Here is a 115343-nt window from a genome sequence, read left to right as displayed (position 1 = left end):
CGATGCTGTGCTATTTTTGGTTAATCCGCCGCTTAGCAGCGTCGACAGTGTCTTTGAGTAATGTCATGACGCCAGTCATCGCCCTAGTTTTGGGGGCATCCTTAAATAATGAAATTATTCATAATGACGCCTTGTGGGGGATTGTCGTTGTGATGATGGGGTTGCTGATGTATTTTAATCGAGAGCTCTTGAAACTATTCTTAAAAAAATGAGTGAAAAAAGTGGTTTTAATCACACACGTACAACTACATGAATATATAAGATTCATAATGTTACAAAACTATGCTTTAGCCCAAGCTCGAATTTAGGAATACTGAAAAAGTCAGTTCAAATCAGCAAAAAAAATTGAACATTTTTTGCATAATTTGGACTGTTTTACTTTAGCTCAAGTTCAAACTTATCTAAAATAGAAGTGGTACAGTTTGAAATCTATACAAGTTATCAATTTGTCACATTAATATTTTAGAATCTGCTGGTGAAAACGATAGAAATCTATTTATTTTATTTCAAAATTCGTTATCATCGCGCCCTCTAGTTATAACTCTACACAATAGGCTAACTAGAACTCTATAAAGCACCGAGTCAAAGGACCGCAAGTCACCCGACTTATTTCTATTAACCCATATCAGAGATGGTAATTCGATATGAGCGTTTCTTCTGTAAATCCTGCACCTAATTCTACTAACGAATACTATTTGACTCGCCAAAGTCAGATGGAATCTAATGTTCGTAGCTATCCACGTAAATTGCCGTTAGCGATAGCAAAAGCACAAGGTTGCTGGGTTACTGATGTTGAAGGTACAGAGTACCTCGATTGTTTAGCTGGGGCAGGAACATTGGCTTTGGGCCATAATCATCCTGCGGTCATTCAAAGTATTCAAGACACTTTAGCGAGTGGTCTTCCATTACATACTTTGGATTTAACGACACCTTTAAAAGATGCTTTTACTGAAGCTTTACTTGCTGAATTACCGGGTGGTAAAGAAGAGTACTGCCTACAGTTCTGTGGTCCATCTGGTGCAGATGGTACAGAAGCAGCAATTAAACTTGCAAAAACATATACTGGTCGTGGCACTGTGATCAGCTTCTCTGGTGGCTACCATGGTATGACTCACGGCTCATTAGCAATGACAGGTAATTTGTCTGCTAAAAACGCTGTTAATGGTTTAATGCCAGGCGTTCAATTCATGCCGTATCCACATGAATACCGTTGCCCACTAGGTTTAGGCGGTGAAGCGGGTGTTGACGCGCTTACTTATTTCTTTGAAAACTTCATCGAAGATGTTGAAAGCGGTGTGACTAAGCCTGCTGCAGTTATCCTTGAAGCGATTCAAGGCGAGGGCGGTGTGGTTACAGCACCTGTGAAATGGTTGAAAAAAATTCGTGAAGTGACTGAAAAGCACAACATCGTTTTAATTCTTGATGAAGTACAAGCTGGTTTCGCGCGTTCAGGAAAAATGTTTGCCTTTGAACATGCGGGTATCGAACCTGATGTTGTAGTGATGTCGAAAGCAGTAGGTGGAAGCTTACCACTTGCAGTACTTGGTATTAAGCGTAAGTTTGATGCTTGGCAGCCTGCAGGTCACACAGGTACTTTCCGTGGTAACCAATTGGCTATGGGTACTGGTCTTGCTACGATCAAAACGATTAAAGAACAAAATCTTGCGCAAAACGCACAAGAGCGCGGTGATTTCCTTCAAGCTGAATTGAAGAAATTAGCTGTAGAATTCCCATGTATCGGTAATGTACGTGGCCGCGGTTTAATGATCGGTATCGAAATCGTTGATGAGCGTAAACCTGCTGACCATATGGGTTCACTTCCTGCAGATGGTCAATTGGCTGCTGCAATCCAAGCAGCGTGTTTCAACAACAAATTGTTGTTAGAAAAGGGTGGGCGTAACGGTACAGTGATTCGTCTACTTTGCCCATTAATTATTAACCAAGCTGAATGTGAAGAAGTAATTGTGCGCTTTAAGAAAGCAATTTCTGAAGCATTAGTTGCGGTACGAGGCGCTTAATTCATGGTAGATTTTGCAGAACACCGTAAAGCTTTGCTCTGTAATGATGCTGCATCCATTGCTGACTATACGTCAGCAATGGATCAGGCAACTCAAGCAGTAGCAGCTTGGTTACAAAATGACAAAATGTACACAGGCGGTAGCATTAAAGAGCTACGCAGTGCAATTGCATTTAATCCTTCTAAAGAAGGATTGGGTGTGGAAAAGTCATTAGAGCGTATGGTTGAGCTATTCCTTAATAAGAGCTTAAAAGTACATCATCCTCATTCTTTAGCGCATTTGCATTGTCCTACTATGGTGACTAGCCAAATCGCAGAAGTACTCATTAACGCAACTAACCAATCGATGGACTCATGGGATCAAAGCCCTGCAGGTTCATTGATGGAAGTTCAGTTGATCGATTGGCTTCGTCAAAAAGTTGGTTATGGTGCAGGTCAAGCAGGTGTGTTCACCTCTGGCGGTACGCAGTCAAACTTGATGGGTGTATTGCTTGCACGTGATGCATGTATCGCGAAAAACTGGAAAGACGAAAACGGCAATCCGTGGTCTGTTCAGCGTGATGGCGTACCTGCGGAAGCGATGCGAAACGTTAAAGTCATTTGTTCTGAAAATGCTCACTTCTCTGTGCAAAAGAACATGGCGATGATGGGAATGGGCTTCCAATCTGTAGTGACTGTGCCTGTCGACGAAAATGCGCGTATGGACATGGATGCACTAGAGAAAACCATGGCACACCTTCAAAATGAAGGCAAAATTGTGGCATGTGTGGTTGCAACTGCAGGTACTACCGATGCGGGTGCAATTGATCCTTTAAAGAAAGTCCGTGAAATCACCAACAAGTACGGCGCGTGGATGCATATCGATGCAGCATGGGGCGGTGCTTTAATCCTATCTAATAATCACCGTGATTTGTTAGATGGTATCGAGCTTTCTGATTCAATCACACTTGATTTCCATAAGCATTACTTCCAAACGATTTCTTGTGGTGCATTCTTACTTAAAGATGAAGCGAACTATCGCTTTATGCATTATGAAGCGGAATACTTAAACTCTGCTTATGATGAAGAGCATGGTGTACCAAACTTAGTGTCTAAATCGCTACAAACAACACGTCGTTTTGATGCGTTGAAATTGTGGATGACGATTGAAGCACTCGGTGAAGAGCTTTACGGCTCTATGATTGACCATGGTGTTACTTTAACGCGTGATGTTGCAGATTATATTAAAGCAACAGATGGTTTAGAGTTATTGGTTGAGCCACAATTTGCATCAGTCTTATTCCGTGTAATTCCTGAAGGTTACCCAACAGAATTACTCGATACACTGAACCAAAACGTTGCGGATGAATTGTTTGCACGTGGTGAAGCGAATATTGGTGTGACTAAAGTCGGTCAGGTTCAATCATTGAAAATGACAACTTTAAGTCCAGTAGCAACTTTAGACAATGTGAAGAACTTGCTTGCGCTTGTACTGGCTGAGTCTGATCGCATCAAAGCTTCAATTGCTGATGGTACATATACGCCACCAATCGATTAATAGATTGTTTTTTGAAAAAAGCGCTCAATTGAGCGCTTTTTTGATATTCAAAATTCATAACTTTGACATATTTTTAGATCATGATTGAAGAAATCTTTATGCGGAATTAGGGGGGATAATTATTAAAGAATAAGTAGGTAATAAAAATATCAGTATTTAACGGTAATTATTATAAATCGTTGAAATATAATTAAAAAATAAAAAAGCAGGTTGGTGTAATAAAAATAATAAAATCGTAATAAAGCTGTAACCTTATTGTCATATTATCAAATCAAAATGCATGTATCGAAATAAGTACAATACTTCAATAAAAAGTAGCGTACTCCAAATTTGCATAAATTGAGAGATAACATGATGCGCTTTACAAATATTGCAATTGCATTAGCACTTTCTGGGGCAGCTGTAGCAACAACCGCAAATGCAGCACGTGACACAATTCAAATTGCGGGTTCTTCTACAGTATTGCCATATGCAAGTATTGTGGCTGAAGAATTCGGTAATAACTTCCCTCAATTTAAAACACCAGTAGTTGGTTCAGGCGGTTCGTCGGGTGGTTTAAAACAATTTTGTAATGGTGTTGGCGACAATACGATCGATATTGCTAACTCATCTCGTGCAATTAAATCGAGCGAATTGGCTGAATGTAAGAAAAATGGCGTTAACCAAGTATTAGAAATTAAAATCGGTTACGACGGTATCGTATTTGCTTCAAATGCTAACAAAGCAGCTTATAAATTACGTCCACAACATGTATTTGCAGCTTTGGCAGCTGAATTGCCTTCAAACGGTAAAATGGTAAAAAACCCATATACACGTTGGAATCAAATTGATAAATCATTACCAAATGAGCCAATCACGCTTGTAATCCCAGCTTCGAATCATGGTACACGTGAAGTCTTCCAGGAGAAAATGGTGGACGCTGGTTGTGAATCGTATGCTGCTATTAAAGCTTTAGATAAAGATGCCAAAAAGAAAGCTTGCACAACGTTCCGTAAAGATGGTCGTGTTGTGGAAATTGCGGGTGACTATACAGAAACACTTGCACGCTTAAAAACTTCTCCAAGTGCTGTTGGTGTGTTTGGTTTAGGTTTCTATGATCAAAACCGTGACCGTTTACGCGTTGCAACTGTGAACAATGTGGCACCGTCTGAAAACACGATTTTAAATGGTTCTTACCCTGTATCACGCCCATTATTCTTCTATGTAAAAGGTGAACACTTGAAATCAATCAAAGGTTTACCACAGTTTACTGAATATTTCTTAAACAAGCGTGTTTCAGGTAAAGGTTCTAAGTTAGAAAAAGCGGGCTTAATTTCACTCTCTGACAAAGAGCGCGCATCAATTTTGGCAAACTTTAAAGCAGGTAAAGCTGTTAAGTAATCAAACGACAAACTAATGGCAGGAATTATCCTGCCATTGGTTTTTTCATTGAAAAAAGTTTTTTCAAACCATGAAAATTGAAAAGACAGTGGAGAATACATGAATCTGCTACTTATAGGTGTGTTACTGGCGATCATCGCCATTGCCTATCAAATCGGATTACGCAAAAGCCGTAACTTAGCAGGTCAGGGAAATAACTCTGCCGCTTTGCATTCACGTCCTGGTTACTATGGGGCATTAGTTGCGTTGTGGTGTGGTATCCCTGCATTTTTAATTTTGATTGTTTGGAACTTGGTTGAGCCAACGATCTTGGAGCAGGTGGTGCTTAATCATTTGCCACAGGATATTAAAGCAAGTCTAGATCCAGCAAGCCTAAACGTAGTTGTTGACCGTGTTCAAGCGATTGCATCCGGATTTGGTGTCAGTGATACAGCAACGTCCTATGAAGTTGCAGCTGCAGAGCAACTGAGTAAATTTTCAACTATTGCCTCTTTTACAAAATTAGCAGTTGTCATTTGCGCTGCATTGGCAGGTTTAGTATGGGCAAAAAAAAGAATTAGCCAAGATTTTAGAGCGCGTAATCAGGTCGAGAAAGTCATCAATGTTGGCTTAGCTTTATGTTCTGGTGTCGCAATTCTTACAACACTTGGAATTGTAATGTCGATGTTTGGAGAGGCGATGCGTTTCTTCAGTTTCGTCAATCCTTTTGATTTCTTCTTTGGTACAGAGTGGAACCCAGGTTTCAGTACTTCGGGAAGTGCAGAGGGTAGCTATGGTTTACTTCCATTGTTGTGGGGTACGCTCATGGTCAGTGGGATCGCACTATTAGTTGCTGTACCAGTGGGTTTAATGATCGCGATTTATTTGGCTGAATATGCTTCTCCACGCTTCCGCTCTTGGGCAAAACCGACCATTGAAGTGTTAGCGGGTATACCAACGATCGTTTATGGTGTATTTGCACTCATGATTATTGGCCCATTTATTAAAACTGTAGGGGCAATGGTTGGAATTGATATCAACGCAACGAGTGCGCTCACTGCAGGTTTTGTCATGGGAATCATGATCATTCCTTTTGTGTCTTCTTTATCTGATGACATTATTACTCAAGTGCCTCGAGCATTACGTGATGGATCTTTAGGATTAGGGGCGACCAAATCTGAAACGATTCGTAAAGTGGTCATTCCAGCAGCGTTGCCTGGCATTATTGGTGCATTTTTATTGGCTGCTTCCCGTGCAATTGGCGAAACTATGATCGTAGTTCTAGCAGCTGGTAACAGTCCTCTTTTACACGCAAATCCATTAGAAGCTGTTTCGACCGTAACGATTACGATTGTTAATCAATTAACAGGTGATACTGACTTTGCAAGTCCGCAAGCATTAGTCGCTTTCGCACTAGGACTTACATTGTTTGTGATTACTTTAGGTTTGAACATTGTTGCACTTTACATCGTGCGTAAATACCGTGAGCAATACGACTAATGAGTACTTCTAATCCTAATACTCTCGAGACAGTTGATTCAGCAACAGCTGAGCAGCTTAGAGAAAAGCGTAAGAAGACTATTCAGAATTCTTTAGCTAAACGTCATCGTAAAGAAAAGACGTTCCGTTTCTTCGGTTTTTCAGCAGTGATTGCTGGCTTATTCTTCGTAGTATTGCTATTCGGTAGTATTTTAGCGAAAGGCTTGCCTGCTTTTTGGCAAAGTAGCATGAATTTGCCAATCTATTTCGATCCAAAAATTATTGAAGTTGGTCCAAAACCTGTACTGGCTGAAGGTGAGAATCCAGCTCAGTATGAAGAACGCTTTATTGAGTGGCAGACTGAAGTTGGCATGGTGGATTGGGATGCATTGATCATCAATGCAATGATCAAACAAGAACCTCAACTTGAAGCACAACGTGATGATTTAAGCTATATCTATACGAGCTCTGAAGCATATCGTATCCGTGATATGGTGATGAATGATCCAAGCTTGGTTGGTAAAACAGTCGATGTAAAAGTCCTTGCTGATGCAAATATTGATGTGTGGCTTGCAGGTAATATTGATCGTTCTTTGCCAGATGAACAGCAACAACTTAGTCCTGAGATTCGTCAAATTGCTGATGAACTCAAGGCTAAAGGTGTCATCGAAAATTCATTTAACACGAATATTTTCACGAGTCCTGACTCTCGTAGTTCACCAGCGACATCTGGTTTAGCTGGTGCATTCATGGGCTCATTGTTCATGATGTTGATTGTAATCTTTATTTCGATTCCAATCGGCGTTGCATCTGCGATCTATCTTGAAGAGTTCGCACCAAAGAACTGGATTACAGATATTGTAGAAGTCAACATCAATAATTTGGCTGCTGTTCCATCGATTGTATTTGGTTTGCTTGGTGCTGCAATTTTTATTGGTTGGATGCATTTACCATTATCTGCCCCTTTGGTGGGTGGTCTTGTGTTAAGTTTAATGACATTGCCAACGGTGATTATTACGACACGGGCTTCTTTAAAAGCCGTTCCACCTTCGATTCGCCAAGCTGCATTAGGATTGGGTGCATCAAGACTGCAAACTGTTTTTCATCACGTTCTACCTTTGGCATTACCAGGTATTTTAACAGGTGCAATTATTGGTGTGGCTCAAGCATTGGGTGAGACTGCGCCGTTGTTGTTGATTGGTATGAGTGCTTTTGTAGCCAGTGTTCCAGCAAGTCCATTTGATCAATCTACAGCGCTGCCTGTACAGATTTTCTTGTGGCAGGGTAATGAACTTCGTAACTTCTTTGAAGGTCGTACTGCTGCAGCCATTATTGTTCTCCTTGCGATGATGATTAGCTTAAATAGTTTAGCGATCTGGTTACGTAAGAAATTTGAAGTCCGTTGGTAGTCGGAGCAAAATATGAATACAGTAACTTCGCAAGTAACTCAAAATTCCTTAAAAAAGGATCAATCAGTGAATTCAGATCAAACACAATTTACATCTCAAGATGCAAATCAAAAAACGTCAACTTCGTTTGTTTCACAATTTGACACGCAAAGCGAAAATAAAAAAGAAGCAAAATCGGATGTTGTAAAACTGAGTACAACTGATGTTCATGTTTATTATGGTGAATCTGAAGCGATTAAAGGCATTGATCTTAATATTTATCAAAATGAAGTGATTGCTTTTATTGGTCCATCTGGATGTGGTAAGTCAACATTCCTACGTACTTTAAATCGTATGAACGACACGATAGATAGTTGTCGGGTAACGGGTAAAGTCATGTTGGATAATCAAGACATTTATGATCCTAATCTCGACGTAGTACTACTTCGTGCGCAAGTGGGTATGGTGTTCCAAAAGCCAAACCCATTCCCAAAATCAATTTTTGAAAACGTTGCATACGGACCTAAACTCCATGGTTTAGCACGTGACAAATATGATTTAGAAGAGATCGTTGAAAATAGTTTACGTAAAGCGGGCTTGTGGGATGAAGTTAAGGATCGTTTGAATCAGCCTGGAACTGGTTTATCAGGCGGTCAACAGCAACGTTTATGTATTGCTCGAACTATTGCAGTTTCGCCAGAAGTGATTTTAATGGACGAACCTTGTTCAGCACTTGACCCAATTGCTACGGCTAAAGTTGAAGAGTTAATCGCTGAGCTTTCAACACAATATACTATTGCAATCGTTACGCACTCAATGCAACAAGCTGCACGTGTATCAGACCGTACTGCCTATTTCCATTTAGGTGATTTGATTGAAGTGAATTCGACAGAAAAAGTATTTACTCAACCTGATCATCAATTGACTGAGGCGTATATTACGGGTCGATTTGGTTAATTAAAAATTTAGAAACATAAATAAAAAGAGTCTTCGGGCTCTTTTTTTATTACAAAAATCTGTGGATGTCACAAGGTTATTCTCTAAAATGGAATGCTTAATAAACTGATATCCACATGACAATGAAAAAAATACTTTGTTTAACAGCATTAATGACCAGTATTTTTATGTTGAGTGCTTGCTCACATACACCAAATCAAAATCAACAAGTAACCATGCAAATGAATACTTCGAATTTGATCGAACGACGTCTCATGAGTCATCTTAGTGCCTTAGAAGATATTGCAGCAGCTCATGGCGGTAATCGCGCAGTTGGAACGGATGGTGGTAAGGCAACTGCAAACTATATTATTGAAGAGGCAAAAAAAGCTGGTTTGCACGCTCAGATGTTGCCGTTTGAAAATCGCAATAAGATTGTAGGTCAGAATATTATTATCGAAATCAAAGGTAAAAATCCTGATTTAGCTACGATAATCGGTGCACATTATGATTCTGTGACCACAGGGCCTGGGATCAATGATAATGGTACAGGTGTAGCCGTTCTATTAGAGCTATTACAACATTATTCAAAATCTGAAAATCATCCTCAAAATACAATTTACCTTGCATTTTGGGATTCTGAAGAAGATGGTATCGGAGGTTCGCAAGATTTTGTTGCTAAAATGACACCTGAACAGCTGAAGGGAATAAAGGCTTATATCAATGTTGATATGGTCGGTACAAAAAATCCGAATATTTTGGTTGCTGATGTAGATAAATCTTCATTAAAAGATTTAGAAGCCCAGTTTAAGTCTGCTGGATTATCTGAATCTGACTATAAACCAATGATTGATGGCTTAAAGTCTTTACCTAGTCATCCAGAGGATACTGCGCTTGAAGAACATTTAAAATCATTCTTTAAAGCAAAGAACTTAACAATAAAAGAAGACATCACCACTTTAACAGCAAGCGACACAGCACCATTTCTAGGAAAAGTGCCGGTCACATCGATCATTTTATTTAATGAACAAGAACGTCCAGGTGCAAACGAGGGCGAAATAATTTTAGATTTTGCACCATGTTATCACCAAGCTTGTGATAGCAAGGATTTAGTTGATCCAAAATCTATGATTATGGCTCTAGAGGCGATTCAACATCTGTTAAAAGTCACCAACACTCAATAGTTGAGATGACTAAAGAATTATTTAGGTGTATCTCATTTGAATTGCATCATAGGGTGCAATTCAATTTTTTTTACTGAATAAAAAAGATTTATTCGTAAACTCGATCGAAAATATGTCTTAAAGCAGTTTTGCTATCTAGCTGAATTTTGCAATACACAGTAGAATATGCGCTCTCTTCAAGTCACATTGTGGCATGGTTCAAAAGACCATCCCGTGGAGCCAAAATCAGCATGTTTATCGTGGCCGGTGCACCAGCACACTCTTCTTTTAAGCAAACGCAACTATTAACTCGTTTACAGTCAATTAGTTCGGTTCAATCAATAGAAAGTCAATGGGTTTATTTATTCGACCAAGCGCTCAACGAGCAACAACAGCAATCCGCTTTACAGCTTCTAAATGATGGTGCGTCATTTGAATTACGCCAAGCAGCCACAGATGAGATTCAAATCTTAGTCACTCCACGCGTAGGCACAATTTCGCCGTGGTCTTCAAAAGCGACCGATATTTTCGCGAACTGCAACACACCGGTTCATCGTCTTGAACGCGGTGTTTTGTTTACTTTGAAGGGTGTAAAAGACGTTTCAAATGAAATTAAGCAAATTCTGCATGACCGAATGACAGAAAGTGTTTTCAATCAAATTGACGATGCTGCTGCTTTATTCACTGAAACTGAGCCAAAACCGCTGAACTCGATTGATATTCTAGGTCAAGGTAAAGAAGCGCTCGTTAAAGCAAACTCTGAATTTGGTTTTGCTTTATCGGATGAAGAAATTGATTACTTAACTGATGCATTTATCAAGTTAGGTCGCAATCCGCATGACATTGAACTCATGATGTTTGCACAAGCGAACTCTGAGCATTGTCGTCATAAAATCTTTGGTTCAGAATGGACAATTGATGGTGAAGTCCAACCATTGTCATTGTTCCAAATGATTAAAAATACCTATAAAGAATCACCTACAGATGTATTGTCAGCATATAAAGACAATGCTTCAGTGATTGTTGGTTTTGATACGCAACGTTTTTATCCGAAAAAAGATGAAAACGGTCATTATGTTTATAAATATAAGAGCCAAGCTGCCCACATCTTAATGAAAGTGGAAACCCACAATCATCCTACAGCGATTGCACCATTTGCAGGTGCGGCAACAGGTTCGGGCGGTGAAATCCGTGATGAAGGTGCAACAGGTCGTGGTGGTAAGCCAAAAGCAGGCTTAACAGGTTTCACTACATCTAACTTGAATATTCCAGGCTTCGAACAGCCATGGGAAGAAAACTACGGTAAACCATCTCGTATGGCATCTCCACTTCAAATTATGATTGAAGGTCCATTGGGTGGTGCTGCATTTAACAACGAATTTGGTCGTCCTGCGTTAAATGGTTACTTCCGTACATTTGAGCAAAATGTAAATGGAGATGTAAAAGGTTTCCATAAGCCAATTATGATTGCTGGTGGTTACGGTAACATCCGTCCTGACCATGTTGAAAAAGATGCGATCCAACCGGGCGATTTATTGATCGTGCTTGGTGGTCCTGCAATGCTCATCGGTCTTGGTGGTGGCGCTGCTTCTTCTGTAGATAGCGGTACAATGGGCGAAAGCTTAGACTTTGCTTCTGTACAACGTGAAAACCCAGAAATGGAACGCCGTTGCCAAGAAGTCATTGATACTTGCTGGCGTATGGAAGACCACAACCCAATCGTGTCTGTACATGACGTAGGTGCTGGTGGTATTTCAAATGCGATGCCTGAACTGGTAAATGACCACGAATTAGGTGCAAAACTTGATCTTCGTAAAGTACCATCATTGGAGCCAGGTATGGCGCCAATGGAAATTTGGTCAAATGAAGCACAAGAGCGTTATGTATTGGCGATCCGTCCATCTTCATTAGAATTATTTGAATCAATCTGTGCGCGTGAACGTTGTCCGTTTGCCGTATTAGGTGAAGCGACTGAAGCGCGTCATTTAACGGTTGAAGATCCATTGTTTGGTAACAACCCAGTTGATGTACCAATGCAAGTGATCTTAGGTGGTACGCCACGTATGAGCCGTGCGTATGACTGTATCGAACGTCACGGTGATGACTTTGATGCGGCTAAAGTGACTGATCTTAAAGATGCGATTTACCGTGTGATTAAGAACCCAACAGTTGCGTCTAAATCATTCTTAATTACCATTGGTGACCGTTCAATTACAGGTATGGTTGCACGTGACCAAATGGTTGGTCCATGGCAAGTGCCTGTAGCGGATGCTGCGGTAACAACAACAAGTTTAGTGGGCTACACAGGTGAAGCAATGGCAATGGGTGAACGTCCACCTGTAGCATTGTTAAATCCTGCGGCATCTGCGCGTTTAGCAGTGGCTGAGTCAATCACGAACATCATGTCTGCAAAAATCGAGAAAATCAGCGACATTAAATTGTCTGCGAACTGGATGGCTGCAGCAGGTCAAGTAGGCGAAGATCAAGCATTATTCGAAGGTGTAAAAGCCATCGGTATGGAAATGTGTCCTGCGCTTGGTATCGCAATTCCTGTAGGTAAAGATTCTTTATCGATGCGTACCACTTGGAATGAAGATGGTGAAGACAAGTCTGTAACTTCTCCAATGTCAGGTGTGATCACTGCATTTGCACCAGTGACTGATGTGCGTAAGACATTAACACCAGAATTGAAAAACTTAGATTCAGTACTTGTGCGTATTGATTTGTCTAAAGGTCAATTCCGTCTTGGTGGTTCGATCTTGGCTCAAGTGTACAAAGCAATTGGTTCTGTGACACCAGATGTAGATAGCTTCGATGACTTCAAAGCATTCTTTGCATTGGTACAAGATTGGAACAACCGTGGCTTAATTAAGGCGTATCATGACATCGGTGATGGTGGTTTAATCGCAACTGTTGCAGAGATGATGTTCGCTTCACGCTTAGGTGTGGCTTTAGAAGATCAGTCTGTAGCAAGCTTATTTGCTGAAGAAATTGGTGCGGTATTACAAATTGCTAAAGCTGATTGGGATGCACTACAAGCTGAAGTCGCAGCATCAAGCTTAAAAGATGCGATCAGTGTCGTTGGTACAGTGAATACTACTGATACGCTAACGATCAATGGTTTAACGCTAGATCGTGTTGAACTGCAACAAGCGTGGACTGAAGTGTCACATCAGATTCAACGTTTACGTGACAACGTGGAAACTGCAGATCAAGAATATAGTCTAATTGCGAATAAAGATCATAAAGGTCTTATTGCAAAAGCGACATTCGATTTGAATGAAGAAATTGAAGCACCGTATATCAATACACGTCGTCCAAATATGGCAATCTTGCGTGAGCAGGGTGTAAATGGTCATGTGGAGATGGCAGCTGCATTCGACAAAGTTGGTTTCAATACGATTGATGTCCATATGAGTGACCTACTCGCTGGTCGTGTAAGCCTTGATGAATTTGAAGGTTTAGTGGCATGTGGTGGTTTCTCTTACGGTGACGTTTTAGGCGCTGGTGGTGGTTGGGCGAAGTCAGTATTGTTCAATCCTAAACTTCGTGATCAATTTGAGAAATTCTTTAACCGTCAAGAAACATTCTCACTCGGTATCTGTAACGGTTGCCAAATGTTGTCTCAATTGGCTCCACTCATTCCAGGTGCTGAAAACTGGCCACGTTTCCATCGTAACGTATCAGAAATGTTTGAAGCGCGAGCTGTAAACGTTCGTGTTGAAAAATCTAAATCTGTACTGTTAGAAGGTATGGAAGGTTCGATTTTACCAATTGCTGTGGCGCATGGTGAAGGTCGCGTTGTTGCAGCGGACAGCTCTATTGCTGCATTGAATGCGGGTAATCAAGTGACTTTACGTTATGTCGATAGCCAAGGTAATCCAACTCAACATTACCCATTGAACCCGAACGGCTCACCTGAAGCAATTACAGGTGTGACTTCAACTGATGGTCGTGCAACGATTATGATGCCTCATCCAGAGCGTAACTTCCGTGCGATTCAGCACTCTTGGAAACCTGAAGATTGGGATCAAGATGGTGCATGGTTACGTATGTTCCGTAATGCTCGTAAGTTTATTGGTTGATTAAATCAATAGATTGAAAAAGCCACCATAAGGTGGCTTTTTCATAAGTAAATTATTGTTTTGAAGATATAGAATTGAGTTGAAAACAAATAAAGAGTTCTCAAATGTCTGGTTTAATTGAAAAAGTATTACACTTGCGTGAATTGCTAATAGCTAGGGCTACAGATAGTTATGAAAAAGGTGCCTCAGAGGCATTTAAAGAGCTTAGAAAAGAATTGCTGATAAAAAAAAACCTTTATGGATATATTCCATTTATTGTTAAAGATACAAATACCTTAGATGAGTTTGAAGCGAGAATTAAATGGGATTTTAAATCTTATGTGGAACGTGAGAATTATATTTATTCAGAATTTAAAGAGTTATTGAGTGTTTTAGAAAGACGAAATACTTCTCCCTTAGATCAAGTAGTGGAGTTGAGAATTAACGAATTAAGTTCTGATTATATTCATCAAATATGGCAGAAAGCATTAGAGCGGAGAGTAACTGATCCTGATGGTGCTATTACATTAGCAAGGACACTTTTAGAGTCGACTTGTAAATATATTCTTGATGAACATCAAGTTGACTATGGAAATGCACCTGATATTAATCAACTGTATAGATTAGTCAGTAAAGAATTAAATTTAGCGCCTTCTCAACACACAGAACAAACTTTTAAACAGATTCTTGGAGGATGTAGTTCAGTGATTGAAGGCTTAGGATCATTGAGAAACAAAGTAGGGGATGCACATGGTCAGGGCAAAAAGAATTTTAAGCCTGCATCGCGTCATGCTGAATTGGCAGTCAATTTAGCTGGATCAATGTCGGTTTTTTTATTTTCAACGTGGAGCTTAAAAGAAAAATAATGAATAAACTTATTAATAAAAAGCATTGTTAAATAGTATCTTAAATTTACCTTATGGAAAAATAAATGTAGATTCGCTAACATGAGCTTATTCGGCCACCATTTTGGTGGTTTTTTGTTTTTATAGATTTGGTTTCAAAATCTTTCTCCCACTGGACTTGGTTTGGTTTTTGCTTTTATATAGAGGTTAGGACAAGTGTATTTATTGGACATATAGCTAACCATAATAAGTAAGAATTTAATGCGGTTCGTTTTTAACTCAGGTATGAGGTGACGATATGACCAGAACAATGATGATACTGAACAAACACGAGTTGAGGCAAAAAGGCTGGAAGCTATTTGCTTTTGTGGCCAGTCTTCAAATCCTATTTTTAATTGCAGGTTATTTCTTAACTGCGTAAAAAAAGCCACCTTAAGGTGGCTTTCTTTAAATTCGAATTTAAAGCTCAGTTCATGAATCTTTAAGTTGATGCTGATCGAATAAATGATTACAAGCTACGACATTGTCCTTCTTTGTCCCCCTTAACGCGGTTTTGTCCGCCTTTTGGAGTTTGGCTATTTGACTCACATTTTAAATTACCATCGACCTGATTTGCAGTAACCTGAATGCTTGAACGATTTTCTTTAAGTTCAATATTGCCATCTACACGGTTATTGTGCAGTTGGATCGTTTTACCTTTTTCAAGTTGAATATTGCCGTCAATGCTATTGTTTTTAGCCGTCACTTGACCAAAATTTCCTTTAGATTCGAGGTTACCGTCAATCGTGCTATTTAAAATAGTTGCTTGCGCATTTGAATAGAGCATTACATTGCCTTTGACCGTAACTTGATCAAGCGTACATGGTTGTTTCACTTTTATATTGTCATCAATGGTTTTATTCTTAATTACACCGTTACAATTAAAGTCAGCGAGCGCTGGAACAGACAAACCTAAAAGTAGGGATGATAAAATTAACTTATTCATTTTAAACTCCTTTCATTATAATATGTTCATAATTGAACCATGTCATGATATGAAAGAAATGTGACAATCCTTTGAATACTCAGCTAATTTTTTTGCTTTAATGATAATTTGTATAAATAAAACTTAATAATGACTATTTTGTTTAATAACGGAATATATCCAAACAGTCACTCACAAGTAGTGAGGCAGATTTTTATCAAAAGCCCTCTATAAGTTAATTCTACTATTTCAATAAACAATTAAATAAAGCATTTTGTAGAGTAAAATTTTTTTTAAATTGTAGAATTTATATGAATAATATATTTGGAGCTAAAAAATACCTAATTAAACTGAGTAACTATTATTTAACTTTAAAACTCAATCGAGTCATCAGATTGTTCGTGGTTTTAATGTTTTATAAATTTTAGATTTTAGAATAGTCACTATGAAAAAAATATTGATCTTAACAGGCTTGGCACTTATGTGCAGTCATGCTTATCCAACAAATATTACAGTTGATAAACTGATGAATTTAAATTCTTTAAACTGTCAAGCGTCAGCGCAAATCTTTCAAATTTCAAATGATTTTAATGAACAAAAAAGCGTGGAATTTAGGTAAATCAGACAAACCACGAATTAAAATTAGCCCATAATATTTATAAGGGTGTTTATGCTTATAAAAATTATAAAACCAAACATATGGTTCAAGATGATTTTGCTGTCAATTTTGAAAAGTATGGTGTGCGAGTTATCAAAATTGCATTTCAAGCTATTAAAACTTCAGAGAGTGAATCTGGCGCTTATTATTTTATTTTTGAAAGTCACCCATCGACCGTACTGTATCAACTTAAAAAATACTTTGGTGAAAAGTGGGAGAGTGAGCCGAGTTTGGATGAAACACCTCAAGGAAATACCAAGTTAAGCTGCGTTTATATCGGATAAAAAGATTCAAATAAACGTATCCAACAAATTTGACTGCCATCATAAAGTCCTTTCTTCACTGATGCTGACATTCGTATGAAATTTCATCTAAGTCAGCAAGCCACCGTTTGGTGGCTTTTATTAGTTAAATGATCAATTGAATCTGTTTCAGTACTGCTCTCAGAGTATTTTCAAAATCAAAAGATTCATTGGTTCTGTCTTGATAACGCCAAGCAACATAGCCATCTGGACGTACTAAAACAGCACCAGACTCATTAATTTCAGACTTCGCATTCCATGTACCATAGACATCACGATAATCTCTTGAACCGATTTGAATAACATCTAAATACCCAAGATTAAGTTTTTCAGCAGCTTGTTTCCAGCCTTTGCCTGAGAGGCCTGTGAGTAAGGTAAAACGACCTTTGCCCGTAATATCTAAAGTTGAAACTTTTTGACCTTTAGCATCGATGAGCCAAGTATGCGGTACTTTTGCTCCAGGGCGTGTAGTGGCTTGTAGGTAAAGTTGATCATCTTGTTTAAATACTTCAGGTTCTGATTCAGAGATGACAGCATTTGAGCTATAACGCTGATTCAGTTCAACACCTTGAGCATTAAATTCAAAATTTTTAATTGCTAATGCGTTGTAGAGTTTTGTACGTATTTCAGCGCCTTGTTCATTTTCAGCAAAAATACGCTCTAGCATTTGCTTTTGGGTTGTTACACCTTGATCAAAACCAAAAACTTCTTTGAGGTGTTTATAATCAAATCGTGATTGGTTGGCTCGCGCAACAATTTGCTTACCTACAGGCGCACGTTCAACGGTATAAGAATCGAGAAGCGTAGGTTGAGACCAACCTTTAACTGCATATGCAAGTTTCCAACCGATATTAAAGGCATCTTGCATGCAGGTGTTTGAGCCTAAACCACTTGATGGTGGGTGACGATGCACTGCATCACCACCACAGAATACACGACCTTTCGAATATTCAGTTGCCCATGTTTGGTTCACGTACCAATAAGACAATTTTTGAATTTCAACATCTTCAACATGCTCACCAACGAAGGCATCTAAACGTGCGCGAACTTGCTCTGCAGTTACTTGAGGCTCGCCTTTAGAAATATCGAAGCCCCAACCCATAACCCACTCATTCCATGGGGTGATGGCACGCAATAGTCCCATACCTAAATCACCAAAACTTGCTTCAGGATTGACAATCCATTGCAAAATCGCAGGGCGATGCTGTACGTATTTAGATAAGTCCGCCTTAAAGGTCACATACACTGTACCTGCCCGTGCCATCACGCCTTCAAGTGGTAATCCCAATTGTTCAATAACTTTTGAACGTGCACCGTCCATTCCCACCAAGTATTTTGCACGTAAACTAAATTCGGTATTGGTAATATGATTGAGGAATGTTGCAGTCACGCCGTGTTCATCTTGTACGTGAGATAAATATTCAGTATTGAAGTTAAAAATAGCGCCTCGCTCAGCCGCATTTTTAACGAGTAGCGCTTCCATTTTAGGTTGGATAAGATCTACTAAAGGGCATGGACTTCCTTTGATATAATCGCCATGACGTTCATCGCCTGTACCCCAAGCACTGATACGAGCAATTTCTTCACCGACTAAACTGGTTGTGATCAGGCTTTCACCCATGTGTTCCCAGGGCGTTGCGATTTGCTTCACCTGTTCTTCGATACCTAAATCACGGAGGACTTCCATGGCACGTTGATTAGTAATATGTGCACGAGGACTGTTGGCTAACCAATTAAACTGGGTAAACAATTGAACTTTGATGCCATAATTGGCAAGTGCAAGCCCCAGAGTTGAACCAGCAGGACCAGTACCAATGACAAGAACATCAGTGTCAAAATGTTGAGACATGCTTTTTCCTAAATGAATTGAATACATGGGGAGAGTTTTTGAATTGAGTCAGTCTAGAAAAAAAGTGCAGTGATCTATAGTCGTATTCATATAAACTATCGATCTATATAAAATTCAAAGTAATGAACGTGCACTTATGCACGATGGGCTGATTGAGATATGGAATTACGACATTTACGGTATTTTATGACTGTTGCTCAAGAGCAAAGCTTTACTAAAGCTGCCGAAAAGCTCTATACCGCACAACCATCACTCAGTCAGCAAATTAAAGATCTTGAACAGGAAGTCGGTGTTACTTTATTTGATCGGACCACTCGTAAAGTTAAACTGACTGATGAGGGGGAAGCATTTTTAAAATACGCAGCTTTGACGCTGGACAATGCCAAGCAAGCTGTAGCTGCAGCTAGACAGGTCGCTCAGCAAAAGAATAATCAGATTCACATTGGATTTTTGAATGTGGCTGAACTGAAACTGATGCCTAGCATTCTGGCGCAGTTAAGAAAGAATATTCCTAATCTTAAAATTCATTTACACAGTTTGACTTGTACTGAGCAAATACAAAAACTTAGAAATGCTGAACTTGATATATGTTTTACTCGATACAAAATGGATCATTCAGATTATGAAGATATCCATATTTTGACAGAACAAATTTATTTGGTGGCTGCAGACAATCTTCATCCTTCAGAACGGACATTGAAACTACAAGAATTAAAAAATTCATCAGTCATTATGTGTGAACAAAATGCTTCACCAATATTCTATGACAAATTAAATGTTCTAGTTCCCTTCGAAAAGATGGATGATCAAATGCTGTGGGTGACTAATGTATTACAGCATATCAATCTGATTAATTTGGGAATGGGATTTAGTTTTGCTCCCGAATACCTCCTGAAGTTTTTAAATCATAATATCAAAATTGTGAAAACAGATGAGCAATTACCACAGCTTGGTCTATATGCGAATTATCATCGTCATTCAAACAATATTGCATTGAAAATGATTACGGAAGCCCTTATGCAAATGACAACAGAGCGGAATAGAGTGGAAGAGGTTATTCATGCTTAAACTGATCTATTTTGTACCAGAATCACATCTAGAGTTGACGAAACAGGCAGTATTTGAAGCAGGTGCAGGCGGGATCGGTGATTATGAGCAATGCGCTTGGCAGGTCAAGGGCTTAGGTCAATTTAAACCTGTCAATGGGGCTCAACCATTTATAGGTCAAGTCGGAGAGCTTGAACAAGTTGAAGAGTGGCGTGTAGAAACTATTGTGCCTGAAGATAAAGCCATAGAAGTGGCACGTGCATTAAAAGCCAGTCATCCTTATGAAGAACCAGCTTTTGAATTCTTACACATTATTTCTATTGACCCATGATCGGTTGAATTTTGTATGCGCTGACGATACGAGGATGGAGATTCTCCTGTCCAATATTTGAAGGCTCGAGAAAAGGCTGATGGCTCTGAAAACCCTGTTAAATAGACAATTTCATCATGTTTGAGTGCGGTTTTCGCTAGTAACTGACGAGCAAGTTTTTGTCTGAATGACGTTAGAACATTCTCGTAATTCGTTCCAATATCTTTGAGTGAAATTTGGATTTTACGCGGGGAGAGTTTAAGAATTCTTGCGATATCTTCTAGAGCGAATTGTCTTAATTTTAGTTGTTCGCCTAAAGCCTCTTCAATTTGAATGACTAGTTCATGTTTATCTACAAGTTCAATGTGCTTCTCAATGATAGCTTGATGTAACAGAAATAAATCAGGCTGAGCAGACGGAGAGGCATATTCTAGAATTTCTGCTTTGAATTTTATACAACCATAAGGCTGATTAAAATAAACTGGGCAATGCCATAGCTCATGATATAAGTCCTGAAATTCTGTATTGTCGTAGCTGAGCCAAATTTCTTGTGCTTGAAATTTTCCCTGACTGATATAATCAAAAAAAGATAAAACAATGTTAATCGTACATTCTAAATAATGACGGACAGGGTGATGAAAACCTTTTAGGGTAACGGTGTCATCTTCTATGTGAAGTTCAATATCCAATCCTGTAGTGAAATATTGATAGTATTTCATTGCTATTTTTAATGCATCGCCAAAATTTGCACTACTTAAAAAAATGTATTCAAAAAGTTGACCACGAAAAGTGGGGAGATGGTGACCGACAGTTAAACCAATATTGGAATTTTGTGTAATAACTTCTGTGAGTTCCCAGAATTTTTTTTGAACACGATTGTCATATCTTAAATCGCGTTGAGGATAGTCGATTGGATGTTGTAACGCATTTAATTGCGAAAATATTAAATCCACATCAACGCCCATATTTTGCATTGTCTCGTATACCATGCTTGGAAAAATACCAGCATCGGTTCTGATTTTACTTTTTCTTGCGCTCATACCGATATTCAAGACTCAAGTCATGCATTGGAAAAACTAAGGATGCTCTATCCTCAGTTTAAAATGCTGAAATTATAATGTTGAAATGAGTTTAGAAATAATTTGAATGAATGAACATGTCTTTAAATGTCAAAGCCCCATCTCATGAGGCTTAATTATTGAAAGTTTATTTTCAAGCGCTTAATTGCTTATAGGATCAATATACTCAATATAACCTCGACCCTGAATATGCTGACCTTTGAATTGACCTGAATATTGGTAACTACCTGCATAACCGCCAGCCATACCATATTTAAAGTCGCCATTAGCCTTGCCATAAATAGAAATCAGAAGATTGCCTTGATCATCATTGACTTTCCATTCAAAGACTCGAGGTAAACGCATTTTAATGCCATTTGGTGTAGTTACAGGTTCAGGCTCATATTCATGCACCACAGATTCAAGCCCTCGTTCGTATATTCCTCCATGATGATCTACAGAACGAACGTAAACACGACTTTGCAAAACTAAGCCCATTGGACCATGAGTGTCCACAAATAAGACTTGAGTGTGGTTATTAATATTTAAGATTTGATAAGTAAAAAATCGAATGGGAATGTTGATATTGACACCACGTGCATATTCGAAGGTGCATAGACCTTGAACTTGAGTTTTCTGTCCATCGATTTCTAAATATCCTTGGTACTCACAAAGCAGTGACCAATGTTCATACATGCTTCCGGCGAGTTTAACGAAATGTGCGATTTTATCAGTCGCTTTTAATTTAAGTTCATAATTGAAAGCATGACCTTGGCGAGTTGCTTTAATGTCTGGGTAGTTAACCTCTATAACTAAGTCATTACCGAATTTGAGATATTGACCATTAGTCGCCAGTAAACATTCATGCTGTATACTATATCCAGAAAATAAATTAGGCTGCGTTGCAGCAGTACCAATTAATAGATTTGCGGTATCTAAATCTGAAGTTTTTATTAAATGAGAATTTCTGAATATTTTAACGAGAGGTTGTCCTGCAACCACAATCATATTTAAGAAGTTGAATGGGGCCGGTAGATTGGGAATCATGATCCCGTAGTGTACACAGGTATATTTTCCGAGAGGTGTGTGGATCGCAGTGTTTGGATCAAAAGCTTGACCATTTACTAGAGCTGAATGATCTATATGTTTAACAATGTTTGAGGGAAGTTTAATTTTCATCTTATTCTCAATTAATATTTTGGCTTAAAATCATTTTTGGAAAAATACAATCAAAAATATAAATCGAGATAAAAGAAAAAAATTGACACTACAAACAGTAAGCAATTGTTTGAAGTGTCAACACGAAAAATAAGTCATCAAAAATGTGTGATATTACATTTAAACTTTTTGAATAAATAAGTCTCGATCGAAACGATATTGTGGGAAGAACACACCATCTTCAGCACGCTCTCCCGCACCAATGACCATAATTGGAAACTCTTTAGCATTGAGCCCCAATGTTTTACATACTAAAGGTTCGTCAAAACCTTCCATCATACAACTGTCGAATCCATAAGCTCTGAGCGCGAGTACAAGATTTTCGCAGGCTAAAGCTGTTGTCTTCGCTGCCCAAAGTTTGGCATCCGCAGGTGTAAAAGCGGTAACAGGCATTTGTTTGTCAAAAGTACGTGCTACTTTGAAAGTTACTTTCTTAAAGTTACCAATTGCATTTAAGTAACCCGTTTTATAATTCAGTGGAATATAGGTGTAATATTTTTTGACGAGTGGAGGAATCTCAGGAAATGGAAATTCTTGAATATTCAGCTTTGCCATTTCATTAATTCGATCTGTACGTGCGACACAGACAATCAATTCAGCCGCTGTGCGCGCAGCCCATTGATTTAGACACGCTTTTACAATCTTTTGTTTCTTTTCAGGATTTTGGACAACATAAAAAGTCCAAGGTTGTAAGTTAGATGAATTAGGGGCCAAGAGTGCTAAATCTAAACATTGATCGAGGATATCAGACGGTATAGGTTTTTCTGTAAACTTCCGAACAGATCGACGACTGGTCACGACCTTTTTGAAATTTTCAACATCAATGCCTTGTGGTGCAGGTTCGTAGTAGCGTTTTTTTTCAGTCGTCATGATCCATTCCTTAGATAGAGAGTATTCACCGAGCCGTGAGACTCGGATCTTTTAGCTTAATTAAATTGTGTGAAATCAGGTTTACGTTTTTGCATAAAAGCTTGTACAGCTTCCATCATTTCTGGAGAACCGACGCGCCCCATAAAGATTACTGCTTCATGATCAATCCAGGACACGATCTCATCAACATCATGTTTCATTAAGGCTTTAGATTGCACTAGAGAAGCAAGTGGTAGTGAAGCCAGTTGAGTGGCTTTTTGAGCGGCAATTGCATAAACGTCAGATTCAATACTGTTGATCAAGTTTGCAGCCAATGCTTTTTCACTGTCGAATTTATCAGCAGTTAATAAAAGTTCTGCTGCTTTCACATGACCTGCTTGACGTGCTAGTAATTTACTAGATGCGCCTTCAGGTGAAAGACCTAAGCTTACAAATGGAATTTGGAACAAAGCAGTGTTATCTGCATAAACTAAGTCACAATGCAATAAGATCGTTACGCCAATACCAATTGCGACACCACGTACCGCAGCAATCAGTGGTTTAGAAAATTTAGCAGCAGATTTTAAAAGCACAAAAGGAGGACCATCTTCTGGACGAATTTGATCTTTCATCGCCGCAGATTTCATGAAGTCTTGCATATCATTACCAGCACTGAAGTCTGCATCTTCGCCACGTAAAATGACCACACGAACGGATTGCTCTTTGTCTGCTTCATCAAAGGCTTTGGCGATCCATAGGTATAATTCGCCGTATAATGCATTTTTGGCTTTAGGACGATTAATCGCCAAGGTCAGCACACCATCTTCTAATTTTGCATTTAAATGCTCATGAGGTTGTTGAATACAACTTAATGACATCGTACTATCCTTGCTTTCAATTAATATAGATTTTATGAAATCTATTATGTCGTATTCTGGCGAAGAGTGACATAACTGATCAGTTCATAAACGTGACTTGGCGATGAATTATAAATTTGATTATTTGGTTTATATCGGACGTTTTCAGCCTTTTCATTTGGCACATATGGAAACCATTAAAATTGCGCTAACGCATAGCCAGAATGTTATTTTAGCGCTTGGTTCTGCTCAATTAGAGCGGAATATAAAAAATCCATTTTTAGCTATTGAACGTGAACAGATGATTTTGTCTAACTTTTCTCCTGATCAACAGGCAAGAATCAAATTTGTACACGTCATTGATGTTTATAATGATAAAAAATGGCAAAAATTGGTCAAATCTTTAGTGGCGAGTGTAGTACAGCCAAATGATCAAGTTGGCTTAATCGGTCACTTTAAAGATGACTCATCCTATTATCTAAAATTTTTCCCAGAATGGGAGATGTTGGAACTTGATAGTTTAAAAGGTGCAATTTCTGCAACACCACTTCGCGAAGCATACTATCGGGGGGAAATTATGGAAAAAGAACTTCCCCACGGAACCATTCAATTTTTACAAGCGTTTCAAAATTCAGAAATTTACCAACAACTTAAAACTAAATACCAACGTCAAGACAGTACAAGTTTGAGTGCATCAATTGAATGATTGTGTTTAACACAAGAAAACCGAGGGAAATCGTGCGTACTATTACACAAATGAGTTTGGCCACAGTGCTATTGTCTGCTTCTGTTTTTGCTCAAGCGCAAACATGGACACTATCACCTAGCAGTAAGATCAGCTTTGATATCCGATCTGCAGGAATGTCGATTGTAAATGGGCAATTTCAAAAGTATCAATCACAGATGAATTTTGATCCGGCACAGCCTAATCAAGGTTCAGCTAAATTTGTGATGGATGTGAATAGCCTTAAACTGAGCAAAAACTCTTTAAAGGATATGGTCTTTGGTGACAGTTTCTTTCATGCAAGCAAATATAAAACTGTGACCTTTCAAAGTAATCAAATTCGTGCTTTAGGAAATAATAAATACAAATTTGATGGACAACTCACTATGCGTGGTGTGACACGTCCAGTTTCATTTGAGACAACTTTAACTCCAAATGCATCGAATCCAACTGTGTTGAATGTACAATCTTCAACAGTCATCAACCGTAGTGATTTTGGTATGCGCAAAGCGATTGGTGGAATTGGCGAAAAAGTGAATATCAAGCTTGAAGGGCAATGGAAAGCCAACTAAATCGATAAAAAGAAAGCAGTGATTCAATCACTGCTTTTTTAATGTCATGAGTATGTCAGTAATATGTTTGAGTTGTGGGGACTGCTGTTTCCAATGATGCCAATATAGATCAACGTCTTGTGTTGCCTCAGGCAACAAACAAATCAATTGTCCTTGATCGAGTAAGTCTTGAATTTGCAGTTCAGGCACCATGCCATAGCCTAAACCGAGTTGGATTGCATCGACAAATGACTTTGAGGAGGGGACATAATGATATGGATAACTAGATTGCGGTAATCCAAATTGATTGAGTAGAACCGTTTCATGTAAATGATCTTTATCATTAAAGATGACCGCAGGCGCACGGCGAAAGGAATCGCGATTTAGTCCGTTTTTAAACCATGCTAATTTGAATTCTGGCGTACACACCATTTGATAACGCATCGTGAACAAAAATTCTGAGTGGCAACCTGTCATGGGTTGGGATTCAGCGCTTATACATGCATTTACATAGCCTGATTCCATTAATTGATGCGTATGATCCTGATCATCTATTCGAAGTTGTATTGTGATTTTATGCTCTATTAACTTTTCAGCAATCGCAGGCAAAAGCCAAGTTTCTAATGAATCTGCATTCGTTCCAATGATAATTTTATAAAACTCAGAATTTTGACTTTTTCCCTGAATAAGCTGCAGAACATTTTCTTCTTGACGCTTTTGCCTTAATAAATGTTCAAGCAATATTTCACCTGAATGTGTCACACGACAAGGTCGTTCTCTCAGGATTAATGTTTGCCCAATCTGCCGTTCTAATTGTTGGATTCGAAGAGTAATTGCAGCCGCAGAGAGACAAAGCTTTTTAGCAGCCAGATCAAAACTTCCAGTTTCCGCCACGGTGATAAACGCGACACAGTCTTTATAATTGAAAATCATGATTTAATAAAACTTAATGAACTTAATATTAATTTAATAATACTCAATTTAAGATTGAATTGTTCATAATCCGCCTAATGATAAATATTAGGTGTTTTATGTCTTTATCCGTACTGTTTAATGGCTTTGTAACGAGTTTAAGTTTGATTATGGCGATAGGTGCTCAGAATGCTTTTGTGCTGAAACAGGGCTTAAAAAAAGAATATGTTTTATCCATTTGCCTCATTTGTGCCTTTTCAGACTCACTTCTAATTTTGGCTGGGGTATTTGGATTTGGGAAGTTTATCTCAGGCCATCCACAAATAATGACGTATGCACAATGGGGTGGGGCTACATTTTTAGTTGTATATGGTGCCCATCATTTTTATCAAGCGTTTTCGACCAAAAAATCGATGTGTCTTGATCATCATACGGCTGTTTCATGGTTTAAAATTATTCTCATTTGCTTGGCATTCACATGGCTAAATCCCCATGTATATCTAGATACTATCGTGCTTGTAGGTGCGATATCAACGCAATTTGAAGATCACTTATTATCGTTTGCTATCGGTGCGATCACGGCATCATGGTTATTTTTCTTTAGTTTGGGTTTTGGTGCGCATTATCTATCAGCTTACTTTCACAATCCCCGCGCATGGCAAGTCTTGGATATTTTGATTGCTTTAATCATGTGGTACATCGCCTATCACTTAATTATATGAATATTGATTAGATAAATTCCTCTAAAGCTTGTACGTCGATTAGATGACAACATTTAATGAACAAAAACTCACATAAAGATAATAATGAGAATCATATAATAATGATTCTCATTATTATTAATTGTTCCGAAAATGAAAAATTACAGTACCAAATTACTCTCTCAATCTGTAAGTGTTCTTATGATGAGTGGCGGTATAGCGACTATCACATGGGCAAATGATCAAAACCAACTTCCTACGATTACAACACAAGCTGAAGCGATAAATGCTTATGCAGATGGAAAATTAAGCAATGTATCTAAGTTAGGTGCTTTAGGTGAAAAAAAATTAATCGATACACCATTCACTGTAATGCAATATGAGGAGCAATTAATACGAGAAAGACAGGCATCCACCGTAGGTGATGTTTTAAAAAATGATGCCAGTATTCGACTGACGACAAATCAAGGTCATTTAAACGAAAACTTCAAAATTCGTGGTTTTGACTTAAATCATGAGGATATGAACTACAACGGATTTTATGGTATTGCACCATACGGAAAAGTGCCGACTGAATTTTTAGAATCAGTGACAGTTTTGAAAGGACCAAATGCAATTGTCGCTGGTATGGCACCGAATGGAGGCGTTGGTGGTGTGGTCATTGCCAACTCTAAACGCGCTGACCAAGACATGACAAGACTAAACACACAATACCAGGATGGCGGCTACTATCAATCAGGTATTGATGTCTCAAGACGATTTGGTGCAAACCGTGAGTTTGGTGTTCGCGTCAATGGTGCATATGGTGATGGTGAACATATCATTAATGATATGAATGATCGCCTAGTTCTTGGTTCCATCGCTGCGGATTACACCACGGATAAACTTAAAATTAATTTTGATAGTTATGCTATTAAGCAAAATCGCGATGGTGGGTCACCAACAATGGTTGCACTGGGTGGAAAAGATACAGTTAACAAAGTCATTGCACCGCCTAAAGGTGACCAAAACTATTTTCCGTGGTTAGAAGGGAATTCTGACAGTAAATTTGCTGGCTTATCAGGTGAATATCAATTTTCACCCTATTTGAAAACCTTTGCTGGTCTAGGATATGCTGAAAAATCATATGATGGTCATTTATTCGGTACACGAATGATCGTAAAGAATGAAGACGGCGATGCCTCTTCACAATATTACCGAGTGGGTGCAAATGAAAAAAATAAAACAGCACACATTGGGGTTGAAGGAAAATTTGATACTGCTGGAATACAGCATAATGTAGGATTGCGTGCAGATTATTTAAATAAAAAATCGGATCAACATAAAGGACGTGGAGCTCCTCCTGTAGATTTTAACACCAATCTTTATGACCCAAGTAAAGAAGGCAATATGCCTTTACAGCGTCCAGAAATTGCACCTTTAGCAGATAATAAGTACATCAGTTATACATTGACTGATCAAATTTCATTATTGAATGATCAGCTTCAATTGATTGTAGGCGCTCGTTATCAAGATATTGAAACGAATAATTTACAGACCAAAAAAAATTACCAAGAAGACCGTATTTCACCAAGTTTAGGGATCGTCGTTAAACCTTTTGGTGAAGACTTGTCACTATATGCAAGCTATGTAGAAGGGTTATCAGAAGGATCGACCGTTGATAATGTCAATGATGCAAACGACAAAGTCACTTTTGCGCCGTTTGTGACGAAGCAATATGAGTTAGGTGCAAAACATCAGCATGGAACTTGGCTGAATACGCTGGCACTTTATCAAATTGAAAAACCAAGCACGATGAGCAAGTCGATTGAACCTTATACAGAAAATGGTGTAACAATTAATCAAATTACAACAGATGGTGCTGAAACTCGATCACGCGGCATTGAGTGGTCATTTTCTGGAGCGATTACTGAAGATTTAAACCTAATGGGAAGTATGGCTTATATTGATGCAAAATATTCCAAAGCTCAAATGAATCAAGGAAATCAAGTTTTTGGTGTACCTGATTTTACTGCAACGCTTGGGGTGGATTATGATGTCCCACAACTCGAAGGATTAAATTTAAATGCCAGAGCAAGTTATGTCAGCGAACAGTATTTAAATGATACCAATACCTTGCAACTTCCAGATTATACCGTCATCGATCTAGGTGCACGTTATAAGACCAAGCTTGGTGGCGTGAATACGACGTTCTTAGCTAATGTTGATAACATTACAGATAAAAAATATTGGGAAGGTGCTTTTAACTCGAATTATGCGCTGATTGGTGGATCAAGAACTTATAAACTTGGCGTAAGCTTTGATTTCTAATTGTAGTTAAAAAAAATTATAAGTAGATGAAACCCACGTCAATCGTGGGTTTTTTTATTAGTTTTGCAAAGCTTTTAAATCTTCAAGCACTTGTTCAGCATGCCCTGCAGCTTTGACTTTACGATATTCTTTAACGAGTTTTCCTTGATGAAAAATAAAAGTTGAGCGCTCAATCCCCATCACTTTTTTTCCATACATATTTTTCTCTTTAATCACATCAAAGTGTTGGCAAAGCACTTCTTCTTTATCGCTAATCAAATCAATTGTTAAAGATTGCTTTTCGGTGAAGTTTTGATGGGCTTTCACTGAGTCCCTAGAAACACCGAAAATAGTGGTATGAAGCGCATCAAACTGATCTTTCAAACATGAAAAACCAACAGCTTGCGTTGTACACCCAGGCGTTGAATCTTTTGGATAAAAATAAATGATGAGCCAATCTGTATTCAACTCAGTTAAATTCACAGAACCTGTAGTCGTTGGGAATGTTTGATTGGGTAAACTAATCGTTTCCGTAGACATTATATTTTCCTCAAAATTTGTCACTACATTTATAGGGGAATTCAAAAAAAATAGCCACACGAGGTGGCTATCTTATGTAAACTGCGATTATTTTTTAGCTTGTGCTGCTTTCATTGCTTCCTCTGTTAACGACTGTAGCTTAGACGTTAACTGTGGGCCGAAGCATGCTTGAAGATCAGCGTTCTGTTTCTTCACGATAGCTAAAGTAGAAGGGCTTTTCTTTTGGTTAATCGCACTTTGGATTTCCCATTTTTGAGCATTAGTGAGCTTGCCGTCTGCTTCAATTGCACATGTACAATATTTGCTGACTTCAGTAGCAGAAAGCTTGTTCCCTTTAGCAGTTTCTTCCTTACAAACATTAATCAGTGCAGATTTTACGTTAGTACTTTTGTAGGCTTGCTGCATTTTATTATTCGGCTCATTTGCTTGAGCCGCAGAACCGAAAAGTGCAGCAGCAGAAACAATCGCTGAAAGAATAATGTTTGATTTTAAATTTTTCATATATGGCACCCTGTTATTACGGTATATAACGAGTTGGGTCTTCAACGCCAGCATCTGCAAAACCTTGTTTACGCAAACGACAGCTGTCGCATTTTCCACAAGCTCGTCCTTGGTCATCTGCTTGATAGCATGACACCGTTTGACTGTAGTCTACGCCATGTTCGATGCCTAAGCGAATAATATTTGCTTTGGATAATTGTAGTAAAGGTGTTTCAAATTTAAGAGGTTTTCCTTCCACACCTACTTTTGTCGCTAATCTTGCCATATTGGCAAATGCTTCAATAAATTCTGGTCGACAATCTGGATAACCAGAATAATCTACCGCATTAATTCCAATTACGATGGCTTCTGCGTCAAACACTTCTGCTGCTGCAAGTGCATAAGACAGGAAAATCGTATTACGTGCTGGAACATAAGTGACAGGGATCCCTTCTTGTTCTTGATCAGGAACATCAATGGAATGATCAGTTAATGCAGAACCACCTAAATTACCCAAATCTATATTAATCACGCGATGTTCAACGCCTGCTTGTTGTGTCAGTTTACGTGCAGCATCCAATTCAGTTGTTGAGCGTTGACCATACATAAAACTTAAAGCGATACATTCATAGCGTGCTTGCGCCCAAGCCAAGCAAGTCGTTGAGTCTAAACCACCTGATAACAATACAATGGCACGAGGGCGCATAGGAGAACTCCAAAAAATTAAAGTAAATAAAAAATGAATTATAACTGATTATATAAAGAATAATGGGGTATAAATTTTTTGAATATATAGATCTGCATAAGTCACAAAACTAAATGAGATCATTATAAAGAACGCGAAATGTTCGTTTTAGAAGATGAGATAAAACTCTCTTTTTGAGTCGATTAAAGTTTAAACAGTTGTTGTTTTTGTTTAAATATTAAATATAATTTAACAAACACTTGATTAAAACTTACAAAAATAATTTTTACGGAATGAAAATGAATCAAATTAATACTTTAATTTTAACCACTGCTGCGTTGATCAGTACAAATTCTTTTGCATTTGAGGAGCTTTCAGATCAAGAATTGTCAACATATGCAGCACAAGATGGTATTACGATTAGCCTTTTACCAGGTGGACCTATTCAAGCAGATTTGATTTGGCACGATAACAGTGGATTCGGGCCAGATTACAACGAAGGAAACACAAAAGCAGGTGCCTTAATTTTCGGTACAGCGAATGGACGTAGTAAGAATCCATTATCACTTTCTTCTGGTTCGGCAGATATTAGTATTACCTTAAAAATCGATGCACAAGGAGGGAGTAGTACTACAGGACCTTTCCTGAATTTAGGTGTATTTGTTCCTGAAGATATCATTATCAATACTGGTGATATTTGGGTGGGGAAATCGGGTCAAGTGAGTCCAACAGGACGAGGCTATAGTGACCCCGTTAAAATTATGGATAATATGAAATTTTATGTATCCAATCTCTCAACCAATATTCAGCTCGGTTCAGCACCTCAAGGCAGTCTTTTAAAACTGAATGGAATATTTAAAGACGGCTTACGTTTAGAGGGCTTCAAAGTCCACGATCATGATGGTGGTGGCGCATTCGGAATAGAATTTATTAATTTAAAAAATACTCAACCAGGGCGTTTCGGCATCAATAATCTTGATTTCGATGTTGCAGGTTCGATACGTACAGATGGACTGGAACTCAAAATAAATCGTCTTGGAGATCAAAATGGCTTTAATGCAATGTTATGGGGAGTAGGCGTTGGAGATGCATCAACAATAAATAATAAGATTGGGGATATTTCAATGAAAGGGATTAATTTAAATGGCACGACCATTAAAGTGTCAGCGCACTAAAAGATCATTTTCTCTTTAAAAAACAGCACAAAAAGTGCTGTACTGTTTTTAATTTGAGCTATTTGTTACATTTTAACGACCTGTTTCGTCATTCCAGAGCAACTTATGTAATTGAAGCTGGAAACGAACTGGTAAGTGATCCTCTAAGATCCATTGTGCTAAATCACGCGCAAGTTGCGGTAACTTTGCAGCACCTTTTTCAACAGCAAACGCAGGTGAGAACCAAACGGTACTTACACGCTTGTGCAATTCATATTGATTCACTTGTTGTTTAGACCATTCATAATCTTCACGATTGCATATGACAAATTTAATCTGATCATGTTGAGTTAAATGGTCTAAATTACTCATTAAATTACGTGAGTCTTCACCTGAAGTTGGTGTCTTTAAATCTAGGACTTTGGAAACTCTACGATCCACTTTTGAAACATCTAGTGCTCCACTCGTTTCAAGGGAAACTTCACAGCCTAAATCTGCTAGACGCTCCATGAGTGGTAACGCATTGGGTTGGGCTAATGGTTCACCACCAGTAACACAAATATAAGGTGTCTTAAAATCAAGCGTGGTCTGGATAATATCCTCTAAAGAGTGTCGTTCACCGCCTTCAAAAGAATAGGTGGTATCACAATAAGTACAACGCAGCGGACAACCTGTTAAGCGTATAAACACTGTAGGTAAGCCTGAAGTGTTGGCTTCACCTTGTAATGAATAGAAGATCTCCGTAATACGTAACCCCGCAGACGGATCAGAAACAGGAATAGCGGAAGATCGCAAATTACTCATATCGACAAAACCAAACTAAAATAGAGATTATATAAAAGAAAAATCTCTACGATTATTACTAACCGTAGAGATGGGGAGTGTAACTCCAAATACTATAAAGTATAAAAAAATTAGTCAGCGCGTAATAAGTCGTTCAAACTTGTTTTAGCACGAGTCTGAGCATCGACTTTTTTCACGATAATTGCAGCATACAAGCTGTATTTACCGCATTTTGAAGGAAGGCTACCAGAAACTACCACTGAACCTGCTGGAACACGACCATAGTGAATTTCACCTGTTTCACGGTCATAAATCTTAGTTGATTGACCAATGTAAACACCCATTGAAATCACTGAACCTTCTTCAACGATTACACCTTCAACGATTTCAGAACGTGCACCGATAAAACAATTGTCTTCAATGATCGTAGGGTTCGCTTGAAGAGGCTCAAGTACACCGCCAATCCCAACACCACCAGAAAGGTGAACATTTTTACCAATTTGCGCACATGAACCTACAGTCGCCCATGTATCAACCATCGTACCTTCATCAACATAAGCGCCAATATTGACATAAGATGGCATAAGCACAACATTCTTAGCTTGGTAAGAACCTTTGCGTGCAACTGCAGGCGGTACAACACGTACGCCAGCTGCTTTAAATTGCTCTTCAGTCCAACCCGTAAATTTAGTGTCTACTTTGTCATAGAATTGGAGATCGCATGATTCGATTGGTTTATTATCATTGAGTTTGAATGACAATAGAACAGCTTTTTTTAACCATTGATGAACAACCCATTCACCATCAATCTTTTCAGCAACACGTAATGAACCATTATCTAAGCCAGCAATTGCTTCCTCGACTGCTTGGCGAATTTCAGCAGGGCAATCTGTAGCTGTGAAGTTTGCACGATCTTCAAACGCTTGTTCGATGATTGACGAAAGCTGAGACATAATCTTCTCTTCCAAAAAAAATTTCCAAGATTTTACACTAAATTGATTATAAAAATTACAATTAATCCTGAAAAAATGTCCGACAATAATGACTATTCTTTATAAGTATGTTAATAAAAGTTAATAAAAGACTTAAGTGCAAATTATTTATAAAACAACAACTAAATCAAAATTGTATCAAAAAATAACAAAAAAGCATCAATTTGAATATTAACCAGCTTTGAAATCTCCATTAAGATGCTTCCGAGTCGAACACATTAATGATTAAAGAACAACTCATTTCTTTGAGGAGAAAAAAATGAAAGTGTTAAAATTACTCGCTGTTACAACAGCATTATCTGTTTCAGGCTTCGCTATGGCGGACACTCAAGTTGTACGTACAGGTAATGTATTTGAAGCTAATCAATTAATCCCTACTGGTGTTCGTGCTGAAGTTGGTACAACTGGTTACGGTGGTGCATTACTTTGGACTGCTAACCCATACGTTGGTCTTGCTTTAGGTTACAACGGTGGTGATATCTCTTGGTCTGATGATTTATCTATTGACGGTACTAAATACGATTTAGATATGGATAATAGTTTGGCATACTTAAATGCTGAGATTCGTCCTTGGGGCGCGAGTCAAAATCCATGGGCTCAAGGTCTATATATGGCTGCTGGTGTAGCATATATCGATAATGAATACGATGTTACTAAGCGCTTAAACAATACGAATGATGTTGTTAAGATTGATGGAAAAAATTACAACGCTCCATCTGGTCAAGGTTTCATCGATGGTAAAATGTCATACAAAAATGACTTTGCTCCATACGTAGGTTTTGGTTTTGCTCCTAAAATCAATAAAAACTTCGGTGTATTTGGTGAAGTAGGTGCTTATTACACTGGTAACCCTTCTGCAAATATTACGTCAGTAGGTTTATCTGAAGTTGGTGGTACTGGTACTGGTGCTGATGCAGCTGAAGCTTTAGAAGCGAAAATTGAATCTAAAGACAAATATGAGTGGCTTCCAGTCGGTAAAGTGGGTGTGAGCTTCCACTGGTAAGATCCAATTAAAAAAACGAGCTTCGGCTCGTTTTTTTATGCAAGTTAATGCAAATAATAAAGGCGCTATAGGCGCCTTTATTATTTGTAGCTTGTTAGTCTTCAGGATAAGCCACACGCTTTAACGCTTTGATATCAGCACTAGGTGCACATAGCGAAATAAACTCGTAACCATATCCACGTAACAAATGACCTTTACGTACAGCAATCCAAGTGGTATTCACCCCGAATAAATCAGTATCAATTTGTTTTAAGCGATGATCTCGTTCTGTATCGTAGGCAACATCGTTGACAATCCCGACACCCATACCTAATTCAACATAAGTTTTGATTACATCAGCATCAAGCGCAGACATCACTAAATCAACATCAAGTCCTGAGTCTTCAAAGGCTTTATCAATCTTTGAACGTCCCGTAAAACCACCGTGATAGGTAATAATCGGATACTCTGCCAAATGTTCTAAGCTAATCTCTCTCGCTGCTATTTGAGTAAGTGGATGACCTTGAGGCGTAATAATACTGTGTTTCCAGTTATAAAAAGGAACACTTGCTAAGTTTTCTTCAGTAGTCAGATTCTCAGTAGCAATACCAATATCAGCATCGCCTAAAAGTAACATTTCAGTGATTTCAGTTGGACTTGCTTGTTGCAAAATCAAATGGACTTTCGGAAATAATTTTTTGAATGAATTTACGATTGGTGGTAATACATATCGCGCTTGAGTATGAGTGGTTGCGATGGTTAATGTACCTTCATCTACACGATTAAAATCATCGGCTAATCTTTTAATATTGTCTGCATCGACCAGCATGCGCTCCACAATACCGAGCAAAGCTTGACCAGGTTCAGTTAACCCTAATAAGCGTTTACCTTTTCGGATAAATAGTTGAACACCTAATTCATCTTCTAAATCTTTAATATGCTTACTTACGCCTGATTGAGACGTGTAAAGGGCAGCGGAAGCTTCCGTTAAATTAAAATTTTGTCTGACGGTTTCTCGAATAATTCTTAATTGTTGAAAGTTCATAGTCTTTGTTACCTTTAAAATGATGGGGCTATATAAAAGCCCCATCTACACATTTTTATGCGTTTTCTTGTGCAAATAAGTGCAATGTATTAGTCGTTAACCAAACCGATTGATTTGGGCGGAATTGATGCAGTTTAGCTTCATCTGGAGTGAGTAGAATTTCGATGAGATTGCCATATTGACCTTGAAGTTCGGCAACCACTTTTCCTGCAATCCAAACTTCACGTAAGAACGTTGCTTGAATTGCATTATCTGTAGGTTGAGCATGAATTTGGAACTCATCTGGTCGAATGAAGGCAATCACTTTACCTTCAGGCGCATCTTTAGCTAAAGGCAGTTGAATGCGATCATTTCCGATCTGTACGATTCCCGCTTGATTATGACCTTCGAACTTATTCGCTTGACCTAAGAAGTCAAATACAAAAGGCGTTGCTGGTTTTTCATAAACTTCACGAGGTGAGCCAATTTGTTCAACATTGCCTTTATTCATTACAATGATTTGATCTGCAACTTCAAGCGCTTCTTCTTGATCGTGAGTTACAAAAATCGAGGTGATGTGAAGTTCATCGTGTAAAGTTCTCAGCCAGCGACGTAACTCTTTACGAACTTTAGCATCAAGTGCGCCAAATGGCTCATCCAGAAGTAGTACACGAGGTTCAACTGCAAGCGCACGTGCAAGTGCAATACGTTGACGCTGTCCACCAGACAATTGTGCTGGATAACGATCTGCTAAGAATCCTAATTGAACTAAATCGAGTAGTCGTGTAACCCGTTTTTTTATTTCAGATTCTGAGGGGCGTGTAGAACGTGGACGAACACGTAAACCAAAAGCAATATTGTCAAATACTGTCATATGACGGAATAAAGCATAATGTTGGAATACGAAGCCAACTTGACGTTCACGAACATGAACATTCGTTGAGTCTTGACCTTCAAGGATCACTTGACCGCTGTCAGCAGATTCAAGACCAGCAATAATGCGAAGTAAAGTCGTTTTACCGCAGCCTGAAGGTCCTAACAATGCAACGAGTTGACCATCAGGAAAATCTAGGGAGATATTGTTTAGTGCATGGAAAGCACCAAAGTGTTTTTCAATATTTTTAACTTGAATACTCATCGGATACTTCCTTTAAACTGTAGAATCTTCATTACGTTTGCTTAATTTCTCTTGGCGAATTTCGACCCATGTTTTAAGAATCAATGTCACAATCGCCAATAAAGCCAAGAGGGATGAAACAGCAAATGCTGCACTAAAGGTATATTCGTTGTAGAGAATCTCTACATGCAGTGGCAATGTATTGGTCTCTCCACGAATATGACCCGATACTACAGAGACTGCCCCGAATTCACCCATTGCACGTGCGTTACAAAGAATAACCCCGTATATCAAGCCCCATTTAATATTTGGAACCGTGATTTTCCAAAAAGTTTGCCAGCCTGAAGCACCTAAAACGATTGCCGCTTCCTCTTCTTCTGTACCTTGAGCTTCCATCAGGGGGATGAGCTCACGCGCCACAAAAGGAACTGTAATAAAGATGGTTGCTAGTACAATTGCTGGAACGGCATATAGAATCTTAATGTCGTTATCCATCAGCCATCCACCGAACCAACCTTGAGTACCAAACATCAATACCAACATCAAACCTGCGATTACAGGTGATACTGAGAAAGGCATATCAATAATCGTGGTTAATATGGATTTACCACGGAAATTAAATTTCGCAACAGACCAAGCCGCCGCCACACCAAATACTACGTTGAGCGGTACAGCAATTGCAGCTGTTAGTAAGGTGAGCTTTACAGCCGACAACGTGTCTGGATGAACTAAAGCTTGCGCATAAACGCCGACACCCTGTTTGAATGCTTCAACAAAAACTAAAATCAAAGGCAGAATTAAGCAACTGAGGAAGAAAATCATGGCAATGACAATGAGTGTATAACGAACCCAAGTCGGTTCTCGCGTCGCATCACGAGATTGCAACTTTTCAGCTAAAGCATTGCTATTTGTATTCAAACTCATTGTGCAGTTCTCCCTGTACGACGACTCGCCCATGCTTGTAACAAGTTAATCAAGAACAAGATAGCGAATGAAATAAGGAGCATGACAACGGCGATCGTCGTTGCACCTGCATAGTCATATTCTTCCAATCGAGAAATAATCATTAATGGCGCAATTTCAGTTTCGAAGGGTTGGTTACCTGCGATAAAGATGACCGAACCATATTCACCCACGCCACGGGCAAATGCGAGAGCAAATCCTGTGATTAATGCAGGGAAAAGAATCGGTAAAATCACTTTGGTTACAATTTGTAGTCGATTTGCACCCAATGCTGACGCTGCTTCTTCAAGTTCAGTCTCTAAGTCACTTAGCACAGGTTGTACTGTACGAACCACAAAAGGTAATCCAATAAATATCAGCGCTAATGTAATCCCAATAGGACTATAAGCGACTTTAATTCCTAAGGGTTCAAGATATTGACCAATCCAGCCTGTCGGAGCATATAAAGATGTTAATGCAATCCCAGCAACAGCTGTTGGTAACGCAAAGGGTAAATCAACCAATGCATCAACAATTCTTTTACCAGGGAAACTATAGCGCACGAGACACCAAGCGAGTAATAAGCCAAATACAACATTAATGAAGGCAGCAATAAGTGCAGCACTGAAACTTAGTTGTAATGATTTTAAGATACGCTCGGAACTTAAAATCTCCCATAAACCTTCCCAGCCAATACCTAAAGACTTAATAAAAACAGCCGACAATGGTATGAGCACAATTAAAGATAAATACGCTAGGGTAAAGCCTAGAGATAGACCAAATCCTGGCAGCACTCGGGATCGCTGCGACATGACTACTCCTCAAATGAGAGAAAAAGCTTACCGAAATCAATAAGCAATTGAATTGAAAAATTTATCAAGAATAAGTGGCGAACTTTAAATTGCAAATTTGTAATACAACTTGCCATTATCAATACTATTGATATAGTTCGACAGCTTATCATGAATCAAAAAATCGAAGATCTCTGGAAATGGTCCAAATCCTGAATCAACATTAATATGACCAACTTGACCTAAGTTAATCGGTTTTACACCCCATGATTTTGCTAATTTTTTTGCATCCTCAAAACCTAACCACGGATCATTTTCACTGATGAGCATTTTTGTGGGAACGCTAATCTTAATTTGATGAAAGTAAAAACTATAATCAGTCAAACTCAAACGAGCAAAACCATTTTCACCAAAACGACTTGGATTGGCTGGTGCAACTAAAACCAGTTGTTTAACTTTCTGTGCTATTTCAGGATGCTGATGCAGAGCAGCGACAGACGTTAAACAGCCAAAACTATGTGCAACAATCTGGATGGGTGCATCAATCTGCGAAATTTTTTCTACAAAACGATTGATCCAATCTGTAAGTAGGGGAAAGTTCCAATCATCTTGTTGAACACGTGAGCATGGCATGACTTGACGTTGCAACCATGATTGCCAATGATTTTCATCACTTCCGCCGACGCCGGGTACAATGAGTGTATGTATCATGTCATGCTCCACTGATTATTTTTTTGTGTTATTGGCTTTAGTAATTTGGTCAAAAATACCATTATTCTCAAAATGAGCTTTTTGTACTTTCGCCCAGCCACCAAACTCTTGATCAATTGTGACCAATTTCAGTGGCTTAAATGTTGATGAATATTGTTTTAATACAGCTTGATTACGCGGACGATAGAAATTCTTCGCGGCAATATGTTGTCCCTTAGGAGAATAAAGGAAATTCAAATAACCTTGCGCCAAATATTTATTGCCTGATTTTGCTGCATTTTTTTCAACGATCGCTACAGGTGGTTCAGCAAGTATAGAAAGTGTTGGCGTCACAATTTCAAATTTACCTGGTTGTTCACGCAGTGCTAAATGAGCTTCATTTTCCCAAGCAAGCAAAACATCGCCAATACCACGTTCAGCAAAAGTTGTAGTTGAGCCACGAGCGCCCGAATCTAAGACCTTGGTTTGTTTATAAATTTGTTGAACAAATTGTTGCGCTTTGGCGTCATTTCCACCTGGTTGGTGTTTAGCCCACGCCCAAGCCGCTAAATAATTCCAACGTGCACCACCTGACGTCTTAGGGTTTGGTGTAATAATGTCCACACCCGGTTTTACTAAATCACCCCAGTCTTTAATATTTTTTGGATTTCCTTTTTTGACGAGGAAAACAATTGTGGAAGTGTAGGGTGTCGAGTTATGTGGGAATTTCTTCTGCCAATCCTTTGGTAATAAATTGGTTTTTTCAGCAATCGCATCAATGTCAGCTGCAAGTGCGAGAGTCACGACATCTGCATTTAAACCATCAATGACTGCACGCGCTTGTTTACCTGAACCGCCATGTGACTGACGAAAGTTGACGTTTTGCCCAGTCCGAGATTTCCAATACGCACCAAATTCTTTATTTACTTCTACGTAGAGTTCACGAGTAGGATCGTAAGAGACGTTTAATAAATCTTTAGCGGAAGCGCTAAGCGAAGCAGCCAAAACAAAAGCTGCGAGAACCCCAAGTTTTAATTTAGCTGAAAAGCGCATGGCAACCTCAAAAGAAAATATTCTGTTACATGGCGCTAGAATAAATCTAATCTTTATGCATAAAAAATAATTAAAAATGAATTTTATATGAAAAAAAAAGATTTAGATGTGTTGTTAAAAAAATGCCGATCATGAATATGATCGGCACGTCATAAGTTAAAGCTTAAATCTTAATTTTATTTATTACTGTTTGCTTTGACAATTTGATCGAATATCCCGCCATTATCAAAATGTTGTTTTTGGACTTTTGTCCAACCTCCAAACTCTTTATCAATCGTGACTAATTTCAAAGGTTTAAACACGGATTGATATTTTGAAAGTACCGTTGCATTTCGTGGTCGATAAAAGTTTTTGGCAGCAATAGTTTGACCAGCTGGAGAATACAGATAATTCAAATAGGCTTTTGCTACATTGAGGTTGCCATCTTTTTGCGCATTTTTCTCAACAATTGCTACAGGGGGCTCAGCAAGAATGGAAAGTGTTGGTGTAATGATTTCAAATTTTCCAGGTTGTTCACGAAGAGCTAAATGTGCTTCATTCTCCCAAGCCAGGAGTACATCTCCAATGCCACGCTCTGCAAAAGTTGTTGTTGCACCACGTGCACCAGAGTCTAGCACTTTAGTATTTTTATAAATTTTTCGTACAAATTCTTGTGCTTTAGCATCGTTACCGCCGGGTTGGTGTTTTGCCCAAGCCCATGCTGCTAAGTAATTCCAACGCGCACCACCTGATGTCTTAGGGTTTGGCGTAATAATTCCAACATCATTTTTAATCAAGTCTCCCCAGTCTTTGATCCCTTTGGGATTGCCTTTTTTGACTAAAAACACGATGGTTGAGGTATAGGGTGTAGAGTTCTGTGGAAATTTTTTCTGCCAGTCTTTTGGTAATAAATTAGTTTTTTCAGCAATCGCATCAATATCTGCTGCGAGTGCGAGAGTCACGACGTCTCCATCTAGGCCATCAATGACCGCACGCGCTTGTTTACCAGATCCACCATGAGATTGTTTAAAATTCAAATCTTGACCAGTCTGCTTTTTCCAATATGCTCCAAACTCTTTATTAAAGTTGTCATAAAGTTCGCGAGTTGGATCATATGAAACATTTAAAAAATCTTTTGCGAGTGTAGAAACAGAAGTGACTGAAAGTAAAGCTGCAATGACCCCAATTTTAAAAGAACGCATCATTATTCCTATGTGTTTGTCGTTTTTTGATGATTTGAGCATAGGGAAATTTTTTAAAATAAAAAAATAAGAAGAAATGAAAAAGTTATGATCAAAACAGCTATTCATTTTGTGAGTGACTTTTTACACTATGAGAACGGAATGAGGTTGCTTGAAATGATCTGTTTAAAAAATGCCAAGCCAATGGATGCAATATCTATTTTGGATCGTGGCTTCCATTATGGGGATGGCTGTTTTACCACGGCGAGAATTCGAAATAATAAAATTGAATTATTTGAACGTCATTTAAAAAGATTGAATACCGCCATTGAGCGATTGTCACTTCAAGCTAATCTTGACTATATTTCTGAGTCTATCCAGTGTTTACAGCAAAAGTATGATCAATTAAACGGGACCATTAAAATTGTACTGAGTCGAGGCGAGGGGCAACGAGGATACAGTTTACCTCATCATTCAGCAGATCTTTGGTTGTATTATTATCCGCAAAACGTGACTGATCATCACTATGAAGTCATTGAGAGTGGTTTACTTGAGCGAGTAATGGGTTTAACCATGCCACAATTGGTGGGAATTAAATCACTGAATCGGTTAGAACAAGTGTTACTAAAGCAGGAAGCTGATGAGAAGGGTTTTCAAGAAGCCTTAGTTACAGATGTGCAAGGCTATATTGTTGAAGGAATCAGCAGCAACTGTTTTATACGATTGAATGATACGTGGATTTGCCCTGAACTTCGTTATAATGGCGTTCATGGGGTGATGCGTGCTGAAATTTTGGAGCGCATGAATCATTATGGTATAACGTTCCAAAAAAGAGTAATTGATTTGAATGAGCTTCCTCACATTCAAAGTGTATTTTATTGTAATGCGCTCCACCCAATGAAAATCGCCTCTTGCCTTGATGATCGTCGATTAGATACACAAGCGTGTATTGATCTTTTTCACCACCTTCAACTTAATCAGATTTAAAGCTTATGTCCTCTCCTCAGAAATCAACAAAGAAAAAGAACAGCAAGACATCCTTTAAACCTAAAGCGCTTTTACTCATTATTGCAGGCCTAATGTTGCTCGCAACCATGATTCTATCTACAAGTCTATGGAAGGATTATCCTGTAGAGGGTAAAAAGCAAATGCTCGCGATTAATCATGGTGATACTTACTCACAATTTATTGATCGTTTAGCTCAAAATAAACAAGTTTCATTTCCCATTATTTTAAAGATTTATCAACGATTGATGATTCATGACAGCATGAAAGCTGGAGTTTATGAAGTTAAAGAGGGAATGAGTGTCCGTCAAGTTCTAGACATGATTTCGAATTCTGAAAATGCACAACTGAATCGAATTTTGGTCATTGAGGGGACAACATTTAAGCAGTTAAAAAATGCACTCAAAAATGATGAATTGGTGACGAAAGAGCTGGTTCATTTGAGTGATGCAGAAATATTAAAGGAATTGAATATTCCATTTTCACATCCAGAAGGTTTATTTGCGCCTAATACTTATTTTTTTGCGAAGGGTGAAACAGATCGTAAAATTTTAACTGATTTGTATCAACATCAGATGAAGGCACTAGATAAAGCCTGGGAAAAACGAGCTTCTGATTTGCCTTATAAAAATAAATATGAAGCGCTCATCATGGCATCAATTATTGAGAAAGAAACCAATGTTGATCATGAGTTAGATAAAGTCTCAGGCGTATTCGTTCGTCGATTAAAAATAGGTATGCGTTTACAAACTGATCCAACCGTAATTTATGGCATGGGCGATCAATATACGGGCAACATTACCCGTAAAGATTTAAGAACGCCGACACCATATAACACATATACGATTTACGGATTGCCACCAACACCGATCGCATTACCAAGTGATAAAGCGATCGAAGCGGCAATGCATCCAGATCATTCTGACTATATTTATTTTGTGGCGACTGGAAATGGAGGTCACAAATTCAGTACCAATCTAGATGACCATAATCGCGCTGTTCAAGAATATCTTGCTGTGATTCGATCTAAAAAATAAGGGGTAAAATAGACGTGTTTATTAGCTTTGAAGGCACAGAAGGTGTTGGTAAAACGACATTGATCCATAAAATTCGTGACTACTTCCTTGAGCAATCAAAGCAAGTTGTTCTAACTCGTGAACCAGGTGGTACTCCGCTCGCTGAGCAAATTCGTTCCGTACTTCTGACGGTGAATCATGAAGAAAGAATGAGTAATGATACTGAACTATTATTGATGTACGCAGCTCGAGCGCAACATTTGCAACAAGTCATAATACCTGCACTTGAAAATGGTTCGATTGTGTTATGTGACCGATTTTGTGATAGCAGTTTCGCGTATCAGTGTGCAGGTCGTGGATTAAGCCGTGAAAAATTAGCGCTTTTAAACCAAAACTTTGTCCTAAAAATGCCTGACCTGACATTTTGGTTGGATGCTCCGACTGAGCTCGGAATGCAACGAGCACGAGCGCGTGGAGCATTGGATCGGTTTGAACAAGAAAAAGCAGCTTTTTTTGAAAAAGTACGTGCAGGATTTGCTGAATTGCATCAGTTAGAGCCGAATCGTGTTAAGCGTATTGATGCAACACAAAGTCCTGAGCAAGTATTTAATGATGCAATTGAACGAATTAGTTCATGGAAAGCTGAGCATAAGTGCTAATTAAAAAAGCAAATATGATTTATATTGAGTCATTGTTTATGGAAAAACGATTAGACTCAATATGATCAGTAATAAAGAAGAAATATTCAAATTCCTACAAACCGAATTTCCACAAAGTCTCCAAAAATGTGAAATAGTGTCAGTAGAGCCACGTGGTGCTACAGTCATTTATCATGTTGATGAAAATGATTTAAGACCTGGAGGGACAGTTTCAGGTCCGACTATGATGACAGCAGCCGATTATGGATTGTATATCGCAATACTGGGAGAAATTGGTATTGTAGGTCTTACAGTGACGACCAATATGAATATAAACTTTCTTAAAAAACCGAAAGGTGGTTGTGACATCAAGGGTGTTTGTAAATTAATGAAAGTTGGCAAAACTCTAGTTGTCGGAGAGGTTTACTTGTACTCTATTGGGGATGATGAGCCGATAGCTCACGTTACTGGGACTTACTCAATTCCTCCCAAAAGGGCATAAAAAAGCGAGTATGAACTCGCTTTTTTTATTTTGAACTTAAACCTCAACTAAAGGTGTTTCCACTTCAAAATTTGGTGGGGTGAGTACGGTTTTTCGTAATTCTTGCGAAGGCTCAGGATAGTCCAAAGTGTAATGTAATCCGCGTGATTCTTTTCTTTGCATCGCACAACGTATAATCATCTCAGAAACGAGTACAAGGTTACGAAGCTCAATTAGATTTTTACTGACATGATAATCTTGATAATATTCGGTGATTTCATGTTTCAGCATTTCAACGCGATGTAATGCACGTTCTAAACGTTTGGTCGTTCGTACAATACCTACATAGTTCCACATGGTCTGACGTAACTCATCCCAGTTTTGCAAAATGACAACGTCTTCATCAGGATTCATGACTTGAGAAGCATCCCATTCAGGAACTTCATAGTGATCTATAATATTTTGATGTTGATCTTGAATATGCTTTGCTGCACTCATGCCATATACAAAACATTCTAAAAGTGAGTTACTTGCCATACGGTTGGCGCCGTGTAAACCTGTATAAGACGTCTCACCAATCGCATATAGACCTTGAATGTCCGTTTGACTATGTTCATCGACTACGACACCACCACAGGTGTAGTGCGCTGCTGGCACAACTGGGATCATATCTTTGGTAATATCAATACCCAGTTCGAGTAGGCGAGCATACAACGTAGGGAAGTGCTCTTTAATGAACTCAGGGGTTTTGTGGGTAATATCTAGCCATACATGTCGTATACCCAATCTTTTAATTTCGTAGTCGATAGCTCGAGCTACAATATCACGTGGTGCTAACTCTGCACGTTCATCGAAACGAAGCATGAAGCGTTCGCCGTCAGGTAAACGAAGATAAGCGCCTTCACCACGCATTGCTTCAGTAATTAAGAAGGAACGTGCTTGAGGATGATATAAACAGGTTGGGTGGAATTGATTAAATTCCATATTGGCGACGCGGCATCCAGCACGATATGCCATTGCAATACCATCGCCTGTAGCGATATCAGGGTTAGAGGTATATAAATATGCTTTCATGGCACCGCCACATGCCAGTGCAGTAAATGGTGCTAAGAAAGTATGCACTTGCTCGGTTTGCTCATCTAAAGCATATAAGCCTAAAGCACGATTTTCCTGATTCAAATGCCCCAGCTTATGCGCTGTAATGAGGTCAATCGCAATGTAATTTTCAAAGATGTGAATATTGTTTTTTTCTTGTGCCCGTTCAACTAAAGTGGTTGAAATTGCTTTCCCTGTTGCATCTGCGGAATGAATAATGCGGCGCTGAGAATGCCCACCTTCACGTGTGAGATGCAAGTTATCTTCATCATCTAGTGTGAATTTAACACCTTGTTTCAGTAAAAAATCAACAGAGGGTTTTCCTCCTTCAACCGTGTGTTGAACAGCTTGTTTTTCACAGAGATAAGCACCTGCAATGAGCGTGTCATCAATATGTTGTTGAATAGAATCAGCCTCATCAAGAACAGCTGCAACGCCTCCTTGTGCATAATACGTGCTGGCATCTTTCAAATGAGATTTTGCTAACACTGCGATATTAAAATGATCAGGTAATGAGAGTGCTAGACTTAAACCCGCACCGCCACTGCCCACAATAATCACATCAAATTGATGCGTACTTGTATTTTTCGGCATTTCCATTCGCAAACTGAATTTTAAAAGTGCGTTAATATGGCTCTTTTTCAAAGCAAAATTCAAGAGTTTGATTGATCAATTTTTTTTTTATGCACTTGAACTAATAGTTTTTAATCATATTTTAAGTAAAGTATTGTTTTCTATTAATATAGAAACATTTATTTACGCACAGAGAATTTTGATTGTGCTAAAAATTATTTTATCCAAGAATCATAAATGAGAGTTCACTTAACATGAAAAATCGCGTTATAGCATCAGGACTTTTTGCTGCAGTCTTTACTGCGGCAGTACAAACTCAAGCGGCGGCTACTGTTGACTTTTCAAATCTTGTAGAGCGAGTAAGTCCGGGTGTCGTCAGCGTGAATGTTGTTAAGAAAATGACACAAGAAGAAATTCTTCAACAACAAGTACCTGAACTACTGAAACGATTCTTCGGCAATCAAATTATTATTCCGCAGCGCCAAGCTCCTCAAGAGAAAACTGGTTTTGGGAGTGCATTTTTTATTAGTCGTGATGGTTACCTGATTACCAACCATCATGTTGTAGAAAATGCTTCACAAATCACCATCATGTTAAATGATCGTCGCGAGATTGATGCCAAAGTTATTGGTAGTGATGAACGTACTGATGTGGCATTACTGAAAGTTGAAGGTACGAACTACCCAGCACTTTCGACTGGGAATATCGACCAATTAAGAGTTGGGGAACCTGTTCTCGCCATTGGCTCACCGTTTGGTTTTGAATACTCGGCATCTGCAGGGATTGTCAGTGCCAAATCAAGAAATATGTTGGGTGAAACATCAGTTCCGTTTATTCAAACCGATGTCGCATTAAACCCTGGTAACTCTGGGGGACCATTGTTTAATCAACAAGGTCAAGTGATTGGTGTGAATTCTCGTATTTTCAGTGGTACTGGCGGATATATGGGATTGTCATTCTCCATTCCAATCGATGTAGCGATGGATGTGGCGGATCAATTAAAGAAAAATGGTAAAGTTACTCGCTCATATCTTGGTATTCATTTACAAGAGATTGATCGTAATCTCGCAGAAGCTTATAAACTACCAAAACCTGAAGGTGCTTTAATTACAGAAATTGCGCCAAACTCCCCAGCAGAGCGCGCTGGTTTAAAGCAAAATGATATTATTTTGAAATACAATGGAACTGCAATTTCAAGAACGAGTGAGCTATTAAATTACTTAAATAGAACACAGCCAAATCAAAAAATTCAGTTAGAAATCTTGCGTGATGAACGTGTACGTACGATTTCAGCAACACTTGCATCAGCACCAGATGAAACACCTGCACAAGCGCAAAATGTAAGTGAAGCTAAAAAACGCGGACCTACATTAGGTGTTGCGATACGCGAACTTGCACCTGTTGAAAAAACACGCCTTGGTGTTAAAGGTGGTGTCTACATTCAAGAGGTTGTACGCGGAGGTTTGGCGGCACAATCTCGTATTATGGCTGGTGATGTGATCACCTCGATTAATGGTAAGAATGTAAGTACAACACAAGATTTTGTGGAAGCGGTGGCTAATCTTAAAACGAATACAGTTGCACGAGTGGGTATCATCCGTGAAGGGCGAAATGCCATGATCGGATTAAGAATCAAATAAACATAAATTGAATAAAAGGCCTTGCGACAGCAAGGTCTTTTTTATTTAACCCTAAAATTATATTAAACTCTTTTCGAATGTTGATGATGAATACGCAATACAAGGGAATACAGTGAGTACAATCTTTGACCTTAAAATAAAAGCAACAGCACAAGACATTGATATTTTAGGTCATGTGAATAATGTGGTGTATGTAAAATGGATGCAAGATGTTGCAACAGCACATATTCAACAACTGGGTTTGGGGGTTGAGCAATATCTAGAACTCAAACATGCCATGGTTGCTGTTGAGCATCACATGAATTACAGAAAGGCGTGTTTTGAAAATGATGAAATTATTTTAAGAACTTGGCTTAATGATTTGAATGCGATGTATTCATTCCGTCAGTACGCTTTTTTTAGACCTTCAGACCAATCATTATTATTTGTGGGAAATACCAAATGGGCCTGTGTAGAGATTGCGACAGGCAGACCTAAACGATTATCGCCAACATTTACTCAAGCTTATCAGCCTATTTCTGAGGTATTAAATCCTTTGGATTTCACTCAAGATTATTCTTTACCCGCTAACTAAAGAATTGCTTGAGTCGGACGAATTAAATATTTCACCACATGGTGTTCATTATTATGAATACTTTGAAAAATCCATCTGCTATAATCGTCCGCAATTTGTTAAACAGCTTTTGCTATGTAGTTTTTATTTCATGCATAGCGCAATTTATTGTTCAAGGTAACCCATGGCGCAAGCTAAAAAATCCGTAAATATCAAAAATATACGTAACTTTTCGATCATTGCTCACATTGATCACGGGAAGTCAACTTTAGCTGACCGTTTTATTCAGACCTGTGGTGGTTTGCAAGATCGCGAAATGCAAGCGCAAGTTCTAGACTCAATGGAGCTTGAGCGTGAGCGCGGGATTACCATTAAAGCTGCATCTGTGACGCTTTATTATACACACCCTAATGGCGAAGAATATCAACTGAACTTTATTGATACACCTGGGCACGTTGACTTCTCATATGAAGTTTCGCGCTCGCTTGCTGCTTGTGAAGGTGCACTTTTAGTTGTAGACGCAGCTCAGGGTGTTGAAGCTCAGTCAGTTGCAAACTGTTATACAGCTATTGAGCAAGGTCTTGAGGTTCTTCCAGTACTCAATAAAATTGATTTACCTCAAGCTGAACCAGAGCGTGTTATTCAAGAAATTGAAGACATTATCGGAATTGAAGCAACTGAAGCACCTACGTGTTCAGCTAAAACTGGATTAGGAATCGAAGGGGTTTTAGAAACACTTGTGAATACCATTCCTGCTCCGACGGGTGACCGTGAAGCGCCGCTTCAAGCTTTAATTATTGACTCATGGTTTGACAACTATCTAGGTGTTGTATCCTTAGTTCGTATTAAGCAAGGTCGTGTGCGTAAAGGCGATAAAATGTTGATGAAATCAACAGGTCAAACGCACATCATTACCTCTGTCGGTATTTTCAATCCTAAACATACAGAAACTGATATTTTAGAAGCAGGTGAAGTCGGCTTTGTGATTGCTGGTATCAAAGATATTTTTGGTGCGCCAGTTGGTGATACGATTACACTTGCTACAACGCCGGAAGTAGAAACTTTACCTGGGTTCAAAAAAGTTAAACCACAGGTATATGCTGGTTTATTTCCAATTGATTCGAGTGAATTTGAACCTTTCCGTGAAGCATTACAAAAACTGCAAATTAACGATTCAGCATTATTCTTTGAACCTGAAAGTTCAGATGCATTAGGATTTGGTTTCCGTTGCGGTTTCTTGGGTATGCTGCACATGGAGATTGTTCAAGAGCGTTTAGAGCGTGAATATGATCTAGACCTGATTTCATCGGCACCGACTGTAATTTACGAAGCTGTCATGAAGAGTGGTGAGACAGTTTATATCGACAGTCCATCAAAAATGCCAGATGGATCTACTGTAGAAGACCTTCGTGAGCCGATCGCAGAATGTAATATCCTTGTGCCACAAGAATATCTTGGCAATGTAATGACGTTGTGTGTTGAGCGACGTGGTGTTCAAAAAGATATGAAGTTTATGGCAAACCAAGTAGCCATTACATTTGAGATACCAATGGCTGAAGTCGTGATGGATTTCTTTGATAAATTGAAATCATGTTCACGTGGTTTTGCATCATTAGATTATAACTTCATCCGTTTTGAGTCTTCTTCTCTTGTAAAAGTAGATGTCTTGATCAATGGTGAAAAAGTTGATGCATTGGCAATGATTTGTCACCGTCAAGATGCGCGTCATCGTGGTATTGCACTTGTAGAAAAAATGAAAGATTTGATTCCTCGTCAAATGTTTGATGTGGCGATTCAAGCTGCGATTGGTGCTCAAATTATCGCGCGTTCAACAGTAAAAGCAATGCGTAAGAACGTATTGGCAAAATGTTATGGTGGTGACGTTTCACGTAAGAAGAAACTTCTCGCTAAACAGAAAGAAGGTAAGAAACGTATGAAGCAGGTGGGTAGTGTAGAAATCCCACAAGAAGCTTTCTTAGCTGTGTTAAAAGTAGAGCGATAACAACAAGGAATATCCCATGGATTTTGATTTTAACCTCATTCTCGTACCTGCAACCCTAATCTTTTTTGGATTGTGGTTGCTGGATAAATTGGTGCTCAAACAAAGAGCAACCAAAGGAAAAGGGAATGAAAATTTCATTATTACATGGGCATATGATTTTTGGCCTGTACTTGCAGTTGTGTTAGTGCTGCGTTCATTCTTCTTTGAACCTTATAATATTCCATCTGAATCCATGGTTCCGGCATTGGAAACAGGTGATTATATCTTGGTGAACAAATATCAATATGGTGTTCGTTTACCGATTAGCAACACCAAAGTGTTGAATGTCAATGAGCCTGAACGTGGTGATGTGGCGGTATTTAGATATCCACCAAACCCATCAATTAGCTATATTAAGCGTATTATTGGTTTACCTGGTGATCATATCGTTTTTGAGAATAATCAATTAACCATCAATGGTGAAAAAGTTGTAACGGAATCGACTGAATTTAATCGTGAAAAAGATGTTTCAGACACGCCAAATTCAATTTATCATTATGAAACTTTAGGTGATCATAAGTATTTGGTTCGTAATTTGGAAGGTCAAAACCCGATTATTGCGCATTTTAATTATGCACAAACCAAACAAGATCTTCCTTATGTTGCCACTGCGAATGATCGCTTTGTAAGAACAAATGGTCAAAGCTGGGAAGTAACTGTTCCGAAAGGATATTACTTTGCCATGGGTGACAACCGTGATCAGAGTGCTGATAGTCGAATCTGGGGATTCGTACCTGAGGCAAATTTAACAGGACAAGCAATTTATGTATGGATGCATAAAGAAGCTGGTTTGAAATTGCCATCATTCAGTCGTAATGGTCAAATTCAGTAATCTTCAAATATATGGATAATAAAAAATGCGTAACACTCAACGTGGTGCATCGTATACAGCGATTTTATTAGGGGTAATTGTTGCGGCATTTGGACTTAAAGTGCTCGTAGCATTGTGGCAGCCTTATTGGGATGACCGACTAATCAATCAATTGATTGAAGAGCAAGTTGCAATCAGCTCAAAGGCGACAACACCACAACAGTTTGCTTCAACAATGGGGCAGAAATTTAGCATGAACAATATCCGTGACATTGAGTTTAAAGATATTGCGACTGTCAAATCTAAACAAGGTTTACAAGTGACAAAGAAATATGAAGTAAGAAAGCCATTCTTATTTAATATTGATTTAGTCCTCACATTCGAGAAAAGTTTTGATCAAAGGTCAGTTCAAAGTAAGTGATTCTCGCTTACTGAGTCGCATCGGTTATCAGTTTAAGAAAATTGAATTACTTCAACTTGCATTGACACACCGATCGGTTAGCCATAAACATAACTATGAACGCCTAGAGTTTCTAGGCGATTCATTGTTAGGAATGATTATTGCCAATTACCTTTATCATGCTTATCCACATGAAAACGAAGGTCGTCTGACGCGTATGCGAGCTACTTTGGTTCGACAAGAAGCGTTAGGCAAAATTGCAACGGATTTGAAACTTAGTCAGAGTTTAATACTCAGTACTGGTGAATTAAAATCTGGTGGTCATCATAGAGAGTCGATACTCGCTGACACAGTCGAAGCGATTATTGGTGCAATCTATACTGATAGCCAAGATTTAAAGTTGTTAGAATCAATTGTGTTGAAATGGTATGAACCTTATTTAGATCATATTGAACCAACAGATCAATTGAAAGATCCTAAGTCCCGTTTACAAGAGTATCTTCAAGCTCGTAAAAAACCTCTCCCAGTGTATGAGGTTGTTGATATTCAGGGTGATGCACCAAACCAACATTTTAAAGTGGAATGTATGGTTGAAGGCTTGCCAAAATGTATGGGTGAGGGTTCAAGTCGTCGTTTTGCTGAGCAAGCAGTAGCGGCGGAAATTTTAAAATTTTTGGAGCAAAAGTCTTCATGACTACTCATTCCGATCACATCGATGCTGATCACGAGTCGCAAGACAGCGGCAATGATTTAATCAATCAATTTTTTAGTTCTCAAGGTACTACAATTCCCTCAGACTACAAAAGTGGCTTTGTAGCAATTGTAGGTCGTCCGAATGTAGGTAAATCTACATTAATGAACCATATTTTGGGTCAGAAGCTTTCGATTACGTCTCGTAAGCCTCAAACAACTCGACACAAGATTGTGGGTATTGATACGCGTGAGAAATCTCAGGCAGTATTTGTTGACACCCCTGGAATGCATAAGAAAGAAGTCCGTGCTATCAATAAAATGATGAATCGTGCAGCTCATTCAGCCTTGCGTGATGTAAATCTTGTACTGTTTGTTGTAGACGCTGACAAATGGACTCAAAATGATGAATTAGTCCTTGAGAAGCTCAAAAATGCCGAAATGCCTGTCATCTTGGTCATTAATAAATTGGACACATTTGAGAATAAAAATCAGGCATTACCACTAATTCAAGAACGTACTAAATTAATGAATTTTGCTGAGATTGTTCCGGTATCGGCATTGCGTGGCGCTAACCTTGATCATCTTCGAGATACGATCGAAAAATACTTACCGTTTCAACCACCATTGTATGCACTAGATCAACTCACAGATCGTTCTGAACGCTTCTTAGCTTCTGAAATTATTCGTGAAAAAATCATGCGTCAACTAGGTGAAGAGCTTCCATATGATTTAACGGTTCAAATTGAATCGTTTAAAACAGAAGAAGCGACTTTAAATGAGAAAACTGGTCGTATGAAGCCTGCTTGTACCTATATTGATGCTACGATTTTTGTTGATCGCCCTGGGCAAAAAGCGATTGTCATCGGTGAAAAAGGATCAAAGTTGAAAAAAATTGGTATGGATGCACGTGCTGATATGGAAAAAATGTTCGAAGAAAAGATCATGCTCACCCTTTGGGTTAAAGTCAAAGGCGGTTGGTCTGATGATGAGCGTGCATTAAAAAGCCTAGGGTATAGTGATATCTAAGGATTAAACGGTTATAGGAGCTGATGATGATGAAGATGGTTGCGATAATTGTATGTGCTTTGGTTTTACAAGGTTGCATTCATAAAGTTGTCACAGTTCCTGTAAAAGTTGCGTATAAAACCACCAAAGGAGTCGTCAAAGGTACTGCAGCAGTAGTTGGGGCTGTTATTCCCGATGGTGATGACGATGATGAAAAAGAACTAAAGAAAGATAAATAATAAGATTAGTCGATGCGAAATGAACTTTTGCATGGATACTTAATCCATCATCGAAAGTATCGAGAGCGGAGTCATATTGTCCATTTATTCACTGAAGAGTATGGACGAGTTGACGGCATACTAAGACAACCTCCACCACCGCAATATCAGCCTATCGCACTCCAAGCGACAGGTAAGTCTGAATTAAAAAATTTCACAAAATTAGAAATTGTTAATCATCCTATTTTTTTTCATGGAGATGCATTCTTTTCAGGATTTTATTTAAATGAAATCTTATTGAGATTATGTCCATTAGAAGAGGCAATGCCAGATACTTTTGCACAGTACCACAAGACATTAGAAAGTTTACAAAAATTAGCTCAACATTCAAATCCTAACGAATTCTTGAAGCAAATTCTTCGTCAATTTGAATACGTACTTCTAGAAGAGCTTGGTTATGCGATTGATTACTCGATAGATGCACACCAAAATGAAATTTTAACTTCACAAAAATATCAATTTCAATTAAACGAAGGCTTCATACCAGTTCAGTATTCAAGTGCCGCTACACTGACAGGTGAGCAAATTCGCAGCATGATAAATTATGAAAATGGTACAGATTTCAACGCTGAACAGTTACAATTGTTGAATAAATTATATCGTCAAATGATTACTTCATTATTGGGTGATCGCCCACTAAAAAGTCGTCAATTGTGGATTCAAAACGCTCAATCAAAATCAAATTAGGAAAATGTTATGGCTGCATTGCTTGGTGTGAACATTGATCATGTTGCAACTCTAAGACAGGCTCGAGGCACACGCTACCCGGATCCAGTACAGGCAGCACTAATTTGTGAAGAGGCAGGGGCTGAAGGCATTACATTACATTTACGTGAGGATCGTCGTCATATTCATGATGATGATGTCCGTCGCATGCGCCCTGTACTTAAAACACGCATGAACCTTGAAATGGCAGTGACAGATGAGATGGTGGCATTTGCTAAAGAAATAAAGCCGCATCACGTGTGTTTTGTGCCTGAAAAGCGTCAAGAAGTCACGACCGAAGGTGGCTTAGATGTTGTTGGTAATTTTGAGGCTGTTAAGTCTGCTACACAGGAATTAGCAGCGATTGGATGTGATGTATCGTTATTTATCGATGCTGATATTGAACAAATTGATGCTGCAATTGCCTGTGGTGCGCCAACTATTGAGATTCATACAGGTGCTTATGCAGATGCTGAAACAGAAGAAGCACAGCAGGTAGAGTTACAACGTATTATCCGTGGAACAGAATACGCTGCTGCTAAAGGTTTGGTCGTAAATGCTGGGCATGGACTTAATCTTGACAATGTTGCTCCTATTGCAGCAATTCCTCAAATACACGAATTGAATATTGGACATTCTCTGATTGCCGATGCTGTTTTCAAAGGACTTACGCAAGCAGTTCAAGATATGAAAGCAGCAATCAAAGCTGCACGATAAGATTGATGAGTACTATGTCAAATATTGATTATGATGAATTAATGAAGCCTGTCATAAGCTTCCTTGGTTGCGAAACTCCACAAGCTTGGTTAGATGAGGCTGTAAATAATCTTGATATTTTGATGCAAGATCATGCGAACTGTGAAAAGAAAGCAGCCAGTACAGCCATGAATCTCATGTTTAGATACAGCTTTTTTGTAGATTTACAAGTTAAGCTCGCTCAATTAGTGCGTGAGGAAATGCTGCATTATGAGCAGGTTTTAGAGTTTATGAACAAGCGCGGGCAGCAATGGGTCGGTTTAAGTGCTGGGCGTTATGCGGGTGGCTTACGCAAAGAAATTCGGACGTATGAACCAGAAGCGCTAATTGATGTTTTAATTATTGGTGCGTTTGTGGAAGCACGCTCATGTGAACGTTTTTATGCATTAGCGCCTAGAGTCGATGAGGAATTAGGGCGCTATTATCGCTACTTACTAAAATCTGAATCACGCCATTATGAGGATTATTTGGCTCTAGCTCTGGATGTGGCTAAAACTGCGAAATTGAAAGATCCTGAGGAGGATATTCAAAGTCGTATAGAGCACATTCGTGAAGTTGAAAAGCAACTCATCTTAACACCTGATGAAACCTTCCGTTTTCACAGTGGAGTTCCAGCAAAAGCAGCTTAAAATATGGTTGAGAAAATCCTCCCAAGTGGGGGATTTTTTTGACATAAAAAAAAGCCCAAGTCTTAAATGCTTGGGCTTTTTAGTATTTGGCTCTCCAACCTGGGCTCGAACCAGGGACCTGCGGATTAACAGTCCGTCGCTCTACCGACTGAGCTATTGGAGAATCTGAATGCGATTATAAGGGGATTTAAGATTGGGTCAAGTGTAAATTGCCATACAATTGTCACTTTTGAGCCGCATGTTGTTTATTTGCTCAAATAAAATGTTTTTTTTAAATTTACTTGCCAATTTAGAATGAGCTTGTTAGATTTATTTAACAACAGAGCGCTTGAAACAGAGTTTTAAGCAGTGTGGATTTATACCAACTTGCCAGCACTAAATGGCTAAAATAGGAGAAAGCGAATGAATACGCTTACCATTTCTCAGATCTTTTCTAATCTTGAATTCTATAAACAAAATTACCTGTCTATCTTGAATTCGCCTAGTTCTTATTTCATTGAAGTAGAGGGCGCGGTAATTGATGTATTTCCTTTTAAAAAACATCATCTGGTTTTGGGTGAGTTATTACAGCTGTGGTTTTCTGAAAAATGGTCTGTTGATCAAGATCAATCATTCACGCTTGAACAATATTTGGCAGCAAATGACTTAACACCTAACGTAAATAAAGTCTATATCTACTCCATAAAAGGGAATGCCATTCTTGGCACGAATAAATCGCTTGCTTGGTTAAATGAATCGAATGCGGTGAGTGAGATTTTATTAAAGTCACCACTTAAATATTATGTTGAATGCCTAAGTTGTTCTCGTCCTTCAAAGCATTTGTTTAATAAACAGCTTGCAGTTTAGGCAAATTTTCACAAGTCAAATCTGAAATTGTTGAGTGAATTGATTTTTTTTTAATATAGTCCAAGTTAGCCTGTGTCATTTTATCTTCTTTAGTAGGGTGAATTGGTGTTTCTAGAACTTATTTTTCATTAATTAAATCCCATATTATGGTTACTTAGATCAGTTCCAACTTCTATATGATGGTGCAAAGCATATCTATAAATGGGATTTTTCAGTGATAAATATGATCTTTCAGAATGAGCTATCGATACTATGAATAGTGTTTAAATTTCAATATTCTATTTGGATCACTGATGGATCATGTTTGGATAGCTTTAAAAAAACCTCCGACGTTTATCCAATCCTAAAAGCACACTTTTTTCGCTTCAGTGAGAGAGCGTATTAACCAAAAGGTTTTATGTTGCGTATTGGGTTATGTAGGTGCATGAAGGGGTTTAGATTTAATAAAAAAACCCGCGAAAATCGCGGGCTTTTTGATCTGATTAATTTATCAGATTATTTTTCAGCTGCGATAGAAGCAATTGCTGCATCTACGCCTTCGATTGAGTCAGCTGCTTTTTTGATACGTGCAAGCGCATCAACCAATACTTCATCTGCTGTTGCATATGAAATACGCATATAACCGCCTAAACCGAATGCATCACCAGGAACAACCGCAACACCAGTTTCTTCCAATAACCATGCAGAGAATTCTGTGCAAGATTTTAAACCTTTTGCACGGATCAATGGACGAATGTTTGCATAAGCATAGAATGCACCGTCAGCAGGTAAGCATGTAATGCCTTTGATATCATTCAAGCCATTAACAACCAAATCATGACGGCGTTTGAAAGCTTCAATCATTGGTTTAAGTACATCTTGAGGACCATTCAATGCAGCTTCTGCCGCAACTTGCGAAATTGAAGTTGGGTTAGAAGTAGATTGTGATTGAATTTTCTTCATTGCGCCGATTAATTTAGCAGGACCTGCTGCATAGCCGATACGCCAACCTGTCATTGCATATGCTTTAGATACACCGTTGAGAACGATTACGCGATCGTAAAGATCTGGTGCAACTGTAGCAATGTTATAAAACTCGTCGTCCCAACGAATTGGTTCGTACATATCATCAGAAGCAACATATACTTCAGGATATTTACGAAGAACTTCAGCTAATGCTTCTAATTCTTCTTTGGTATAAATCATACCTGTTGGGTTAGATGGGCTGTTTAAAACAACTAGGCGAGTTTTATCAGTAATTGCAGCTTCTAATTGAGCTGGTGTGATTTTGAAACGTTGTTCTTCACCACATTTAACAATAACTGGCACACCTTCTGCGATGATCACCATATCTGGATAGCTTACCCAGAATGGAGCAGGGATGATTACTTCATCGCCTTTATTTAACAATGCAAGCGCAAGGTTAAAGAATGATTGCTTACCGCCACAAGAAACGAGAATCTGGTTAGCAGCATAATCAAGGTTATTATCACGTTTTAATTTAGCGATAATTGCTTTTTTAAGACCTGGCGTACCGTCAACTGCGGTGTATTTAGTGAAACCGTTGTTAATCGCTGCAATTGCTGCATCTTTGATGTGTTGTGGTGTATCGAAATCCGGTTCACCTGCACCTAAGCCAATAACGTTTTTACCAGCAGCTTTAAGTTCTGCAGCTTTATTGGTCACAGCAAGCGTTGGGGACGGTTTGATGGCATTGACACGATCAGAGAGACGTACGTCCACGGCAGTATTCCTTCTTATAGGGATTAAAAAATAAAAAGCACACTATCTTAGCTTAAATTGAATGTTTTAGTCGTCCAATATCTAGGCAAATTAGCAAAAAATCACGAAATTCACCGAATTTTAATGCAATGATACATATCCACATTAAACAACGTGGGTCGCATAAAAAAACAAATTTCCGTACAATAGCGTTAGATTGAAATGAGTAGTCTCAAATGAGTTCGGAAAATTCTCCCAAAAAGAAGCCTGTAGTGAATCTTCCATTTCCTATCAAGCAAGTGAATGACGCAAAGCAAGCTGATGAAGAAATCGAAGTTCTACGTCCAAAGCCTCAGCGCTATGCTGATCGCACATGGATGCCGCCACGTGGTACACGTCGCTCGATGGGTAAAAGATAAAAAATAGGTGCTTTAAGCACCTATTTTTTTGCAGGGAAGAATTACACGTAACTTAAGTTTTGATCTAGAGTCAGTAAGTTGAATGTAGAACCGTCTTTAAATACGATTGATTCAACTTGATGTGCTTCACCTTTAGCCCAATCTTTAATAGTGATTTGATCAGCAGAATCTTTAAGTTTGATGATACGATCATTCCCAGAGTCTTGAACGAGTAAATCATCAATTGAGATACCAGCACCAAATTGAATGGTATCTTGACCACCTTTTTCATAGATTGTATCTACTCCAAAGCCTTGATCAAAATAGTATGTCTCGTTACCAAGATCGCCATACAATTTGTCGTTACCAATACCACCATTTAAGATGTTAATTAGACCCCCGTTTGCGATTAAGGTGTCATCTCCAGCGAGGCCTTTTAGTTCGTTATTTACGAATTTGCTACCTGTGATAATGTTGTCAGATTGGTTACCCGTACCACTTTGTTGAATTTCTGATCCAGCAATCAAAAGTTCTTTGATTGGATTGATCAGCGTAAGGTTTTCAATATTTTCGGTTAATTGATACTGATCTGCAGAACTAATGACAGTGTCTGTACCTTCATAGTTGTGTTCAAGTACGAAGTCATATTTTGATTGTACATAATAGGTATCGTCACCACGACCACCTACGAGGACATTGATGCCTTCACCACCTTTTAGAATGTCATTGCCCCAACCACCAAAGAGCAAGTCATCACCTTTACCACCTACAAGCGTATCGTTGCCGACACCGCCTTTAATGATGTCATTACCATCTTTACCGTTTAAGGTACGTCCGAAAACTGAGTAAGTGGTAATAATGTTGGTGTTAGGGTTAAATAAGTTTGTCGCTACTGCTACAGAACCAGCTAAATCACCTGCATATGCGTAAGCAAGTTGAGTCAATGTATTTACAAGTTGATCACGTGAAGAGAAGCCATCATCAAATATTTCACCTTTGATGAATTGTCCAACGAAGTTTAAGCCCTCAGTCACGATTTGATTCACAACATCAAAGATACTCGCACCAGCTTTTAAGTTCGCTTTAACCACATCACCTAATAGCTCTAAATACCAAGTAAACGGACGGCTATCACCACCGTTCAATTGTGAAGTATCCACACCTAAATAGTGATCAAGAATACTTAATGGTGTGATACCTGTCCAATCACCTAGCTCGCCACCCAAGTTTTCAAGAGCTTGAGTTGCATCCATAAGTACCAATCCAAACTTACCATCAGAGCTTGGTAAATATCCTGCTGGAACAACAGTCTCGCCATCAGCATTTTTAACGCCATTCAAGAAATTGTCAGCTAAAGTTTTGATCAATACATTTGATGCTTGCCAGAATTGTTCATCCGTAATATAGATGCCTTTATCTGCGAGTGATTTACCTGTTCCTAAGCGAACATATTGATAAAGGAAGCTCTGAGGATCAGCTATTGCAACAGCTTCAGCAACTTTTAACCAGTTTTTAGTACCCTGATCAACTGCGTCATTTGATGCTAAATCTTCTTTGATCACGGTATAAATAGGGCGCCAGAAATTTTTACCTTGTAAAGAACCAGTTGAGATAAACTTGTTATATAGTTCTTGAACTTGTTTAAATGCAGATTCACTTACGCGGTAACTGAATTGATTGTCAATTTTGTAGAATTTAGGACGACCGTCATCTGATGGATTAGATTGATCTGGTTGTTTTGGTTGCCCCCATTCTCGATCAAAATGTGAGTCTGAAGGTGGAAGAGTGGCACCAATATCCTTACCAATATTTACGATAATGTCTGAAATTTGATCAATGATTGCATCACCGGCTTTATGAATTTCTTCGAAACCAGGAATGAATTTATCACCAACTTTAACCAATGGCGCAACGCTATCTAATAAATCATTCACGATGCCATCTTTGCCGATAATCAAATTACCAACCAGCTCACTTGGAATTTTTAAAATTGAATCAAGGCTAAGTTCGCCATCTTTCCATTCATTTTTGTGGTGTGTATCTTTTGCTTCTACATTTGAGCCGAGGGCCTCACCAGCACCACTGAGTAAATTCGATGCTGCATCGATAATGCGGTCACCTAACTCATGAACAACTTCAAATGGTTTACCAAGTAGAGCATTACCTGCTAGGCCAATAGGCGAAGCCACATCTAAAACTGTATTGACTAAATTTGCTGTCGTGACTAAACCATTACCTAGTAACTGAGCTGGAATAGAAAGTACTGAGCTAAATTTGAAATCAGGAACATAATCGAAAATAGGTTCAAGTGCATTTTCAACTTGATTTGCAACTGTATTCACAATTGATTTTAGGTTTTCAGTAGCTGATGGAAGCTCTTGAGACCATTCATTATCATAATGAGTATCTTTAGGTTCAATTGTCCCGCCAATCGCTGAGCCAATGTCATGAGCCACATCAGAGACAGCATCAATAATCGTATCACCTGCTTTATGAACAACATCAAAACCAGGGATAAGCGCATTTCCTGCAATAGCAATCGGTGCAGCAGCATCAAGAATATCATTGGCAATATTGGTTGCACCGATAATGGTGTTTCCAATTAAATCCCCAGGAAGGCTTAAAATGTTATCTAAGCTGAGTTCTTTGTCTTCCCACTCATTTTTATGATGAGTGTCATTCGGTTCGATGGTTGCACCAAGTGCTTTACCCACTGAATTCACTGCATCTGAAGCTGCATCAATAATTTTATCACCAAGTTCGTGCACTGCTTCGAAAGGTTTGCCAAGTAAAGCATTACCTGCTAAACCAATAGGAGATACTACATCAAGAACAGTATTCACAGCATTGGTGGCAGCGATTAGACCATTACCAACGAGTTGAGCTGGAATTGAGAGAACTGAACTTAATTTAAAGTTAGGTAAGTAATCGAATGATTTATAATTGAACAAAGCCATTGTTATAGTCTCTTATAAAAATAAAGTGTTTTTAATCATTGTTTGTGATTAAAGTGTGATGAGAATCACATTTTATTAATTTAAAATCAATTGCTTTTGTTAGACAAGATCATGAATTTTTTGTCATAATTTAATGAAAAATATAGTAAAGCTTATATGAGAACTGAATAAGATTGATTTTTTTCAAAAAAAAACACCAGTGCAATGACTAGTGTTTCAAGGGCAAATAAAATGTATGATCTAAAAATATAAATATTGTAAACTATTGATTTTTATTGGATAAATATTTGTAGTATTGTCTCTTGTGATCATACATGGATTGATCTGCACGCTTTAACATATCCTCAATTGTTTCATTCTCAAGGCTTGTAGCAAATCCCATTGATGCACTGATGATATGGTTAGAATAATATTGATTATCGATATTCAATAATTCTTGAATGGTCAAAATCGTCGACTGAACGGTAGTTTCATTTGCACCTTGCATCAGGATAACAAATTCATCACCTCCAATTCGAGAGGCTGTATAACTGGTATTGTGAATCGTTCTACTTAAGATATTACCCATTCTGCGTAAAATCTCATCACCTACATCATGACCAAATTGATCATTAATCGGTTTAAGGCCATTCATATCTAGAAAAATTGCAGAAACTGGGCGAATAAGTGCGCGTTCCAATCGATGGATTTCTTCAGTGTAGAACGAGCGATTTTTGAGTTTTGTTAAAACGTCGTGTTTACCTAAATATTCTAAATAGCTCTCAGCTTTTTTTCGCGCTGTAATGTCCGTTAGGGCAAGTTGTACAAGTCCCCAATCTTCTTCATAACCTGGAAACACAGTGAATTGAAGTAAAACATAGCGAATTGAACCATCCAAAGCATAATTGATCGCTTCACGACTATGATGAATTTTCCCATTCCATAGTTCGATCAATTGTTCCTTAAAAGTTTGATGCATTTCTTTCGAGAAAACTTTTTTTAGATTTTGAAATAAATCTGATTTCGTCGATGCCTTGAACAAATCCAATGTTGCTTGGTTGACGTCTAGTAATACAATGTCTTCAATGCATTGTTGTACGAAATCCTGATGGACATCTAAAAAAATTCTGAAATCATCAATACCAATTGATTTAAGATGATCGAGTCTTAATTTAATGCGACTAAAGTCTTCAACCCATAATGATGTGGGTGAATAACTAAATCTTGCTTCAGCTAATCGACGATTTTTTTCTTCTAAACGCCGAGCTTGCATATAACCACTAATATCTTCTGTAGTAAGCAAAATACGGTCTAAACTTTGTTCTGAACCAGGTAAAACGACAGCTCGCAGTTTTATGTCTAAAGGTTGACCACTCAGGGTGAAATTAGTGGTTGTACTTGTAAACTCTAATTCACCCTTCCAAAGTGCAACTAATTCCGCTACATGTGCATCAAACATTTGATGTTGGAAAATGGTGCTTAAATTTTGTGTGAGATGTTTAAGGCTTTGTGCTTCAAAAAGATCGAGTGTTTTTTGATTTACTTTAACAATCTTAATTTGATGTGCGCATAAAGTCACAAGATCTGGATTTTGCTGCAGATGTAAAGCTAAATCAGTGACCCCATCACTACGCCATTGGTTAAAGATGGTTTGAATGGCACTAAAATCTTCCAACCACATTGGGATAGGAGATAAATCAAAAATTGATGAATCAAGTATCTCCATAACTATCCTTGAACTTTTCTTTTAAAACAATAAATTGTGGATAATATAGCACTAAATTATTTTGATATAAAATTCAAATTTTTTGTTATTTTTGTGATTTAAGGCACTTTTTTGAGCTAAGCTAACGTTGAGCTAAATCCTATGCTCAATTCGTTAGATTTTTATTTTGATAAAAATGATGCTTGTTAATATACATGCATTTATCTGCACGGCGTAACATATCTTCTAAGGTTTCGCCTTTAAGTCTTGTGGCATGTCCGAGTGAAACGCTGATAGAAAGATGAGGGTGATCTAGATTATGCTGATGTATTTGAGTTTCAAGATCATGAACTAGGATTTTAACTTGCTCAACATCGGCATGAGGCATCAATAATACAAATTCATCGCCACCTATTCTAGAAATTGAAAAATCTTTTTTGTGGGTGACAAATTGAAGAATCTCGGCAAAGTTTTTTAAATACTGATCACCGACATCATGTCCGAACTGATCATTGATGATTTTTAAACCGTTCATGTCAATGTAAATACAAGACACTGGATAGAGATCAAGTTGCTCAATCCGTTCAATTTCTTCATTAAAATACGTTCGGTTATGTAAATCCGTTAAAATGTCATGTTGACCCAAATAATGTAAGTGATTTTCTAATTTTTTTCGCTCAGTGATATCTGTAAGGGCGACTTGTATCACCGCCCAATCATCTAAATTATGTGGAAAAATATTTAACTGTTCTAAAACGAAGATTTGTTCTCCATTCGCATTGTAGAAACTACTTTCACGCTGTTGATATTCTTCATGATTCCACAATTGAAGTAGCTGACTTTTAAAATTTTCCAAACGTTTAATATCAAATAAATCATGAGAATGATGTAAAAATTGAGATTTATCTTTCACAGCAAAAAGTTTGAGCGCCGCTTCATTAACATCAATGAATTGTATTTGCTCGAAGCATTCCACAACAAATTCTGGATGTTGATGAATGTGTTGATCTAAATTTTCAATGTTTTGCATATGGAGCAGCTCAAATCTTTTTTTTATTTGGCTAAAATCCATGATCCATAGTGCTGTTGGATTATAAGTAAATAAAGATTCGGCAAAATGACGTGCTTTTTGATATTGGGAAATATCTTCGGTGGTCATGAGTAGGCATTTCCAATTATCCTCATAACCTTTTAATTTCATACCGCGTAATTGAACATCTAAACGCTTTCCATTGGTCGTATAATTGATCACTGGAATATGATGTTCAGTATTCTTCCAAAGTGATACGAAAAATTGGATTTGGAAAGTGCTGACTTCAGGATGAAGGAACTTCTGAAAACTTTCTAAAATTTCTTCTAAGTTTTTTGCTTCATACAGTTTAAGCGTACTTTGGTTAACACGTAAGGTATGAATCGTACTCAAGCAAAGGTGGAGACGACTGTGATCCTCCATCAAATATGCTTCAATATCTTCAATACCTTCAGCAGTCCATTGTTCGAAAATTTGTTTAACACCGCTGAAGTCTTGTAGCCACATCGCAATTGGAGATAAATCAAAGATGGTCAGATCTAAATGATCCATAGATGCGAGCCTTGGTGTTTAAAATTCATTCATTTATACAATATAAGTGAATGAATCTTATAAAATCAACATCTTATTAAACTGATTTTTTTGCTCGATGCTCAGGTTTTGGCGCAGAAATTGACTTAAGCCCTTGCCAAACATCAACAAAATCTTGTTCATTAATTTGGTAGAGTTCAAGTAAAGCCAATACCACACCACCCATCATGAATGCACGATCGGACTTAGGTTTATATTGGAAGGTTTGATCTTTTAGATGATAGAGGATATCTTCGATTTCAAATATGCGTTCACGTCCATTACTGTCCACGGGGAACATCGGCGTTTCGATCAAAATATTGGCTAGTTTCTTTTCAGATTCATTTAAATTAAGTTGCTCAAATGCCGTTTCTAAAGAATCCGCGAACAGCAGTTCAGAAGAAAAAATGGCATGTAATAAAGGTTGGTTTAATTTAGGAAAGGTTCGTTCAACGAAAGGTTTAAACGAAATCGGGAAAATCACATTTTTTGATATACCTTTGAACATGGGTGCTATTTCAGCAACTTTGTAACCTGCTACACCACAACCAACGGCTGTAATAAAATACTTAATCTTGGGGTGGTTTTTTGTATAGATCTTAAAATCATTGATGTAGTGTTCAATCTGGGATAGAGGCATTTGTTGCAAATGCTCATTCATGGTGGGTATTGCATAGCTCTGTCCAGCCCAGCCGCGGCCAGCACCTTTAACCGCACCGAAATGTTGAAGTGCAATTTTTGCAGCACCACCTGCATGCGTGCCTGCTAAATTACTACCAAATACAAATACTGTATCTTCATTTAAACTGTTGATAATCGTTTCATCGTGATATTGGTAAGTCATAGTTTTTTACATCAACATGCAATTTAAGTTCATGGTGCAATTGATTGCTGTAAGGGTCAAGTAAAATTGATTGAATTTATGGTTTTCACCCTCATCATCAGATGAGTAAATCATAAAGATTTGAGCAAGCAAGCCATGCATTACCAGTGTTATTGCATATTTTCATCATCTGTATAGCGAGAATTATCGAGTGAGTGACAGTCGTCCATTTGAATTAGTAACTAATTACGAGCCTGCAGGAGATCAACCTCAAGCAATTGAGAAACTTGTTAAAGGAGTACAACAAGGTTTTAAGGATCAATTGCTATTAGGGGTAACAGGCTCTGGTAAGACCTATACGATGGCGAATGTGATTATGCAATTACAACGTCCTACTATTGTAATGGCACACAACAAAACCCTTGCGGCTCAACTCTATGGAGAATTTAAAGCTTTTTTTCCACATAATGCTGTTGAGTATTTTGTAAGTTATTACGATTACTATCAGCCAGAAGCATACGTACCGTCATCTGATACTTTTATTGAGAAGGATTCTGCTATTAATGATCACATCGATCAGATGCGGTTGTCCGCAACGCGTGCTTTGCTTGAGCGTAAGGATGCCATTATCGTTGCTTCGGTGTCCGCCATTTATGGTTTAGGTGATCCTAACGCATATATGAATATGCTCTTACATATTGTGACAGGTGATCGAGTCAGCCGTGATGAGTTGATTCGTCGATTGGTAGAAATGCAATATACGCGTAATGAACTCGAATTTTTACGAGGTACTTATCGAATTCGTGGAGAAATTCTTGATATTTTCCCCGCAGAGTCAGAACAAAATGCAGTGCGGATTGAGCTATTTGATGATGAAGTGGATTCGATCCGCTGGTTTGATCCTTTGACTGGAAAAATGATTCGTAAAGTCCCACGAATCACGATTTATCCTAAAAGTCACTATGTGACGCCTAAAGATAACTTGCAGCGTGCCATCGAAACGATTCGTGAAGAACTCAAAGAGCGCTTGGCATATTTCAGAGCTGAAGATAAATTGCTTGAAGCTCAACGTATTGAACAGCGTACTCGATATGACCTTGAGATGATGCAACAGCTTGGTTATACCAATGGTATTGAGAATTACTCGAGACATTTATCAGGTCGACCAGCTGGAGAGGCCCCGCCAACGCTTTTCGACTACCTGCCTGAGGATGCATTACTTATTATTGATGAATCGCATGTTACGGTTCCTCAAATTGGTGCGATGTATAAAGGCGATCGATCACGTAAAGAAAATCTAGTGAATTATGGTTTTCGCTTGCCAAGTGCATTGGATAATCGACCAATGAAGTTTGAAGAGTGGGAACGTATTATTCCTACTACAATTTATGTCAGTGCGACGCCTGCCAATTATGAATTAGAAAAATCAGAACAAATTGCTGAGCAGGTGGTGCGTCCAACAGGGTTGATTGACCCCGTCATTGAAATTCGACCAGTATTGACTCAGGTGGACGATGTCCTTTCGGAGATTAATCAACGTAAAGATAAAAATGAACGCGTCTTGGTCACAACGTTAACCAAACGTATGGCTGAAGATTTGACGTCATATTTAAAAGAGTACGGGATCAAAGTGGCTTATCTGCACTCTGATATCGATACTGTTGAACGTGTGAAGATCATTCATGAATTACGAACAGGTGTCTACGATGCATTGATTGGAATTAACTTACTCCGTGAAGGTTTAGACATGCCTGAGGTATCTTTAGTCGCAATTTTAGATGCCGACAAAGAAGGCTTTTTACGCTCAGAACGTTCACTTATCCAAACCATTGGTCGTGCTGCTCGAAATGTTGAAGGAAAGGCTATTTTATATGCAGATCGGATTACGGATTCAATGCAAAAAGCAATTGATGAAACGGAGCGTCGCCGTACCAAACAAATTAATTTTAACTTAGAACATGGCATCACTCCTCGTTCAGCAGTCCGCCAAGTCATCAAAGAAATTGATACTGGTGAAGAGTATGATGATGAGTCAATTGATGAGAGTGTATCGGGACAAGCACGTGCATTAAGTGCGGATGAGCGCCATATAGTTTCCGATCCAAAACTATTGGCAAAACATTTGGCTAAATTAGAGAAGGAAATGCTCAAAGCTTCGAAAGAGCTTCAGTTTGAGCAAGCAGCGCGTTTCCGTGATGAGATCGTGCGTTTAAAAGCACAGTTAATTCAGTGATTTAATTTACAGAAAACACTGTAAAATCATCACATAACGTAACATTAAGCCGAAAAATAACCGTTATTGTTGAAGAGTAAATGAATACTCACAAACAAATTCAATAAATAGGGGTTATTTAGATGATCAAGAATCTCCCATCTGCTGGTTTCAATGTTAGCAAGATTGTATTGGGTGGTGCCTTATTGGTTGGTTTAGGGGCAGCAACGATGGTTTATGCTCAGGACAAGCCACTCAATACTGTTGAAAAAGTTGAACTCGATAAATACTTAGGTGTTTGGTATGAAGTAGCACGTAAGCCACTTTATTTCCAAAACAAGTGTGATCGTGATGTGACTGCGACATATACATTAAATGAAAATGGTAATGTCAATGTTGATAACCGTTGTTTTACTGCTGACGGTAAAGTTACTCAGTCAGTGGGTGAGGCATTTGTACAAAATCAGCCATTTAATACAAAATTGAAAGTTAGTTTCTTGCCGAGTGCTATTCGATGGTTACCAGTTGGTCGTGGAGATTATTGGGTGCTGAAACTGGATGAGGATTATCAAACTGTACTTGTGGGTGAGCCTAAACGTAAGTATATGTGGGTGCTTTCTCGCACGCATAATCCTGATCAAGCAGTTGTGAATGAGTATCTTGATTATGCTAAATCCGTTGGTTATGACTTAAGCGATGTGATACGTACAAAGCAAACGGGTCAAGCACCTGGTTCAACAAAATAATGTTGAAAATGATGAGAACCACGCTAAGGCGTGGTTTTTTTATGCATCAACATCTATTGCTACGAATTCTAGCTATAATATCGTTTGGTAAAATTTAGGTTCAGATATGTTAAAAGGTATAGCATTGTCAGTTATGGCATCAGTGACATTTGGGGTGCTATATTTTTATACGTATTTTCTTAGACCACTAGACAGCGAGCAAACCTTTGCTTGGCGAATGTTAGCCACGTTACCTTTCTTAACGCTGTTTATGTGGTGGTCGGGTGATCTAAAATATGTTCGAGAAATTTATAATAAAATTTGCAAACAACCATCTATTTTAATTTGGCTCTTGATCAGTTCATTTTTGTGTACAACTCAACTCTGGTTATTTTTGTGGGGGCCAATCAATGGTCGGGGGCTTGAGGTTTCTTTAGGATATTTTTTGTTGCCTCTGGTGATGGTTCTCTTTGGTTGCGTTCTTTACAAAGAAAAGCTCTCAAAGTGGCAAATTGCAGCTGTGTTTTTTGCAATTCTTGGTGTCAGCCATGAAATCTGGCGCATCGGTACTGTGGCATGGGAGACCATGTATGTTGCTGTGGCTTATCCGATCTACTTTTTTTTAAGAAGAAAATTTGGAACAGATCATTTAGGTGGATTCTGGTGGGATTTATTGCTGGTGATTCCAGTTGCTATTTTTCTAGCATTTTTTTATTCAAACACATTGCCCCTGATTATTGAGTTTAAATATCTCATTTTAGCCGTACTAGGTCTAGGTTGCTTAAGTGCCTTAGGGCTTGGAAGTTACATCTTGGCGAGCAGATATCTTCCATTTGTGATTTTTGGGTTATTGAGTTATTTAGAGCCGATTTTGTTGGCAGGAGCATCAATGGCAATGGGTGAACGCGTGGAAGCAGGAGAATGGTTGACTTATATTCCAATTTGGTTTGCTGTATTGCTCCTTATTTTGGAGGGTGCAATTTATCTCTATCGTCAAAGAAGAACTGAAAAGTTACTTCAATATCAACATAAGAAACTACAATCGCGTCTAGCCCAAAATGATGAGCACTAAGTTTCATATCATTACATAAGGATGAGTTGTACATAAGAGTTTTTGACTGAATGATAAGAATAATTACTTATTCTTTAAAAATATTTGTGACACAATTAACTAAAATATAAAAATGTGATAAATTTATTAAATCAATAATAATTCTAATTTAACAATCATGATTCAGTACCAAACAAGAGCAGCATTATTACAGATGGAGCCTAGTCTGGATTTAAACTGGCAAAGACTCTTAGAGCGTATATTTCAACATTCTGATAGTGATGTTCGCGAAGAAATTGATCGTCAAATTCTAAAACCTAAAGATATATTTTGGAATCGTGTGAATAACACGTTCGAATATAAAGTCACGACGTCGCTGGGAATTTTAAAGCACAGTTTTTCTAGTGAAAGAATGCGCTCCATTGCAGCAAAGTTATGTCAATCTATCCAATGGTTGAAGGAGATGACGGATTGCGTACAAGTGGCGGACTATTTGGAAAATGCGCTGTATCAAATTGACCAGATTGCTGTTGAGGACAATTTAAAATTACAACGCGAAAAAATGTTAATGCGTCGGGTTTTTTTGCAAGATGTTGCTAAGTTAATTCGTGAATTAAATCTTGAAACACCAGTTGGAGCTCGTCAGTTAACTTCAGCTCAGATTAAGAGCTTTATGATAGAAGTATTTATTAAGCAACAATTATTGGGGTATTGGTTTAAACCCCTTCTACCTAGAAGCTCATCGATCATGGAGCATCCTTTTTTTGCACAATGGTTGCTGAAAGAACAGTCCATTCGACACTTTGATATTGTTAAAACCTCTGAATTTCTATTCGTCATCGCACCAACCAGTCAGTTTGAACAGAATCCATTTTCGATCCGTCGTTTTTTATTTGAAGATCGAATGGAATACAACCAGCAAATTTATCTCAATGGGTTGGTTTTGGATATGCGCCGTTACAATGAAGAGGGGTATATCAAACAGTTTATGGAACACGTGCAGATGATGGTTACTATTCAGCATCAAGTGCATAAAGATGTCATTCAAATTGTGCAAGAATTTGAAGATGTTGCTGAACAGAAGATATTACCGCTTTTGACACAAAATTTAGGGATGGCTGGAAGTAATAGTGATTTTGTAGCCAAACAGCATTTACGGAAGATTGAGCAAGCATTGACTGTCGAATTGCTACAACCTCTCGTGGTGGCTTTAGAACAGCATTTATCACATATTGAAGAATATGAGCATCTGTTTAAAAGTGTGCATCGCATATTTTCAGATATTCTGGCGAATTATAAAGATTTTAAACAACAGCCTTCATTATTTTTTAATTCCTCAGTTCAATTGTTTGAATACAAGTTGTTAGCCTATTTAAAACTACTTGAAAAGCGTAAAGATGAAATATTTGTACCATTGAATATGTATGAGCGTGGAGTCATGCATGAGCGCTCCAAGAAACCGTTAAATGCATTACAAGAAGATTTAAGCCAACATATTCAAGATTACCGAGAAATGCTGTCTCATACGATGCGTTTGAAACGAGATTATGCTGAAGTTCAAGGCTCATTTTTAAAAAGAATGGTGGCTGGAGAAAAGTTAGAAAAAGAACTTCAACAAACTTCATTGGCCATGGTGAAAATCAAGAAGCAGGCTTATCTAGATATTTTAAGTGTGCCTAAAAACTATCGAAAATATAGTGTATTTATTGAATTTGAAAGTTTTTCAGCTACAAGTGAGTTTGAACGACATTATGCATTCCCTTCGGGGCAAAATGGTTTAACTAAGCTTCCAGTATTGGTCAAACTCCCAGAAAACTTAGAAGATTTTAATTTAGAAGATTTAAATATGATGTTGAGTCAGGATATTTCGGCTTCACCAGTATTTAGTTGAACCGGATGTAACTCAGTGACGAAATTGGATTTGTAGGCTTAATGATCAGTATTTGATATCTAAATGAAATCATATACCCAAAAAATTATTTTGTAATTCAATTGCTAAAATATATTTTTTACAAAGAGAAAATTGCTTTAGTAAAAAATAAAACGAGTTTTCATTTCAACTCTGAGTTAATTCCTTTACAATTATGGGGTTTTGAAATTTATGCTTAGATTTACAATTAATTAGAGGACGTATCTGTGAGCAAAGACACTATCGTTGCCCTACATGCAGAGCACCAAGGTCGCTGGAAAAACCGTGAAGAACTCGCGGAACGTATGATTGCCCTTGTTGGTCAGTTATACCGTGAAAAAAACATCGTAGCTACAGTATACGGTCGCTCTTTAATTAACCGCTCGGTTATCCAAATTCTTAAAGCTCATCGTCGTACACGTGTTTTAGACGTTGAACTTTCTGCTGTAGATACTTTCCCAATCCTCGAAGCATTGGTTAAAGTACAAAATATCGGCACAGCTGAAATCGATTTAGGCAAACTTGCTGTAGAATTTAAAGCAAAAGGTGGCGATGTAGATGCATTCGTTGCTGACGCTGTTAAATCACTACAAGGCAATGCTGCATCTGTTGAGCATAAAGATGTTGTGCTTTATGGTTTTGGTCGTATTGGTCGTATCCTTGCACGTCTTATGATTGGTCAGTCTGGTCTTGGTCGTGGTCTAAATCTTAAAGCGATTGTTGTTCGTAAATCATCTGATGGTGATTTAGAGAAACGTGCTTCTTTACTTCGTCGTGACTCTATTCATGGTCCATTTGCAGGTACGATTTCTGTAGATGAAGAGAACGAAGCAATTATTGCGAATGGTCAATTCATCAAAGTGATCTATGCATCTAATCCATCAGAAGTGGATTACACTGCATATGGTATTGAAAATGCATTGGTGATTGACAACACTGGTAAATGGCGTGACGCTGAAGGTCTTGCTCAGCACCTTAAATGCCCAGGCGCTGCACGTGTAATTTTAACTGCACCTGGTAAAGGTGATATGAAGAACGTTGTGTTTGGTGTTAACCAAGCTGACATTCTTGACGAAGATACAATCATCTCTGCTGCAAGCTGTACTACAAACGCGATTACACCGACGTTGAAAGTACTTCATGACAAATATACAGTGATTAATGGTCACGTTGAAACAGTTCACTCATTCACGAACGACCAAAACTTGATCGACAACTACCATAAAGCTGACCGTCGTGGCCGTGCTGCAACGTTGAACATGGTGATCACTGAAACGGGTGCTGCTAAAGCAGTTGCTAAAGCACTTCCAGCGCTTAAAGGCAAATTAACTGGTAACTCTGTACGTGTTCCAACACCTAACGTGTCTTTAGCAATCCTTAATCTGACTTTAGATAAAGAAGTTGATCGTGATGAAGTGAACGAATATATTCGTCAAATTTCTATCAACTCTAATCTACAAGGTCAAATTGGTTATACAAACTCTACTGAAGTTGTATCATCTGACTTTATCGGTTCACGCACTGCAGGTGTTTTTGATGCGCAAGCAACAATTACGTCTGGTAACCGTTTAACAGCATATGTATGGTACGACAACGAAGTAGGTTATAGCTGCCAAGTTCTGCGTATTGCTGAACAAATGGGCGGCGTAAGCTATCCAAAAGTTCCTGCTGAAACAAATGCATAATTTGTAAGACATAAAAAGAGCCTCTTTCGAGGCTCTTTTTTATTTGCCTAAATTTACGTAATTAAGACTTTAGAGCAATATGGTTTCTTCAAAATAAGTGGTTTAATATTGAAAAATTGTGTATTTGTTCACATAAAATATGGATTGTGAGCAGGTGATTAAAAAAAATAAGTGTTAAAGGATTATATTTTTGCGCATCAAATATCTTGTCATTGGCTTCGTGCTGATTGCTTTGGCTGCCGCGAGTGGTATAGCAATTGCCTTATGGGTTTTTCAACATTTTAAAATTTACATTCCACTTGAAGATCAAGCCGTGAATATTGATCTTCAAGAGCCATTGCAAGCGAAAGTTCAAATCCATGATGCTTTGGATGTGAATGTGACAGGTCGTGTGAAAACGACCATTCCTATACGTGAAAATCTTTCTATTCCTGTACAACAAACATTGAATCCTATGGTTCATTTCGACAATCAAGTACCAATTAAAACGGTTATTCCAGTCCGTGAAAATTTGATTGTGGATCAAAATTTAGCAGTAGATACTAAAGTTAAGGTTCGCATTTTGGGCAAAGATATTACACTGCCATTGAAAGGGACGATTCCAATTAAACTTGATGTACCTGTTGAAATGGATGTTCCCTTAGATCAAATGGTTCACTTGAAATTTCAAGCACCTGTTCAAGCGGATTTAAAAGAGAATCTACGCATCCCATTAAATAAGGATTTAGATGTGGATATACCAGTACAAGGTCATTTGAATGCACCAATTAAAACTGCGTTAGAGGCTTCAGTCAACGTACAAAATACTTTGCCAATTAAAATACAAAAAGGTGAGTTGGTTATCCCACTCAATACCTTAACATTACAAAAAAATCAAAAAGTGGAAGCAGCATCACCCATTAAAGTTCAGAAGGATGATCAATCTGCTGAATCGGTGAAAGCCCAGTGAGCTCGAGAAGCATGAGTGCTAAAAAAATCGTGGGATATGGTTCGCTCTTGTTTATTATCGTGGCAAGCATTGTCGCCGTAGGTTTTTGGCTATATCTCAATATTCAAGCATCCATTCAAGTCACTGCGAAGAATGCAAGTGTACAATTATCAGAATCATTGCCGACAAAAATTGATGTTGGGAATTATCTTGAGGTACAAGCGATTGGTGCGCTAAATACACAAATTAAAGTGCAGGAAAATATTGATTTAGATTTGCAGGGTAAATACAAAACCAATCTCAAGTTTAAAGTCGAAGTCCCTGTTTCTGTGAGTGTGGATTATCAAACGAAAGTAAAAATCGATCAAACGATTCCAATTAGTGCAACAACAGATTTGGTGTATAAAACACGACTTTTACCTAAATTTCCGTTAAATTTAGATTTGCCTATTCAGCTTGAAGTTCCATTTCATTTAAAGCGTACTTATCAGGTTCCGATTACGATTGATTTTGATGGTCCTGTCTATTTAGATTTGCATGAGCAGCTTGATGTGGATATTGATCATGTTTTCAAACCGGTATTGCATTTAAATGATCCAATTTTGATGAAGGATGTATCTAGTTTTAGAGCAACAATGTATAACTTGGAGCGAGAAACAAAGGCGAATTTAGATATGAACTTGGATTTACCTCTGCGCAATATTAAAAAGTAAAAACTCCCCTTTAAGGGGAGTCTATCCTCTAAGCATTCAGGGCTTGCTGAATGATTTCACGAATCGATGTGGTTTTTCGACCAATTAAATGTTCAAGATCTTTGTGTTCACTGTACATCGCACCATGGGCGGTGTGAAGATCTGCATCTACAATGACGTCAATGAGACCTAGTGGTAAACCAGCTTGAATTAATCCTTGACGATAATCTTCTGGAGATAAGTTTTGATATTTCACAGGCTGTTGTGAAAACTCAGAAAGTAAGGTCGCAAAATCATTTAAGCTAAAGCTTTCGCTACCTGCAAGCTCGTAAATTTTGTTCAAATGTTGAGCTGATTCATCATTTAATACTTGAGCTGCAGCAGTGGCATAATCCAAACGAGAAGCTGAACTAATTAAACCATCTTGAGCCGCTCCGTACACAATGCCTGTCTCGATTTGATGGGTGAGCGCAGATAAATAGTTTTCGCTATACCAATTATTTCTTAAAAAGGTGTAGGTAATAGAACTTTCACGTATTAATTTTTCCGTTTCTCGATGTTCATTGGCTAAGCCAAGCGGAGAATGATCTGCGTTCAGTAAGCTGGTATAGATTAAGTGAGGAACTCTAGCTTTAATTGCAGCATCAATAACAGCCTTGTGTTGTGGAGTGCGACGACCAATTTCATTGGCAGAAATGAGCAGGAGTTTATCAACATCCTGAAGGGAATTTGCGAGATCATCTGGCTGATCATAATCAAATTTGCGTACTTTAATATCTTCAGAAAATAAAATTTTAGCTTTTTCTGGGTTGCGAACCAAAGCAATAATTTCATGCTTGCTATGAAGTTTTTTAAGTTCTTGAACAACTAAACGACCTAATTCACCAGTTGCACCTGTAATCGCAATTTTCATTTTAATTTCCTCTCATTGTGGCTAAAAAATAAACTTGATGAAGGCATATTAATCTGTTAACTTACTTAATGAAAGTACGTACCTAAAAGTAAGTTATTAACTGTTAAGAGAAAAATGATGAATACATATGCGCATAGTGATTTATTAGGTCAAGTTTTATCCAGTGAATGTCCTTCTCGTGAAATTTTGGAGCATCTCACCAGTAAATGGTCAGTTCTCGTCCTAAGTTGCTTGAGTGATGGTGTGCATCGTTTTAGTGAGCTAAAACAAAGAATTGAGGGGGTGAGCGAAAAAATGTTGGCTCAGACACTAAAAACCTTAGAAAAAGATGGTTTTATTTTGCGCACTGTCTATCCAGTAGTTCCTCCAAAGGTGGAGTATCAACTCACTGTATTGGGTTCAAATGCAGCGATGAAATTAAATGAGTTGATCCATTGGGTTGAGCGAAATTTACCCGAGATTTTGGAAAGTAAGGCAATTATTACGCGATAGTTATATTTCATCATTTCGTTATCGCTCAGTTTAAAGTGTGTACTGAGCGAGATGTTTATATGGTTTTCATGATCTTAAAATCATAACGATCAATACATAAAATTAAAATTGAGAAAAACAGTCCCAAAGCAACGCAACCAATCCATGCATAATGTTCCCAAGCATAGACAGCACCTAAAGAACCTAATGCAGCGCCTGAAAAGTAAATGGTCATATATACAGCATTAATTCGTGAGCGTGCTTGACCATCAATACGATAAACTAGATTTTGATTTAAAACATGAAATGCAGTGAGACCAAAATAGCTCATCAATACGCCAAGTGCATAAATGAAGATGTTCTGTTGCGCGAAATATAATGGAATACAAGAGAACAGCATCAAGGTGATACATAATTGAGCGACAAATTCTTCTTTCCCTTTGCCAACTGTTTTACCAGACCAACTCGAGGAATAAATTCCGATAATACCTAACAGACCAAATAGACCAATTTGAAAATCAGTAAATTGATATGGGGCACTCCCTAAAACAAAAGTCATCGATGTAAACACCATTGAGAGAATGCCAAATCCTAGGGCACCCGCGCAGGCACGGCGTATGAGATGCGGATTATGCTTTGCGATGCTCCAAAGTGATTTGTAAATATCGGTGACTTGTAAATGCGAAGCAGGTTGAGTGTTGGGGAGTTTTTTCCACATTAAACATGCAAAACATAAAGTCAAAATACCACTACTGAAATAAACGCCTTCCCAAGACCAATAAGTTGAAACAAAGCCGGCAAATGTCCTAGATAAAATAATCCCCATGACCAGTCCGCTCATGAGTTTACCTACAACTGCTGAGCTTAATTCAGGTGGGCTAATGGAAGAAGCAAAAGGGATTAATACTTGTGCTGATATGGCTCCAAATGTTGCACAGAGGGTAAAGATATATAAAGTGCTAATATCTGAGCTGAAAGACAAAAGGATCTGCGAAATTGCCGCAAATATCATTAAACTCACAATGAGTTTTCGTTTATTAAAAAAATCTCCAAGGGGTACCAAAAGCATGAGTCCGAGCATATAACCCACTTGAGCGATAACTACGGTAAATCCGGCTTGGCTGGTCGAAATTTCTAAACTTCTTTCGATTGAATAAATCAGTGGTTGATTGAAATAAGCTGAACCTGCACAGACACCACAGGCCAAAGCCATAACAAGCACGAATTGTGAGGATAAAGGGGTAGCAGAGCGATCCATGTCAAAATCTTAGAGTGCAATTTAATGCACTATAGGCATTATTTTATGGTTTCAGAAATAAATAAAACCAATGATGTCATTTGATAAAACAATGAGTAATGAATAAATCAAATTTAATGCAGTGATACACCAAAATATTAAAGACTCAATTTATGAAAAAAGTCGCTAACTTATTCTCAACCTGCATAAATATAGTCGAGAAATACTTTAAAATATGGCAGAATAGGCGGTTTTAAAGTTTTTAGAGGATTGGCATTATGCGCTTTGTTGATGAAGCAGTCATTACCGTAGAGGCTGGCGACGGTGGCAATGGCGTAGCCAGTTTTCGCCGTGAAAAATTCGTACCATTTGGTGGTCCAGATGGTGGTGATGGTGGTCGTGGTGGCAGCGTATATATTCAAGCTGATGACAACACCAGTACGCTTGTAGATTATCGTTATACCCGTAGATTTCGTGCTGAACGTGGTAAAAATGGTGCTGGCGCAAACTGTGCAGGTCGCGGTGGTGAATCCGTAACACTATATGTTCCAGTAGGAACAACAATTGTAGATACTGAGTCTGGCGACATCATTGGTGATTTAATTGAAAATGGTCAACGTGTTCTTGTTGCTCAAGGTGGTGACGGTGGTTTAGGTAACACTCACTTTAAGTCATCAACGAACCGTGCTCCACGTAAATGTACACATGGTAACAAAGGTGAGTTCCGCGAAATTCGCCTAGAGCTGAAAGTTTTGGCAGATGTTGGCTTATTAGGTATGCCAAATGCGGGCAAATCAACATTTATTCGTGCTGTCTCTGCAGCAAAACCAAAAGTAGCAGATTACCCATTTACAACTATGGTACCTAATCTTGGTGTTGTAGATGCAGATCGTCACCGTTCATTTGTAATGGCTGATATTCCAGGTTTGATCGAAGGTGCTGCAGAAGGTGCAGGTCTTGGTATTCGCTTCTTAAAACATTTGGCGCGTACTCGTATTCTTCTACATATCGTGGATGTACAGCCAATTGATGGATCAGATCCAGCTTATAATGCTAAGGCAATTTTAAATGAACTTTTAAAGTTCTCTCCAACATTGTCAAAACTCCCAGTGGTGTTGGTTTTAAATAAAGTAGATCAGTTGCCTGAAGACTCAAGAGATGAGTGGTGCAATCACATCCTTGAAGAGTTGAAATGGGAGGGTCCAGTATTTAAGACTTCAGGCTTGATGTCTGAGGGAACCAAAGAAGTCGTTTATTATTTAATGGATCAAATTGAACAACAGCGCGAACGCGAAGTTGAAGATCCAGAGTATGCAGCAGAAATGCAAGCATTCCGTGATCAGCTTGAAGCTGAAACACGTGAACAAACCATTGCAGCTAAAGAGGCTTATCGTGAAATGCGTCGTAAACAACGTCTTGCCAGTCAAGAGGATGACGATTTTGACGATGATGAAGATGATGGCGAAATGGAAGTGTACTACGTACGTTAATCTCTTTATATAAGAGACAGAGGACAAGATGATAGAAGTGGTAGATGGGCAACGTCAGCTCAAGGGTTGCAAAAGAATCGTTGTTAAAATCGGATCATCTTTACTCACAGCAAACGGAAAAGGTTTAGATATAGATGCGATCTCGCATTGGGCGGGGCAAATTGCAGATCTACACAATGCAGGGCATGAGATTATTCTCGTGTCTTCCGGTGCTGTGGCTGAAGGTATGGTTCGAATGAAACTTGAGAATCGACCCACGGATCTACCCAGTCTTCAAGCTTGTGCTGCCATTGGTCAAATGGGGCTGATACAAACTTGGTCTAGTGTATTGTTGAATCACAATATTCAGTCTGCACAAGTTTTATTGACTCATGATGACTTGGCTGACCGTCGCCGTTATTTGAATTCTTGTGATGCTTTACAACATTTAATCGATTGGAAAGTGATTCCAGTGATTAATGAAAATGACACTGTATCTACTGATGAGATTCGATTCGGAGACAATGATACTTTAGCTGCAATGGTTGCAGGCCAAGTTCATGCTGATTTATTGATTATTTTGACAGACCAAGAGGGGATGTTTGATTCAGATCCTCGCTCAAATCCTAATGCGAAGTTGTTTCATACAGTTCGCGCATTAGATGAAAGTTTGTTTGATATGGCAGGTGGTGGTGGTAAGTTTGGTCGAGGTGGAATGCTGACCAAAGTACGCGCTGCTCGTTTAGCTGCGAAATCAGGATGTCCTACACTGATTGCCAGTGGAGACAGTAATCATGTGTTAACTCGATTAATGTCGGGTGAGATGCTGGGTACGTTGTTTATCACTGATAATGATCGAATCACTGCTCACCAACAATGGTTAGCTGCGCATTTGCAAACTGCAGGGCGATTGGTGATTGATGATGGTGCTGTGAAAGCGATCAAAGAAAATCATCGGAGTTTATTGCCTGTAGGTGTGAAAGCAGTTGAGGGGCATTTTGAGCGTGGTGATGTGGTGGAGTGTGTGGATCAGCAACGGCATCGCGTCGCAGTTGGTCGTGTCAACTTTAGTTCACGTAGCGCTGAAATTGTCAAAGGCTTACCCTCAGATAAGGTACACCAAGTTCTAGGTGAAGCACGTTCATTAGAAATGATCCATCGCAATCATATGGCGATCTATTAATTTCTTATTAAAAAAAAGCTCGCTTAGGCGAGCTTTTTTTGTGGGTCAAGATCGGGTAATTGATGAGATGATCCGACCATATAAGGATAATCAGCCATATCTAACATCGCTTGATCCTCATAAGAATTTCCATAAGCATAAATTGATTGAAATTGGTCTACATCATATTGCTTGAGTATGCGCTGTCTTTTTTCTTCGCCACTACAATCAGGAGAAGAATAATGACCAGTATAAAACTGATTGAGCACTTCAGTTTCAGTACAAATCAAATCTACATTTAAAATCTGAGAAATGGGTTTTAAATAAATATCAATGGATGCAGAGACAATCGCAATGCGGTCACCACGGAGTTGATGCTTGATCAGTTGTTCATAAATGGGTGAGTTTAAGTGTTGTTGTAATGAATGGGCGTATTCAAGTGCAATCGGATCTGCATCAGATTTAGAAAATCCAGTAAACATTGCCTTGAATAGCTTAGGGCGCATTGCGTGCGCGGGGTAGATATTTAAAAAATAGGCTTGAATCCAAGGCAGGGTTTTTAGTCCTTGCTTAACAATATGTCGTTTTGATAAGGCGTAAAAGATAAAGCTAGTAAAACTATCTTTATCACATAATGTTCCATCAAAATCAAATAATGCTAGGTTTTGATTCTTTTTGCTTTCTGCATACATGTTTGATATCGACCGTTAACTCGCGTAGCAAACCAGTTGGTATTGTAGTCGCGACTAAGCTTAGGACCTGAAATAACCACTTCAGGCATAATGGCATAAAATTTTTCTTTTCCAATTTTCTTTTCGTAAAGCTCAGTCACAGCTTTATAGGTTTGCGTATCTTCAAACTTTTTCTCTTTTTCTTTCTTTAAATCAGCTCGAATTTGACGAGGTGTAATAAATACATTATTTGCGGCAAATACATTGATAAGTTCTTGTTCAGATTGACTCTTTTCAGCTTTTGGATTGCCATTTTTATTGTACAGTAATAAGTCTCCATCAAGCGTTAACTCTGCTGCTGTTAATTCATTGAGCATGCTTTGGAAAGCGGCGTTACGACTTGAATACATGCCTGAATTGTAGTCTGCAAAGCGATATATGGGTTGATCATAATCTGCTGGATACATCATCAGGCGGTGAATACCATAATAGAGTCCGCCATATTGACTATAAAGGTCTGATCTTAGATCTGCGATACTTCCACCTTGGCGCTTATGTTCTTTTGCATAGCTAATATGAACTTGCATAGAGCCTAAAGTGGTAATGGGATTTAGTTTTTCACCAATATCTTGACCAACGAGTTTAGCTGCACCAGTGAGTGCACTGACATGGTAGTGTTTTGCCATGTGAGCAAAAATCTCACGATACAATTCATCTAATTCTCGTTCGGTGGAGACTTTTCGCATTTGTTTTAGATAATTGTCTTCAGGTGTTGGTTGATTTTTTAAGACTTCTTGGAAATACCCCGCAACGGTGCCTCCGATACTATCTCCTAATTTATCTTTAAATTTTTCATCTAAACGATCTTCAATTTCTTTAACTGCTTTGGCACCTAGTCCGGGTACATGGGGATCTGCAACAAAATTAGATTCTTGATCGACTACAGCAATAATGGTACACACATTTTCTTTCGTTTGGGGTATACCGAGTTGCTCGGTTATTTTATAAATATCCTCGGCCCATGAACCACGATTATTAACGCGGCCAGGAATGAGTTTTGAGATTTGTTCTGCATCAATCGTTTTATCTTGTGTGTTCCACCATGATGAGTCACCACAAGCACTCATGAATAAACTTAATGTAGCAACACTACAGGCTTTAAAAATTACATTAGAGCGAAAGCTATTTTTCATAAATGCAAAGTATCAGGGATAAAGATTCTAGCGAAGTATACTATTTCATTCACGATTTGTGAGAACTTATATGTATACAAGATAATGGTAGCATGCTTCAAATATAAATCTAAGTGTTGAGCTTAAGTTCATCCATTAACATTCAAGCAAAATGAGATAAAACATATTTTTAGTTTCAAACGTTATATAATTTAATCCTTGTATCTAATTTCAATCTCTCAATGAGTGCAGATTTAAAAAGTTAAGCATTCTGAAACTGTTTCATCATCATTGGTATTATTCATGTCTCAACATCCTGTGATCCGTGATTTATTTGATCGCGAAAAAACAACTCCTGTTTTTGTAGCACCCATGGCAGGTGTAACGGATCGACCATTTAGAACCTTGTGTAAATATTTTGGTGCAGGACATGCAGTTAGTGAAATGATGACTTCTGACAAAACGTTGCGTATGAGCAAGAAAAGTCTCTACCGAGCCAACTTTGATGGTGAAATTGCTCCAATTTCAGCACAAATAGCAGGATCAGACCCACGGGATTTAGCTGAAGCTGCACGATATCAAGTGTCAAATGGTGCTCAAATCGTTGACATCAATATGGGTTGTCCAGCGAAAAAGGTGTGCAATAAATTAGCAGGTTCTGCACTGCTACAGGATGAAGACTTGGTAGCCAGAATTTTAGATGCGGTGGTCGAGGCAGTGGATGTCCCTGTAACACTTAAAACGCGCTTAGGATTTTTAAACGGACATGAAAATATTATGCGTGTGTCGAAGCGCGCAGAACAAGCGGGTATTGCAGCTTTAGCATTGCATGGTCGTACACGGGAAGATATGTATTTAAATACTGCACGTTATGATCTAATTAAAGAAGTGAAGCAAAATATCTCTATTCCAGTCATTGCAAATGGAGATATTGATAGCCCAGAGAAAGCCAAGTATGTATTAGATCATACTGGTGCTGATGCCGTGATGATTGGCCGAGCAGCACAAGGTCGTCCATGGATTTTTAGAGAAATTGCTCATTATTTAAAAACGGGACAGCCACTTGCAGCGCCATCGATTGCTGAAGTGAAAGAAGTTCTATTGGGACATCTGAATGAGCTATATGAATTTTACGGTGAGTATTCAGGCTGTCGCATTGCACGTAAACATATCGCGTGGTACACAAAAGGTCTCCACTCAAGTAATGAATTTCGTCAGAATATGTACAAAGTAGAAAGTACAGCGGAACAAGCCAAAGTCGTAGCCAATTATTTCGATTTACTTTTGTCAGAAGGGCAAATTATGAGTGATGTTCAAGTGGAATCTGTGGATTTATTAAAATCAGGTTGAGTTTCTATATGTCTGCACTTAACTGAAATAAGTTATTCATAGATTCTACTGTTTAAATTCAAGAGGTTGTAAATTTATTTCAGAATCCGATTTTTTCTCTTCAGAAGAATGTGATTGATCTTGATTTAAAATTTGAGCATCTAACTGCTCAACATTATGTTGAGTGGACTGATCTTTATCTTGAGCATGTGAATAGGTGTCTATTCCAAATCCAATCGCCACAAGTGCTAATAATACAAAACCCATACTTTTCGCTACATAATTTAACAATTCATTGTAAATAAAAAAACTTCAGCTCGGTATGGGTTTTATCGATTATTTAAGCATCATATTGATCAATTTCTAATATGATTTGATTGATTAAATCAGGTGCTTCTAAAACTCTGATTTGATTTACATTACTTCCTGCCCAGAATGCACCAAAACTTTCATCTTTGTTGGTTAATGCTGCTGCATTTAGTTGTTTACCTAAATCATATGCATAAGGGTAGGGAGCAACTAACTCACGCTGAGGTAAATCTACGAGAGTTGACCAACTGTTGATTATCCCTCTCGCTGGTCGCCCAGAGATGCTTGAAGTGATTTGAGTTAAAGGCTTGCTTAATAATGCATTACGATAAGCTGCATTAGCAGCTGAACTCCTGCATTGTACAAATGCAGTACCGAGTTGTACGGCTGAAGCTCCGAGATTCATCATATATTTAGCTTGAAATCCATTCATGATTCCACCAGCTGCTACGACAGGTATCTTGCAGGTAGGAACAAGTAATTTTATTAAATCTGCTGTTTTGATTGCACTGTCAAAATGCTCATTAAAAATACCACGGTGTCCTCCCGCTTCAATACCTTGTGCAATGATGATATCAATCCCAGCGTCTTCAATTGCTCTAGCTTCCGCTAAGTTCGTTGCTGATACCATCGTAATAATACCAACCTCTTTGAGGGCAGCTATTTGATGTGCATGAGGTATCCCAAAGTGAAAACTCACCGCCTTAGGTCGAGTTTCCAAGACTAAATCTAAAAAATCATCATTATCTAAAAAACTGGGGTAAATACATTTTAATTCTTTGGGTGGTTCAGTATTAAAGTTATCAAAGTGGGGTTTTAGATAATTTATCCAGTTTTGATTCCGTTCAGAATCAAGTTGAGCTGGTTTGTGGCAAAAGAAATTCACCTGAAAGGGTAAATCTGTTAATTTTTGAGTTGCAAAAATTTGTTGTCGAGCACTTTCGATACTGGCAGCACCTAAACCAAGAGACCCTAAACCACCTTGATTGGATACTTCAGCTGCCAGTTCTGGTGTGGATACCCCAGCCATTGGCGCCAAAAAAATGGGATGCTGAATGGATAATTGTTCGAGTAAAGACATAATCAAGCTCCATGATTTAATTTCACTTTGCACAATCATGATCGGAGAATCAAATTATATTCATTATTTAGTGCGAAAATGCAAAGCGTCAAACTGTGTCGCATGAATGATCAGCGACATTTAGTAGAATAAATAAACAATTATAATATTCGAAATCTCATTGTTTCCCCTTACATATATGTCTGATCGTATCCGTGAAAAATTACAGATTTTAGCTGATGCTGCCAAATATGATGTGTCTTGTTCCTCAAGTGGTAGTAACCGCAAGAACAAAGATAAAGGTCTTGGTAATACAGGTTCCGGAATTTGCCATAGTTATACCGAAGATGGTCGCTGTGTTTCATTATTAAAAATTTTATTCTCAAATGTCTGTATTTATGATTGTGCGTATTGTGTCTCTCGCCGTTCAAATGACGTAAAGCGAGCAGCATTTACCGTCCAAGAAGTGGTAGATCTGACCATTAATTTTTATCGTCGAAACTATATAGAAGGGTTATTTTTAAGTTCAGGAATTTTTAAATCCGCGGATTACACCATGGAGAGAATGCTTCAAGTCGTAAAAAAATTAAGACTGGAAGAAAATTTTAATGGGTACATTCATCTCAAAACTATTCCGGGCGCTTCGCAAGAAATTATTCATGAGGCTGGACTGTATGTCGATCGGATGAGCATTAACTTAGAAATGCCGACAGAAGAAGGCTTAGTGAAATTTGCACCTGAAAAGTCGCATGCAGAAGTGCAGAAAGATTTAGGTATTGTGAGAGACCGTTTGATTGAATTGAAAGATGAGAGAAAACTAATCAAGTCGGTTCCTAAATTTGTGCCTGCTGGTCAGACAACACAAATGGTGGTCGGTGCGCATCACGAAACAGATCGTGATGTAATCTTGATGGCTGACAAGCACTATAAAGATTTTAAATTAAAACGGGTGTATTACTCAGGATATATACCTATCAATCCAGAAGAGTCTGCTTTACCTGCTGTAGGTTCTGCACCGCCGTTATTGCGAGAAAATCGCTTATATCAATCAGATTGGTTAATGCGTTTTTATGGATTTGAAGCCAACGAAATTGTGGATGAAGCACATCCCAATTTAGATTTAGAGGTTGATCCTAAATTAGGTTGGGCTTTAAGACATCCAGAGCAGTTTCCAGTGGATATTAATACTGCTGAATATAAAATGATTTTACGTGTTCCTGGCATTGGTGTGAGATCTGCTAAGAAAATTGTACAGGCTCGCCGTTTTGGAAAAATTCATATCGATCAGTTAAAGCGCTTAGGCGTTGCTTATAATCGTGCTCAACATTTTATTCGATGTGCTGATACACCTAAGTTTAAAAGAGAACAGCACGCTCATCAGATCCGCCAGCAAATTTTACAAAGTGGGCAATCAAAATATGTGAAACAACTGTCACCTCAACTAGGATTTGGGTTTTAAATGGCTGTGTATGTTTTTGATGGTACCATGACTGGGTTGCTGTGCTGTGTTTTTAGAGCTTTTCAATTCAAAGAGTTCGACGTAAAAGTTCAAACTGAAGGAAACGCTCACCAGAATTTGTTTGATGAGTCAGTCCGAGTTTACAGTGAAGAAAAGCAAGCTGAACGAGTCTGGCAAGGTTTAAAATCTAAAATTTCTGCTTCAAGTTTACGTAATTGGTATTTTACTTTTTTGTCTGAGCAGGAAGTGGCATACCAACATCTATTTGATTATTCCATTTATATCTTTAAGCATCAATACGCCGTTGAAAAAAATTTCGGTCATCGTGATGTTTTAGCGCTTGCACAATGGGCTAAACAAGTTGGTCGTGAAAAGCACCGAATGGAGGCATTTGTTCGCTTTAAAAAGTGTAAGGATGGTTTATTTTTATCATTAGTAAGACCAGATTTTAATGTTCTGCCTTTAATCTCTAAGCATTTCAAAGCACGTTATCAAGACCAGCGTTGGTTAATTTATGATGAAAAGCGACGCTACGGAATTTACTATGATTTGAAGCAAGTCCATCAAGTTAATTTGAATGCAGCCGAAATTGATCAAAATATCCATATAGGTTCTAGTCAATCATTCATGATTGAACTCGATGATCAAGAAGAGCTATATGATCAACTTTGGAAGGACTATTTCAAGAGTGTAAATATAGTGGCACGTGATAATCCTAAATTGCATGTTCAATACGTACCTAAAAGGTATTGGAGATATATGAATGAAAAACAGGTTTAGTGTGATTTTTTTAAAAATAAGATATTGAATTTATTCAATAAAATATAATCAAAACGATTGTATAAGAGTGTTTTAAATTTATACAGCTAAAATTTTTAATATTTTTAGATTATATTTATTTAAGGTTGATTTGTATAAGTTATTGAATTATATATTTATATATATTTTACTTGGATTGAATTGAAATTTAATTATACTTTATAAATATATATTGGGTCATAAAATAAAATTATTTGTATGTTTAATATTCAAAATTAACTTATGAATTTTTAATTTTCATTTTTTTTATAGAAATATCAATACTTAATTTTATATAGTTTAATTTTGATAACGATTCATATTTAGTCATCTCAGCCCAATTGGACTCTATAAATCTTTTTTTCTTAGACTAATAGTTAAGCCCGACTTTTTCATTCAAAAAGTGAATGTCACTAGAATTTCGACCTTTGAAATTATTTAACGCGCAATTCATTTTTGAGTGTGAAATTTATTGCATTTAACAATGGATTCACTTTTTTGAATTAGAAGGGTCTTCCATGGATATTCACGTTGATGAGCAATCTCAACCACCTAAGAAGCAAAAGTTTTATCAAATTTTATATGTTCAAGTCATCTTTGCAATTATTGCGGGTGTCACACTTGGACATTTTATGCCGGAGTTGGGGGCAAGTTTAAAACCTCTTGGCGATGCTTTTATTAAAATCGTCAAAATGATCATTGCACCCGTTATCTTCTTGACTGTGGTCACGGGTATTGCTGGTATGACGAATATGGGCGCAGTGGGGCGAGTGACGGGTAAAGCAATGGCTTACTTTTTAACTTTCTCTACGCTTGCGCTGATTGTGGGCATGATTGTTGCTAATCTTATTCAGCCGGGTAAAGGTCTTAATATCGATCCTGCTGCTTTAGAAGGTGACAAAGTTTCAACTTATGTTGAAAAAGCTCAGGATGCCTCTATTGTTGACTTCTTCATGAATATCATACCAAAGACTTTAATCAGTCCTTTGGCGGGTGGTGATATTCTTCAGGTTTTATTTGTTGCTGTTCTATTTGGTTTAGCGCTTGCAGCGGTGGGTGAAAAAGGGAAACCAGTTACAGACTTCTTAACGACACTGACCGCTCCGGTATTTTACCTTGTCGGTATGTTGATGAAACTAGCTCCAATTGGTGCATTTGGTGCGATGGCGTATACGATTGGTGCTTTCGGTATTTCGAGTATTGGAAATTTACTATTATTAATCGTAACGTTCTATATTACTTCACTTTTATTTGTTCTGCTTATTCTGGGAGCAGTTGCACGATACAATGGATTTTCTATCATTGATCTCATCCGCTATATCAAAGATGAATTATGGTTAGTATTAGGCACGAGCTCTTCTGAAGCTGCACTGCCAACGCTGATGAATAAAATGGAAAAAGCGGGTTGTGAAAAGTCGGTCGTTGGTTTGGTCATTCCAACTGGATATTCATTTAATTTAGATGGTACAAATATCTATATGACGATGGCTGCTCTTTTTATTGCTCAAGCCTGTAATATCGATTTGACCATTTGGGAACAGATCACAATTTTGTTGGTTGCGATGATTAGTTCAAAAGGGGCTGCAGGTGTAACGGGTGCGGGCTTTATTACTTTGGCAGCTACATTATCCGTTGTTCCAGCATTACCTGTTGCAGGGATGGCACTTATTTTAGGTATCGATCGTTTTATGTCTGAATGCCGCGCATTAACTAATCTTGTTGGCAATGCTTGTGCAGCAATCGTTGTAGCACGTTGGGATAATGCATTAGATAAAGAACAATTAGATGCAACTTTGAAAAAGAAAGTAGAGGCTTGACTTCACTTTTAATATCTAAATCTTAAGCCCATCTTCGGATGGGTTTTATATAGATGATGCAGCATTTAACAAACTCAAAGTAAGAACATTAAGACTTATTATAAGAACAAACTTTGGTGACTTAGCTGATTTCAATCGGCTAAAAATTTAATACTCCTTTCTTTTTCTTATTCTATTAAGTGGTTGTAATTGCACTATAGAAAGATAAAAACGCCCAATTGAAATTAGGCGTTCTCAAATATCGATATTTGCTGATTAGCAACCTGTAAGTTTTTCAGGCTGAGGCTTTTCATTCGGGAAAAATAGTGGACGAAGTTTCACACCTATACCATTACCAATAAAAGCGAAAATCAGCCATAACCACCCATGTAGACTGCCTGATGCAATGCCGCTGAAATAAGCACCGATGTTACAACCGTATGCTAATCGAGCGCCATAACCCAACATGATCCCCCCAATGACTGCTGCTAGAATTGAGCGTTTAGGGATATTGAGACTCGGTGCAAATTTTCCAGCGAGACCTGCTGCAAGTAAAGCGCCGAGCATGATGCCAAAATTCATCATAGAGGTGATATCAAACCACAACGAATTTGCTAAAGCTTTAGCATTTCCAGGTTGTTGCCAATAGTCCCAAGCCGTTACATCAATTCCGACTAATGTTGCACCTTTCGCTGCCCATACTGCGAGTGCAGATGTGACACCCCATGGGCGACCAGCCAATGCAAGCGTGGCGAAATTAAGCAGGGTGAGAATAATACCACCCCAAATTAAAGGCCATGGTCCCTTTAAGAAACGTTTCCAGCCTTGATGTGCTGCAACAGGTTCTTGTTCAAGCTGACCGTGGCGTTTTTTCTCGAAGTAGACTGTTGCTAATGCGATCAAACCAAATAGCACGAAATTGAGTATTAGCGCTGGAATAACACCAAAGCTTTGTACTACTGAAATAGGGGCTAAGTGTGGCAGTGCAAACCACCATTCAATATGTGAAGTAGCGATCAGTGAGCCTAAACAGAAAAAGAATAGAGTGATCAGCATACGTGAGCTTCCACCACCGACTGTATAGAGCGTCCCAGATGCGCAACCACCACCCAGTTGCATGCCAATTCCGAAAATAAATGCACCAATCATCACGGACATCGATACGGGATTGACGTTGCCTTTAACGGGTTGACCAAATAATTCACCTGCACCTAAAGCTGGGAAGAAGAGCAGCACTGCCAGTGCGAGCATAATCATTTGTGCACGTAAACCACGACCTTTGCGTTCTTTAATAAAAACGCGCCAGCTCGATGTAAAACCAAATGATGCATGGTAGAGCGTCATACCAAGCGCACCACCAATAAGGAATAACAGGGCTTGATTAATTCCCACAATTTGATAAGCACCAAGGGTGCCTACAATCAATAAAACAATAGCGATCCAGACCGATGAGTGTGATCGGTCAGATTGAGCTGCAATAATGGACATGAAGATAAGAAAAGCTGATAAAACACATCAGTATTTTAATTGATTGATTGTGGGTTGATAGTCCTACACTGCATTTATGCATTAAATGCTGCTGAGTAATATTGATTTTATATATTTGTAATTCTTATATGTTAGCCGACATGTACATTAAACAGTGAGCCAATCCAACTTGAAAATGCCATCGCTGCGATTCCCCAAAGCGTAATTCGCAATGCAGATTTTACTTTAGACGTTCCAGCAAAATATCCAGATAAAGCCCCTAGAATAAATAACGCTAAAATGCAAAAAAAGGCAACACTGTATTCTAAATATGCAGGAGGACTGATCAGTATAGCGATCATAGGGCAAGCTGCACCTATTGAAAAGGCGATGGCAGAAGACCAAGCGGCTTGAAAAGGTTGAGCTGTTGTATTTTCATGGATACCAATTTCATCACGTGCATGTGCAGCTAACGCATCATGCTCGCTCAGTTGTATAGCAACTTGATGAGCAAGTTCGGGTGATAATCCTCTTTGTACATAAATATGCGTTAATTCTTTCAGTTCGATTTGTGGATTGCGTGCTAACTCACTTGCTTCAAACTTTAGATCAGCTTCTTCAATATCAGACTGAGATTTTACCGAAATATATTCACCAGCTGCCATGGACGTTGCGCCTGCAATCAAACCAGCAATACAAGTGATTAAAAGGGTATGTTGATTCGCGCCACTTGCTGCCATCCCCATGATTAAACTAGTGACTGAAATTATACCGTCGTTGGCACCAAGAACAGCAGCTCTTAACCAACCTGTGCGATGTATATAATGTGGTTCTGTATGATGTGAATAGCTCATAGGATTTTGTCTTATTATCTGAAAATGTTATTCAAAAAAGAGTTGTTATTCATACAGTATAGGCTTGATTCGTATCTTGGGGCTGTAAAATTGCTCTGTTAGAGAAAAAATTAAAGCCTCTAAAGAGGCTTTAATTGGTAGAACTCAAATTATTGTTGAGCTTTTTCTTTTACATTCGCTGCACCTTCTTCTACAGCTGCTGCTGCATTAGCAGTTGCTTCTTTAGCCGCTTCTGAAGCGTTGTGCGCAGCATTTTCAGCATGTGCAGCAGCATTATCTGCAGCTTGCGCTGTCGCATCAGCAGCATTGTCGACTGCAGTTGCAGTTGATTGAGCTGCATCTTCAGTCGCATTCTGAATATCTGCACCTGCTTGTTCAGCGGCATTTTCTAAATGTTCACCAGTTGTCGCGCCAGTTTCAGGAGCTTTATCCTTATTACACCCAACCAAAGCAACTGTAGCAGCAAGACCTAAAGCAACAAGAATCTTATTCATTTTATCTTCCTTTTTTAATTCAATGAGTATCCAAGTAGCATGGATGAGAACAATATAAGCAGATTTTAAATAAAGTTTTATTCAAAAATTGTAAAGATAATATTGGCTTATAAAAACGCCCTGAGAAAGAGTTTTCTCAGGGCTACACTTTAATGCGGTATATTAAGGCTGAAATTACTGTCCAGAACGAATGATGTAATCAAACGCTGACAGTGATGCTTTCGCGCCTTCACCAGTGGCAATGATGATTTGTTTATAAGGTACTGTTGTACAGTCACCCGCAGCAAATACACCTTTTACATTGGTTTCGTTGCGATCATTAATCACAATCTCACCACGGTTGGTTAACTCAACTTGAGTTTCTTTTAAGAAATCCGTATTTGGCAACAAACCAATTTGTACGAAGATGCCCGCAAGTTCAACAATGTGCTCTTCATCCGTCGCACGGTCTTTGTATTTCAGTGCAGTGACTTGTTTGCCATCACCCACAACTTCTGTAGACAACGCATTTTTGATGACAGTCGTATTTGGCAAGCTGTTCAATTTATCTTGAAGTACTTGGTCAGCACGTAGTTTGGTATCAAACTCAACTAAAGTGACATGCTCAACAATACCAGCCAAGTCAATTGCCGCTTCAACACCAGAGTTACCACCACCGATCACAGCCACACGTTTACCTTTGAACAATGGGCCATCACAGTGTGGGCAGTACGCAACACCACGTGTTTTGTATTCTTGTTCACCGGGTACATTCATTTCTCTCCAACGAGCACCTGTAGACAGGATGACCGTTTTCGATTCAAGTTTTGCACCATTCTCTAAAGTCACTTCAACTAAACCGTTGGCAGTTTCATCTGCACCTTTGATGTCAGACACACGTTGTAAGTTCATGATGTCGACACCGTATTCACGAACGTGTGCTTCCATTTCAGCTGCAAACTTAGGACCTTGGGTCTTTTGCACTGATGTAAAGTTTTCAATATCCATGGTGTCCATGACCTGACCACCCATGCGCTCAGCAACGATCCCCGTACGGATACCTTTACGAGCCGCATAGATTGCAGATGTGTTACCTGCAGGACCACCACCGATCACAAGCACGTCAAATGCGTCTTTGGCATTGAGCTTTTCAGCATCTTTCGCAGCAGAATTAGTATCAAGCTTCGCAACAATCTCTTCCAATGTCATACGACCTTGACCGATATGTTCGTTGTCTTGGAACACCATTGGTACAGCCATGATTTTGCGTTCTTCTACTTCGTCTTGGAAGAATGCACCATCAATCATGGTTGCTGTTGTGCCAGGGTTGTAGATTGCGATCAAATTAAGTGCTTGAACCACATCTGGGCAGTTATGACAGCTTAAAGATACGAATACGTCAAAGTCAGATTTGATTTCTAAAGCTTTGATGGATGCCAATACTTCATCAGATACTTTTGGTGCATAACCAGAAGTTTGTAGCAATGCCAAAATCAAAGAAGTGAACTCATGACCCATTGGTAAGCCTGCGAAGAAGACACGCGGTTCTTCACCTGCTTTTGCAATACCAAAGCTCGGCGCACGTTTATTTTGACCATCAAAACGAGCTGTGACGAATGGAGAAAGTGCAGCCACTTCTTCCACAAGTTCTTTGATTTTTGCAGATTTGTCTGAATCATTTAAAGTCGCAACCAATTCGATTGGACCCTCAAGGCGTTCTAAAAGCGTTTTTAATTGAGCTGAAGTATTTTGATCTAACATTGCTAACGTCTCCAAAGGAGTAATAATTCATTCGATACAGGTATACTAAGACAATTGATTGAATAGATAAAACAGTTTGTTTTTATAAATTTAATCGGAAAAATAAATTTAATCAAAGTCTTTGGTGTAGATGTATGAAAGTATTGAGTTAAAACTTGAATTTTCAAGTATAAAAGCAATTTGAATTCAGATATTTACATTAAAATTATTTTAATAGATATGAGCGAGGACCAATTATGACCTTAGAGAGAGGCATTTATAAACACTATAAAGGACAACTTTATCAAGTCCTTCATGTAGCGACGCATAGTGAAACTCAAGAAAAGCTTGTGGTCTATCAATGCCTTTATGGAGATTATTCAATATGGGTAAGGCCATTAGCGATGTTTACAGAAAGCATTTATCTAGAGGATGATGATCGTGAAATTGAACGTTTTAAATTGATTCAAAAATTATGATGATTGTCATAGTAAAGACTTTATCTTTGATTAGTTTATAGAAATCGATTCAATGAGAATATGTCATGAATGCTGAATTTCTAAGTCAAATGCAAAGTTTATATCAGCAGTTAATTCAACATGATGCATATCAAACTGATCGCGATCTGAGATATCGAAATATAAAACCAGAATCTGCCCATTATATTTCGATGCTTATTAAGATCCAGACCTCTAAACGAATTCTTGAAATAGGAACTTCGACAGGATATTTAACATTATGGATGGCGGAGTCGATTTCGGATCATCAGGGTCGAGTGACGACGGTTGATATAAACTCAAAAAGAACAGCACTTGCGACTCAGTACGCCAAACAGTTTAGTTTAGATCACCTTATTGATTTTATCAGCAGTGATGCAATTGATTTATTCATTAATGAAGGCGATGTGTATGACTTAATTATCTTAGATGCGAATCGACATGCATATCCTGATTATTGGCAATATTTAAAAAAGGTACTACATCCTGAACATGGCGTAATACTTGTAGATAAAGTGATTTCCCATGCTGCTGAAATACAAAGTTTTTTAAAGGATGTTAAGGCTGATCCTGATTTTTGCACGATGACGCTGAATATTGGGTGTGGATTATTGATGATTACGCGGAATTGATGGTGATTGAGAATTTGATGGATTGAACACTAAAAAAACCACGCAAAGCGTGGTTTTTTTAGTGCTATCTAATGAATTAGATTTTACCAACTAGATCGATTGAAGGAGCAAGAGTTGCATCGCCTTCTTTCCATTTAGCAGGGCAAACTTCGCCTGGGTGAGCGTGAACGTATTGAGCTGCTTTAACTTTACGAAGAAGTTCTTGAGCATCACGACCGATACCACCAGCGTTGATTTCAACGATTTGGATTTTACCTTCTGGGTCGATTACGAAAGTACCACGGTCAGCAAGACCAGCAGATTCGATTAGAACTTCGAAGTTTTTAGAAAGAGTCCAAGTTGGATCGCCGATTAATGGGTATTGGATTTTACCAATTACGTCAGAAGTGTCGTGCCAAGCTTTGTGAGTGAAGTGAGTGTCAGTAGAAACACCGTAGATTTCCACGCCTAATTTTTGGAATTCAGCGTAGTTGTCAGCAAGGTCACCAAGTTCAGTTGGGCAAACGAAAGTGAAGTCAGCAGGGTAGAAAAATACTACAGACCATTTGCCTTTAAGATCAGCTTCAGTCACGTCTACGAATTGACCGTTGTGGTAAGCTGTAGCTGCGAATGGTTTAACTTCAGTATTAATTAAGCTCATCATTGTCTCCATGATTGAGGTTAGTCTTTAATTTTCAATTAGAGTATCGAACTTTCGTTCTGTGCTGAAATGGTATTTTTACATTACAAAAATCGGAAAAACCGAATTATGTAAATTGATTGCCATTTAAGTTTGTCATCTGTCTTCCTTGTAACACATCAAAATGATGTATTCGTGACAGGATGAGAAAATTTCACATTCCTACCAACATGAAGACACTGAAGTGAAAATTCAAGGGTAAATATTAAAAAAATCATCATTATTTTGGATTTAGTTTTTCAAAAATATAAAAAGCTACATGAAAATTTCAAAAATTGTATGAATTGTCACATAACACGGCTGACATGTTTCTATTTCAACATAAGATCATTTTAAGCTTTATATTCTCATTTAATCTAAAAAAATAGTCCGATTCAGATTTGGGATAATTTTTGAAAATGAGTAGAATAAAGCGTTTCGTAATTGATATAGGGCTAAAACTTGGCAACGATAGGGTTAAATGTAGAACAAATGGTGATGGCACGAGATCTTCATCGTTTAAATCGACTACGCAAAGGAAAAGATGCCAATGAAAAGCAATATCAAGAACTTTTTGAAAAATCAAATTTAAAAGTACAACAACGTATTCAACGCATTCCTAATATCAAACTTAATCAAGATTTACCTGTTACCCAATATGCAGACAAATTGATTGAGGCCATTCAAAAACATCAGGTCATTATCGTTGCGGGTGAAACAGGTTCAGGTAAAACAACTCAGCTTCCTCAGATAGCCATGCTTGCGGGGCGTGGTTTAACAGGGTTAATTGGTCATACCCAGCCACGACGATTAGCTGCGCGCAGTGTATCGCAACGTATTGCAGAAGAGGTGGGTGAAAAACTCGGTGAGTCTATTTCATTTAAAGTAAGGTTTAACGAACAGGGTTCACAGGACTCTATCGTTCGTTTAATGACAGATGGTATTTTGCTGGCTGAATTGGCTCATGATCGTTTCTTAACCAAATATGACACCATTATTATTGATGAAGCACATGAGCGCTCGCTCAATATTGACTTCATCATGGGCTATTTAAAACAGCTCTTGCCACGTCGTAAAGATCTTAAAGTCATCATCACATCTGCAACTTTAGACGTTAATCGTTTTTCAAGTTACTTCAATAACGCACCGATCTTTGAGGTTGAAGGTCGTAGTTTTCCTGTAGAAGTGCGTTATCGTCCGATCTCTGAAATGAGTATTGTAGGGAGTGATGATGATGAGTTTGATGACTTTGAAGAAAACCTACCGCGCGCAGTAGTATCAGCTGTTGAAGAATGTTTCAAAGATGCACAGGAAAAAGGTCATCCTGAACACGCAGATATTTTGATTTTTGCCAGTACGGAACAAGAGATTCGTGAGCTACAGGAAACTTTAATCAAACATGGACCTCGTCATACAGAAGTTCTACCTTTGTATGCGAGACTAGCGTTGTCTGAACAACAAAAGATTTTTAATCCTGCAGGTGGTGGACGGCGTATCATTATTGCCACCAACGTTGCGGAAACTGCATTGACCGTTCCAAACATACGTTACGTCATTGATAGTGGTTTTGCACGTATCTCTCGTTATAACTACCGTTCGCGTGTTCAGCGTTTACCGATTGAAGCGATTTCTCAAGCAGCAGCCAATCAGCGTAAAGGTCGTTGTGGTCGTATTGCACCGGGTGTGTGTATTCGATTGTATTCAGAAGAAGACTTCTTAAGTCGTCCCGAATTTACTGAACCTGAAATCAAACGTACTAATTTGGCATCTGTTATTTTGCAGATGCAGAGTTTAGGTCTTGGAACACTCGAAGATTTTGACTTTATTGAACCGCCTGATCACCGTCTCGTCAATGATGGTCGTAAACTGCTGATTGAACTCGGGGCGATGACGGAAAAGAGTAATCCTTCTCTTGCGGCTAAAACAGCCTCATATTTAGATAAAGGTGGACTTCAAGGCAAAGGCGATTCTCTCACCAAAATTGGTCAACAAATGGCAAAAATGCCAATTGATCCAAGACTCGCACGTATGATTTTGGGGGGTGCTCATTTTGGGGCACTCAATGAAGTATTGATTATCGTGGCTGCGTTAGCTGTTCAGGATCCAAGAGAGCGTCCTGCTGATAAACAAATGCAAGCGGATCAGAAGCACGCCTTATTTCGTGAAGCCGACTCTGACTTTCTGTTCTATCTCAAATTATGGGATGCGTTGATTGCAAATCGGGAGATGAGTGAAAATAAGCGTCGAACATTTGCACGTAATCATTTCTTGAGTTGGCTACGCTTGAGAGAATGGAAAAAAACACATGAGCAACTGGTTGATCTTGCTCAAGGCTTAAAGCTTTCTTTTAATGAAAAGAAAACCAGTTACGAAAATCTTCACAGAGCTTTACTCACGGGACTATTGTCATTCATTGCAAATAAAACAGATGAACGCAATGTATTCATGGCAGTGCGTCAACAAAAGGCACGTATATTTCCTGCATCAACCTTACACAAAACCAATACACCATGGGTCATGGCATTTGAGATGGTAGAAACCTCTCAGGTGTATTTACGAACACTGGCAAAAATTGAGCCTGAGTGGATTTTGCTAGCTGCACGTGATTTAGTGAAACATCATTACTTTGAACCGCATTGGTCGAAAAAAGCAGGTGTAGTTAACGCATATGATCAAATTTCACTGTTTGGTTTGATTATTGAACCTAAGCGTCAAATCAATTATGAAAAGGTCGATCAAACTGCGGCGCATGAAATTTTCCTTCGCGATGCTTTAACGACGGGTCATCTGGGGATTACACCACCATTTTTAAAACATAACTTGCTTAAACTAGAAGAAGTGGAGCGAGTTGAAGACAAATTGCGTCGTCGTGATTTGGTGGTAGACGAAGAGACGATTTATCAGTTTTATGCAGCAAAAGTGCCTGAAGATGTCGCGAGTCGGCGTAGTTTTGAAGATTGGCGTGCAACAGTTGAGCCTCAAAATCCACGTTATTTGTTCATCGATGACGATGCTTTATGGCTTAACGATCGTCCAACTACCCAACAGTTTCCTGATTACTTACGTAATGGGGACCTTCGTTTAGCGGCAAGTTATCGATTTGACCCAAGCCATGATGAAGATGGTGCGACGGTCAAGATTCCACTACAGGCCCTGCCACAAGTAGATGAAAACTTATGGTCATGGGGCATTCCAGGTTGGCGTCTTGATTTGATTGAAGCACTATTAAAAGCTCTTCCAAAAGATAAGCGTCGTGGCTTGGTACCTATACCAGATACTGCGCGTAAACTGATGTCCAAAATAGATGCGCAAGATTTACAAAAGCATATTTTTAGTTTTTTAGCTTTTCAATTGAGAGGCGAACAGATCACTGAAAAAGATTTTAATGTAGATCGAATTGAACAATATCTTTTACCGCTCATAAAAGTCATCGATGAAAAAGGGCGAGTGATTGAGCAAGGTCGCGATTTATCAGAATTAAAAGCACGCTGTCGTACTGAAACGCATAGTCCAGTCAAGCAGTTAAAAGGTGAGTATCAAACTTTCCCTGAGCATTTTGTGTTTGAAGCATCGCAAAAAGTCACAGGTGTCGTCGTCAAACAATATCAAGCACTTGTACCAAGCAAGGAATTTTCTAAGCTTGAGCAAAAGGATGAGTCAGGTGTTGTCATTCAAACGTTTAATGATCAGCATGAAGCGATACGCCATCATCGTGCTGGTATTATTCGCCTGATTCATATGCAGCTAGGTGATTTGATTCGACAGCTTAAAAAACAAATTTCTAAACCACTCGCATTAGCCTATTCCCCTTTGGGTGATAAAGCTCAGTTAGAACAAATGTTAGTTTACGCAACATTGCAAATGGCTTTAGAGAAAGAGCCTGTAGATGCGCAAGATTTCCAAACAATTCTGCAGGCTGTCAAGCAGTCTTTCCTGACGCATGGTCAAAAGGTTTTGGCTGCCTTTAATGACATTTATGTACAATGGCAACAAATTCGACGCGAGTTGATGATGATTGATGCCAATGTATTTGGTAAAAATATCGATGATATTGAAGATCAACTTGATCTAATGAGTTTAGCGGATTTTGCTTATAGTAAATCTGTAGACGTGTGGATTGAATTTCCACGCTATCTTAAAGCTTTATTGATCAGGATTGATCGTTTGCCTCATAATCTCAAACGAGATGATGATGCGATTGCTCAAGTCGATCCTTGGATGGATAAATTATTTAAATATAAAAATGATCAGAAATTGAAAGAGTTATATTTTATGGTTGAAGAACTGAGAATCTCATTATTCTCTCAACCGATGAAAACCAAGATGCCAATTTCGCCAAACCGTATTCAAAAAGTATGGGAACGTCTCGGAATCAGTTAATATAGCTCTAATTTGAAATATTGAGTTACTCAAAAAAGGAGTTTTGCATGGGCATTCGTATTACAGGCACTGGCTTATTCCATCCTGAACATGTCATCACCAATGAAGAATTGGTTGAAAGTTTAAATGCTTATGTAGAAAAGTTTAATCAAGAGAATGCTGAAAAAATTGCTGCGGGCGAAATCGAAGCACGCCGTGGTTCAAGTGCAGAATTTATTGAGAAGGCTTCAGGTGTTAAAGCACGTTATGTTGTAGAGAAGGAAGGCGTATTAGATCCTAATCGTTTACGTCCAAACTTAGCAGAACGATCAGATGATGAAATTTCACTTCAAGCTGAGTGGGGTGTGATCGCTTCAAAACAAGCAATGGAAAATGCCGGTGTAACTGCTGAAGACATTGATGTTGTAATATTGGCTTGTTCAAATATGCAACGTGCATATCCTGCGGTTTCTATTGAAATTCAAACTGCATTAGGCATTCAAGGTTATGCTTATGATATGAATGTTGCTTGTTCTGCTGCAACATTTGGCTTAAAACAAGCTTATGATGCGATCAAGTCTGGTGCTCGTCGTGTGCTCTTGGTCAATGTGGAAATCACATCAGGTCATACAGATTATCGTTCACGTGATTGTCATTTCATTTTTGGTGATGTAGCGACAGCTTCAATTATTGAAGATACAGATTCTAAAACTGGATTCGAAATTTTAGATACGCAATTGTTTACGCAATTCTCTAATAACATTCGTAATAATTTTGGTTTCTTGAATCCAAGTGAAACAACCAACGCGGATGATAAACGTTTCCGTCAAGATGGTCGTAAAGTGTTTAAAGAAGTATGTCCATTGGTTGCGAAAATGATTACAAAGCAACTTGAGAAAAACCAAATAGAACCGACGAATGTTAAACGTTTCTGGTTACATCAAGCCAATGCCAGCATGAACGAGTTAATTTTAAAGCTGGTTGTGGGTAAAGCTGCTGCTGAAGCAGATCCGGACTTAGTTCCAATCATTTTAGACGAGTTTGCAAACACTTCTTCAGCTGGTGTCATCATTGCGTTACATCGAACTGCTGATCAAGTGAATGATGGTGAATACGGTGTATTATGTTCATTTGGTGCGGGTTATTCTGTTGGTTCGATACTGGTTCAGAAGCGAGTAGCTTAATTAGATAAAGAGATGTTCAATGGAAAATAAAGCATTGCAAATCCAACACCATTCTAAAATGATCCGGTATGGTAGTTTGTTGCAACGTTTTTATTTTAAACCGACCTTTCTTGGTGTTGAACATCTCAATGCTGATCGACCTGCCATGTATGTGGGTAATCATACAATTTATGGGGTATTTGATACGCCAATATTGATTGATTATCTATATACAGAGCACAAAATTAAAATTGTGAGTTTAGGTGATCACATTCATTTCAAAATACCGTATTGGAAAGATATGGTTCATAAAATGGGTGCAATTGAGGGTCTAAGAGAATACGCCAGAGATGCAATGCAACAAGGATACTCTATCCTAGTGTTTCCAGGTGGTGGGCGTGAGGTAGTAAAGCGCAAAGGGGAAGAATATCAACTCATATGGAAAGAGCGCTACGGATTCTTAAAGTTAGCTCAAGAATTTGACTACGACATTGCACCTTTTGTAGCTGTAGGTGGTGATGAAGTATTCGATTTGGCACTTGATGCCAATTATTTGCTTGAAAAAAAGTGGTTTAAAAAGCTTTTAGCTGTTCCTAAAATTGGAAAATTACTCCGTCAAGGTGATGTCTTGCCTTCAATACCCAAAAATATTATTCCTAAAAGAGTCCCATTCTATTTCAAATTTTTACCACGACAATCAATCTCAAATATCAAAACAGAACAGGATTTGATTGAATTCAGAGATCAATTGCAGCAAACGATTTACGAAAATATTGCATCAACGCAGTTGATACGAGATAGACAAGATTAAATCCTAGAAAATTATACTTGTTAATCTAATTATATTGTTGATTATAAAAATATTTTTAAAATAATATAAAAAAAATAAATTAGTACTTTCTATTTTATATCAATTAGGTATATTATTTTAATGTAAATATTCAGTTTACTAAGCCCAAAGATTGTACTCCTCCTTGGGCTTTTTTTTATCTCAGAATAATAATAGTCGTATGAGCGCGATTTTCACTTTTTTAAATTCACACAAAATAAGATTGAAAATCAAAGTTGATTTTTTGGCACAAAATGCAACTATAGTTGGTTTTTGAAAAATTAATAAAAACAGAATGTTATTTATGTTTTTTAGCATGCTATCAAAATAATTCTAATTTTGTAATTGCAAAATGTATGCTTCTACGACTTAGAGGTTCATAAAGAAATTTTGCATAAGTGCTTTTTTTTTGTACATTGAAAACTCAAAAACAAAATAACACAGAGGGATTATGTCACTACAAGGAAAAACACTGTTCATTACAGGTGCAAGCAGAGGTATCGGTCGTGAGATTGCACTTAAAGCTGCAAAAGATGGTGCAAATATTGTGGTTGCTGCAAAAACGAGCACTGAACATTCGAAACTCAGTGGTACGATTCATTCTGTTGCAAAAGAAATAGAAGCAGCTGGTGGGAGAGCATTAGCGATCCAACTTGATGTACGAGATCAAGATGCTGTCGCAGCCGCAATGAAACAGGCTGCTGAACATTTTGGTGGGATAGATGTCCTCATTAATAATGCTGGTGCGATTAATTTGAGTGGGGTTGAAACGCTTGATCCAAATCGTTTTGATCTCATGTATCAAGTTAATACTCGCGCCGTTATGGTCTGTAGTCAAGCTGCCTTGCCTTATTTAAAACAAAGTCAAAATCCACACATTCTTAGTCTCTCTCCACCTTTAAATTTAAAAGAATCGTGGTTTGCGGTTCATTCTCCTTACACCATCAGTAAATATGGCATGAGTATGTTGACCATGGGAATGAATCAAGAATTCGAACGTTATGGGATAAGTGTTAATGCCTTGTGGCCTAGAACCATTATTGCAACTGCAGCGATAGAATTTTCTCTCGGTGGACGTGAGTTATTTAGCAAGGCTCGGACACCGGCAATCATGGCTGATGCAGCGTATGCAATCTTGACGAGTGAGAAACGTTCGATCACGGGTCGTATGATGATCGATGAAGAGATATTAAGAGAGAAAGGTGAAACTGATTTCGAAAAATATCGAGTTGAGCCATCAGATGAGGAATTGATGGTCGATTTATTTGTTGATCCATAAATGAGAAAGCCCAACATAGCGTTGGGCTTTATTATTTATACTAAATTATCGTAATGCAGTAAGGTTGACATCCTTTTGATACATCTCGATCTGCATGACTTGTTCAGTTAAGAATGCTTTACGTTGGTCATTGCTCGGATGACTTGCAAACAAAGTTGATTGATCTTTATTCATTTTACGTTTGTTGAGATTAGCTTCGAATTTATCCCAAAATGAGAGTGCTGCATTGTGATTGTAGCCCGCTCTCACCATCAAATCTAAACCAATCAAATCAGCTTCTTCTTCTAGATGACGGCGATGAGACATATTGGTTTGATTACCAGATAAACCACTTGCAAGCCCGATGGCAGCCCCAGTTCCCATGGTTGCACCCATTAGACCCAAATTCATTGCTGCGAAACGAGAAGCCTTTTCACGACTATGATTACGGATAATGTGTGCCATTTCATGCGCAATTAGGGTGGCTAACTCGTCATCAGATAAGTTTTCAAACATATATACAGCCGAATTAACTACAATTTGCCCACTTTGAAAGGATTGGGCATTAGGTTTGCTACTGAGCACACCGTTAATTCGCCATTGAATTGGTTGACGACCTTCACGTAAATATTGATTAGCATGTGGAATTAAACGTGCCAAAATTTGATTTAAACGTGGATCTTCAAGATATAAAGACTTAGTCTTCGCTTTCTTTTCAAATTTATTATAGCTATGGTTTGAAATTTTATTCCAAGCTGATTCCGGAATAATCATGAGTTGTTTACGTTCGGAAGCTACAGTGCCTAATGATGTGGTTGAAACACAGCCAGTCGAGATTAATGCAATTGAACTTATAATACCAAACGCGAAGGATTTCATAATTACACCTTAATGATGGGATATTATTTGAGATCTAGCTTGATTTTTAATAGCTAGATTTCGTGTTTAATTATTGTTCAATATTTAGATTAATTAAACAAACATTATTTTAATTATTAATTTGAACGAATTAATATCATGGTGGTTATAATGAGATTTTAGTCACAATAATATTTTTTTTATTTGTTATTTTGTTATTTAGATAAATTATTTTATTTTATATATATTTTGTATTTTATTATACTTTTATTATATTATTTGTGATTGGATTAATATTTATTAAAATTAATAGTATATATAAATCAGTATTTTATGTTTTATTATTGTTTTCTTTAAATATTTAAGTGTGATTCTGTTTTTGAATTTAATTTAATATGAGAATAAATTCTCACTATTTTAGTTGAATATTGATAAATAACTCATAACGAAATATTTTGGAATTTCATTCAAAGTTATTAAAAATTAATTCTTATATTGTGAAGTTTTTCTTACATGTTGATTTGGTGTATTTTGTGATTTAATTCACACATATTATCGTTGGGTATTTTAATTAAATTTGGGTGGGCTAATTATATGATTTTTTAACCACGAATTTTTTTGATCACAGTGTTATAAGGCCTGTTTGATTTTTGACAAGGTCTGAGCATCATTAATATGCGCATGCTGCTTATCCTAGCCAATCGATACAACAGAACACTTTAAAATAAATTCATCTAAACTTATTTTGTCTTCAGTCAATTTTTTCAATTTCGAAGATGTTTAACCTGAACTTGAGTTTTCAGTACTCGTCATTCAATCGCATCGTATTTTGAAAGAATGATTAATCTTGATGTTGAGTACTCGGTGAATCAAATGAGGGTTTCTTTGGTGGTTCGAGTCAAGTCTCAATCACAAACGCTGTGCCAAGGTGATCAACAGAAATATTTAAAGAATTCCAACGGAATAATGAGATTTTTTGCGATATAAAGTTCATGTTAGGGCGAGTACAAATGTATGAGCGATCTCGAGTGACGATTGGCGTTGAAGCGGCATTTGTTTTATCACGCTTTCTTAATTCATTCTTTGAACTTTGAACGACTAGACAGGAACTGATACAGTCAATATGAATAAGTGGTTTAAGGGTAGTTTATTGCTTGGTTCTTTGGTGAGTAGTTTTGCATTTGCAGATTTTTTACCACCAGATCAAGCATTTCAATTTGAGGCAGTATCAGTCAGTCATCATCAAGCTGAACTAAAATGGAAGATCGCAGATGGTTACTATCTCTATCATGATCAAATCAAAGTTTCAGACATTCAAGGTCCTGTAAAGTTATCTCTACCACTCCCAAAAGAGAAAGATGATCCAAACTTTGGTATGACCCAAGTGCATTATCAGGATGTAATCAGCAATATTCCAGTCAAACCAAATCAAGAATTTAAGATTCAATGGCAAGGATGTGCTGAAAGTGGTTTATGTTATCCGATTCAAAGAACAACGATAACAACTGACAGCACAGGTTTATTCCCAGCGCAGCAAACTACACAAGCTAAGAAAGTTTTAAATCTCAAAGAAATTTCAGCAGCATCTAATGGAGTTGTAAATACTCGAGATGCACAAGAAAATGCTTCACCAAAAACAGAAACACAACTCATTTCAAAGGATAACAATACAGTCGCAGATCGTAAAAATTTTAACGCTACTGCGCTTGAGCGAGATAAAACCGAATTTGGGGAAAATAATTTAATCAGTGAGGATCAATCCACGCTAGATGCAAATTTATCTAAAGAAAATCTGAATAGGCCAGCCAGTTTTTCGGGTGTATGGAACAACGATCAATTTTTTTTAAATTTGCTCTCTCAACAAAGTGTATGGCTTAATTTATTGGTGTTTTTAGGACTTGGAATATTGTTGGCATTCTTGCCTTGTTCATTGCCCTTAATTCCGATTTTATCAGGCATTCTTGTGCAAAATCACAGAGGTTATCGTGCCGCGATAATAGCTTTTATTTTTGTCACAGGGATGGCTATCGTTTATGCGTTAATGGGATTCGCTGTTTCTCAACTGGGCTATAATTTTCAGCGTTGGTTTCAAAGTCCGATCTTCATTAGTATTTTTAGTCTCCTATTTATTACTTTTGCCCTTAATCTTTTCGGTGCATTTCAAATCTCTTTACCTCAAGGAATATTACAACGCTTAGATCTTTGGCAACAAAAACAAAAAGGAGGCACATTGATCGGTGCAGGACTCATGGGGATGATTTCTGCACTGATAGTTGGACCTTGCATGAGTGCTCCGCTGGCTGGAGCATTGATATTTGTCTCACAGATGAACCAACCTTTATTAGGGGCGACTTATCTTTTTGTTTTGGGCATTGGGATTGGTTTGCCGCTTTTTATTGCGGCAGTTTTCGGGACGCATTTTTTACCTAAACCTGGGGTATGGATGGATCGACTCAAGGTCTGTTTTGGTTTCGTGATGTTGCTTGTGGCCACTTATTTTGCACGGCCACTTATTCCAACCAGTATTTATCAAATTCTGATGGGTCTTTTACTTCTTGGATTCGCTGTATATTTACTCTGGAAAATGCGACCTTATGTCGAAAAAATAGTGGTTAAAAGCATCATCATATTATTCAGTCTTGGCATGATGTTTTTAGGAGTGAATTATGTGCAGCAAGGGTATACGCACTCACTTGTAACGCAGGCCAAAACATTACATACATGGCATAAAGTCAACTCTGCCGCGCAGCTTTCAAATGTTTTGAACGCAAATCAAGGTAAAGCCGTAGTAATTGATGTTTACGCAGATTGGTGTGTTGCATGTCAACCGATTGAAAAAGAGGTACTTCCGCGTGAAGATGTTCAAGCCAAACTCAATGAGTTGGTTTTAATTAAATTAGATCTCACTCATTTTGAACCAAGCCAAGATGAACTGTTAAAAAAATGGCAAATTTTAGGTCCGCCAACATTTATTTTTTTAAATACGCAACATGATGAAATACGAGATCTGCGCTTGACTGGCACTTTTACTGCAACACAGTTATTAAATCGATTGCAGGAACAATCTGTCGGGATGGTTCAGTAATGATTTCATTTGATGGGATTCAACTTGGATCACTCATGTTTCCATGGGTTTTATTGATTCTATTCAGTGGGATACTGTTCATCAGTATCCTGATCAATGTTTTAGGTCATCACTATAAATGGACAGATACCCAAGTCAAAATCAGTAAAGATTCAGTGTGGACAAGCATCATTATTGGAGCAGTTGCCGCTAGAGTCATCTTTGTTATTTTCTATTGGGAGATTTATATTGAAAATCCTTTAGATATACTCAAAATCCAAGATAAAGGATTTAGCTTATGGAGTGGATTATTCTTCGGTGGGCTAAGCTATATCATTCTCAATCGAAGCTTACGAACAAAAATGAAAATCATTTTAGTTGGGGTGTTTTTATTATGGGTAGCGATTGGCGTAATGATAAAAACTCAATACAAGGTTGAAAGTTATTATCCTGACCTAAGTTTTCAGATACTCCCAACTGATCATAGTGAAAATAAGAATGAAGGGTATTTCACAGATTTTTTGGGTCAGCCTACAGTCGTTAATTTGTGGGCGAGTTGGTGCCCGCCATGTCATAGAGAGATGCCAATACTTTTTCAAGCACAAAAGGCTCATCCCAATATTCATTTTGTGATGCTCAATCAAGGTGAAGATATCACAACGGTTCAAAACTATTTACAAAAACACAGCTTCAACTTTAAAAATGTCAGACTTGATGTAAATGGGGAAATGCCCAAGCAGAGTAATAGTTTTGGCTTGCCAACTACATTGTTTTACGATGAAAAAGGTAAATTGGTGGATAGACATATGGGTGAGTTAAGCGCTGCAAAATTGCAAGAATATTTAATTAAAATGACAGCTGAGTAGAGCTAAAGGTTATGAAAGATATAAATAAATTAATATTGTTGTCTAGCGTATTTTTAATAAGTAGCGTCAGTTATGCGGATTTAAAAAAGCAGATTTCAGTAGAGGGCTTTGAGTTTGTAAAAGAAATTCCGGCACCAGCAGGTATGACAGGCTGGGCAGGGCATATGAACCAACATCCAGGCACGGTTTTTATTTCTAATGATCAGAAATATTACATTATGGGTGATTTATATAATGCTCAAGGTGAAAATATTTCTATTGAAGCATTAAATACACATGTCAAAGACGCCGTGTTAGATGATGTATGGAAGAGCATTGAAAAGTCGACTTGGATTCAAGATGGTGAAAATACAGCAGCACGCGTTGTTTATGTATTTTCAGATCCTAACTGCCCATATTGACATCAATTTTGGGAAGCTGCACGACCATGGGTAAACTCGGGAAAAGTTCAACTTCGACATATACAAGTTGGTGTGATTCGAGAAGAAAGTCGAGGGCAAATTGCCACCATACTTAACTCAAGTGATCCTGCTAAAGTATTTAATGACTACAATAAAAAGAAAGGTAAAGAGCGATTAGTTGTTACGCAAAATATATCAAAATCTTTACATGAAAAAATCGACTATAACGAGTCACTCATGGATAAATATGGATTTTTTTCCATGCCCGCTATGGTATGGAAAAATCAACAAGGAGAGTTCAAGTCTATGCAAGGAATGGCAAAAGACTTGCAAGAAGTTTTTGAAAAATAGAATTTTTTGGTCTTTAGTACTCTTGAATATAAAAGTTTAAAATTTAATACATGGTCATTTACATGGAGAATATGATCGTATTTGAGTCTCATATCCACAACTGAAAGAATTGCAAGATTATGAAGTAGGATCGCAATATAAGCTATAAAGCGTTTGTATAATGGTGAGGACTTTAGGATCACTCACTTGATAAAAAATTTGTTTACCTTCACGACGAGTCACCACCATTTCAGCTTTACGTAATACGGTTAACTGTTGTGAAAGCGTGGGTTGAAAGATTTGAGTTCGATTCTCAATTTCCTGAACGTTCAATTCACCATCTACTAAAATACAAAGTATCTTTAAGCGATCAGGATTCGACAGGACTTTAAGTCGATCGCTGACTTGATCAACTTGTGAAAAATCCATTTGATTGAATTCAACATCAGATTGCATTAGATGTTCCTTTGAAACAGAAGGATGCGTATGTTAAAGCATCTTGATTGTTTTTTAAAATTATATAATATAAAAAAATATATTGTAAATAAGTAAATTGTTATGCATGAATTTGTGATTGCTTTTTTAGGTGGAGGACTACTCGGTTTATCTGTGGTTGGATACTTATATGTGAATGGTCGAATAGCAGGGATTAGTGGTTTAATCGGTCAAGTACTAAATCCGCATACAGTTTTCAAAACACCAGCATTGTGGTTTTTACTGGGTCTCATCATCACACCCTTTATCTATGGTATTTGGGTTCAGCCTGAAATTGAACTCGAAGCAAGTCCATTCATGATGATCGTGGCAGGTATTTTAGTTGGATTTGGAACACGTTTAGGTTCTGGCTGTACAAGTGGGCATGGCATTTGTGGTTTAAGTAGATTGTCCAAAAGATCTATTGTGGCAACAATGAGCTTTATGGTGACAGGCTTTATAACGGTTTATATAATTCGGCATGTCACAGGAGCATTCTAAATGAAAAACCTTTTTGCTTTTTTGTTTGGCTCACTTTTTTCCGTGGGGCTCATGTTATCTGGAATGTCGAACCCTGAAAAAGTTCTTAATTTTCTTGATTTATTTGGCGAGTGGGATGCAAGTTTGGCATTTGTCATGATGGGTGCCATTGTCGTGGCATTCATACCCTTTCAGATCGTAACCAGAAGTGAAAGACCTTTAACTCTATTCAATGAGACTATTGATCTACCAAAGAGCAATCAGCTTGATAAAAAGCTCATCATAGGTGCTAGCTTGTTTGGGATAGGCTGGGGCATCGCAGGCATCTGTCCAGCACCAGGATTAACATTAATTGGTTTAGGGCATTATCAATCACTCTATTTTGTGATTGCGATGTTGATAGGAGTTTTAATTCACCGTAAATGTATGGGGGCATAGTTATGAAACTAGTGATGAAAGATGCCACTCAAGATCAAATCAAGCCGCTAATTAAAGATTTTTTTGATCAAAATACCAATACATTTAGTTATGTCGTGGCTGATCCTGTGACATTAAGTTGTGCCATTATCGATAGTGTTTTAGATTTTGATGCTGCTTCTGCGACAACAACGACGGAACATGCTAACCAGATTATTCAATACATACATGAACAGCATTACAAGGTTGAGTGGATTTTAGAAACACATGTGCATGCTGATCATTTGACCGCTGCGCAATATTTAAAATCAAAGCTAGGTGGCAAAATTGCCATGAGTCATCATATTGGAATTGTACAAGAAACATTTGGCTCAATTTATCAATTGGATATTAAGGCAATAAACGCACAGCAACCATTCGATTATTTATTTAAAGATCATGAGTGTTTTAAAATTGGAGAAATTGAAGCCTACAATATTCCAACGCCTGGTCATACACCTGCTTGTCTTAGTTATGTGATAGGTGATGCAGTTTTCGTGGGTGATACTATATTTATGCCAGACTATGGTACAGCACGTTGTGATTTTCCACGGGGCAGTGCAGCAGAATTATTTGATTCAGTTCAGAAGCTTTATCAACTGCCTGATCATATGCGTGTATATCTATGTCACGATTATTTACCAGAAAATCGAAACCAATATATGTGTCAAACGGATATAAGAACGCAAAAAAAAACGAATATACACATTCGAATTGATTCAAAAAAGAATGATTTTGTGGAAATGCGCAATAGCCGTGACGCGACATTGGGGATGCCAAAGCTCATTTTACCAGCCATTCAAATTAATATAAACGGTGGCAAATTTCCGCCCACTGAACACAATGGAGTATCTTATTTGAAAATCCCTTTAAATTTTTTCAAATCATAAAATTTAGCTACTTTAATTTTTATAGATATTATAAATACATGTTATGTATAAAATTGAAAAAGGCTTTAAAAACAAGTTCAATAGGCGTATAGTTAAGTATGAAAGTTGATCAGCCTAGTCGGTTATTAACTTGATTTTTTTTCTATGTTTCTAAACACTCTTTATCGAAAAGAGTTGAGAGGAAATTTTGCTAAGATCTAGTGGACTCATCATTGCATTTGCAACGGTGTTATTACAACTAGCGGTTTATTTACAACCGATCTTACCGGAGAAATTTCATGTCGCTCCGGTATGCATGTCTATTATGCATAATTTACTTTCTCCAGAACGCCATCAGCATGTACATGAGACTTATCACGATCTCGTCCACCATTTGAGTGAAAACGAACATCATCACGACCATAATCAAATTACTCACCAATGCCAATATTGCACTGTGTATGGAGACCTCGTCTTACCATTTGATTTTGGTGTAAAAGAAATTTTTGATCGCTTACAAGTTAAGTTGAGCTTCTACCGCAATTCTTTTTGGCACGTCTATTTTTCTCTACAGAAGCTCTATCTTCTGCCTCAAGGCCGAGCGCCACCTTTTGGACTCTAATTGATTTAAACCTTGGATCATTTTGATCTTAATCAATTTATTTAGAGTTCAATCTTATGAAAAAAATCTTTAAACAGTCTGTAGCCAACAGACGGTATTCACTCATCCTCAAAAAAGTGAATTTAAAATCGCGTGTTATCGGAATGATACATGACATCTACAATGTAATTCTGACTGTAGTTTTAAACTCATTGAAGAACAACATTCACCACAAAATTCAATGATAAGGTGACCTCATGGATCTAGGACTAACAGCGCTCGAATTGGCGCGTATACAATTTGCATTCACTGTTTCATTTCACATTATCTTTCCAGCAATTTCGATTGGATTGGCAAGTTTTTTGGCTGTGCTCGAATGGCGTTGGCTTAAAACGAATGATCCTGTTTATCGTGATCTGTTTAAATTTTGGATAAAAATATTCGCACTTTCATTTGGTATGGGTGTCGTTTCAGGCGTGGTGATGAGCTATCAGTTTGGAACCAACTGGAGTGAATTTTCACGTATTGCTGGTAGTGTCACTGGACCATTGCTGACGTATGAAGTGCTCAGTGCGTTTTTCTTAGAAGCTGGTTTCCTCGGTATCATGTTGTTTGGCTGGGGGCGAGTTGGGCCAAAGACGCATTTTTTTGCAACCTTAATGGTGGCAATAGGAACATGTATATCCATGTTTTGGATTCTGTCATCTAACAGCTGGATGCAAACACCTCAAGGCTTTGCATTTGAAAATGGAATAATCGTTCCTCAAGATTGGTTCGCGATTGTCTTTAACCCATCCTTTCCTTATCGATTAGCGCATATGGCACTGGCCGCTTTCTTGGTTTCAGGCTTATTGGTTGCCGCAACTGCTGCATGGCATCTACTCAAAGGACGCCGTGATGCGTTAGTTAAAAAGTCATTCTCGATGGCAATGTGGATGATCCTTGCTTTAGCTCCACTACAGATTTTCGTGGGTGATTTACATGGATTGAATACCTTAGAACATCAGCCTGCTAAATTAGCTGCAATCGAAGGTCATTGGGAAACCAATAAAGATCATGGTATGCCGTTGTATCTATTTGGTATTCCAGATATGGAAGCTGAAGAAACTAAATATGCGATTGGTATTCCAAATCTGGGTAGCCTGATCATGACACATACCCTTGATGGTGAGGTTAAAGGCTTAAAAGAATTCGCACCTGAGGATCGACCTAATTCAACCATCGTTTTTTGGAGTTTCCGAATCATGGTGGGTATGGGCATGCTCATGATCTTACTGGCTGTATTTGGTCTATGGCTACGTAAGACAGGCAAATTCTATGATTCTAAATGGTTGCACAAGTTTGCTTTGTGGATGGGGCCTTCAGGTTTTATTGCATTATTGGCAGGCTGGTTTACCACAGAGGTGGGACGTCAACCTTGGATTATCTATGGCGTAATGCGTACGAAAGATGCGTTATCTCCTGTCTCTGCGGAACAGGTTGGACTTACGCTAATTATTTTTGTTGTGGTGTACTGCATCGTATTTGGTATCGGTATCTTTTATATGTTGAAAATGATGGTAAAAGGACCAGAATTTATTTATTCAACACCACATTCAGATGGCGAAGTGATCCGAGCGTCTAAACGCCCGATGAGTACCATTGATAATGAACAACAACTTGAAGCATCAAACAGGGTGAATGATCAGGAGAATTTGAAATGATTGATTTATCATTGATTTGGATTGTGATCATCGCACTAGGTGTGTTGATTTATGTCGTTCTTGATGGTTTTGATTTGGGAATTGGTATTTTATTTCCATTTGTGAAAGATCGCCAAGAGCGTGATGTCATGATGAATACTGTAGCACCCGTATGGGATGGCAATGAGACTTGGATGGTACTTGGTGGAGCTGGTTTATTTGCCGCTTTTCCACTGGTCTATTCGACTGTGTTGTCTGCATTATATATGCCCATCACCTTAATGGTGATCGCGCTTATATTTCGTGGAGTCGCTTTTGAGTTTCGTTTTAAGGCTAATCGGACTAAGGCACTTTGGGACCAAGCATTTATTTGGGGTTCAATTTTAGCTTCATTTTTACAAGGTGTGATTTTAGGCGCTTATATTCAAGGAATTCAGACGACCAATGGTGTGTTCACGGGTGGTGGTCTGGATTGGCTCACTCCATTTTCACTCTTTACAGGTTTAGGCGTTGTTGTGTTATACGCGACACTCGGTTGTGGATGGTTAATTTTTAAAACGGATGAGCGTGTACAAGATCATATGTACCGTCTGATGCCGAAGCTTATGATCGCGTTATTTCTAATATTTGGCGCTGTCAGTATTTATACCCCCCTTGTACATGACGATATTGCACAGCGTTGGTTTAGCCAACCACAAATGTGGTATTTCAGCCCCGTACCAATACTGGTATTGATTTTTACTTTCCTTGCGCTCAGAGCTTGTAAACGTCGTCAGGAGTTTGCGCCTTTCATCTATACATTGGCTTTGGTATTTCTTGCGTATACGGGCTTCTTAATTAGTTTATGGCCTAATATCATTCCGCCAAGTGTAACGATTTGGCAAGCTGCTGCACCTCAAAGTAGTCAATTATTTGCTCTCATTGGTGCACTCATTCTAATCCCAATTATATTGTTTTATACCGCTTTATCTTATTGGGTATTTAGAGACAAGGTCCGTGTTGGTGACGAAGGTTACCACTGAGGAGAATGATAATGAAACTGAATCAAGCAGGGTGGTTTATTGTTTTATGGCTCGGTGGTTTTTTAAGTCTATTATTGATTGCTGGTCTATTTCGATTGCTCATCCAGTGGGCGTATTAATCTAAATCTTTAGACATCAACAATTAACCCATCATCTAGGTGATGGGTTTTTAATTTAAATACTAACGACTAATCGTTGTTGATCATAATTGGGTAATAGAAACTATGATATAGGCACAATTAAGCGGATTTTAGCTTCTAAACCAACGCTTTAAAAATTTACTTAAACAATTGATTTAAGATAAAATTAGAAGAATCATCTGAATCTTTGAGAATGATGAGTGACATCGTTTCAATCACTTATGACATAACTATCGCCGTTTTAAGGAATTACGAGACTGATATTTAATTGTCGTTGTTCATGGTCTAATTACTGTGAAAAAAAAGCCAGACTGGTGGAGCAATCTGGCAAAGCGTCAAGATGAGTCACCCGTGACAAGTGATGTTTCCTGAGTTCAGGTTTAAGTTGTTCTGAACTTAAGCCTGAATAAATTCAGCCACAGCTCGGTTAAACGCCTGTGGTTGTTCAACATTAGAAATGTGCGAAGCATTAATCTCAACAAGTTGACTACCCGTAATCGCTGCTTGCATAAACTGACCATCTGCCACAGTGGTCACAGGGTCTTGCTGACCTGCAATAATCAATACAGGAATCGAAATCTGTTTGAGTTGTTCACGCACATCCGCCTTAGCCAAAGCTTCACAGCAGCTTGCATAACCTTCAGGGCTGCCAGCTCCTAAGTCGTTTGAAAGTTTTTCAATCACTGCTGGGTTGCTTTGGATAAAGGGATCTGTAAACCAACGACCTGCAGCCGTTGATGCAATCGGTGCTAAACCTTGTTCACGAACCAATACGGCACGATCATTCCAAGCATTTTCATTGCCAATTTTAGCGGCGGTATTACACACAATCACATGACTAAAGCGTTGAGGATGATTGATCGCTAACCATTGGCCTGTCAAACCACCCATCGAAATACCACAGAATGCAGCTTTTTCAACATTTAAATGGTCGAGTAAATTCACCACATCTTGACCAAGTTGATCAATGGTATATGGACCTTGAGGCGCGTCCGATGCACCATGACCACGTGTGTCATAACAAATCACATAATGAGAAGCTTTAAAAAACTCAATTTGTGATTGCCACATGCTGAAATTTGTCCCTAAAGAGTTAGAGAAAACAAGAGCAGGCTTGCTTGAATCACCAAAAGTTTGATAATTGATTTGCGCATCATTTGAAGAAAAAGTAGGCATAGAATCCCTCCCGACCTCCCTTGAGAAAAGGGAGGGGGTTTTTAATAGTTAAACACGTTCAATAATTAAAGCGATGCCTTGACCCACACCGATACACATAGAGCACAATGCATATTTGCCACCAGTTGCTTCTAGTTGGTTGAGAGCA

Annotated in this window: 105 protein-coding genes, 1 tRNA gene and 2 pseudogenes (1 of these 108 running past the window's edge); 67 read left to right on the top strand and 41 right to left on the bottom strand. The window is 38.2% G+C overall.

Features of this window, described 5'->3' with window-relative positions:
* From AC1M9H_RS06755 to AC1M9H_RS06705, 11 genes are all read left to right on the top strand, one after another.
* A protein-coding gene (locus AC1M9H_RS06755) for a DMT family transporter (RefSeq protein ID WP_481608824.1) crosses the window boundary here: on the top strand, positions 1 to 212 show its final stretch. 694 nt of this gene lie to the left of the window's left edge; the window shows 212 of its 906 coding nt (coding positions 695-906); its start codon lies off the left edge, out of view; it ends in the stop codon at positions 210 to 212.
* A 432-nt stretch (positions 213 to 644) separates the two neighbouring features.
* Entirely contained in the window at positions 645 to 2018 is a 1374-nt protein-coding gene (locus tag AC1M9H_RS06750; protein ID WP_481591392.1) for a diaminobutyrate--2-oxoglutarate transaminase, read from the top strand.
* A gap of 3 nt (positions 2019 to 2021) precedes the next feature.
* Positions 2022 to 3554 (top strand): pyridoxal phosphate-dependent decarboxylase family protein, encoded by a 1533-nt coding sequence (locus AC1M9H_RS06745; protein WP_092767092.1) that lies wholly within the window; start codon positions 2022 to 2024, stop codon positions 3552 to 3554.
* Between the two features lie 354 nt (positions 3555 to 3908).
* On the top strand, positions 3909 to 4934 hold the full coding sequence (locus AC1M9H_RS06740) for a substrate-binding domain-containing protein (RefSeq protein ID WP_179997953.1): 1026 nt from the start codon (positions 3909 to 3911) through the stop codon (positions 4932 to 4934).
* A gap of 99 nt (positions 4935 to 5033) precedes the next feature.
* Positions 5034 to 6413, top strand: coding sequence for a phosphate ABC transporter permease subunit PstC (gene pstC / locus AC1M9H_RS06735; RefSeq protein ID WP_481613037.1), 1380 nt, complete (start codon positions 5034 to 5036; stop codon positions 6411 to 6413).
* Positions 6413 to 7801, top strand: a complete 1389-nt coding sequence (gene pstA / locus AC1M9H_RS06730; protein WP_481613036.1) for a phosphate ABC transporter permease PstA — start codon at positions 6413 to 6415, stop codon at positions 7799 to 7801. The genes pstC and pstA overlap by 1 nt, the downstream gene beginning before the upstream one ends.
* A gap of 12 nt (positions 7802 to 7813) precedes the next feature.
* Positions 7814 to 8737: a phosphate ABC transporter ATP-binding protein PstB gene (pstB, locus tag AC1M9H_RS06725; protein ID WP_035267112.1), complete on the top strand. Its 924-nt coding sequence runs from the start codon at positions 7814 to 7816 to the stop codon at positions 8735 to 8737.
* 116 nt (positions 8738 to 8853) lie between these two features.
* Positions 8854 to 9900 carry a M20/M25/M40 family metallo-hydrolase gene (locus AC1M9H_RS06720; RefSeq protein WP_481613035.1) on the top strand — a complete coding sequence of 349 codons (1047 nt, stop codon included), beginning with the start codon at positions 8854 to 8856 and terminating at the stop codon, positions 9898 to 9900.
* A 230-nt stretch (positions 9901 to 10130) separates the two neighbouring features.
* Positions 10131 to 13964, top strand: a complete 3834-nt coding sequence (purL, locus tag AC1M9H_RS06715) for a phosphoribosylformylglycinamidine synthase (protein ID WP_481613034.1) — start codon at positions 10131 to 10133, stop codon at positions 13962 to 13964.
* Positions 13965 to 14068: 104 nt separating this feature from the next.
* Complete coding sequence (locus AC1M9H_RS06710; protein ID WP_481613033.1) at positions 14069 to 14809, top strand: abortive infection family protein; 741 nt, start codon at positions 14069 to 14071, stop codon at positions 14807 to 14809.
* Between the two features lie 277 nt (positions 14810 to 15086).
* On the top strand, positions 15087 to 15209 hold the full coding sequence (locus AC1M9H_RS06705; RefSeq protein ID WP_481593465.1) for a KGW motif small protein: 123 nt from the start codon (positions 15087 to 15089) through the stop codon (positions 15207 to 15209).
* 87 nt (positions 15210 to 15296) lie between these two features.
* Here the strand turns inward: AC1M9H_RS06705 and AC1M9H_RS06700 are convergent, their stop codons facing one another.
* Positions 15297 to 15773: a hypothetical protein gene (locus tag AC1M9H_RS06700; RefSeq protein ID WP_481613032.1), complete on the bottom strand. Its 477-nt coding sequence runs from the start codon at positions 15771 to 15773 to the stop codon at positions 15297 to 15299.
* 678 nt (positions 15774 to 16451) lie between these two features.
* Between AC1M9H_RS06700 and AC1M9H_RS06695 the strand changes: the two genes are divergently transcribed.
* A complete protein-coding gene (locus tag AC1M9H_RS06695) occupies positions 16452 to 16694 on the top strand; it encodes a hypothetical protein (RefSeq protein WP_481613031.1) in 243 nt (80 codons plus the stop codon).
* A gap of 124 nt (positions 16695 to 16818) precedes the next feature.
* Here AC1M9H_RS06695 and AC1M9H_RS06690 read toward each other — a convergent pair whose 3' ends face one another.
* The gene (locus AC1M9H_RS06690) at positions 16819 to 18561 is read right to left on the bottom strand and encodes an FAD-dependent monooxygenase (RefSeq protein WP_481613030.1); all 1743 of its coding nucleotides are present in this window, start codon (positions 18559 to 18561) and stop codon (positions 16819 to 16821) included.
* A gap of 159 nt (positions 18562 to 18720) precedes the next feature.
* On the opposite strand from AC1M9H_RS06690, the gene AC1M9H_RS06685 reads away from it, so the two are divergent.
* Both AC1M9H_RS06685 and AC1M9H_RS06680 read left to right on the top strand, forming a co-directional pair.
* Complete coding sequence (locus AC1M9H_RS06685) at positions 18721 to 19629, top strand: LysR family transcriptional regulator (RefSeq protein ID WP_481613029.1); 909 nt, start codon at positions 18721 to 18723, stop codon at positions 19627 to 19629.
* Positions 19622 to 19939, top strand: coding sequence for a YqfO family protein (locus AC1M9H_RS06680; protein WP_092767083.1), 318 nt, complete (start codon positions 19622 to 19624; stop codon positions 19937 to 19939). Before AC1M9H_RS06685 ends, AC1M9H_RS06680 begins: the two co-directional genes overlap by 8 nt.
* Here the strand turns inward: AC1M9H_RS06680 and AC1M9H_RS06675 are convergent.
* The 4 genes from AC1M9H_RS06675 to AC1M9H_RS06660 all read right to left on the bottom strand — a co-directional run bounded on the left by AC1M9H_RS06675 (position 19888) and on the right by AC1M9H_RS06660 (position 23921).
* Positions 19888 to 20970 carry a helix-turn-helix domain-containing protein gene (locus tag AC1M9H_RS06675; RefSeq protein WP_481613028.1) on the bottom strand — a complete coding sequence of 361 codons (1083 nt, stop codon included), beginning with the start codon at positions 20968 to 20970 and terminating at the stop codon, positions 19888 to 19890. The two genes, AC1M9H_RS06680 and AC1M9H_RS06675, sit on opposite strands and share 52 nt — an antisense overlap.
* A 168-nt stretch (positions 20971 to 21138) precedes the next feature.
* Positions 21139 to 22155, bottom strand: a complete 1017-nt coding sequence (locus AC1M9H_RS06670; protein WP_481613027.1) for a DUF6670 family protein — start codon at positions 22153 to 22155, stop codon at positions 21139 to 21141.
* A 159-nt stretch (positions 22156 to 22314) separates the two neighbouring features.
* Entirely contained in the window at positions 22315 to 23064 is a 750-nt protein-coding gene (locus tag AC1M9H_RS06665) for a nitroreductase family protein (RefSeq protein ID WP_481589018.1), read from the bottom strand.
* Between the two features lie 56 nt (positions 23065 to 23120).
* A complete protein-coding gene (locus AC1M9H_RS06660; RefSeq protein ID WP_481613026.1) occupies positions 23121 to 23921 on the bottom strand; it encodes an enoyl-CoA hydratase-related protein in 801 nt (266 codons plus the stop codon).
* Positions 23922 to 24024: 103 nt separating this feature from the next.
* On the opposite strand from AC1M9H_RS06660, the gene AC1M9H_RS06655 reads away from it, so the two are divergent.
* Positions 24025 to 24606 carry a nicotinate-nicotinamide nucleotide adenylyltransferase gene (locus AC1M9H_RS06655; protein WP_481597373.1) on the top strand — a complete coding sequence of 194 codons (582 nt, stop codon included), beginning with the start codon at positions 24025 to 24027 and terminating at the stop codon, positions 24604 to 24606.
* 32 nt (positions 24607 to 24638) lie between these two features.
* Positions 24639 to 25196 carry a YceI family protein gene (locus AC1M9H_RS06650; RefSeq protein WP_481613025.1) on the top strand — a complete coding sequence of 186 codons (558 nt, stop codon included), beginning with the start codon at positions 24639 to 24641 and terminating at the stop codon, positions 25194 to 25196.
* Positions 25197 to 25223: 27 nt separating this feature from the next.
* Here AC1M9H_RS06650 and AC1M9H_RS06645 read toward each other — a convergent pair whose 3' ends face one another.
* Entirely contained in the window at positions 25224 to 26105 is an 882-nt protein-coding gene (locus tag AC1M9H_RS06645; RefSeq protein WP_481591446.1) for a LysR family transcriptional regulator ArgP, read from the bottom strand.
* 101 nt (positions 26106 to 26206) lie between these two features.
* Between AC1M9H_RS06645 and AC1M9H_RS06640 the strand changes: the two genes are divergently transcribed.
* Entirely contained in the window at positions 26207 to 26809 is a 603-nt protein-coding gene (locus AC1M9H_RS06640; RefSeq protein WP_481595960.1) for a LysE/ArgO family amino acid transporter, read from the top strand.
* Positions 26810 to 26941: 132 nt separating this feature from the next.
* On the top strand, positions 26942 to 29098 hold the full coding sequence (locus tag AC1M9H_RS06635; RefSeq protein ID WP_481613024.1) for a TonB-dependent receptor: 2157 nt from the start codon (positions 26942 to 26944) through the stop codon (positions 29096 to 29098).
* Positions 29099 to 29155: 57 nt separating this feature from the next.
* Here the strand turns inward: AC1M9H_RS06635 and AC1M9H_RS06630 are convergent, their stop codons facing one another.
* The 3 genes from AC1M9H_RS06630 to queC all read right to left on the bottom strand — a co-directional run bounded on the left by AC1M9H_RS06630 (position 29156) and on the right by queC (position 30803).
* Entirely contained in the window at positions 29156 to 29617 is a 462-nt protein-coding gene (locus AC1M9H_RS06630) for a peroxiredoxin (protein WP_035267221.1), read from the bottom strand.
* 87 nt (positions 29618 to 29704) lie between these two features.
* Positions 29705 to 30118: a hypothetical protein gene (locus AC1M9H_RS06625; RefSeq protein WP_481590297.1), complete on the bottom strand. Its 414-nt coding sequence runs from the start codon at positions 30116 to 30118 to the stop codon at positions 29705 to 29707.
* A 16-nt stretch (positions 30119 to 30134) separates the two neighbouring features.
* The gene (gene queC / locus AC1M9H_RS06620) at positions 30135 to 30803 is read right to left on the bottom strand and encodes a 7-cyano-7-deazaguanine synthase QueC (protein WP_180028449.1); all 669 of its coding nucleotides are present in this window, start codon (positions 30801 to 30803) and stop codon (positions 30135 to 30137) included.
* Between the two features lie 278 nt (positions 30804 to 31081).
* Here queC and filA point away from each other — a divergent pair, with 278 nt between their 5' ends.
* The gene (gene filA, locus AC1M9H_RS06615; protein ID WP_481587782.1) at positions 31082 to 31957 is read left to right on the top strand and encodes a putative pilus system protein FilA; all 876 of its coding nucleotides are present in this window, start codon (positions 31082 to 31084) and stop codon (positions 31955 to 31957) included.
* A 72-nt stretch (positions 31958 to 32029) separates the two neighbouring features.
* Here filA and queE read toward each other — a convergent pair whose 3' ends face one another.
* Both queE and dapD read right to left on the bottom strand, forming a co-directional pair.
* Complete coding sequence (gene queE, locus AC1M9H_RS06610; RefSeq protein WP_481589025.1) at positions 32030 to 32740, bottom strand: 7-carboxy-7-deazaguanine synthase QueE; 711 nt, start codon at positions 32738 to 32740, stop codon at positions 32030 to 32032.
* A 110-nt stretch (positions 32741 to 32850) separates the two neighbouring features.
* Positions 32851 to 33672, bottom strand: coding sequence for a 2,3,4,5-tetrahydropyridine-2,6-dicarboxylate N-succinyltransferase (gene dapD, locus AC1M9H_RS06605; RefSeq protein WP_179997889.1), 822 nt, complete (start codon positions 33670 to 33672; stop codon positions 32851 to 32853).
* Positions 33673 to 33970: 298 nt separating this feature from the next.
* Between dapD and carO the strand changes: the two genes are divergently transcribed.
* Positions 33971 to 34714: an ornithine uptake porin CarO gene (gene carO, locus AC1M9H_RS06600; protein WP_481613023.1), complete on the top strand. Its 744-nt coding sequence runs from the start codon at positions 33971 to 33973 to the stop codon at positions 34712 to 34714.
* Between the two features lie 94 nt (positions 34715 to 34808).
* Here the strand turns inward: carO and AC1M9H_RS06595 are convergent, their stop codons facing one another.
* From AC1M9H_RS06595 to AC1M9H_RS06565, 7 genes are all read right to left on the bottom strand, one after another.
* Positions 34809 to 35738, bottom strand: coding sequence for a CysB family HTH-type transcriptional regulator (locus AC1M9H_RS06595; protein WP_092767071.1), 930 nt, complete (start codon positions 35736 to 35738; stop codon positions 34809 to 34811).
* A 55-nt stretch (positions 35739 to 35793) separates the two neighbouring features.
* Positions 35794 to 36855, bottom strand: a complete 1062-nt coding sequence (locus tag AC1M9H_RS06590) for a sulfate/molybdate ABC transporter ATP-binding protein (protein WP_481613022.1) — start codon at positions 36853 to 36855, stop codon at positions 35794 to 35796.
* 12 nt (positions 36856 to 36867) lie between these two features.
* Complete coding sequence (cysW, locus tag AC1M9H_RS06585; RefSeq protein WP_481613021.1) at positions 36868 to 37758, bottom strand: sulfate ABC transporter permease subunit CysW; 891 nt, start codon at positions 37756 to 37758, stop codon at positions 36868 to 36870.
* Positions 37755 to 38588 (bottom strand): sulfate ABC transporter permease subunit CysT, encoded by an 834-nt coding sequence (gene cysT, locus AC1M9H_RS06580; RefSeq protein ID WP_035267202.1) that lies wholly within the window; start codon positions 38586 to 38588, stop codon positions 37755 to 37757. Before cysT ends, cysW begins: the two co-directional genes overlap by 4 nt.
* A gap of 84 nt (positions 38589 to 38672) precedes the next feature.
* Positions 38673 to 39278, bottom strand: a complete 606-nt coding sequence (locus AC1M9H_RS06575; RefSeq protein ID WP_481613020.1) for an alpha/beta hydrolase — start codon at positions 39276 to 39278, stop codon at positions 38673 to 38675.
* A gap of 15 nt (positions 39279 to 39293) precedes the next feature.
* The gene (locus AC1M9H_RS06570; RefSeq protein ID WP_481613019.1) at positions 39294 to 40310 is read right to left on the bottom strand and encodes a sulfate ABC transporter substrate-binding protein; all 1017 of its coding nucleotides are present in this window, start codon (positions 40308 to 40310) and stop codon (positions 39294 to 39296) included.
* A 176-nt stretch (positions 40311 to 40486) separates the two neighbouring features.
* The gene (locus AC1M9H_RS06565) at positions 40487 to 41494 is read right to left on the bottom strand and encodes a sulfate ABC transporter substrate-binding protein (protein ID WP_481595967.1); all 1008 of its coding nucleotides are present in this window, start codon (positions 41492 to 41494) and stop codon (positions 40487 to 40489) included.
* Between the two features lie 153 nt (positions 41495 to 41647).
* On the opposite strand from AC1M9H_RS06565, the gene pabC reads away from it, so the two are divergent.
* The 4 genes from pabC to AC1M9H_RS06545 all read left to right on the top strand — a co-directional run bounded on the left by pabC (position 41648) and on the right by AC1M9H_RS06545 (position 44631).
* Positions 41648 to 42457 (top strand): aminodeoxychorismate lyase, encoded by an 810-nt coding sequence (gene pabC / locus AC1M9H_RS06560; protein WP_481613075.1) that lies wholly within the window; start codon positions 41648 to 41650, stop codon positions 42455 to 42457.
* Positions 42458 to 42462: 5 nt separating this feature from the next.
* Positions 42463 to 43512 (top strand): endolytic transglycosylase MltG, encoded by a 1050-nt coding sequence (gene mltG, locus AC1M9H_RS06555; protein WP_481613018.1) that lies wholly within the window; start codon positions 42463 to 42465, stop codon positions 43510 to 43512.
* Between the two features lie 14 nt (positions 43513 to 43526).
* Positions 43527 to 44150: a dTMP kinase gene (gene tmk, locus AC1M9H_RS06550; protein WP_180028439.1), complete on the top strand. Its 624-nt coding sequence runs from the start codon at positions 43527 to 43529 to the stop codon at positions 44148 to 44150.
* A gap of 61 nt (positions 44151 to 44211) precedes the next feature.
* Positions 44212 to 44631, top strand: coding sequence for a PaaI family thioesterase (locus AC1M9H_RS06545; RefSeq protein WP_035267192.1), 420 nt, complete (start codon positions 44212 to 44214; stop codon positions 44629 to 44631).
* Positions 44632 to 44667: 36 nt separating this feature from the next.
* Here AC1M9H_RS06545 and nadB read toward each other — a convergent pair whose 3' ends face one another.
* Complete coding sequence (nadB, locus tag AC1M9H_RS06540; RefSeq protein ID WP_373683328.1) at positions 44668 to 46299, bottom strand: L-aspartate oxidase; 1632 nt, start codon at positions 46297 to 46299, stop codon at positions 44668 to 44670.
* Between the two features lie 233 nt (positions 46300 to 46532).
* Here nadB and AC1M9H_RS06535 point away from each other — a divergent pair, with 233 nt between their 5' ends.
* From AC1M9H_RS06535 to AC1M9H_RS06485, 11 genes are all read left to right on the top strand, one after another.
* Positions 46533 to 47918 carry a Do family serine endopeptidase gene (locus AC1M9H_RS06535; RefSeq protein WP_481613017.1) on the top strand — a complete coding sequence of 462 codons (1386 nt, stop codon included), beginning with the start codon at positions 46533 to 46535 and terminating at the stop codon, positions 47916 to 47918.
* 112 nt (positions 47919 to 48030) lie between these two features.
* Complete coding sequence (locus tag AC1M9H_RS06530; RefSeq protein ID WP_481590304.1) at positions 48031 to 48492, top strand: acyl-CoA thioesterase; 462 nt, start codon at positions 48031 to 48033, stop codon at positions 48490 to 48492.
* Positions 48493 to 48655: 163 nt separating this feature from the next.
* Positions 48656 to 50473 carry a translation elongation factor 4 gene (lepA, locus tag AC1M9H_RS06525; RefSeq protein ID WP_035267184.1) on the top strand — a complete coding sequence of 606 codons (1818 nt, stop codon included), beginning with the start codon at positions 48656 to 48658 and terminating at the stop codon, positions 50471 to 50473.
* 16 nt (positions 50474 to 50489) lie between these two features.
* Positions 50490 to 51344: a signal peptidase I gene (gene lepB / locus AC1M9H_RS06520; RefSeq protein WP_481591419.1), complete on the top strand. Its 855-nt coding sequence runs from the start codon at positions 50490 to 50492 to the stop codon at positions 51342 to 51344.
* A 25-nt stretch (positions 51345 to 51369) separates the two neighbouring features.
* Positions 51370 to 51744, top strand: a complete 375-nt coding sequence (locus tag AC1M9H_RS06515; RefSeq protein WP_035267180.1) for a DUF4845 domain-containing protein — start codon at positions 51370 to 51372, stop codon at positions 51742 to 51744.
* Complete coding sequence (gene rnc, locus AC1M9H_RS06510; RefSeq protein WP_035267179.1) at positions 51716 to 52417, top strand: ribonuclease III; 702 nt, start codon at positions 51716 to 51718, stop codon at positions 52415 to 52417. The genes AC1M9H_RS06515 and rnc overlap by 29 nt, the downstream gene beginning before the upstream one ends.
* A complete protein-coding gene (era, locus tag AC1M9H_RS06505) occupies positions 52414 to 53442 on the top strand; it encodes a GTPase Era (protein ID WP_035267178.1) in 1029 nt (342 codons plus the stop codon). The genes rnc and era overlap by 4 nt, the downstream gene beginning before the upstream one ends.
* Positions 53443 to 53468: 26 nt before the next feature.
* Positions 53469 to 53660, top strand: coding sequence for an NF038104 family lipoprotein (locus tag AC1M9H_RS06500; protein WP_180028433.1), 192 nt, complete (start codon positions 53469 to 53471; stop codon positions 53658 to 53660).
* 12 nt (positions 53661 to 53672) lie between these two features.
* Positions 53673 to 54386 (top strand): DNA repair protein RecO, encoded by a 714-nt coding sequence (gene recO / locus AC1M9H_RS06495; RefSeq protein ID WP_092767057.1) that lies wholly within the window; start codon positions 53673 to 53675, stop codon positions 54384 to 54386.
* 9 nt (positions 54387 to 54395) lie between these two features.
* Positions 54396 to 55121, top strand: coding sequence for a pyridoxine 5'-phosphate synthase (gene pdxJ / locus AC1M9H_RS06490; RefSeq protein ID WP_035267175.1), 726 nt, complete (start codon positions 54396 to 54398; stop codon positions 55119 to 55121).
* Positions 55122 to 55135: 14 nt separating this feature from the next.
* Complete coding sequence (locus AC1M9H_RS06485) at positions 55136 to 55789, top strand: MiaE family protein (protein WP_180028430.1); 654 nt, start codon at positions 55136 to 55138, stop codon at positions 55787 to 55789.
* An 87-nt stretch (positions 55790 to 55876) separates the two neighbouring features.
* On the opposite strand, the gene AC1M9H_RS06480 is transcribed toward AC1M9H_RS06485, so the two are convergent.
* Positions 55877 to 55952: transfer RNA gene (locus tag AC1M9H_RS06480), tRNA-Asn, on the bottom strand.
* A 239-nt stretch (positions 55953 to 56191) separates the two neighbouring features.
* On the opposite strand from AC1M9H_RS06480, the gene AC1M9H_RS06475 reads away from it, so the two are divergent.
* A complete protein-coding gene (locus tag AC1M9H_RS06475; protein ID WP_481587793.1) occupies positions 56192 to 56635 on the top strand; it encodes a hypothetical protein in 444 nt (147 codons plus the stop codon).
* 495 nt (positions 56636 to 57130) lie between these two features.
* Here AC1M9H_RS06475 and AC1M9H_RS06470 read toward each other — a convergent pair whose 3' ends face one another.
* On the bottom strand, positions 57131 to 58357 hold the full coding sequence (locus AC1M9H_RS06470) for a pyridoxal phosphate-dependent aminotransferase (protein ID WP_035265512.1): 1227 nt from the start codon (positions 58355 to 58357) through the stop codon (positions 57131 to 57133).
* A gap of 215 nt (positions 58358 to 58572) precedes the next feature.
* Here AC1M9H_RS06470 and AC1M9H_RS06465 point away from each other — a divergent pair, with 215 nt between their 5' ends.
* Positions 58573 to 58755 (top strand): hypothetical protein, encoded by a 183-nt coding sequence (locus AC1M9H_RS06465; protein WP_092767054.1) that lies wholly within the window; start codon positions 58573 to 58575, stop codon positions 58753 to 58755.
* Between the two features lie 41 nt (positions 58756 to 58796).
* On the opposite strand, the gene AC1M9H_RS06460 is transcribed toward AC1M9H_RS06465, so the two are convergent.
* The 4 genes from AC1M9H_RS06460 to AC1M9H_RS06445 form a co-directional block, all read right to left on the bottom strand.
* Complete coding sequence (locus AC1M9H_RS06460; RefSeq protein WP_481613016.1) at positions 58797 to 61691, bottom strand: calcium-binding protein; 2895 nt, start codon at positions 61689 to 61691, stop codon at positions 58797 to 58799.
* Positions 61692 to 61953: 262 nt separating this feature from the next.
* Positions 61954 to 63396 (bottom strand): sensor domain-containing diguanylate cyclase, encoded by a 1443-nt coding sequence (locus tag AC1M9H_RS06455; RefSeq protein ID WP_481597357.1) that lies wholly within the window; start codon positions 63394 to 63396, stop codon positions 61954 to 61956.
* Between the two features lie 145 nt (positions 63397 to 63541).
* A complete protein-coding gene (locus AC1M9H_RS06450) occupies positions 63542 to 64957 on the bottom strand; it encodes a diguanylate cyclase (protein ID WP_481613015.1) in 1416 nt (471 codons plus the stop codon).
* A 76-nt stretch (positions 64958 to 65033) separates the two neighbouring features.
* Positions 65034 to 65819 (bottom strand): A1S_2505 family phage non-structural protein, encoded by a 786-nt coding sequence (locus tag AC1M9H_RS06445; RefSeq protein WP_481613014.1) that lies wholly within the window; start codon positions 65817 to 65819, stop codon positions 65034 to 65036.
* A gap of 190 nt (positions 65820 to 66009) precedes the next feature.
* On the opposite strand from AC1M9H_RS06445, the gene uvrB reads away from it, so the two are divergent.
* From uvrB to AC1M9H_RS06410, 7 genes are all read left to right on the top strand, one after another.
* Positions 66010 to 68031: an excinuclease ABC subunit UvrB gene (uvrB, locus tag AC1M9H_RS06440; protein WP_481591428.1), complete on the top strand. Its 2022-nt coding sequence runs from the start codon at positions 66010 to 66012 to the stop codon at positions 68029 to 68031.
* A gap of 122 nt (positions 68032 to 68153) precedes the next feature.
* On the top strand, positions 68154 to 68756 hold the full coding sequence (locus AC1M9H_RS06435) for a lipocalin family protein (RefSeq protein ID WP_481591429.1): 603 nt from the start codon (positions 68154 to 68156) through the stop codon (positions 68754 to 68756).
* Between the two features lie 106 nt (positions 68757 to 68862).
* Positions 68863 to 69807, top strand: coding sequence for an EamA family transporter RarD (gene rarD, locus AC1M9H_RS06430; RefSeq protein WP_481613013.1), 945 nt, complete (start codon positions 68863 to 68865; stop codon positions 69805 to 69807).
* A gap of 157 nt (positions 69808 to 69964) precedes the next feature.
* Complete coding sequence (locus AC1M9H_RS06425; protein WP_092767046.1) at positions 69965 to 71677, top strand: hypothetical protein; 1713 nt, start codon at positions 69965 to 69967, stop codon at positions 71675 to 71677.
* Between the two features lie 245 nt (positions 71678 to 71922).
* The gene (locus AC1M9H_RS06420) at positions 71923 to 73380 is read left to right on the top strand and encodes a glyceraldehyde-3-phosphate dehydrogenase (protein WP_180028420.1); all 1458 of its coding nucleotides are present in this window, start codon (positions 71923 to 71925) and stop codon (positions 73378 to 73380) included.
* Between the two features lie 190 nt (positions 73381 to 73570).
* A complete protein-coding gene (locus tag AC1M9H_RS06415; RefSeq protein ID WP_481597352.1) occupies positions 73571 to 74329 on the top strand; it encodes an MFS transporter in 759 nt (252 codons plus the stop codon).
* Positions 74330 to 74340: 11 nt separating this feature from the next.
* Complete coding sequence (locus AC1M9H_RS06410; RefSeq protein ID WP_481597351.1) at positions 74341 to 75021, top strand: hypothetical protein; 681 nt, start codon at positions 74341 to 74343, stop codon at positions 75019 to 75021.
* A gap of 28 nt (positions 75022 to 75049) precedes the next feature.
* Here AC1M9H_RS06410 and AC1M9H_RS06405 read toward each other — a convergent pair whose 3' ends face one another.
* On the bottom strand, positions 75050 to 75913 hold the full coding sequence (locus AC1M9H_RS06405) for an SDR family oxidoreductase (RefSeq protein ID WP_481613012.1): 864 nt from the start codon (positions 75911 to 75913) through the stop codon (positions 75050 to 75052).
* A gap of 117 nt (positions 75914 to 76030) precedes the next feature.
* On the opposite strand from AC1M9H_RS06405, the gene AC1M9H_RS06400 reads away from it, so the two are divergent.
* Positions 76031 to 76405, top strand: coding sequence for a winged helix-turn-helix transcriptional regulator (locus AC1M9H_RS06400; protein WP_481609867.1), 375 nt, complete (start codon positions 76031 to 76033; stop codon positions 76403 to 76405).
* A 55-nt stretch (positions 76406 to 76460) separates the two neighbouring features.
* Here AC1M9H_RS06400 and AC1M9H_RS06395 read toward each other — a convergent pair whose 3' ends face one another.
* Positions 76461 to 77642: an MFS transporter gene (locus AC1M9H_RS06395; protein WP_481613011.1), complete on the bottom strand. Its 1182-nt coding sequence runs from the start codon at positions 77640 to 77642 to the stop codon at positions 76461 to 76463.
* 257 nt (positions 77643 to 77899) lie between these two features.
* On the opposite strand from AC1M9H_RS06395, the gene cgtA reads away from it, so the two are divergent.
* Both cgtA and proB read left to right on the top strand, forming a co-directional pair.
* Entirely contained in the window at positions 77900 to 79111 is a 1212-nt protein-coding gene (gene cgtA, locus AC1M9H_RS06390) for an Obg family GTPase CgtA (protein WP_092767039.1), read from the top strand.
* 28 nt (positions 79112 to 79139) lie between these two features.
* Positions 79140 to 80273 carry a glutamate 5-kinase gene (gene proB / locus AC1M9H_RS06385; RefSeq protein WP_035265485.1) on the top strand — a complete coding sequence of 378 codons (1134 nt, stop codon included), beginning with the start codon at positions 79140 to 79142 and terminating at the stop codon, positions 80271 to 80273.
* 23 nt (positions 80274 to 80296) lie between these two features.
* Here the strand turns inward: proB and AC1M9H_RS06380 are convergent, their stop codons facing one another.
* Together AC1M9H_RS06380 and AC1M9H_RS06375 are read right to left on the bottom strand one after the other, a co-directional pair.
* Complete coding sequence (locus tag AC1M9H_RS06380; protein WP_481613010.1) at positions 80297 to 80944, bottom strand: HAD-IB family hydrolase; 648 nt, start codon at positions 80942 to 80944, stop codon at positions 80297 to 80299.
* On the bottom strand, positions 80911 to 82116 hold the full coding sequence (locus AC1M9H_RS06375; protein WP_481613009.1) for a DUF1615 domain-containing protein: 1206 nt from the start codon (positions 82114 to 82116) through the stop codon (positions 80911 to 80913). Before AC1M9H_RS06375 ends, AC1M9H_RS06380 begins: the two co-directional genes overlap by 34 nt.
* Positions 82117 to 82398: 282 nt before the next feature.
* On the opposite strand from AC1M9H_RS06375, the gene dusB reads away from it, so the two are divergent.
* Positions 82399 to 83445 carry a tRNA dihydrouridine synthase DusB gene (gene dusB, locus AC1M9H_RS06370; protein WP_180028412.1) on the top strand — a complete coding sequence of 349 codons (1047 nt, stop codon included), beginning with the start codon at positions 82399 to 82401 and terminating at the stop codon, positions 83443 to 83445.
* A 45-nt stretch (positions 83446 to 83490) separates the two neighbouring features.
* Here dusB and AC1M9H_RS06365 read toward each other — a convergent pair whose 3' ends face one another.
* Positions 83491 to 83691, bottom strand: a complete 201-nt coding sequence (locus AC1M9H_RS06365) for a hypothetical protein (RefSeq protein WP_481613008.1) — start codon at positions 83689 to 83691, stop codon at positions 83491 to 83493.
* Between the two features lie 73 nt (positions 83692 to 83764).
* Positions 83765 to 84814, bottom strand: a complete 1050-nt coding sequence (locus tag AC1M9H_RS06360; RefSeq protein ID WP_481613007.1) for an NAD(P)H-dependent flavin oxidoreductase — start codon at positions 84812 to 84814, stop codon at positions 83765 to 83767.
* Between the two features lie 178 nt (positions 84815 to 84992).
* On the opposite strand from AC1M9H_RS06360, the gene AC1M9H_RS06355 reads away from it, so the two are divergent.
* From AC1M9H_RS06355 to AC1M9H_RS06345, 3 genes are all read left to right on the top strand, one after another.
* On the top strand, positions 84993 to 86252 hold the full coding sequence (locus AC1M9H_RS06355) for a putative DNA modification/repair radical SAM protein (RefSeq protein WP_180028409.1): 1260 nt from the start codon (positions 84993 to 84995) through the stop codon (positions 86250 to 86252).
* A complete protein-coding gene (locus tag AC1M9H_RS06350) occupies positions 86253 to 87032 on the top strand; it encodes a TIGR03915 family putative DNA repair protein (RefSeq protein ID WP_481597344.1) in 780 nt (259 codons plus the stop codon).
* Between the two features lie 536 nt (positions 87033 to 87568).
* Positions 87569 to 88867, top strand: coding sequence for a dicarboxylate/amino acid:cation symporter (locus AC1M9H_RS06345; protein WP_035265514.1), 1299 nt, complete (start codon positions 87569 to 87571; stop codon positions 88865 to 88867).
* A gap of 255 nt (positions 88868 to 89122) precedes the next feature.
* On the opposite strand, the gene AC1M9H_RS06340 is transcribed toward AC1M9H_RS06345, so the two are convergent.
* The 4 genes from AC1M9H_RS06340 to ahpF all read right to left on the bottom strand — a co-directional run bounded on the left by AC1M9H_RS06340 (position 89123) and on the right by ahpF (position 93401).
* Positions 89123 to 90334: a YeeE/YedE family protein gene (locus AC1M9H_RS06340; RefSeq protein WP_481608848.1), complete on the bottom strand. Its 1212-nt coding sequence runs from the start codon at positions 90332 to 90334 to the stop codon at positions 89123 to 89125.
* A gap of 131 nt (positions 90335 to 90465) precedes the next feature.
* Positions 90466 to 91167: a VIT1/CCC1 transporter family protein gene (locus AC1M9H_RS06335; RefSeq protein WP_481613006.1), complete on the bottom strand. Its 702-nt coding sequence runs from the start codon at positions 91165 to 91167 to the stop codon at positions 90466 to 90468.
* A gap of 149 nt (positions 91168 to 91316) precedes the next feature.
* The gene (locus AC1M9H_RS06330; protein ID WP_035265393.1) at positions 91317 to 91661 is read right to left on the bottom strand and encodes a hypothetical protein; all 345 of its coding nucleotides are present in this window, start codon (positions 91659 to 91661) and stop codon (positions 91317 to 91319) included.
* Between the two features lie 174 nt (positions 91662 to 91835).
* Positions 91836 to 93401, bottom strand: a complete 1566-nt coding sequence (ahpF, locus tag AC1M9H_RS06325) for an alkyl hydroperoxide reductase subunit F (protein WP_481613005.1) — start codon at positions 93399 to 93401, stop codon at positions 91836 to 91838.
* A gap of 236 nt (positions 93402 to 93637) precedes the next feature.
* On the opposite strand from ahpF, the gene AC1M9H_RS06320 reads away from it, so the two are divergent.
* Both AC1M9H_RS06320 and AC1M9H_RS06315 read left to right on the top strand, forming a co-directional pair.
* Complete coding sequence (locus AC1M9H_RS06320) at positions 93638 to 93859, top strand: DUF1653 domain-containing protein (RefSeq protein ID WP_035270203.1); 222 nt, start codon at positions 93638 to 93640, stop codon at positions 93857 to 93859.
* A 65-nt stretch (positions 93860 to 93924) separates the two neighbouring features.
* Positions 93925 to 94509 carry an O-methyltransferase gene (locus AC1M9H_RS06315; protein WP_481613004.1) on the top strand — a complete coding sequence of 195 codons (585 nt, stop codon included), beginning with the start codon at positions 93925 to 93927 and terminating at the stop codon, positions 94507 to 94509.
* Positions 94510 to 94585: 76 nt separating this feature from the next.
* Here AC1M9H_RS06315 and ahpC read toward each other — a convergent pair whose 3' ends face one another.
* Positions 94586 to 95149 carry an alkyl hydroperoxide reductase subunit C gene (gene ahpC / locus AC1M9H_RS06310; protein WP_035270191.1) on the bottom strand — a complete coding sequence of 188 codons (564 nt, stop codon included), beginning with the start codon at positions 95147 to 95149 and terminating at the stop codon, positions 94586 to 94588.
* A 510-nt stretch (positions 95150 to 95659) separates the two neighbouring features.
* Here ahpC and hrpA point away from each other — a divergent pair.
* From hrpA to AC1M9H_RS06290, 4 genes are all read left to right on the top strand, one after another.
* Positions 95660 to 99547 carry an ATP-dependent RNA helicase HrpA gene (gene hrpA / locus AC1M9H_RS06305; protein ID WP_481613074.1) on the top strand — a complete coding sequence of 1296 codons (3888 nt, stop codon included), beginning with the start codon at positions 95660 to 95662 and terminating at the stop codon, positions 99545 to 99547.
* A gap of 47 nt (positions 99548 to 99594) precedes the next feature.
* Positions 99595 to 100710, top strand: a complete 1116-nt coding sequence (locus AC1M9H_RS06300) for a beta-ketoacyl-ACP synthase III (RefSeq protein ID WP_481592444.1) — start codon at positions 99595 to 99597, stop codon at positions 100708 to 100710.
* A gap of 19 nt (positions 100711 to 100729) precedes the next feature.
* Positions 100730 to 101500, top strand: coding sequence for a lysophospholipid acyltransferase family protein (locus AC1M9H_RS06295; RefSeq protein WP_092768833.1), 771 nt, complete (start codon positions 100730 to 100732; stop codon positions 101498 to 101500).
* Between the two features lie 469 nt (positions 101501 to 101969).
* Positions 101970 to 102797 carry an SDR family oxidoreductase gene (locus tag AC1M9H_RS06290; protein WP_481589608.1) on the top strand — a complete coding sequence of 276 codons (828 nt, stop codon included), beginning with the start codon at positions 101970 to 101972 and terminating at the stop codon, positions 102795 to 102797.
* Positions 102798 to 102842: 45 nt separating this feature from the next.
* Here the strand turns inward: AC1M9H_RS06290 and AC1M9H_RS06285 are convergent, their stop codons facing one another.
* Positions 102843 to 103655 (bottom strand): M48 family metallopeptidase, encoded by an 813-nt coding sequence (locus AC1M9H_RS06285; RefSeq protein WP_481613003.1) that lies wholly within the window; start codon positions 103653 to 103655, stop codon positions 102843 to 102845.
* Between the two features lie 1102 nt (positions 103656 to 104757).
* On the opposite strand from AC1M9H_RS06285, the gene dsbD reads away from it, so the two are divergent.
* The 3 genes and pseudogenes from dsbD (at position 104758) to dsbG (ending at position 108316) form a co-directional block, all read left to right on the top strand.
* The gene (gene dsbD / locus AC1M9H_RS06280) at positions 104758 to 106719 is read left to right on the top strand and encodes a protein-disulfide reductase DsbD (RefSeq protein WP_481613002.1); all 1962 of its coding nucleotides are present in this window, start codon (positions 104758 to 104760) and stop codon (positions 106717 to 106719) included.
* Positions 106719 to 107564 carry a prolipoprotein diacylglyceryl transferase family protein gene (locus AC1M9H_RS06275; RefSeq protein ID WP_481613001.1) on the top strand — a complete coding sequence of 282 codons (846 nt, stop codon included), beginning with the start codon at positions 106719 to 106721 and terminating at the stop codon, positions 107562 to 107564. Before dsbD ends, AC1M9H_RS06275 begins: the two co-directional genes overlap by 1 nt.
* A gap of 20 nt (positions 107565 to 107584) precedes the next feature.
* Positions 107585 to 108316, top strand: a pseudogene (dsbG, locus tag AC1M9H_RS06270) (thiol:disulfide interchange protein DsbG).
* Between the two features lie 117 nt (positions 108317 to 108433).
* Here dsbG and AC1M9H_RS06265 read toward each other — a convergent pair.
* Entirely contained in the window at positions 108434 to 108751 is a 318-nt protein-coding gene (locus AC1M9H_RS06265; protein WP_481613000.1) for a metalloregulator ArsR/SmtB family transcription factor, read from the bottom strand.
* A 102-nt stretch (positions 108752 to 108853) separates the two neighbouring features.
* Here AC1M9H_RS06265 and AC1M9H_RS06260 point away from each other — a divergent pair, with 102 nt between their 5' ends.
* From AC1M9H_RS06260 to AC1M9H_RS06230, 7 genes are all read left to right on the top strand, one after another.
* Positions 108854 to 109270 (top strand): YeeE/YedE family protein, encoded by a 417-nt coding sequence (locus AC1M9H_RS06260; RefSeq protein WP_481612999.1) that lies wholly within the window; start codon positions 108854 to 108856, stop codon positions 109268 to 109270.
* Positions 109271 to 109687, top strand: a complete 417-nt coding sequence (locus AC1M9H_RS06255; protein ID WP_481612998.1) for a DUF6691 family protein — start codon at positions 109271 to 109273, stop codon at positions 109685 to 109687.
* A gap of 14 nt (positions 109688 to 109701) precedes the next feature.
* Positions 109702 to 110595 (top strand): MBL fold metallo-hydrolase, encoded by an 894-nt coding sequence (locus tag AC1M9H_RS06250; RefSeq protein ID WP_481613073.1) that lies wholly within the window; start codon positions 109702 to 109704, stop codon positions 110593 to 110595.
* Between the two features lie 187 nt (positions 110596 to 110782).
* Entirely contained in the window at positions 110783 to 111196 is a 414-nt protein-coding gene (locus AC1M9H_RS06245; RefSeq protein ID WP_092768857.1) for a DUF2946 domain-containing protein, read from the top strand.
* A 236-nt stretch (positions 111197 to 111432) separates the two neighbouring features.
* Complete coding sequence (locus AC1M9H_RS06240) at positions 111433 to 112878, top strand: cytochrome ubiquinol oxidase subunit I (protein ID WP_481612997.1); 1446 nt, start codon at positions 111433 to 111435, stop codon at positions 112876 to 112878.
* Positions 112875 to 113879 (top strand): cytochrome d ubiquinol oxidase subunit II, encoded by a 1005-nt coding sequence (gene cydB / locus AC1M9H_RS06235; RefSeq protein WP_180028990.1) that lies wholly within the window; start codon positions 112875 to 112877, stop codon positions 113877 to 113879. Before AC1M9H_RS06240 ends, cydB begins: the two co-directional genes overlap by 4 nt.
* 11 nt (positions 113880 to 113890) lie before the next feature.
* On the top strand, positions 113891 to 113998 hold the full coding sequence (locus AC1M9H_RS06230; protein WP_155757002.1) for a DUF2474 family protein: 108 nt from the start codon (positions 113891 to 113893) through the stop codon (positions 113996 to 113998).
* Between the two features lie 417 nt (positions 113999 to 114415).
* Here the strand turns inward: AC1M9H_RS06230 and pcaD are convergent, their stop codons facing one another.
* On the bottom strand, positions 114416 to 115195 hold the full coding sequence (pcaD, locus tag AC1M9H_RS06225) for a 3-oxoadipate enol-lactonase (RefSeq protein WP_481612996.1): 780 nt from the start codon (positions 115193 to 115195) through the stop codon (positions 114416 to 114418).
* Positions 115196 to 115243: 48 nt separating this feature from the next.
* A pseudogene (locus AC1M9H_RS06220) lies at positions 115244 to 115343 on the bottom strand (hypothetical protein); the annotation flags it as partial.

Source organism: Acinetobacter sp. ANC_7512, from assembly GCF_056779935.1.
This window is presented reverse-complemented; position numbering and strand designations above follow the sequence as displayed.

Coding starts and splice junctions, on each gene's coding strand:
- AC1M9H_RS06720 (WP_481613035.1), top strand. CDS start 8,854: ATGACAATGAAAAAAATACTTTGTTTAACAGCATTAATGACCAGTATT.
- AC1M9H_RS06750 (WP_481591392.1), top strand. CDS start 645: ATGAGCGTTTCTTCTGTAAATCCTGCACCTAATTCTACTAACGAATAC.
- AC1M9H_RS06400 (WP_481609867.1), top strand. CDS start 76,031: ATGAATACATATGCGCATAGTGATTTATTAGGTCAAGTTTTATCCAGT.
- AC1M9H_RS06660 (WP_481613026.1), bottom strand. CDS start 23,921: ATGTCATTAAGTTGTATTCAACAACCTCATGAGCATTTAAATGCAAAA.
- AC1M9H_RS06265 (WP_481613000.1), bottom strand. CDS start 108,751: ATGCAATCTGATGTTGAATTCAATCAAATGGATTTTTCACAAGTTGAT.
- cgtA (WP_092767039.1), top strand. CDS start 77,900: ATGCGCTTTGTTGATGAAGCAGTCATTACCGTAGAGGCTGGCGACGGT.
- purL (WP_481613034.1), top strand. CDS start 10,131: ATGTTTATCGTGGCCGGTGCACCAGCACACTCTTCTTTTAAGCAAACG.
- AC1M9H_RS06545 (WP_035267192.1), top strand. CDS start 44,212: ATGATCAGTAATAAAGAAGAAATATTCAAATTCCTACAAACCGAATTT.
- AC1M9H_RS06350 (WP_481597344.1), top strand. CDS start 86,253: ATGGCTGTGTATGTTTTTGATGGTACCATGACTGGGTTGCTGTGCTGT.
- AC1M9H_RS06330 (WP_035265393.1), bottom strand. CDS start 91,661: ATGAATAAGATTCTTGTTGCTTTAGGTCTTGCTGCTACAGTTGCTTTG.
- rarD (WP_481613013.1), top strand. CDS start 68,863: ATGTTAAAAGGTATAGCATTGTCAGTTATGGCATCAGTGACATTTGGG.
- AC1M9H_RS06485 (WP_180028430.1), top strand. CDS start 55,136: ATGTCAAATATTGATTATGATGAATTAATGAAGCCTGTCATAAGCTTC.
- AC1M9H_RS06275 (WP_481613001.1), top strand. CDS start 106,719: ATGATTTCATTTGATGGGATTCAACTTGGATCACTCATGTTTCCATGG.
- AC1M9H_RS06360 (WP_481613007.1), bottom strand. CDS start 84,814: ATGTCTTTACTCGAACAATTATCCATTCAGCATCCCATTTTTTTGGCG.
- AC1M9H_RS06435 (WP_481591429.1), top strand. CDS start 68,154: ATGATCAAGAATCTCCCATCTGCTGGTTTCAATGTTAGCAAGATTGTA.
- AC1M9H_RS06290 (WP_481589608.1), top strand. CDS start 101,970: ATGTCACTACAAGGAAAAACACTGTTCATTACAGGTGCAAGCAGAGGT.
- era (WP_035267178.1), top strand. CDS start 52,414: ATGACTACTCATTCCGATCACATCGATGCTGATCACGAGTCGCAAGAC.
- dapD (WP_179997889.1), bottom strand. CDS start 33,672: ATGTCTCAGCTTTCGTCAATCATCGAACAAGCGTTTGAAGATCGTGCA.
- dsbD (WP_481613002.1), top strand. CDS start 104,758: ATGAATAAGTGGTTTAAGGGTAGTTTATTGCTTGGTTCTTTGGTGAGT.
- pabC (WP_481613075.1), top strand. CDS start 41,648: ATGATCTGTTTAAAAAATGCCAAGCCAATGGATGCAATATCTATTTTG.
- AC1M9H_RS06375 (WP_481613009.1), bottom strand. CDS start 82,116: ATGAAAAATAGCTTTCGCTCTAATGTAATTTTTAAAGCCTGTAGTGTT.
- lepB (WP_481591419.1), top strand. CDS start 50,490: ATGGATTTTGATTTTAACCTCATTCTCGTACCTGCAACCCTAATCTTT.
- AC1M9H_RS06300 (WP_481592444.1), top strand. CDS start 99,595: ATGGGCATTCGTATTACAGGCACTGGCTTATTCCATCCTGAACATGTC.
- AC1M9H_RS06260 (WP_481612999.1), top strand. CDS start 108,854: ATGCATGAATTTGTGATTGCTTTTTTAGGTGGAGGACTACTCGGTTTA.
- queE (WP_481589025.1), bottom strand. CDS start 32,740: ATGAGTAATTTGCGATCTTCCGCTATTCCTGTTTCTGATCCGTCTGCG.
- AC1M9H_RS06445 (WP_481613014.1), bottom strand. CDS start 65,819: ATGACTTACCAATATCACGATGAAACGATTATCAACAGTTTAAATGAA.
- AC1M9H_RS06460 (WP_481613016.1), bottom strand. CDS start 61,691: ATGGCTTTGTTCAATTATAAATCATTCGATTACTTACCTAACTTTAAA.
- AC1M9H_RS06515 (WP_035267180.1), top strand. CDS start 51,370: ATGCGTAACACTCAACGTGGTGCATCGTATACAGCGATTTTATTAGGG.
- AC1M9H_RS06295 (WP_092768833.1), top strand. CDS start 100,730: ATGGAAAATAAAGCATTGCAAATCCAACACCATTCTAAAATGATCCGG.
- AC1M9H_RS06710 (WP_481613033.1), top strand. CDS start 14,069: ATGTCTGGTTTAATTGAAAAAGTATTACACTTGCGTGAATTGCTAATA.
- AC1M9H_RS06670 (WP_481613027.1), bottom strand. CDS start 22,155: ATGAAAATTAAACTTCCCTCAAACATTGTTAAACATATAGATCATTCA.
- AC1M9H_RS06455 (WP_481597357.1), bottom strand. CDS start 63,396: ATGGAGATACTTGATTCATCAATTTTTGATTTATCTCCTATCCCAATG.
- AC1M9H_RS06695 (WP_481613031.1), top strand. CDS start 16,452: ATGGTTCAAGATGATTTTGCTGTCAATTTTGAAAAGTATGGTGTGCGA.
- AC1M9H_RS06315 (WP_481613004.1), top strand. CDS start 93,925: ATGAATGCTGAATTTCTAAGTCAAATGCAAAGTTTATATCAGCAGTTA.
- AC1M9H_RS06630 (WP_035267221.1), bottom strand. CDS start 29,617: ATGTCTACGGAAACGATTAGTTTACCCAATCAAACATTCCCAACGACT.
- AC1M9H_RS06335 (WP_481613006.1), bottom strand. CDS start 91,167: ATGAGCTATTCACATCATACAGAACCACATTATATACATCGCACAGGT.
- AC1M9H_RS06380 (WP_481613010.1), bottom strand. CDS start 80,944: ATGTATGCAGAAAGCAAAAAGAATCAAAACCTAGCATTATTTGATTTT.
- AC1M9H_RS06565 (WP_481595967.1), bottom strand. CDS start 41,494: ATGATGCGTTCTTTTAAAATTGGGGTCATTGCAGCTTTACTTTCAGTC.
- AC1M9H_RS06405 (WP_481613012.1), bottom strand. CDS start 75,913: ATGAAAATTGCGATTACAGGTGCAACTGGTGAATTAGGTCGTTTAGTT.
- AC1M9H_RS06640 (WP_481595960.1), top strand. CDS start 26,207: ATGTCTTTATCCGTACTGTTTAATGGCTTTGTAACGAGTTTAAGTTTG.
- AC1M9H_RS06365 (WP_481613008.1), bottom strand. CDS start 83,691: ATGGGTTTTGTATTATTAGCACTTGTGGCGATTGGATTTGGAATAGAC.
- carO (WP_481613023.1), top strand. CDS start 33,971: ATGAAAGTGTTAAAATTACTCGCTGTTACAACAGCATTATCTGTTTCA.
- AC1M9H_RS06665 (WP_481589018.1), bottom strand. CDS start 23,064: ATGACGACTGAAAAAAAACGCTACTACGAACCTGCACCACAAGGCATT.
- AC1M9H_RS06475 (WP_481587793.1), top strand. CDS start 56,192: ATGAATACGCTTACCATTTCTCAGATCTTTTCTAATCTTGAATTCTAT.
- hrpA (WP_481613074.1), top strand. CDS start 95,660: ATGGTGATGGCACGAGATCTTCATCGTTTAAATCGACTACGCAAAGGA.
- ahpC (WP_035270191.1), bottom strand. CDS start 95,149: ATGAGCTTAATTAATACTGAAGTTAAACCATTCGCAGCTACAGCTTAC.
- AC1M9H_RS06250 (WP_481613073.1), top strand. CDS start 109,702: ATGAAAGATGCCACTCAAGATCAAATCAAGCCGCTAATTAAAGATTTT.
- AC1M9H_RS06410 (WP_481597351.1), top strand. CDS start 74,341: ATGAGTGCTAAAAAAATCGTGGGATATGGTTCGCTCTTGTTTATTATC.
- cysW (WP_481613021.1), bottom strand. CDS start 37,758: ATGAGTTTGAATACAAATAGCAATGCTTTAGCTGAAAAGTTGCAATCT.
- AC1M9H_RS06425 (WP_092767046.1), top strand. CDS start 69,965: ATGATTCAGTACCAAACAAGAGCAGCATTATTACAGATGGAGCCTAGT.
- AC1M9H_RS06590 (WP_481613022.1), bottom strand. CDS start 36,855: ATGAGTATTCAAGTTAAAAATATTGAAAAACACTTTGGTGCTTTCCAT.
- AC1M9H_RS06355 (WP_180028409.1), top strand. CDS start 84,993: ATGTCTGATCGTATCCGTGAAAAATTACAGATTTTAGCTGATGCTGCC.
- AC1M9H_RS06320 (WP_035270203.1), top strand. CDS start 93,638: ATGACCTTAGAGAGAGGCATTTATAAACACTATAAAGGACAACTTTAT.
- filA (WP_481587782.1), top strand. CDS start 31,082: ATGAATCAAATTAATACTTTAATTTTAACCACTGCTGCGTTGATCAGT.
- AC1M9H_RS06655 (WP_481597373.1), top strand. CDS start 24,025: ATGAATTATAAATTTGATTATTTGGTTTATATCGGACGTTTTCAGCCT.
- AC1M9H_RS06240 (WP_481612997.1), top strand. CDS start 111,433: ATGGATCTAGGACTAACAGCGCTCGAATTGGCGCGTATACAATTTGCA.
- recO (WP_092767057.1), top strand. CDS start 53,673: ATGCGAAATGAACTTTTGCATGGATACTTAATCCATCATCGAAAGTAT.
- AC1M9H_RS06535 (WP_481613017.1), top strand. CDS start 46,533: ATGAAAAATCGCGTTATAGCATCAGGACTTTTTGCTGCAGTCTTTACT.
- pcaD (WP_481612996.1), bottom strand. CDS start 115,195: ATGCCTACTTTTTCTTCAAATGATGCGCAAATCAATTATCAAACTTTT.
- AC1M9H_RS06625 (WP_481590297.1), bottom strand. CDS start 30,118: ATGAAAAATTTAAAATCAAACATTATTCTTTCAGCGATTGTTTCTGCT.
- AC1M9H_RS06680 (WP_092767083.1), top strand. CDS start 19,622: ATGCTTAAACTGATCTATTTTGTACCAGAATCACATCTAGAGTTGACG.
- AC1M9H_RS06345 (WP_035265514.1), top strand. CDS start 87,569: ATGGATATTCACGTTGATGAGCAATCTCAACCACCTAAGAAGCAAAAG.
- lepA (WP_035267184.1), top strand. CDS start 48,656: ATGGCGCAAGCTAAAAAATCCGTAAATATCAAAAATATACGTAACTTT.
- AC1M9H_RS06570 (WP_481613019.1), bottom strand. CDS start 40,310: ATGCGCTTTTCAGCTAAATTAAAACTTGGGGTTCTCGCAGCTTTTGTT.
- mltG (WP_481613018.1), top strand. CDS start 42,463: ATGTCCTCTCCTCAGAAATCAACAAAGAAAAAGAACAGCAAGACATCC.
- cysT (WP_035267202.1), bottom strand. CDS start 38,588: ATGTCGCAGCGATCCCGAGTGCTGCCAGGATTTGGTCTATCTCTAGGC.
- AC1M9H_RS06740 (WP_179997953.1), top strand. CDS start 3,909: ATGCGCTTTACAAATATTGCAATTGCATTAGCACTTTCTGGGGCAGCT.
- AC1M9H_RS06685 (WP_481613029.1), top strand. CDS start 18,721: ATGGAATTACGACATTTACGGTATTTTATGACTGTTGCTCAAGAGCAA.
- pdxJ (WP_035267175.1), top strand. CDS start 54,396: ATGGCTGCATTGCTTGGTGTGAACATTGATCATGTTGCAACTCTAAGA.
- AC1M9H_RS06745 (WP_092767092.1), top strand. CDS start 2,022: ATGGTAGATTTTGCAGAACACCGTAAAGCTTTGCTCTGTAATGATGCT.
- AC1M9H_RS06700 (WP_481613032.1), bottom strand. CDS start 15,773: ATGAATAAGTTAATTTTATCATCCCTACTTTTAGGTTTGTCTGTTCCA.
- AC1M9H_RS06690 (WP_481613030.1), bottom strand. CDS start 18,561: ATGTCTCAACATTTTGACACTGATGTTCTTGTCATTGGTACTGGTCCT.
- AC1M9H_RS06285 (WP_481613003.1), bottom strand. CDS start 103,655: ATGAAATCCTTCGCGTTTGGTATTATAAGTTCAATTGCATTAATCTCG.
- AC1M9H_RS06230 (WP_155757002.1), top strand. CDS start 113,891: ATGAAACTGAATCAAGCAGGGTGGTTTATTGTTTTATGGCTCGGTGGT.
- proB (WP_035265485.1), top strand. CDS start 79,140: ATGATAGAAGTGGTAGATGGGCAACGTCAGCTCAAGGGTTGCAAAAGA.
- pstC (WP_481613037.1), top strand. CDS start 5,034: ATGAATCTGCTACTTATAGGTGTGTTACTGGCGATCATCGCCATTGCC.
- pstA (WP_481613036.1), top strand. CDS start 6,413: ATGAGTACTTCTAATCCTAATACTCTCGAGACAGTTGATTCAGCAACA.
- cydB (WP_180028990.1), top strand. CDS start 112,875: ATGATTGATTTATCATTGATTTGGATTGTGATCATCGCACTAGGTGTG.
- AC1M9H_RS06450 (WP_481613015.1), bottom strand. CDS start 64,957: ATGGATCATTTAGATCTGACCATCTTTGATTTATCTCCAATTGCGATG.
- pstB (WP_035267112.1), top strand. CDS start 7,814: ATGAATACAGTAACTTCGCAAGTAACTCAAAATTCCTTAAAAAAGGAT.
- AC1M9H_RS06595 (WP_092767071.1), bottom strand. CDS start 35,738: ATGAACTTTCAACAATTAAGAATTATTCGAGAAACCGTCAGACAAAAT.
- AC1M9H_RS06500 (WP_180028433.1), top strand. CDS start 53,469: ATGATGAAGATGGTTGCGATAATTGTATGTGCTTTGGTTTTACAAGGT.
- AC1M9H_RS06465 (WP_092767054.1), top strand. CDS start 58,573: ATGAGTTCGGAAAATTCTCCCAAAAAGAAGCCTGTAGTGAATCTTCCA.
- AC1M9H_RS06255 (WP_481612998.1), top strand. CDS start 109,271: ATGAAAAACCTTTTTGCTTTTTTGTTTGGCTCACTTTTTTCCGTGGGG.
- AC1M9H_RS06635 (WP_481613024.1), top strand. CDS start 26,942: ATGAAAAATTACAGTACCAAATTACTCTCTCAATCTGTAAGTGTTCTT.
- dusB (WP_180028412.1), top strand. CDS start 82,399: ATGTCTCAACATCCTGTGATCCGTGATTTATTTGATCGCGAAAAAACA.
- AC1M9H_RS06395 (WP_481613011.1), bottom strand. CDS start 77,642: ATGGATCGCTCTGCTACCCCTTTATCCTCACAATTCGTGCTTGTTATG.
- ahpF (WP_481613005.1), bottom strand. CDS start 93,401: ATGTTAGATCAAAATACTTCAGCTCAATTAAAAACGCTTTTAGAACGC.
- nadB (WP_373683328.1), bottom strand. CDS start 46,299: ATGCCGAAAAATACAAGTACGCATCAATTTGATGTGATTATTGTGGGC.
- AC1M9H_RS06340 (WP_481608848.1), bottom strand. CDS start 90,334: ATGTCCATTATTGCAGCTCAATCTGACCGATCACACTCATCGGTCTGG.
- AC1M9H_RS06705 (WP_481593465.1), top strand. CDS start 15,087: ATGACCAGAACAATGATGATACTGAACAAACACGAGTTGAGGCAAAAA.
- AC1M9H_RS06575 (WP_481613020.1), bottom strand. CDS start 39,278: ATGATACATACACTCATTGTACCCGGCGTCGGCGGAAGTGATGAAAAT.
- queC (WP_180028449.1), bottom strand. CDS start 30,803: ATGCGCCCTCGTGCCATTGTATTGTTATCAGGTGGTTTAGACTCAACG.